At 59.4% G+C, this 114,313-nt stretch carries 113 protein-coding genes, 2 tRNA genes, 1 pseudogene and 1 riboswitch (1 of these 117 cut by a window edge); of the genes and pseudogenes, 96 read left to right on the top strand and 20 right to left on the bottom strand.

All coding sequences use genetic code 11. The annotated features are described in order from the left end of the window. Window positions 1–1,284 carry the 5' portion of a glutamate--tRNA ligase gene (gltX, locus tag WMO64_RS01885; protein WP_349230822.1) on the bottom strand. 201 nt of this gene lie to the left of the window's left edge, so only the first 1,284 of its 1,485 coding nucleotides appear in the window; it begins with the start codon at window positions 1,282–1,284; the stop codon falls past the left edge of the window. A 192-nt stretch (window positions 1,285–1,476) separates the two neighbouring features. Here gltX and trpS point away from each other — a divergent pair, with 192 nt between their 5' ends. The 4 genes from trpS to WMO64_RS01865 are packed head-to-tail and all read left to right on the top strand — an operon-like array spanning window position 1,477 to window position 5,593. After that, window positions 1,477–2,478, top strand: a complete 1,002-nt coding sequence (gene trpS / locus WMO64_RS01880) for a tryptophan--tRNA ligase (RefSeq protein WP_294519948.1) — start codon at window positions 1,477–1,479, stop codon at window positions 2,476–2,478. A 35-nt stretch (window positions 2,479–2,513) separates the two neighbouring features. Beyond that, window positions 2,514–3,626 (top strand): MraY family glycosyltransferase, encoded by a 1,113-nt coding sequence (locus WMO64_RS01875; protein ID WP_294519943.1) that lies wholly within the window; start codon window positions 2,514–2,516, stop codon window positions 3,624–3,626. After that, the gene (gene wecB / locus WMO64_RS01870) at window positions 3,623–4,780 is read left to right on the top strand and encodes a non-hydrolyzing UDP-N-acetylglucosamine 2-epimerase (protein ID WP_349230821.1); all 1,158 of its coding nucleotides are present in this window, start codon (window positions 3,623–3,625) and stop codon (window positions 4,778–4,780) included. Before WMO64_RS01875 ends, wecB begins: the two co-directional genes overlap by 4 nt. A 36-nt stretch (window positions 4,781–4,816) precedes the next feature. Further along, complete coding sequence (locus WMO64_RS01865) at window positions 4,817–5,593, top strand: hypothetical protein (protein WP_349230820.1); 777 nt, start codon at window positions 4,817–4,819, stop codon at window positions 5,591–5,593. Window positions 5,594–5,596: 3 nt separating this feature from the next. On the opposite strand, the gene WMO64_RS01860 is transcribed toward WMO64_RS01865, so the two are convergent. The 3 genes from WMO64_RS01860 to WMO64_RS01850 are packed head-to-tail and all read right to left on the bottom strand — an operon-like array spanning window position 5,597 to window position 6,713. Continuing rightward, window positions 5,597–5,899 carry a hypothetical protein gene (locus tag WMO64_RS01860; protein ID WP_294519934.1) on the bottom strand — a complete coding sequence of 101 codons (303 nt, stop codon included), beginning with the start codon at window positions 5,897–5,899 and terminating at the stop codon, window positions 5,597–5,599. Further along, window positions 5,892–6,389: a hypothetical protein gene (locus tag WMO64_RS01855; protein ID WP_349230819.1), complete on the bottom strand. Its 498-nt coding sequence runs from the start codon at window positions 6,387–6,389 to the stop codon at window positions 5,892–5,894. Before WMO64_RS01855 ends, WMO64_RS01860 begins: the two co-directional genes overlap by 8 nt. A gap of 42 nt (window positions 6,390–6,431) precedes the next feature. Further along, window positions 6,432–6,713, bottom strand: coding sequence for a hypothetical protein (locus WMO64_RS01850; protein WP_294519928.1), 282 nt, complete (start codon window positions 6,711–6,713; stop codon window positions 6,432–6,434). 86 nt (window positions 6,714–6,799) lie between these two features. On the opposite strand from WMO64_RS01850, the gene WMO64_RS01845 reads away from it, so the two are divergent. Both WMO64_RS01845 and WMO64_RS01840 read left to right on the top strand, forming a co-directional pair. Continuing rightward, window positions 6,800–7,273 (top strand): metallophosphoesterase family protein, encoded by a 474-nt coding sequence (locus tag WMO64_RS01845; RefSeq protein WP_294519926.1) that lies wholly within the window; start codon window positions 6,800–6,802, stop codon window positions 7,271–7,273. Between the two features lie 4 nt (window positions 7,274–7,277). Beyond that, a complete protein-coding gene (locus tag WMO64_RS01840) occupies window positions 7,278–8,063 on the top strand; it encodes a type III pantothenate kinase (protein WP_294519923.1) in 786 nt (261 codons plus the stop codon). 44 nt (window positions 8,064–8,107) lie between these two features. On the opposite strand, the gene sigG is transcribed toward WMO64_RS01840, so the two are convergent. The 5 genes from sigG to WMO64_RS01815 form a co-directional block, all read right to left on the bottom strand. After that, a complete protein-coding gene (gene sigG, locus WMO64_RS01835; RefSeq protein ID WP_294519919.1) occupies window positions 8,108–8,878 on the bottom strand; it encodes an RNA polymerase sporulation sigma factor SigG in 771 nt (256 codons plus the stop codon). 206 nt (window positions 8,879–9,084) lie between these two features. Next, window positions 9,085–10,011 carry a CobW family GTP-binding protein gene (locus tag WMO64_RS01830; RefSeq protein ID WP_349230818.1) on the bottom strand — a complete coding sequence of 309 codons (927 nt, stop codon included), beginning with the start codon at window positions 10,009–10,011 and terminating at the stop codon, window positions 9,085–9,087. Window positions 10,012–10,032: 21 nt separating this feature from the next. Then, window positions 10,033–11,769 (bottom strand): ASKHA domain-containing protein, encoded by a 1,737-nt coding sequence (locus WMO64_RS01825; RefSeq protein ID WP_349230817.1) that lies wholly within the window; start codon window positions 11,767–11,769, stop codon window positions 10,033–10,035. Between the two features lie 43 nt (window positions 11,770–11,812). Then, the gene (locus WMO64_RS01820; protein WP_349230816.1) at window positions 11,813–12,469 is read right to left on the bottom strand and encodes a hypothetical protein; all 657 of its coding nucleotides are present in this window, start codon (window positions 12,467–12,469) and stop codon (window positions 11,813–11,815) included. Between the two features lie 57 nt (window positions 12,470–12,526). Beyond that, complete coding sequence (locus WMO64_RS01815; RefSeq protein WP_349230815.1) at window positions 12,527–13,804, bottom strand: helix-turn-helix domain-containing protein; 1,278 nt, start codon at window positions 13,802–13,804, stop codon at window positions 12,527–12,529. A gap of 275 nt (window positions 13,805–14,079) precedes the next feature. On the opposite strand from WMO64_RS01815, the gene WMO64_RS01810 reads away from it, so the two are divergent. The 6 genes from WMO64_RS01810 (at window position 14,080) to WMO64_RS01785 (ending at window position 20,360) form a co-directional block, all read left to right on the top strand. Then, window positions 14,080–14,739, top strand: coding sequence for a cobalamin-dependent protein (locus WMO64_RS01810; protein WP_294519904.1), 660 nt, complete (start codon window positions 14,080–14,082; stop codon window positions 14,737–14,739). Window positions 14,740–14,822: 83 nt separating this feature from the next. Further along, on the top strand, window positions 14,823–15,464 hold the full coding sequence (locus WMO64_RS01805; protein ID WP_294519900.1) for a corrinoid protein: 642 nt from the start codon (window positions 14,823–14,825) through the stop codon (window positions 15,462–15,464). Between the two features lie 63 nt (window positions 15,465–15,527). Beyond that, window positions 15,528–16,985, top strand: a complete 1,458-nt coding sequence (locus WMO64_RS01800; protein WP_294519897.1) for a trimethylamine methyltransferase family protein — start codon at window positions 15,528–15,530, stop codon at window positions 16,983–16,985. 129 nt (window positions 16,986–17,114) lie between these two features. Then, a complete protein-coding gene (locus tag WMO64_RS01795; protein WP_349230814.1) occupies window positions 17,115–17,351 on the top strand; it encodes a hypothetical protein in 237 nt (78 codons plus the stop codon). 3 nt (window positions 17,352–17,354) lie between these two features. After that, on the top strand, window positions 17,355–18,917 hold the full coding sequence (locus WMO64_RS01790; RefSeq protein WP_294519892.1) for a sodium:solute symporter family protein: 1,563 nt from the start codon (window positions 17,355–17,357) through the stop codon (window positions 18,915–18,917). Window positions 18,918–19,001: 84 nt separating this feature from the next. Beyond that, window positions 19,002–20,360 (top strand): uroporphyrinogen decarboxylase family protein, encoded by a 1,359-nt coding sequence (locus tag WMO64_RS01785; RefSeq protein WP_294519889.1) that lies wholly within the window; start codon window positions 19,002–19,004, stop codon window positions 20,358–20,360. 188 nt (window positions 20,361–20,548) lie between these two features. Here the strand turns inward: WMO64_RS01785 and WMO64_RS01780 are convergent, their stop codons facing one another. After that, entirely contained in the window at window positions 20,549–21,430 is an 882-nt protein-coding gene (locus WMO64_RS01780) for a hypothetical protein (RefSeq protein ID WP_349230813.1), read from the bottom strand. A gap of 87 nt (window positions 21,431–21,517) precedes the next feature. Between WMO64_RS01780 and WMO64_RS01775 the strand changes: the two genes are divergently transcribed. The 15 genes and pseudogenes from WMO64_RS01775 to WMO64_RS01710 all read left to right on the top strand — a co-directional run bounded on the left by WMO64_RS01775 (window position 21,518) and on the right by WMO64_RS01710 (window position 34,757). Beyond that, a complete protein-coding gene (locus WMO64_RS01775) occupies window positions 21,518–21,817 on the top strand; it encodes a YlmC/YmxH family sporulation protein (protein WP_294519884.1) in 300 nt (99 codons plus the stop codon). A 188-nt stretch (window positions 21,818–22,005) separates the two neighbouring features. Continuing rightward, window positions 22,006–22,737: a 30S ribosomal protein S2 gene (gene rpsB / locus WMO64_RS01770; protein ID WP_294519881.1), complete on the top strand. Its 732-nt coding sequence runs from the start codon at window positions 22,006–22,008 to the stop codon at window positions 22,735–22,737. 91 nt (window positions 22,738–22,828) lie between these two features. Next, window positions 22,829–23,752: a translation elongation factor Ts gene (tsf, locus tag WMO64_RS01765; protein WP_294519878.1), complete on the top strand. Its 924-nt coding sequence runs from the start codon at window positions 22,829–22,831 to the stop codon at window positions 23,750–23,752. 478 nt (window positions 23,753–24,230) lie between these two features. Then, window positions 24,231–24,614 (top strand): PDDEXK family nuclease, encoded by a 384-nt coding sequence (locus tag WMO64_RS01760; RefSeq protein ID WP_294519875.1) that lies wholly within the window; start codon window positions 24,231–24,233, stop codon window positions 24,612–24,614. Window positions 24,615–24,813: 199 nt separating this feature from the next. After that, window positions 24,814–26,328, top strand: coding sequence for a TnsB C-terminal domain-containing protein (locus tag WMO64_RS01755; protein WP_349230812.1), 1,515 nt, complete (start codon window positions 24,814–24,816; stop codon window positions 26,326–26,328). Beyond that, complete coding sequence (locus WMO64_RS01750) at window positions 26,321–27,649, top strand: ATP-binding protein (RefSeq protein ID WP_349230811.1); 1,329 nt, start codon at window positions 26,321–26,323, stop codon at window positions 27,647–27,649. Before WMO64_RS01755 ends, WMO64_RS01750 begins: the two co-directional genes overlap by 8 nt. A 54-nt stretch (window positions 27,650–27,703) precedes the next feature. After that, a complete protein-coding gene (locus WMO64_RS17100; RefSeq protein ID WP_353963956.1) occupies window positions 27,704–28,408 on the top strand; it encodes a TniQ family protein in 705 nt (234 codons plus the stop codon). Then, complete coding sequence (locus tag WMO64_RS01745; RefSeq protein ID WP_349230810.1) at window positions 28,378–28,908, top strand: hypothetical protein; 531 nt, start codon at window positions 28,378–28,380, stop codon at window positions 28,906–28,908. Before WMO64_RS17100 ends, WMO64_RS01745 begins: the two co-directional genes overlap by 31 nt. Further along, entirely contained in the window at window positions 28,905–29,201 is a 297-nt protein-coding gene (locus tag WMO64_RS01740; protein ID WP_349230809.1) for a hypothetical protein, read from the top strand. Before WMO64_RS01745 ends, WMO64_RS01740 begins: the two co-directional genes overlap by 4 nt. Before the next feature lie 24 nt (window positions 29,202–29,225). Further along, window positions 29,226–29,537 (top strand): hypothetical protein, encoded by a 312-nt coding sequence (locus WMO64_RS01735; protein WP_349230808.1) that lies wholly within the window; start codon window positions 29,226–29,228, stop codon window positions 29,535–29,537. Between the two features lie 63 nt (window positions 29,538–29,600). Beyond that, a pseudogene (locus tag WMO64_RS01730) lies at window positions 29,601–30,239 on the top strand (recombinase family protein). A gap of 1 nt (window position 30,240) precedes the next feature. Further along, entirely contained in the window at window positions 30,241–30,564 is a 324-nt protein-coding gene (locus WMO64_RS01725; protein WP_349230807.1) for a hypothetical protein, read from the top strand. 61 nt (window positions 30,565–30,625) lie between these two features. Then, window positions 30,626–30,940 carry a hypothetical protein gene (locus WMO64_RS01720; protein ID WP_349230806.1) on the top strand — a complete coding sequence of 105 codons (315 nt, stop codon included), beginning with the start codon at window positions 30,626–30,628 and terminating at the stop codon, window positions 30,938–30,940. A gap of 210 nt (window positions 30,941–31,150) precedes the next feature. Continuing rightward, complete coding sequence (locus WMO64_RS01715) at window positions 31,151–31,354, top strand: ribbon-helix-helix protein, CopG family (protein WP_349230805.1); 204 nt, start codon at window positions 31,151–31,153, stop codon at window positions 31,352–31,354. A 1,780-nt stretch (window positions 31,355–33,134) separates the two neighbouring features. Beyond that, window positions 33,135–34,757: a DUF4268 domain-containing protein gene (locus WMO64_RS01710; RefSeq protein WP_349230804.1), complete on the top strand. Its 1,623-nt coding sequence runs from the start codon at window positions 33,135–33,137 to the stop codon at window positions 34,755–34,757. Between the two features lie 1,373 nt (window positions 34,758–36,130). Here WMO64_RS01710 and WMO64_RS01705 read toward each other — a convergent pair. The 5 genes from WMO64_RS01705 to WMO64_RS01685 are packed head-to-tail and all read right to left on the bottom strand — an operon-like array spanning window position 36,131 to window position 39,688. After that, entirely contained in the window at window positions 36,131–37,003 is an 873-nt protein-coding gene (locus WMO64_RS01705; protein WP_349230803.1) for an ABC transporter ATP-binding protein, read from the bottom strand. Then, window positions 36,997–37,743 (bottom strand): hypothetical protein, encoded by a 747-nt coding sequence (locus WMO64_RS01700; protein WP_349230802.1) that lies wholly within the window; start codon window positions 37,741–37,743, stop codon window positions 36,997–36,999. The genes WMO64_RS01705 and WMO64_RS01700 overlap by 7 nt, the downstream gene beginning before the upstream one ends. Further along, on the bottom strand, window positions 37,740–38,564 hold the full coding sequence (locus WMO64_RS01695) for a hypothetical protein (RefSeq protein ID WP_349230801.1): 825 nt from the start codon (window positions 38,562–38,564) through the stop codon (window positions 37,740–37,742). The genes WMO64_RS01700 and WMO64_RS01695 overlap by 4 nt, the downstream gene beginning before the upstream one ends. Then, complete coding sequence (locus WMO64_RS01690; protein ID WP_349230800.1) at window positions 38,545–39,201, bottom strand: hypothetical protein; 657 nt, start codon at window positions 39,199–39,201, stop codon at window positions 38,545–38,547. The genes WMO64_RS01695 and WMO64_RS01690 overlap by 20 nt, the downstream gene beginning before the upstream one ends. Beyond that, complete coding sequence (locus WMO64_RS01685) at window positions 39,194–39,688, bottom strand: RNA polymerase sigma factor (protein WP_349230799.1); 495 nt, start codon at window positions 39,686–39,688, stop codon at window positions 39,194–39,196. The genes WMO64_RS01690 and WMO64_RS01685 overlap by 8 nt, the downstream gene beginning before the upstream one ends. A gap of 935 nt (window positions 39,689–40,623) precedes the next feature. On the opposite strand from WMO64_RS01685, the gene WMO64_RS01680 reads away from it, so the two are divergent. The 22 genes from WMO64_RS01680 to WMO64_RS01575 all read left to right on the top strand — a co-directional run bounded on the left by WMO64_RS01680 (window position 40,624) and on the right by WMO64_RS01575 (window position 65,566). Next, window positions 40,624–41,010 carry a hypothetical protein gene (locus WMO64_RS01680; RefSeq protein ID WP_349230798.1) on the top strand — a complete coding sequence of 129 codons (387 nt, stop codon included), beginning with the start codon at window positions 40,624–40,626 and terminating at the stop codon, window positions 41,008–41,010. Window positions 41,011–41,377: 367 nt separating this feature from the next. Continuing rightward, complete coding sequence (locus WMO64_RS01675; RefSeq protein ID WP_349230797.1) at window positions 41,378–41,569, top strand: hypothetical protein; 192 nt, start codon at window positions 41,378–41,380, stop codon at window positions 41,567–41,569. A gap of 731 nt (window positions 41,570–42,300) precedes the next feature. Beyond that, a riboswitch (cobalamin riboswitch) is annotated at window positions 42,301–42,525 on the top strand. Between the two features lie 92 nt (window positions 42,526–42,617). Then, window positions 42,618–43,586, top strand: a complete 969-nt coding sequence (locus tag WMO64_RS01670; protein ID WP_349230796.1) for a homing endonuclease associated repeat-containing protein — start codon at window positions 42,618–42,620, stop codon at window positions 43,584–43,586. A gap of 75 nt (window positions 43,587–43,661) precedes the next feature. After that, window positions 43,662–45,266, top strand: coding sequence for an ABC transporter substrate-binding protein (locus WMO64_RS01665; RefSeq protein ID WP_349230795.1), 1,605 nt, complete (start codon window positions 43,662–43,664; stop codon window positions 45,264–45,266). Window positions 45,267–45,347: 81 nt separating this feature from the next. Continuing rightward, window positions 45,348–46,301 carry an ABC transporter permease gene (locus tag WMO64_RS01660; RefSeq protein ID WP_349230794.1) on the top strand — a complete coding sequence of 318 codons (954 nt, stop codon included), beginning with the start codon at window positions 45,348–45,350 and terminating at the stop codon, window positions 46,299–46,301. After that, window positions 46,298–47,134 (top strand): ABC transporter permease, encoded by an 837-nt coding sequence (locus WMO64_RS01655; protein ID WP_349230793.1) that lies wholly within the window; start codon window positions 46,298–46,300, stop codon window positions 47,132–47,134. Before WMO64_RS01660 ends, WMO64_RS01655 begins: the two co-directional genes overlap by 4 nt. A 2-nt stretch (window positions 47,135–47,136) precedes the next feature. After that, a complete protein-coding gene (locus WMO64_RS01650; protein ID WP_349230792.1) occupies window positions 47,137–48,078 on the top strand; it encodes an ABC transporter ATP-binding protein in 942 nt (313 codons plus the stop codon). Then, a complete protein-coding gene (locus tag WMO64_RS01645; protein WP_349230791.1) occupies window positions 48,071–48,865 on the top strand; it encodes an ATP-binding cassette domain-containing protein in 795 nt (264 codons plus the stop codon). The genes WMO64_RS01650 and WMO64_RS01645 overlap by 8 nt, the downstream gene beginning before the upstream one ends. Beyond that, entirely contained in the window at window positions 48,862–49,704 is an 843-nt protein-coding gene (locus WMO64_RS01640) for a class I SAM-dependent methyltransferase (RefSeq protein WP_349230790.1), read from the top strand. The genes WMO64_RS01645 and WMO64_RS01640 overlap by 4 nt, the downstream gene beginning before the upstream one ends. A gap of 404 nt (window positions 49,705–50,108) precedes the next feature. Next, a complete protein-coding gene (locus tag WMO64_RS01635; RefSeq protein WP_349230789.1) occupies window positions 50,109–50,360 on the top strand; it encodes a hypothetical protein in 252 nt (83 codons plus the stop codon). A 423-nt stretch (window positions 50,361–50,783) separates the two neighbouring features. Beyond that, complete coding sequence (locus WMO64_RS01630) at window positions 50,784–51,086, top strand: type II toxin-antitoxin system RelB/DinJ family antitoxin (protein WP_349230788.1); 303 nt, start codon at window positions 50,784–50,786, stop codon at window positions 51,084–51,086. Between the two features lie 1,195 nt (window positions 51,087–52,281). Then, window positions 52,282–52,899, top strand: coding sequence for a TetR/AcrR family transcriptional regulator (locus WMO64_RS01625; RefSeq protein ID WP_349230787.1), 618 nt, complete (start codon window positions 52,282–52,284; stop codon window positions 52,897–52,899). A gap of 189 nt (window positions 52,900–53,088) precedes the next feature. Further along, entirely contained in the window at window positions 53,089–54,519 is a 1,431-nt protein-coding gene (locus WMO64_RS01620) for a DUF6138 family protein (protein ID WP_349230786.1), read from the top strand. Window positions 54,520–54,537: 18 nt separating this feature from the next. Further along, the gene (locus tag WMO64_RS01615; protein WP_242915918.1) at window positions 54,538–55,629 is read left to right on the top strand and encodes an ankyrin repeat domain-containing protein; all 1,092 of its coding nucleotides are present in this window, start codon (window positions 54,538–54,540) and stop codon (window positions 55,627–55,629) included. A 14-nt stretch (window positions 55,630–55,643) separates the two neighbouring features. After that, window positions 55,644–56,399, top strand: a complete 756-nt coding sequence (locus WMO64_RS01610) for a hypothetical protein (protein ID WP_349230785.1) — start codon at window positions 55,644–55,646, stop codon at window positions 56,397–56,399. Window positions 56,400–56,429: 30 nt separating this feature from the next. After that, window positions 56,430–58,862, top strand: a complete 2,433-nt coding sequence (locus tag WMO64_RS01605) for a DUF6892 domain-containing protein (RefSeq protein WP_349230784.1) — start codon at window positions 56,430–56,432, stop codon at window positions 58,860–58,862. 11 nt (window positions 58,863–58,873) lie between these two features. After that, complete coding sequence (locus tag WMO64_RS01600; RefSeq protein ID WP_349230783.1) at window positions 58,874–59,878, top strand: hypothetical protein; 1,005 nt, start codon at window positions 58,874–58,876, stop codon at window positions 59,876–59,878. A 9-nt stretch (window positions 59,879–59,887) separates the two neighbouring features. Further along, the gene (locus WMO64_RS01595; protein ID WP_087380136.1) at window positions 59,888–60,136 is read left to right on the top strand and encodes a hypothetical protein; all 249 of its coding nucleotides are present in this window, start codon (window positions 59,888–59,890) and stop codon (window positions 60,134–60,136) included. 58 nt (window positions 60,137–60,194) lie between these two features. After that, complete coding sequence (locus WMO64_RS01590) at window positions 60,195–60,350, top strand: hypothetical protein (protein ID WP_294519129.1); 156 nt, start codon at window positions 60,195–60,197, stop codon at window positions 60,348–60,350. Between the two features lie 790 nt (window positions 60,351–61,140). Then, window positions 61,141–63,294 carry an ATP-dependent helicase gene (locus tag WMO64_RS01585; RefSeq protein ID WP_349230782.1) on the top strand — a complete coding sequence of 718 codons (2,154 nt, stop codon included), beginning with the start codon at window positions 61,141–61,143 and terminating at the stop codon, window positions 63,292–63,294. Window positions 63,295–63,327: 33 nt separating this feature from the next. Further along, window positions 63,328–65,115 carry an ABC-F family ATP-binding cassette domain-containing protein gene (locus WMO64_RS01580; protein WP_349230781.1) on the top strand — a complete coding sequence of 596 codons (1,788 nt, stop codon included), beginning with the start codon at window positions 63,328–63,330 and terminating at the stop codon, window positions 65,113–65,115. A 10-nt stretch (window positions 65,116–65,125) separates the two neighbouring features. Continuing rightward, window positions 65,126–65,566, top strand: a complete 441-nt coding sequence (locus WMO64_RS01575) for a hypothetical protein (protein ID WP_349230780.1) — start codon at window positions 65,126–65,128, stop codon at window positions 65,564–65,566. Between the two features lie 140 nt (window positions 65,567–65,706). Here the strand turns inward: WMO64_RS01575 and WMO64_RS01570 are convergent. The 4 genes from WMO64_RS01570 to WMO64_RS01555 all read right to left on the bottom strand — a co-directional run bounded on the left by WMO64_RS01570 (window position 65,707) and on the right by WMO64_RS01555 (window position 68,442). Next, window positions 65,707–65,783 (bottom strand) — tRNA-Arg (locus tag WMO64_RS01570). A 144-nt stretch (window positions 65,784–65,927) separates the two neighbouring features. Then, window positions 65,928–66,004: transfer RNA gene (locus WMO64_RS01565), tRNA-Arg, on the bottom strand. Window positions 66,005–66,402: 398 nt separating this feature from the next. Continuing rightward, window positions 66,403–67,683, bottom strand: coding sequence for a glycoside hydrolase family 18 protein (locus WMO64_RS01560; RefSeq protein ID WP_349230779.1), 1,281 nt, complete (start codon window positions 67,681–67,683; stop codon window positions 66,403–66,405). Window positions 67,684–67,698: 15 nt separating this feature from the next. Beyond that, window positions 67,699–68,442 (bottom strand): N-acetylmuramoyl-L-alanine amidase, encoded by a 744-nt coding sequence (locus tag WMO64_RS01555; protein WP_349230778.1) that lies wholly within the window; start codon window positions 68,440–68,442, stop codon window positions 67,699–67,701. Between the two features lie 250 nt (window positions 68,443–68,692). Here WMO64_RS01555 and rplS point away from each other — a divergent pair, with 250 nt between their 5' ends. The 47 genes from rplS to rsgA all read left to right on the top strand — a co-directional run bounded on the left by rplS (window position 68,693) and on the right by rsgA (window position 113,960). Beyond that, entirely contained in the window at window positions 68,693–69,034 is a 342-nt protein-coding gene (rplS, locus tag WMO64_RS01550; RefSeq protein WP_294519148.1) for a 50S ribosomal protein L19, read from the top strand. A gap of 197 nt (window positions 69,035–69,231) precedes the next feature. Continuing rightward, the gene (gene ylqF, locus WMO64_RS01545; protein WP_349230777.1) at window positions 69,232–70,119 is read left to right on the top strand and encodes a ribosome biogenesis GTPase YlqF; all 888 of its coding nucleotides are present in this window, start codon (window positions 69,232–69,234) and stop codon (window positions 70,117–70,119) included. Beyond that, window positions 70,116–70,748 (top strand): ribonuclease HII, encoded by a 633-nt coding sequence (gene rnhB, locus WMO64_RS01540; protein ID WP_349230776.1) that lies wholly within the window; start codon window positions 70,116–70,118, stop codon window positions 70,746–70,748. Before ylqF ends, rnhB begins: the two co-directional genes overlap by 4 nt. Window positions 70,749–70,789: 41 nt before the next feature. Then, window positions 70,790–71,149, top strand: coding sequence for a YraN family protein (locus WMO64_RS01535; RefSeq protein WP_349230775.1), 360 nt, complete (start codon window positions 70,790–70,792; stop codon window positions 71,147–71,149). 30 nt (window positions 71,150–71,179) lie between these two features. Continuing rightward, window positions 71,180–72,133 (top strand): dipeptidase, encoded by a 954-nt coding sequence (locus tag WMO64_RS01530; RefSeq protein ID WP_349230774.1) that lies wholly within the window; start codon window positions 71,180–71,182, stop codon window positions 72,131–72,133. Then, entirely contained in the window at window positions 72,121–73,608 is a 1,488-nt protein-coding gene (gene thrC / locus WMO64_RS01525) for a threonine synthase (RefSeq protein WP_349230773.1), read from the top strand. Before WMO64_RS01530 ends, thrC begins: the two co-directional genes overlap by 13 nt. Before the next feature lie 25 nt (window positions 73,609–73,633). Continuing rightward, complete coding sequence (locus WMO64_RS01520; protein WP_294519166.1) at window positions 73,634–74,323, top strand: metallophosphoesterase; 690 nt, start codon at window positions 73,634–73,636, stop codon at window positions 74,321–74,323. A gap of 115 nt (window positions 74,324–74,438) precedes the next feature. Continuing rightward, the gene (tig, locus tag WMO64_RS01515; RefSeq protein WP_349230772.1) at window positions 74,439–75,839 is read left to right on the top strand and encodes a trigger factor; all 1,401 of its coding nucleotides are present in this window, start codon (window positions 74,439–74,441) and stop codon (window positions 75,837–75,839) included. 151 nt (window positions 75,840–75,990) lie between these two features. Beyond that, on the top strand, window positions 75,991–76,572 hold the full coding sequence (gene clpP, locus WMO64_RS01510; protein ID WP_006572465.1) for an ATP-dependent Clp endopeptidase proteolytic subunit ClpP: 582 nt from the start codon (window positions 75,991–75,993) through the stop codon (window positions 76,570–76,572). A 150-nt stretch (window positions 76,573–76,722) separates the two neighbouring features. Further along, entirely contained in the window at window positions 76,723–78,042 is a 1,320-nt protein-coding gene (gene clpX / locus WMO64_RS01505) for an ATP-dependent Clp protease ATP-binding subunit ClpX (RefSeq protein ID WP_294519172.1), read from the top strand. A 112-nt stretch (window positions 78,043–78,154) separates the two neighbouring features. Then, complete coding sequence (lon, locus tag WMO64_RS01500; RefSeq protein WP_349230771.1) at window positions 78,155–80,560, top strand: endopeptidase La; 2,406 nt, start codon at window positions 78,155–78,157, stop codon at window positions 80,558–80,560. Window positions 80,561–80,575: 15 nt separating this feature from the next. Further along, window positions 80,576–81,175, top strand: a complete 600-nt coding sequence (gene yihA / locus WMO64_RS01495) for a ribosome biogenesis GTP-binding protein YihA/YsxC (protein ID WP_349230770.1) — start codon at window positions 80,576–80,578, stop codon at window positions 81,173–81,175. After that, window positions 81,172–81,924: a fumarylacetoacetate hydrolase family protein gene (locus tag WMO64_RS01490; RefSeq protein ID WP_349230769.1), complete on the top strand. Its 753-nt coding sequence runs from the start codon at window positions 81,172–81,174 to the stop codon at window positions 81,922–81,924. The genes yihA and WMO64_RS01490 overlap by 4 nt, the downstream gene beginning before the upstream one ends. Before the next feature lie 250 nt (window positions 81,925–82,174). Continuing rightward, a complete protein-coding gene (locus tag WMO64_RS01485; RefSeq protein ID WP_349230768.1) occupies window positions 82,175–82,864 on the top strand; it encodes a site-2 protease family protein in 690 nt (229 codons plus the stop codon). Then, window positions 82,861–83,667 carry a segregation and condensation protein A gene (locus WMO64_RS01480; RefSeq protein ID WP_349230767.1) on the top strand — a complete coding sequence of 269 codons (807 nt, stop codon included), beginning with the start codon at window positions 82,861–82,863 and terminating at the stop codon, window positions 83,665–83,667. Before WMO64_RS01485 ends, WMO64_RS01480 begins: the two co-directional genes overlap by 4 nt. Before the next feature lie 20 nt (window positions 83,668–83,687). After that, window positions 83,688–84,317, top strand: coding sequence for an SMC-Scp complex subunit ScpB (gene scpB / locus WMO64_RS01475; protein WP_294519191.1), 630 nt, complete (start codon window positions 83,688–83,690; stop codon window positions 84,315–84,317). A gap of 4 nt (window positions 84,318–84,321) precedes the next feature. Beyond that, a complete protein-coding gene (locus tag WMO64_RS01470) occupies window positions 84,322–84,948 on the top strand; it encodes a DUF2953 domain-containing protein (protein ID WP_294519194.1) in 627 nt (208 codons plus the stop codon). A 2-nt stretch (window positions 84,949–84,950) separates the two neighbouring features. Beyond that, complete coding sequence (ytfJ, locus tag WMO64_RS01465; protein ID WP_294519198.1) at window positions 84,951–85,364, top strand: GerW family sporulation protein; 414 nt, start codon at window positions 84,951–84,953, stop codon at window positions 85,362–85,364. Window positions 85,365–85,454: 90 nt separating this feature from the next. Continuing rightward, complete coding sequence (locus tag WMO64_RS01460) at window positions 85,455–86,633, top strand: D-alanyl-D-alanine carboxypeptidase family protein (protein ID WP_349230766.1); 1,179 nt, start codon at window positions 85,455–85,457, stop codon at window positions 86,631–86,633. Window positions 86,634–86,650: 17 nt separating this feature from the next. Next, window positions 86,651–87,376 (top strand): pseudouridine synthase, encoded by a 726-nt coding sequence (locus tag WMO64_RS01455; protein ID WP_294519205.1) that lies wholly within the window; start codon window positions 86,651–86,653, stop codon window positions 87,374–87,376. A gap of 329 nt (window positions 87,377–87,705) precedes the next feature. Next, window positions 87,706–88,593 (top strand): MurR/RpiR family transcriptional regulator, encoded by an 888-nt coding sequence (locus WMO64_RS01450; protein WP_294519209.1) that lies wholly within the window; start codon window positions 87,706–87,708, stop codon window positions 88,591–88,593. Continuing rightward, a complete protein-coding gene (locus WMO64_RS01445; RefSeq protein WP_349230765.1) occupies window positions 88,590–89,852 on the top strand; it encodes a BaiN/RdsA family NAD(P)/FAD-dependent oxidoreductase in 1,263 nt (420 codons plus the stop codon). The genes WMO64_RS01450 and WMO64_RS01445 overlap by 4 nt, the downstream gene beginning before the upstream one ends. Next, window positions 89,846–90,526 (top strand): (d)CMP kinase, encoded by a 681-nt coding sequence (gene cmk / locus WMO64_RS01440; RefSeq protein WP_349230764.1) that lies wholly within the window; start codon window positions 89,846–89,848, stop codon window positions 90,524–90,526. Before WMO64_RS01445 ends, cmk begins: the two co-directional genes overlap by 7 nt. Then, window positions 90,523–91,140 (top strand): lysophospholipid acyltransferase family protein, encoded by a 618-nt coding sequence (locus WMO64_RS01435; protein WP_294519219.1) that lies wholly within the window; start codon window positions 90,523–90,525, stop codon window positions 91,138–91,140. Before cmk ends, WMO64_RS01435 begins: the two co-directional genes overlap by 4 nt. Further along, window positions 91,137–93,158 (top strand): bifunctional 4-hydroxy-3-methylbut-2-enyl diphosphate reductase/30S ribosomal protein S1, encoded by a 2,022-nt coding sequence (locus WMO64_RS01430; RefSeq protein WP_294519222.1) that lies wholly within the window; start codon window positions 91,137–91,139, stop codon window positions 93,156–93,158. The genes WMO64_RS01435 and WMO64_RS01430 overlap by 4 nt, the downstream gene beginning before the upstream one ends. 179 nt (window positions 93,159–93,337) lie before the next feature. After that, complete coding sequence (locus WMO64_RS01425; protein ID WP_294519225.1) at window positions 93,338–93,814, top strand: CarD family transcriptional regulator; 477 nt, start codon at window positions 93,338–93,340, stop codon at window positions 93,812–93,814. Window positions 93,815–93,993: 179 nt separating this feature from the next. Then, complete coding sequence (ispD, locus tag WMO64_RS01420) at window positions 93,994–94,722, top strand: 2-C-methyl-D-erythritol 4-phosphate cytidylyltransferase (protein ID WP_294519228.1); 729 nt, start codon at window positions 93,994–93,996, stop codon at window positions 94,720–94,722. A 42-nt stretch (window positions 94,723–94,764) separates the two neighbouring features. Then, window positions 94,765–95,244, top strand: coding sequence for a 2-C-methyl-D-erythritol 2,4-cyclodiphosphate synthase (ispF, locus tag WMO64_RS01415; protein ID WP_294519231.1), 480 nt, complete (start codon window positions 94,765–94,767; stop codon window positions 95,242–95,244). A gap of 197 nt (window positions 95,245–95,441) precedes the next feature. After that, complete coding sequence (locus tag WMO64_RS01410) at window positions 95,442–95,699, top strand: putative Se/S carrier protein (RefSeq protein ID WP_294519282.1); 258 nt, start codon at window positions 95,442–95,444, stop codon at window positions 95,697–95,699. Further along, entirely contained in the window at window positions 95,696–96,841 is a 1,146-nt protein-coding gene (locus tag WMO64_RS01405; protein WP_349230763.1) for an aminotransferase class V-fold PLP-dependent enzyme, read from the top strand. Before WMO64_RS01410 ends, WMO64_RS01405 begins: the two co-directional genes overlap by 4 nt. 231 nt (window positions 96,842–97,072) lie before the next feature. Beyond that, a complete protein-coding gene (gene cdaA, locus WMO64_RS01400) occupies window positions 97,073–97,966 on the top strand; it encodes a diadenylate cyclase CdaA (RefSeq protein ID WP_349230762.1) in 894 nt (297 codons plus the stop codon). Further along, entirely contained in the window at window positions 97,941–99,206 is a 1,266-nt protein-coding gene (locus tag WMO64_RS01395; protein WP_349230761.1) for a CdaR family protein, read from the top strand. Before cdaA ends, WMO64_RS01395 begins: the two co-directional genes overlap by 26 nt. Window positions 99,207–99,281: 75 nt before the next feature. Then, complete coding sequence (locus WMO64_RS01390) at window positions 99,282–100,181, top strand: DUF5685 family protein (protein WP_349230760.1); 900 nt, start codon at window positions 99,282–99,284, stop codon at window positions 100,179–100,181. Window positions 100,182–100,214: 33 nt separating this feature from the next. After that, window positions 100,215–100,838, top strand: coding sequence for a J domain-containing protein (locus WMO64_RS01385; RefSeq protein WP_294519243.1), 624 nt, complete (start codon window positions 100,215–100,217; stop codon window positions 100,836–100,838). A gap of 31 nt (window positions 100,839–100,869) precedes the next feature. Continuing rightward, window positions 100,870–101,367, top strand: a complete 498-nt coding sequence (locus WMO64_RS01380) for a hypothetical protein (protein WP_349230759.1) — start codon at window positions 100,870–100,872, stop codon at window positions 101,365–101,367. Between the two features lie 82 nt (window positions 101,368–101,449). After that, window positions 101,450–102,316 (top strand): YicC/YloC family endoribonuclease, encoded by an 867-nt coding sequence (locus WMO64_RS01375; protein ID WP_294519289.1) that lies wholly within the window; start codon window positions 101,450–101,452, stop codon window positions 102,314–102,316. Between the two features lie 14 nt (window positions 102,317–102,330). Further along, window positions 102,331–102,606, top strand: a complete 276-nt coding sequence (gene remA / locus WMO64_RS01370) for an extracellular matrix/biofilm regulator RemA (RefSeq protein ID WP_349230758.1) — start codon at window positions 102,331–102,333, stop codon at window positions 102,604–102,606. Then, entirely contained in the window at window positions 102,603–103,214 is a 612-nt protein-coding gene (gmk, locus tag WMO64_RS01365) for a guanylate kinase (protein ID WP_349230757.1), read from the top strand. Before remA ends, gmk begins: the two co-directional genes overlap by 4 nt. 76 nt (window positions 103,215–103,290) lie before the next feature. Continuing rightward, the gene (gene rpoZ, locus WMO64_RS01360; protein WP_294519254.1) at window positions 103,291–103,494 is read left to right on the top strand and encodes a DNA-directed RNA polymerase subunit omega; all 204 of its coding nucleotides are present in this window, start codon (window positions 103,291–103,293) and stop codon (window positions 103,492–103,494) included. A 105-nt stretch (window positions 103,495–103,599) separates the two neighbouring features. Then, window positions 103,600–106,074 carry a primosomal protein N' gene (priA, locus tag WMO64_RS01355; protein ID WP_294519257.1) on the top strand — a complete coding sequence of 825 codons (2,475 nt, stop codon included), beginning with the start codon at window positions 103,600–103,602 and terminating at the stop codon, window positions 106,072–106,074. A gap of 13 nt (window positions 106,075–106,087) precedes the next feature. Further along, a complete protein-coding gene (gene def, locus WMO64_RS01350; protein ID WP_294519260.1) occupies window positions 106,088–106,582 on the top strand; it encodes a peptide deformylase in 495 nt (164 codons plus the stop codon). Then, on the top strand, window positions 106,579–107,514 hold the full coding sequence (gene fmt / locus WMO64_RS01345) for a methionyl-tRNA formyltransferase (RefSeq protein WP_294519263.1): 936 nt from the start codon (window positions 106,579–106,581) through the stop codon (window positions 107,512–107,514). Before def ends, fmt begins: the two co-directional genes overlap by 4 nt. A gap of 69 nt (window positions 107,515–107,583) precedes the next feature. Next, on the top strand, window positions 107,584–108,927 hold the full coding sequence (rsmB, locus tag WMO64_RS01340; RefSeq protein ID WP_349230756.1) for a 16S rRNA (cytosine(967)-C(5))-methyltransferase RsmB: 1,344 nt from the start codon (window positions 107,584–107,586) through the stop codon (window positions 108,925–108,927). Window positions 108,928–108,960: 33 nt separating this feature from the next. Next, window positions 108,961–109,983, top strand: coding sequence for a dual-specificity RNA methyltransferase RlmN (rlmN, locus tag WMO64_RS01335; protein WP_294519269.1), 1,023 nt, complete (start codon window positions 108,961–108,963; stop codon window positions 109,981–109,983). Window positions 109,984–110,048: 65 nt separating this feature from the next. Continuing rightward, a complete protein-coding gene (locus tag WMO64_RS01330; RefSeq protein WP_294519273.1) occupies window positions 110,049–110,774 on the top strand; it encodes a Stp1/IreP family PP2C-type Ser/Thr phosphatase in 726 nt (241 codons plus the stop codon). A 145-nt stretch (window positions 110,775–110,919) separates the two neighbouring features. Continuing rightward, window positions 110,920–113,064: a Stk1 family PASTA domain-containing Ser/Thr kinase gene (pknB, locus tag WMO64_RS01325; protein ID WP_349230755.1), complete on the top strand. Its 2,145-nt coding sequence runs from the start codon at window positions 110,920–110,922 to the stop codon at window positions 113,062–113,064. After that, window positions 113,061–113,960: a ribosome small subunit-dependent GTPase A gene (gene rsgA / locus WMO64_RS01320; RefSeq protein ID WP_349230754.1), complete on the top strand. Its 900-nt coding sequence runs from the start codon at window positions 113,061–113,063 to the stop codon at window positions 113,958–113,960. The genes pknB and rsgA overlap by 4 nt, the downstream gene beginning before the upstream one ends. Before the next feature lie 124 nt (window positions 113,961–114,084). Here rsgA and WMO64_RS01315 read toward each other — a convergent pair. Continuing rightward, window positions 114,085–114,313 (bottom strand): hypothetical protein (locus tag WMO64_RS01315; RefSeq protein WP_349230753.1); only part of this gene is annotated, 229 nt, incomplete at its 5' end.

The following is a 114,313-nucleotide window of genomic DNA, read 5'->3' as shown; positions in this document are numbered from 1 at the left end:
CCAGTCGCTCAGGCCCTCCAGCACGGGGAGCACCTGCTTGAGGGCCTCCAGGGAGTTTTCCTCGTTGGTCTTCATCTTCTTGTGGCAGTAGAGCTCGTTGGAGTACTCGGGCAGGACGTCGAAGAAGTCCACCTGGGGGGCGATGTCCAGCAGGGTGTCGCACCGGGGCTGGACCAGGGGGGCGATGAGCTTCAGGTCGATGCCGGGGGTCTTGACGGCCTCCCGGAGATAGGGCTCGGCCAGGGCATAGAAGTCCTCGGGGGAGAGCTCGCGCAGGTACTTGGCGTTAAAGTAGCGCAGCTTCTCGATGTCGAAGATGGCGGGGGACTTGGAGATGCCGCCGATGTCGAACACCTGAGAGAGCTCCTCCAGGGAGAAGAACTCCTGCTCGCTGTACTCGCCCCGGGGGGACCAGCCCAGCAGGGTGACGTAGTTGACCACGGCCTGGGACAGGAAGCCCTGGGCGATCAGGTCCTGGTAGGAGGGGTCGCCGTGGCGCTTGCTCATCTTGTTGTGGGCGTCCCGCATGACGGGGGAGCAGTGGATATAGGTGGGCACCTCCCAGCCGAAGGCCTGATAGAGCAGGTTGTACTTGGGGGCGGAGGAGAGGTACTCGCTGCCCCGGACCACGTGGGTGATGCCCATCAGGTGGTCGTCGATGACGTTGGCGAAGTTGTAGGTGGGCAGGCCGTCGGACTTGATGAGCACCTGGTCGTCCAGGGTGTCGTTGTCCACGGTGATGTCGCCGAACACGGCGTCGGAGAAGGTGGTGGTGCCGCCGGCGGGGATCTTCTGGCGGATCACGTAGGACGCGCCGGCGGCGATCCGGGCCCTGGCCTCCTCCAGGCTCAGGGAGCGGCAGGGGTCGGCGGCGCGGTCAAAGTTGCCACTGTCCTCCTCGCTCTCAGTCTTCTCGCAGAAGCAGTAGTAGGCGTGGCCCCGCTCCACCAGCAGCTCGGCGTACTTGCCGTAGGTGTCCCGGCGCTCGGTCTGGACATAGGGAGCCACGGGGCCGCCGATATCGGGGCCCTCGTCCCAGGTCAGGCCGCACTCCCGGAGGGTCTTGTAGATCACCTCGGTGGCGCCCTCCACCAGGCGCTCCTGGTCGGTGTCCTCGATGCGGAGGATAAAGGTGCCGCCCTGATGGCGGGCGATGAGCCAGGTGTAGAGTGCGGTGCGCAGATTGCCGATGTGCATATAGCCGGTGGGGGAGGGGGCGAAGCGGGTACGGACCTTGCCCTTGGGGATGCGGGCCTCCATGTCGTCAAACCATTTCATATCCATGGTCATGCCTCCAGTGGTAATAATTGTGAGAATCACGCCGACAGGCGGAAGTTCTTCTGATCTTTACCATTCTAAAGGTAAGGGTATAACTTGTCAAGCGGTACGCCGTGTGGTATGATAAACTGGTATGTAAATATGCGCCCCGAAAGAAGGAAATCGCCTTCGGAGGCACAGTCGAGGTGTAAAACAGAAATGGAAACGACAAAGAAAGTAATGCTCTCCGGCATCCAGCCCAGCGGCGACCTGCATCTGGGCAACTACCTTGGCGCCATCAAGAACTGGGGCGCCCGGGCGGACGAGTTTGACTGCTACTATTTTATGGCGGACATGCACACCATCACCGTCCGCCAGACCCCTGCCGACCTGCGCCGCCGGACCCTGGAGCAGCTGGCCCAGTACATCGCCTGCGGCCTGGACCCGGAGCGGAACACCCTGTTCGTCCAGTCCCACATCCACCAGCACGCGGAGCTGTCCTGGGTGCTGTCCTGCTACACCATGTTCGGCGAGCTCTCCCGCATGACCCAGTTCAAGGACAAGTCCGCCAAGCACGCCGACAACATCAACGCCGGCCTGTTCACCTACCCCTGCCTGATGGCGGCGGACATCCTGCTCTACCAGCCCGACTATGTGCCGGTGGGCGAGGACCAGAAGCAGCATGTGGAGCTGACCCGCAACATTGCCCAGCGGTTCAACCACATCTACGGCGACGTGCTCAAGATGCCCGAGCCCTATATCCCCAAGATGGGCGCCCGGATCATGAGCCTGAACCAGCCCGACACCAAGATGAGCAAGTCCATCCCCGAGGGCTGCGTGTTCCTCATGGAGAAGCCTGAGGACATCATGCGCAAGTTCAAGCGGGCCATCACCGACAGCGACACCGAGCACTGCATCCGGTATGACCGGGAGAACAAGCCCGGCGTGTCCAACCTGATGAACATCTACTCCGCCGTCACCGGCAAGACCTTTGAAGAGATCGAGGCCGAGTTCGAGGGCAAGGGGTATGGCGCCTTCAAGCCCGTGGTGGGCGAGGCCGTGGTGGAGATGCTCCGTCCCATCCAGGAGGAGACCCACCGGCTGCTCTCCGATAAGGCGTACCTGGAGAGCGTGTACCGCGCCGGTGCGGAGAAGGCCTCCTATGTGGCGGAGAAGACCCTGCGCAAGGTCTATAAAAAGGTGGGCTTCCTGCAGCGCTGAGCGCAGCAGGGGATTCCGTCTAAAGGAGAAGTACCATGAATGTAGAACTTCGTGAGATCGGCATGGTGGCGGCGGCCCTGGGCGTGGCGCTGATCGTGGCGCTCATTCTGACCCCAGTGGTCAAGTCCCTGGCCCAGAAAGTGGGCGCCATGGACGTGCCCAAGGACAGCCGCCGGATGCACGATCACCCCATTCCCCGCATGGGCGGCCTGGCCATCTTTTTCGGCTTTATCGTCAGCACGCTGTTTTTCGTGGAGATGACGCCCCAGATCCGGGGCATGCTCCTAGGCGCCGTGATCATCGTGGTGCTGGGTATCTTTGACGATATCTACGCGCTGAAGGCGTCCTTCAAATTTGTGATCCAGATCATCGCCGCCCTGGTGGCGGTCATGTCGGGCAATATAATCGACACGATCTCCAATCCCAACGTGTTCTCCGCCAACCTGTACTGGGATCTGGGCTGGCTGGCCTATCCTGTCACTGTCATCTGGATCGTGGCCATCACCAACGCCGTCAACCTGATCGACGGCCTGGACGGCCTGGCCTGCGGCGTGTCCACCATCAGCTCCATGACGCTGCTGGTCATCGCCATGTCGGTGGGGGAGATCCCCATCGCCCTGATGGTGGCGGCCCTGTGCGGCGGCTGCCTGGGCTTCCTGCCCTACAACCTGAACCCCGCCAAGATCTTCATGGGCGACACGGGCTCCACGTTCCTGGGCTTTGTGCTGGCGGTGATCTCGGTGCAGGGCCTCTTCAAGCTGTACACCATCATCTCCTTTGTGGTGCCCTTCCTCATGCTGGGCCTGCCCATCTTTGACACCTGCTTTGCCTTTATCCGCCGCATCGCCCACGGCCAGAGCCCCATGCACGCCGACCGGAGCCATGTGCACCACCGGCTCATCGACATGGGCTTCTCCCAGAAGCAGGCGGTGGCCGTGCTCTACATTATCAGCGCCATCCTGGGCCTGTCCGCCGTGGTGCTGACCACCGAGGGCCCTGTCAAGGCCATGCTGCTGCTGATGGCACTGTGCGCCGCCGGAGCGGTGGCCGGACAGATTTTCCTTCACAACAACAAGAAGAACCGGACCAACCCGCCCCAGAATCCGGCGGAGTCTGAGGCCGGTACCGGGGAGGAGGAGAAGAAATGAAGCCCATCCGTGTCATGACCATTTTCGGCACCCGGCCCGAGGCCATCAAGATGGCCCCCCTGGTGCAGGAGCTCAGCCGCCGGGAGGGGATCGAGTCCCTGTGCTGTGTCACCGCCCAGCACCGGCAGATGCTGGACTCGGTGCTGGAGATTTTCCGTCTGAAGCCGGACTATGACCTGAACATCATGGAGCCCCGTCAGACCCTGTCCACCATCACCACCAAGTGCCTCCTGGGGCTGGAGGGGGTGTTCCAGACCGCCAAGCCCGACCTTGTGCTGGTCCACGGAGACACCTCCACCACCTTTGCCGGCGCCCTGGCCGCCTTTTACCACCAGATCATGGTGGGACACGTGGAGGCCGGTCTCCGTACCTGGGACAAGTACTCCCCCTACCCGGAGGAGATGAACCGCACCCTGGTGGGGGACATTGCCGACCTCCACTTCTGCCCCACGCCCGCCAACCGGGCCAACCTGGCCGGTGAGGGGATCAAAAACGGGGTGTTCATCACCGGCAATACCGTCATTGACGCCCTCCAGACAACGGTTGTAAAGGATTATCACTTTGCAACTGATCTGCTCAACCACCTGGACTATGAGCACAAGAAGATCATCCTGGTCACCTGCCACCGCCGGGAGAACTACGGCCAGCCCATGACCAACATCATGACCGCTCTGCGCCGTGTGGCGGACGCCCACCAGGACGTGGAGTTGGTGTACCCGGTGCACCTGTCCCCCGTGGTGCGGGAGGCGGCGGCCAAGTACCTGTCCGGCCACCCCAGGATTCACCTGATCGATCCCCTGGATGTGGAGGAGATGCACAACCTGATGGCCCGGTGCTATCTGGTCATGACCGACTCCGGCGGACTGCAGGAGGAGGCGCCCGCTCTGGGCCGCCCGGTGCTTGTCCTGCGCCGGGAGACCGAGCGGCCCGAGGCCGTGGAGGCGGGCACTGTAAAGATCGCGGGTACGGAGGAGGAGGATGTGTACCAGATGGCCCACACCCTGCTGACCGATGCCGCGGCCTACGGTGAGATGGCCCATGCGGTCAACCCCTACGGCGACGGCCAGGCCTGCCGCCGGATCGCCGACGCCATTGAGTGGAAATTCGGCCTGCGGGCGCAGCCTCCGGAGGAGTTCAACACCCTGGGCCGGTAAGAGAGAAGACAGCAGACCCGGTAAGGAGGTGGGGGCGTGGAAGGGAGAAACCGGACCATTTTTGTGGTGCTCATCGCCATTGTGATCGTGGCGGCGGTGTTTTCCAGCTTTGGCCTCAATCTGTTCACCCCGGACGCCCCTGAGATCACCCTTCCCGTGGTCACCGATCCAGCGGAGGACGAGGACAGCCAGGGCGGCCAGCCCGCGGACACAGACCGGTACGTCCGGGTGGAAGTGACGCCGGAGACAGTGCAGAATGTGATCCGCACCATGGTGCCCCTCCAGCCTGAGAGCTATTTCAGGACCATTACCGTGGAGACATCCCTGGGGAACGGGACCATGGGGGCCACGGTCAACCGGGTCTGGCAGGATGCCGGCTGGACCCAGGTGGAGTCCGCCTGGCCCAGCGGGACCGTGGAGCACACCATTGCGGGAGACGGGACTGTCTACCGCTGGTACGGCGGCGACGGCACCTGGACCCAGTGGAACCAGGGAGAGCGGGACATCAACATGGCCCAGCGGATTCCCACCTATGAGGACGTGTTGGCGCTGAGTGTAAAGTCGATTACCTCCACAGGGTATGAGAAGCGCAGCGGCGAGTCCTGCGTCTATGTAGAGACGGCGGAAAACGAGCTGGGCAACCGGGAGCGCTACTGGGTGTCCGTGTCCAACGGCCTGCTGGTGGGCGCGGAGACCTGGTGCGGCGACGAGCTGGTGATGCGCATGTCCTCGGAGCCGGTGGAGATGCCCGCGCCGTCGGGCACGGCCTTTGCCCTCCCTGACGGCAGCGTGCTCCACACCGTGGAGGGGTAGGGCTCAGTCCAGCCCCAACAGCAGCAGCAGGCCCAGGGTGATCATCAGCTCCACATCGTCCCCCTCCATGAAGAGGAAGAGGAGGATGAGCAGAAGGAGCACGTCTCCGCTGTCCAGCTGGTCCAGCTTGAGGCTCTTGAGCAGACTGGCGAGTGCCCCCGCGCCCTTTTCAGCCTCGGGCGGATGAGGATCTCCAGGAGGAGCGGACGCCAGAGGGCCCGGCGGCTCAGCATGGCGGACCGGGGGCGCGTCCTCTTCCGTGATCCGTGTGTAGCCGCCGGCGCCTGGGATGTACCGGTTATACATCCGCTTCGCCCCCCTCCTTCTTGAAGACCTGGAAGGCGACCCGGATGACCCGGGAGAGCTTGGCGATCTGGATGGCCTTCTCCATTTTGGCCTGGCGTTCCTCCTTCAGGAAGGGCTTCAGGGCGCTGAGCAGAGCGGTGCGCCGGTCGTCTTCGGCGCTGTATGCGGAGAAGAGCTGGAGGGCGATCTGGATCACCTTCGGGTCCAGACTGCCCAGGAGCGAGAGGGGATTGTCCCCGCTATCTGAGGCCTGGCCTGTCAGGCCGGCGAGAAGGGCGGCCACAGCGTCCGAATCCGGCTGACCGCCGCTTTTTTCACCCGATCCGACGGGGGAATCATGTTCCGTCTCCCGGTCTTCGCGGTCGCCGCTCTGCGCCTCGGAACCGGCGGTATCCCCGGCGTCCGACAGGGACCGGGCAATGGACATGATCTGACCCATGGCCTCTTGATTGCCCAAAATCGCATTCAGTTTTTCCTCCAGATCGGCCATGGTCCACCCTCCGTTCCCCGGGAAATCCGGCGGCTGTTCGGATTATTTTTTCGGAAGGGACCCGCTGATGCGCCCCACCACGTCAGCGCCCTCCTTGCTCTGCATCAGGCGCTCCACAATGCCGGTGAGGGCCTTGGCGTCTCCCTTCATGGCGGCGTCCGCGGCGCTTTTGAGGCCGCTGCCCGCCTGGCGGTTGAGCATTTCCATGAGGGCCTTGGTGTCCGGAGAGCGCATGATGCGGGCCAGCGCCTCCTTGTTCCTGAGCAGAGAGGCGGTCTCCGGGGATTTCATCAGGTCATCCAGGTTGGATTTGGGTGCTGCCATGGCGTATCCCTCCAATAAACATTGTATGTATGCAGTCCATTGAACTTCACTCTCATTCTATGCCCGACAGGGGAGATGGTGCATTGATGAAGCTGCTGGTTTTTTCTGATTCCCACGGAAACGTGGAACATATGCGCAAGGCGGTGGAGCAGGAACGGCCGGATCAGATCCTCCATCTGGGGGATGTGATGCGGGACGCGGTGGAGCTGTCCATGGCCTACCGGAATATCCCGCTGGAGCTGGTGCCCGGCAACTGCGACTACGCCACAGACGTGCCGGCGCAGAAGATCCTGTTTTTTGAGGGCCGCCGTATCCTCATGACCCACGGCCACACCTACCATGTGAAGCTGGGGATGGGGCTGGCGGTCAAGGCGGCCCGGGAGGCCCAGGTGGACATCCTCCTCTTCGGCCACACCCATGAGGCCTTCTGCCAGCAGCAGGACGGCCTGTGGATCATGAACCCGGGCACCATCCGGGGCGGGCTGGTGCCCACCTGCGGCGTCATCCGTCTGGAAGGGGAGCGCACGATCTGCGAAATCCTTGAAATTCCAAGGGGGTAAAGCTATGCTGCTTGTCATTGATGTGGGGAATACCAACATGGTGTTCGGCATTTATGAGGGGGACCGGCTGGCGGGCAGCTTCCGCCTGAAGACCGACGTGAACCGGACCTCGGATGAGATTGGACTGTTGGCGACCCAGTATTTTGAGAAGTTCGGGCTGGATACCGGCAAGGTGGAGGACGTGATGATCGCCTCGGTGGTACCGCCCGTGATGTATAGCCTGACCAGTGCCATCATCAAGTATTTCAACCGCAGGCCCCTGATCATCGACGACGGGGTGGACCCCGGCCTGCCCTATGCTGTGGGTGGAGATGAGCGGCTGGGCCCGGACCGCTCCGTGGCCTGTGTGGCCGCGCTGGAGAAGTACGGCGCGCCCCTGGTGGTGCTGGACTTCGGCACCGCCACCACGGTGGACGCGGTCAGCCGGGAGGGGGCCTACCTGGGGGGCTGCATCACCGCCGGTGTGCGCATCTCCACCGAGGCCCTGTTCCAGAAGACCGCCAGGCTTCCTAATGTAGAGCTGGCAATGCCTGACAAGGTTTTAGGCTGTACAGCTGTCAGCCAGATCCAGGCGGGGGCGGTGATGGGTTACATCGGCGCCATGGAGTACCTGATCCGCCGCACCAAGCAGGAGATGGGGTACCCGGAGGAGGAGATCAAGGTGGTGGCCACCGGCGGCCTGTCCCGGATGGTGGCGGACAACACGGATATGATCGACCTGGTGGACAAGGACCTGATCCTGGACGGCCTGCGGCTCATCTACCGGCGTTACCGGGAGGCGCAGAAATAACGAAAGCAACACGGAGGGGAGCGCGTGCTCCCCTCCGTGTCTGTTCAGAGGCTTTTCCTGATTTTCCAGATGGCGTTTTTCTCCAGCCTGGACACCTGGGCCTGGGAGATGCCGATCTCCGCCGACACCTCCATCTGGGTCTTGCCCTCAAAAAAGCGGAGGCTGAGGATGTGCCGTTCCCGGTCGGAGAGGTGGGAGATGGCCTCCTTCAGGGCGATCTGCTCCAGCCAGCTCTCGTCGGTGTTCTTGCTGTCCTTCACCTGGTCCATGACGCAGATGGCGTCGCCGCCGTCGGAGTAGACCGGCTCGTAGAGGGACACCGGGTCCATGATGGCGTCCATGGCGAAGACCACATCCTCCCGCTTCAGGTCCAGCATTTTGGCGATCTCCTCCATGGTGGGCTCCCGCTGGTGCTCGGCCATGAATTTCTCCTTGGCCTGGAGGACCTTGTAGGCGGTGTCCCGCATGGAGCGGGAGACCCGCATGGAGCTGTTGTCCCGCAGGTAGCGGCGGATCTCGCCCACGATCATAGGGACTCCGTAGGTGGAGAAGCGGACGTCCAGGTCGGTGTTGAAGTTGTCGATGGCCTTGATGAGGCCGATGCAGCCCACCTGGAAGAGGTCGTCCACGTTTTCGCCCCGGTTGCTGAACTTCTGGATGACGGACAGCACCAGCCGGAGATTGCCGGCAATCAGCTCTTCCCGGGCGGCCATGTCCCCCTCCTTGGTGCGCTTGAGCAGCGCCACGGTCTCCTCGTTTTTCAGCACCTTGAGTTTGGATGTGTTTACTCCGCAGATTTCCACCTTTCCCTGCAAGCCGATACCCCCCTGTGAATGCGCTGATTACAGTATCTCCCGGCCCGGTGGAATCATACGGGCGCTCAGGGGGGTATATTTTTTATCGTGGGACGGTTTTCCCTTGCTTTTGGCAAACGGAAGGGGACCGGATGATGACGCAGCAAAACGCCTCCTGGTACAGAGCGGGCCCTGTACCAGGAGGCGTATCTTTGTGAAGGGATAAATTACAGCAGGTTGACGGGGGACTTGAAATAGCGCCCTGCGGCGGCCAGGGTGACCGAGAAGATGCGCACGCCCACGCTGGAGATGATGACCAGCTGGGTTTCGCCCAGCGCGTCGCCCCAGTCCTCGATCTGGCAGACAGTGCCCACCATGCTGACGTTCTTGGTGCCCTCGGTGGTGCGGCAGAAGCCCTTGACCCGGTAGGTGGAGGGGGCGATCTCGTCCAGGAACTGCCGGAGGGCCTGGGGGGGAATGGCCTCCTGGGTGGAGAGGGTGATGGTGACGGGGCGGCTGCTCTCGGTGTTGGAGCTCTCCTGGGGCGCAGCCTCCTCCTGGGGACCTTCGGAGAGAATCTCCCGCAGGGAGACGTTGGCGTAGGTGGTGCGGTAGAGGGCGGCCTTGGGGTTGATCTCCCGGATGGACTGCTCCACCTTGGAGAGCTGCTCCTCCGTCACCAGGTCCGCCTTGTTGAGAATCACCGCCCGGCTGTACTCCACCTGGCGGCGGAGGGCCAGGAGCAGCTTGAGATATTTTGGAAAGTAGAGGGCGTCCACCAGACAGATGGCGCCGCAGTAGTCGTAGACCGCGCCAGAGAGGGTGGCGATCTGGTCCAGGATGGAGGAGATGCTGGAGGGGTCGGCCAGGCCGGAGGCCTCCACAAAGACGTAGTCCAGATTCCGGCCGGCCAGGTCGATGAGGGAGTCCACAAAGGAGTCCTTGATGCAGGCGCAGAAGATGGAGCCGTTGTTGAGTTCGATCATTTTGGCGCCGGGGATATCGTGGCGGATGAGGGCGCCGTCCACGCCGTTGCCGCTGAATTCGTTGACGATCAGTCCCACTTTGTCCTGGGAGAACTCCTGGAGCACATGGTTGAGAAAGGTGGTCTTGCCGGCTCCCAGAAAGCCGGTGAGAAGGACGAGCTTGCTCATATCTGTCAACCTCCGAAACCGTTAAAAGTTCATGTTCATGATGTAGGTCTCCATGAATTTGGGGTTGGTGGCCAGCTCCACGTGCTCGATGGAGGCGGGGAGGGCCTCGCAGCGGTCCATCTCCCCCTGGTCCAGCAGGCAAAGCTGCACGCCCTGGCCCGCGCCGTTTCCGATGGAGAAGATCCGGTCCCGGGGGACAGGGGGGAGCAGGCCGATCTGAAGGGCCCGGTCGATGTCGATGTAGTTGCCGAAGGCGCCCGCCAGGTAGAGGGCGTCCAGCTGGTCGGGGGAGAGGCCAGACTCCTCCAGGAGGGTCATGCAGCCGGAGAAGATGGAGCTCTTGGCCAGCTGGATCTGCCGCACGTCATGCTGGGAGAGATAGACGGGACGCTCGCCCCGGGCGAAGTAGAAGGCGGTGTTGAACTCCCCGGCCTCGCCCAGATACTTGGCCAGGGGGCTGCCGGGGTGGGAGGCCAGAAACTCGTCGGCGGGCAGAAGGCGGCCGGTCTCGTCGATGATGCCGGCCCGGCGCAGCTCGGCCACCGCGTCGATGATAGCGGAGCCGCACAGACCCAGGGGCTCCACGCCGCCGATGACCTGATAGGTGAGCTTGCCGTCCTGGAGGGAGACCCGCTCGATGGCGCCCTCCATACCCCGCATGCCGCAGGCGATGTTGCCGCCCTCCAGGGCGGGACCGCAGGCGGTGGAGGCCACTTTATAGCCCGCGCCGCTGCCCACGGCGATCTCGCCGTTGGTGCCCAGGTCCACCATCAGGCAGGGGCCTCTGTCGGTGGGAAGGGTGAGGAGCACGGCAGCGGTGTCGGCGCCCACGAAGCCGCCCAGCAGGGGGAGAAATTCCACCACGCCGCCTGCGGGCATGTCGATCCCCGCCTCGGCGCCGGAACAGCGGACGGGGCCGGCGGTGATGTTGACAAAGGGGTCCTGGGAGAGGCCATAGGGGTCAAGACCCAGGAAGAGGTGCTGCATGGTGCTGTTGCCGCAGAGGACCAGATGGTAGAGGTGGCTGCGGAAACCGGGGATCTTCTGCTCTGTCTGGTCCAGCAGCCCGTGGATGGTGTCCCGGATGTGACCGGTCAGCTCATCCAGGCCGTCCTCGCTCTGGCGGGTGTGGAGGATACGGGTGATGACGTCGGCGCCCCTGACGATCTGTCCGTTCAGTGCGGACACCGTGTGGAGCAGCGCGCCGGTGTTCAGGTCGTAGGCGTAGAGCACCACAGAGGTGGTGCCGATGTCGATGGCGCCGCCGTAGAGCAGGGAAGTGGTGTCGCCCGGTTCCACCGCCAGAGGCTTCCCGCGGTAGGACACAAAGGTGACCTGATCCACCGCGGGATCGGCCATCAGCTTGGAAAAGGTGCGCAGAAGGCTGGGAGAAGCGGGCTCCATGTAGGCGCCGCAGTGGGGAGGCAGCAGCTGGGCCTTGGTCATGCAGCGCTTGGAGAGGGCGGGAGAGAGCCTGGCGCGGTGGGCGGAGCGGCCCTCGGTCACGATGGACGCGTCCCGGGTGAGCTGGTGCTCTTCCAGGTGGACGGTCATGTCGCAGTCCACCAATGTCCGGCAGGCGAGGACAGTCTCGCTGACGCCGTTCCGCTCGATCTGGACGGCGCACTTGCCGCAGGTGCCCCGGCCGCCGCAGACCAGATCCATGGGGAAACCGGCGGCGGCACAGGCCTGGGAGATGGTCACGCCGCCCGGCGTCTCAAAGGCGGTGTTCTGGTTGGGCAGTTTGATAGAGTACATGAGTCAAAACCTCCAGTTTGATTGTCTTGATCTGTGGGCGGAATCAGAGACAGGCAGCGGGCCCTTCCGTGGAGCGGAAGAAGCAGGAGGTATTGGGACACTTACCGCAGTCGTGTTCCACAGAGATCTCCGGGTTGCTGGGGTCGGCCCCGAAGAGATAGAGCATGGACTTCTCAGGGTAGAGCATGTAGCTCTCCGTCAGTCGTACGTGGGACACGGCGGGGATATCGCGGAAGGCGGAGAGGAGGACGGACTGATATTCCAGCCCCAGCTCCTGTTCACCGGGGGAGAGGCGGCGGGTGAGATGGCAGCCTTTTTCCGCCATAGCGGCGGAGATTTGGCGGTTCATCTGGTCAGAGGCGTTGAAGAGCATCTCATTGACCAGATCGTTGAGGATGTAGCCCTCCAGAAAATCGCCCTGATCCAGCAGCTTGGCAATGGCCTTGGTGATGCCCTCCGAGCAGGTGGACAGGCAGGTGATGCGGTATTTGCACCGGTCCACTTCGGGCACGCCCAGGGGCGGCGCATCCTCCTCGACAGAGTAGCAGTGGGTCATACACAGCTGCTGCTGAGCGATCTCCTCCAGGGAGGGAAAGACGGACTGGGCATACCGGTAGGCGTTGGTATCCGGCTCGACATGAAGCCTGCGGAAAATCCGCTCCCGGTCATATTTGGGCGTAATATCAGCGAAGTAAACCATGAAAGGTCATCCTTTCCTCGTGTCCGAATTGGTGTGCTTGTGGAGCGTACCGAAGGATCAGCCAGAGGTGTGTTTTTCGCTGTTCAACTGACTTTTGTACTGGCGCGGGGTTGTCCCAGTTACTTTTTTGAAGATTTTTGTAAAATAGCTCTGGTCATCAAAGCCCACCAGGCCGGAGATCTCCAGCAGGCTTCTGTCGGTGTTGCGCATCAGCTCGGTGCTGTGTTCGATGCGGATGCGGTTGAGATAGTCAGTAAAGCTGGAGCTCAATTCCTGCCGGAACAGCTTGGACAGGGAGGACTCGTTGAGGAAGAGCGCGGCGGCCAGGTCCCGCAGGGTCATCTTTTCCATATAGTGGGCGTTGATGTAGGTCACAGCCCTGGTGGTGGCGGAGGACACCTGGGGCAGGTCGGCAAAGACGTCGTCCACAAAGTGGACCACCAGATCCCGGCTCCACTGGGCCAGGCTGTCCAGGGTGTTGAGCTCATTGAGGGAGTTGATGAATTTGAAATCCAGTCCGAAGATCTTCCGCAGGGAGGCGCCCCGCTCGGTGGACATCCGGGCCAGGGAGATATAGAGCTCAAAGAAGTGCAGCTTGATGCTGTCGAAGTTTCCGCCCTCCACCAGGACCAGCTCTTCGAAGAGGTCGTCCAGGCAGGTGAGGGCGGCCTCCCGGTTGCGGGCCTGGATCTCCTTGGAAAGGCGGTCCTCCAGATCCGAGCAGGTGGGGGCGGACAGAGCGGCGGAGGTGTTCTGAGGCTTGCTCTGCTTGCGCTTCTGGATGTGGTCTCCCACGGTGAGCTGGCGCTGGTAGCGGAGCCTGACCTGTTCGTAATCGTCCCAGTTCTTGTGGCTGTGCACCACGGCGCTGTACAGAAGCAGGGAGAACTTCTGTATTTGTTCTGGAGTATATACCTGCATGGAGGAAATGAAAAGAGAAATTTTTGCCAGGAGCTCCGGAGAGACCTGGTTGAGCTCAAAGGCCTGGGTGAGAAATTCAGCGGAGACAGGCCCCATGGAGAGGGGGCCTGCCACGGCGCAGCCGCAGAATTTTTCCGATACGATGACAGGCACCGCGATATGGATCAGGCCGGAGGGGCAGGAGAATATGTAGGGTTCGCCCAGATGGGAGGAGGATTTGGCAGAAAAGAGAAGCGTGCTGCTGCACACGCTGTCAGGCTGGCGGTAGACAGGGAAGAACTGGCAGAATTTTTTGTCCGCCTGAAATTCCTCCAGAACGGCGCCGTCAGGGTCAAAAAGGGTCACTGGTACGCCGGTACTTACGCTGAAGGCGTCCAGATACTCATGCAGGCGCTTATGATCGATGGCAGGCAACTGGCTTCCTCCTGTTCTGTTTGGATATGGTTTTCCACTGGGGAAGGGTGGTGAAGTTGCGGGGTGAGAGGCAAATTGGTAAAATGGGGATTACCAATTTGTAATTTTTAAAACACTATACCCCTTTTTTAGACGAAAAGCAATAAACAACTTGTACAACAGGAAAAATACTTAGCAAATACGCCGGAATAAGACAAAAAGAAATGGTATTTTTCTTAGAAATTGAGGACCGATTTCGATTATACTACAGGCGTGGAGCGGAAAGGAACAGCAGAATGAATCGGTTTAACACAATTTTTCAGAGCATCATCGACGGGGATGAAGAAAAGACCGTAGCACAGTGCAGAGAGCTGCTTGCAAAGGGCTGCCGTCCGGTGGACATTCTGGAAAAAGGGATGATTCCGGCCATGGATCGTCTGGGCGTCATGCTGAGCAGGGAAGAGCGGTTCATCCCGCAGATTCTGCTCTCTGCCAGAGCCATGCAGAAGGCGGTGGCCATCATCCGGCCGCTGCTGCTGGAACAGACCGATGGCACAGTCCACCGGGAAAAGGTGGTTGTGGGAACCGTCCGTGGGGACATCCACACCATCGGAAAGAGCTTAGTGGGCATCATGCTCCAGAGCGCCGGATTCGATGTGACGGATCTGGGTTCCAACGTCAGCGCCGAGCGGTTCATTGCTCAGCTGCGGGCGGACAACGCCCGGATCGTGGCCATGTCCGCCATGCTGACCACATCCATGGCCAGCATGAAGGAGACGGTGAAACAGATCCGGCAGGAGGACTTCGGCTATCCCGTCCACATCATTGTGGGCGGCGGCCCGATTACGCCCAGTTTTGCCCGGGAGTTGGGGGTGGAGTTCTCCGCCACCATGATGGACACGGCACGGCTGGCCACCGAGATCAGCACAGAGCGGCGGAAGAAGCCGCAGGACTGACGCGCACCTGTACATGTTAGTTAGGACGAGGACATACGAAGGAAGCAACCATACGGACAAATTTGAAAAGGAGCGGGAAATTCATGTCTATTCTCAACGAGATCACCGAGCTTGTCATCAAGGGCGACATCATGGGTACCAAGGCCAAGGTAGCCGAGGCCGTGGAGCAGAAGCTGGAGGCCACCGACATCCTGAACAACGGCCTGATGCCCGGCATCAACGAGATCGGTGAGCGGTTCGCCAAGGGCCAGATCTTCGTGCCCAACGTGCTGATGTCCGCCAAGGCCATGAACACCGGCGTGGAAGTGATTCAGCCCCTGCTGGCCGCCGGCGGCGACACCACCATTGGCACCGCCGTCATCGCCACCGTGAAGGGCGACCTCCACGACATCGGCAAGAACCTGGTGGGCCTGATGATGAAGAGCGCCAACCTGAAGGTCATCGACCTGGGCGCCAACGTCCCCGCCGAGAAGTTCGTCGAGGCCATCAAGGAGCACAACCCCGACATCGTGGGTCTCTCCGCTCTTCTGACCACCACCATGAACGAGCAGGGCCACGTCATTGAGGTCCTGAAGCAGGCCGGCGTCCGCGACCAGGTCAAGGTCATGATCGGCGGCGCCCCTGTCACCCAGGCCTGGGCCGACAAGATCGGCGCCGACGCCTTCACCGCCGACGCTGCCGCCGCTGCCCGCTGGGCCAAGGAGTACGTGACCAGCATCCGCTGAGATATCAACCGCCGCTCCGGCCGGGCGCCGGGCAGATATGAATGAAATGGAGGATGAATTCCCATGGTAGGAAGAGTCAAATATAACGTGATGAGCGATCAGGAACTGGAGTACATGAAGGGCCGCATGGAGCAGCTGCTCATCGAGCGCGGCATTCACCTGGACCATGAGGAGATGCTCTCCGAGCTGGCCAAGCTGGGCTGTGTGGTGGACATGGAGAAGAAGGACGTCCGCTTCACCAAGGAGCTCATCGACAAGGCTGTGGCCGCCGTCCCCGCGAAGTTCACCCTTTATTCCCCCAGCGGCAAGTACGACCTGGAGTTCCCCAACCCCACCGGCAGCTTCTACACCCGCACCAACACCGGCGCGCCCAACTACCGCACCGTGAAGGGCGACACCCACTACACCACCCTGGAAGAGGTGGACGAGTGGTATAAGATCACCAACGTCATGGAGAACCTGGACTACGTCACCCTGCCCTCCACCTCCGGCGAGTACGTGCCCGGCGACGCCGTCGACGTCTACACCCTGGAGAAGGCCCTGAAGCACTCCGCCAAGCATATCTGGATCCAGCCCTACGAGTCCGACAACGTCCAGTGGCTCATCGACATGGCTGCTGCCGCTGTGGGCGGCCTGAAGAACCTGCAGGAGAAGCCCATCGTCAGCTTTATCTCCTGCGGCGTGCCCAGCCTGACCTTCAAGCACATGGACGCCGAGGTCCTCTACCGCTGCGCCAAGTCCCGCGTGCCCGTGCAGCCCTGCTCTCTGCCCACCGCCGGCGCCAACACCCCTGTCACCGCTCAGGGCACTGCCTTCGTGGCCTGCGCCGAGGTGTTTGCCCAGATCGTCATGCTGGAGCTGATGTGCCCCGGCCTGCCCGTTATCGCCACTCCGCTGCTGTTCTCCATGGACATGCAGAGCACCTACACCCTCCAGTCCAACACTGAGATCACCATCTCCCGTCTCATCTGCATGGAGCTGTTTGAGCGGGGCTACAACATCCGCGCCCACTCCTACGGCACCGGTACCGACAGCGTGGTGCTGGATGAGCAGAACTTCATCGAGCGCACCAACCTGATCGACGCCATGGCCATGAGCGAGGCCTCCGTTCTGGGCGGCGCCGGCCAGCTGGAGACCGCCAAGACCATCAGCCCCCTGCAGCTCATCATCGACAACGAGATCTTCGGCATTGCCCGCCGCATCCGCCGCGGTCTGGATGTGAACGACGAGACCCTGGATTGGGACGAGCTCATCGCCGGCGCCGATCGGGAGCCCGGCTTCAGCTTCCTGACCAGCGAGCACACCTTCCGTCACTTCACCGAGCCCCACCGCCCCGACATGTTCAACCGTGACAGCCCGGTGAACTGGGAGATGAACGGCAGCAAGACCCTGCTGGACAAGGCTCTGGAGAAATTCAATGCCATCATGGCATCCGACGATGTCTACGAGCTGCCCGCGGACAAGGCCGCCGAGGTGGAGAAGGTGCTCAAGCAGGCCCACGCCGCGCTGGTAAAAGAGTAAGCGCACTCCGGCCATCTGCGATATGGCCCGCATCTCCGTGCGGGCCATATCATGGATCCGCCCCATAAGCGGTTTCGGCGACGAAATTCCGCATGTGTGTCTGGAATTTGAGAGAAAGGCGGTTTAGAGATGAACGTAACGAAGACGGAAAAAATCTGGCTGATTCTCACGGTAATCTTCTATATCCTCTACAATCTCCCCGGTGTCCCGCCTTATGGCGAGGCCATTCCCACGCTGATTCACGCGCTGCTTACGGTCGTACCCATCTGGATCATCGTCTATGTGGGCCTGGTAAGGGTCTACCGGATTTACAAGCTGAGAGGTGATGCGGACGCGCCCCCCGCGTCCAGTACAAAGGAGGGATAACGGATGCTGAGCGCCAATACTATCTGGATCGCATTTGGCCTGTACATGTGCTTCCTCATCGGCGTGGCAGTCTACGTTACGCTGAAGGAGCGCCGCCAGAAGAACAAGGGAAGCCTGCTGACCGCATCCGTGCCCTGGCCGGTGCTGGTTATGACCTACATCGCATCTCTGATGAGCACTTGGGTGTTCTTCGCCGGCCCCGGCGCCTACTACCGCGGCGGTCTGGGCTACTGGATCTCCGAGATGAGCTACATCGCCCTGTTCCCCATTATTGCCCACTTTACCATGAACAAGGTGTGGATCGTCAATCAGGAAAAGGGCGGCACGCTGGTTACTCCCGCAGATTTCTACTATGAGCGATTCAAGAGCAATGCCCTGCGCACCATCCTGGGCATCATCTTCCTGGTCTCCGCCGTGCCCTACGTCACCTCCACCCTGGTGGCCATCGCCCAGGCGGCCCAGTATGCCACTGACGGCGCCATCAACTACCGCATGGCTGTTATTGTCATCGGCCTGACCATGACGATCTTCGTGTGCATCGGCGGCATGAAGTCCGCCGCCATGGCGGACACCGTTCAGGGCCTGCTGTTTATCGCCATGCTGTGGGTCATTGTCATCGCCTGCCTTATCGTGGGCTTTGGCGGATCCCTGCCTGCGGCGGTGGGCAACCTGTGGGAGAACACGCAGTCGTTCTTCTCCTATCCCGGCCCCTCCGGCTGGACGCCCTACGCGGCCCGGTTCGGCTATCCCTTCTCCTGCGCCATCGGCTGGACCATCATGCTGCCCCACGTGTTCGTCCGTTCCGGCTATTTTGGCGACAACATGAAGACTCAGCGCAAGCTGTCCTTCCTCACTCCTGTGCTCCAGGCTGTGGTATGGACCGGCACCATGATGATCGGCCTTATCGGCCTGGCTCTGGTCAGCAACATGACCGCCTCCGAGTCCGAGCTCATCATCCCCTATCTGGTGAAGAACTTCGTGCTGGACTTCAGCCCCGTGCTGGCCACCGTGCTGATGATCGGCTTCTTTGTGGGTTCCGCCGCCGTGGGTCTGTCCACTGCCAACGCCTTCCTGGGCGTCAGCGCCGCCATTGTATCCTCGGACCTTATCAAGAATACCTTCCACATCAAGGTGCCTGAGAAGAAGGAGACCATGGTCAACCGGGTCATTATCGTGGTCATCGGATTGGTGTCCACTGTCCTGGCCATCAATCCGCCCGATCTGATCTTTACCCTGATTATGTTCTCCATCGCCATTGTAACGCCCCTGTTCTCCGTGCTGGTCTTCGGCCTGTACTGGAAGAAGGCCACCAAGCAGGCCGCCATCGTCGCCTCCATCGTGGGTACGGTGCTGGTCCTCATGACCTACTTTGTGTGGAACGTGGGCGACACCTGGTACGGCGCTTTCGGCCTGCTGGGCTCCACGGTGACCATGTTTGTGGTCAGTCTGGTGACCAAGCAGCCCGAGAGCGACGCCGCCCCCTTCTATGCCACGCTGGAGTCCGGCATGAACCGGTTCTATGAGGTTAAGAAGGCGAAAAAGGCTGCCAAAGCGGTAGAAAAGTAAGCGTCCTGCCATTTACATCACTGCATTCTGAGGGGCCGGAGGTGGAACCCTCCGGCCCCCGGTCTGGAAAGGAATTATATCATTATGGGTAAGGAACTGATTTTTAAGACCATGCGTCACGAGCCCACCGAGCGGGTGCCCTGGGTGCCCTTTGCCGGCATTCATTCCGGCAAGCTCAAGGGCTACAGCGCTGATGAGATCCTCCAGGACGGCCAGAAGCTCTATGAGTGCCTGATGGAAGTCGCCCGGCTCTACGGTCCCGACGGCATGCCCATCATGTTCGACCTCCAGCTGGAGGCGGAGATTCTGGGCTGCGATCTGATGTGGGCCAAGGACAACCCGCCTTCCGTGGCCAGCCACCCCTTCGAGGGGGACAACAAGGGCATCCCCTGCCGCTGCAAGCTGCCCACCCCCGAGTCCGGCCGTATTCCCGTCATGCTGGAGGCTATGACCAAGCTGAAGGCCTCCGTCGGCGATGACATCGCCCTCTACGGCCTGATTTGCGGCCCCTTCACCCTGGCCTCCCACCTGCGGGGCAGCGAGATCTTCCTGGATATGCTGATGGACGAGCAGTATGTCCGCGACCTGGTGAGCTACTGCGCCGAGGCCTCCATCCGCATGTGCGACTACTACATCAACGCGGGCATGGACGTGATCGCCGTGGTGGACCCCCTGGTCAGCCAGATCGCCCCCGAGTCCTTTGACTCCATGCTGGCCGACTCCTTCAAGGCCGTGTTCGACTACATCCGCAGCAGAGGCGTGTTCTCCTCCTTCTTTGTCTGCGGCAACGCCACGCCTCAGCTGGAGGTCATGTGCAAGACCAATCCCGACTCCATCGCGGTGGACGAGAACGTGGACTTTGTCTACGGCAAGAGCGTGTCCGACAAGTACAACATCGCTATCAGCGGCAACATTCCTCTGACCACCGTCATGCTCCACGGCACGCCCAAGGACAACATGAAGTACGTGGTGGACCTGCTGGACAAGGTGGAGGATCACCGCAATATGATCGTCAGCCCTGGCTGCGATATGCCTTACGATGTGCCTGTGGAGAACACCGTGGCCTGCTCCCAGGCTGTGAAGAACACCGAGCAGTGCCGCGAGATGCTCAAGGACTACACCGGTCCCGACGACAGCGGCATCCAGATCGAGCTGCCCGACTACGAGCACCTGGAGCGTCCTCTCATCGAGGTCTTCACGCTGGACTCCACTCAGTGCGCCGCCTGCACCTATATGATGGCCGCCGCCCAGGCCGCCAAGGACTACTTCGGCGACAAGATTGACATCGTGGAGTACAAGTACACCATCCGTGAGAACGTGGTCCGCTGCAAGAAGATGGGCGTCACCAACCTGCCCACCATGGTCATCAACGGCCAGATCCGCCATGTCTCCATGATCCCCGACAGCAAGGCGCTGCGGGAGGAGATCGAGGCCCTGCTGTAAGGACCGCCTGAATTTGGTTTAGTGCGGAGTTCGCCCGGTGTACGGCTGCGCCGGGGGCAGAAGGCTTGCGCAAGTCTTTCCAGAGTTGAATCGATGCCAGTCAGTTCGCTTTGACCGCATTAAATATCTCCCTCTAAGAAACACAGAGCACCCGGCTTGGGGAGCCGGGCGCTCTGTGTTTCTTTTTATTAAAGGTAGGAATGGGGGTCCATGCCGTAAATCTGGACGACCTCCAGAAGGGGGCTTTCCGCCAGGTCCAGCACGGTGACGATCTTTCCGCCGTCCGAGTCCAGGTCCACGCCGAAGGCCTGCCAGGCGTACCAGGGGAGATAGGCGCACTGGGCCTTGAGGGAGCTGTCCGGGTCGGGGGCTTTGGGGCCGAAGATGCCGGAGAGCAGGCTGTATGGAATCCCGTCCAGATGCTCCAGGGCGAACTGGACCACCTGCTGCCTGGTCTCGTCGTCGGCGTCCTTCACCCGCAGGACCATGAAGTTGGAGTAGGTCCGCCAGTGCTGGGCGTTGACCTGGGCGCTGTCGCTGCCAAGAACCACCGCCTCCAGGGTGACGCCCAGCTGGGGGTCCACCACCAGGGAGGCGTGGCCGTGCCGCCAGCCGTATGTATGGGTGGAAAAGGAGAGAATGATATCGCCTGGCTCCAGCGGAGCCAGCGGCACCGAGTATACCACATTCCCATCGGCGTCCCGCAGCCGGTCCTCCTTGGTAATGGGAGGCAGGTCCAGGCATACCGGCGTCTGCTGGGCAAAAAAGCCTGCCTGGGTCTCCAGGATCTGTTCCACGCCCTGGCTGCCGCGGGCCAGCAGGGCGTCCACTGCCGGCCTGGCCAGACCGGTCTGGAGAAAGAGCGTCTCATAATCCCCGTCGTCCAGGGAATCCTGGTTCAGGATGGGGGAGAGGTCGATCTGCTGATAGTCCGGAGAGAAGTAGGGGGCCCGGTGGGCCCAGAAGGTCTGAAGCAGGGCGTTGAGGCCGAAAAATAGGATGACGATGGCTATGGGGACTGCTGCCCACAACCATCGGCGGCGCTTTTTCCCGGTTGATTTTGTCTGCATATACAGTCACCAGTCTTTCATAGGACAAGGGTCGCACTTCATAGAATTATATATCAAATTCCGCGATTTGAAAATGGGGGAACGGCCATGAAGAGCAGAATTGCCGATTTGCGGTGCAAGGAGATCATCAACGTGACCGACGGCAGCCGCTACGGGTACGTGGGGGACGTGGAGGTGGACCTGGACAGCGGCCGGGTCTGTGCCCTGGTGGTGCCCGGACGGCTGCGGCTGTTCGGCCTGCTGGGCCGGGAGGCGGACCGGATCTTCCCCTGGGAATCGGTGCGGCGGTTTGGGGAGGACATCATCCTGGTGGAGTCCGGCGCGCTGCGGTCCGGCCGAGAGGAACGCCGCCGGGGCAGACGGGAGGGACAGGAAAAAATCCTGTAAAATCCGCATTTTATGAAATAAAAATGGAAATCATACTTGCATTCCCTACAGCCCTATGATAAAATACTCTAGCTGTGTAAAAGCACAGTATTACGCACACCGTTGTGACGGAGCGCCTTGTGCCCCATGGGCTGGCGGGCTCCGGATGAACTGGTGGAGGTAATAACTATAAAGGAGGAAACAAAACTATGGCAGTCGTATCTATGAAGCAGCTCCTGGAGGCCGGTGTCCACTTCGGCCACCAGACCCGCCGCTGGAACCCCAAGATGGCCGCTTACATCTACACTGAGCGTAACGGCATCTACATCATTGACCTGCAGAAGACCGTGAAGAAGCTGGAGGAGGCCTACAACTTCGTCCGTGATCTGGCTCAGAACGGCCAGACTCTGCTCTTCGTGGGCACCAAGAAGCAGGCTCAGGAGGCCATCAAGGAAGAGGCCGGCCGCTGCGGCGGTTATTATGTGAACGCCCGCTGGCTGGGCGGCATGCTCACCAACTTCAAGACCATGCGCGGCCGTGTGGACCGTCTCAACCAGCTGAAGAAGATGCAGGAGGACGGCACCTTCGACATGCTCCCCAAGAAGGAAGTCATGAAGCACATGGGCGAGATCGCCAAGCTGGAGAAGTACCTGGGCGGCGTTGTGGAGATGAAGAAGCTCCCCGGCGCGCTGTTCGTGGTTGATCCCCGCAAGGAGCGCAACGCCATCAACGAGGCCCGCAAGCTGAACATCCCCATCGTGGCCATCGTGGATACCAACTGCGATCCCGACGAGATCGACTATGTCATCCCCGGCAACGACGACGCCATCCGCGCCATCAAGCTCATCTCCTCCGTCATGGCCAACGCCATCATGGAGGGCAAGCAGGGCCAGGACGCCCCCGAGGAGGCCCAGAAGGCCGAGGAGACCGCGGCTGAGTAAGCCGGTTCCGATTGATGCGGACTTTGGAGCGCCCGCCCAGGCGGGCGGGCGCTCTTCATATTGATTTTTACAAATGTGGAGGTAACTTATTATGGCTTTTACTGCGAAAGACGTGCAGGCTCTGCGCGAGATGACCGGCGTCGGCATGATGGACTGCAAGAAGGCCCTCACCGCTTCCGACGGCGATATGGACAAGGCTGTGGAGTTCCTGCGTGAGAAGGGCCTGGCCGCTTCCCAGAAGAAGGCTGGCCGCATCGCCGCCGAGGGCATGGCTTACGCCGCTGTGATCGACGGTGTGGGCGTGGCTGTCGAGGTCAACGCTGAGACCGACTTCGTGGGCAAGAACGAGAAGTTCGTGGACTTCGTCAAGGGCGTGGCCAATGTGGTCGCCAAGGAGAACCCCTCCGACCTGGACGACCTGCTCGCCAAGCCCTACGGCAACGGCCGTACCGTTCTGGAGGAGCAGCAGGAGATGGTGCTGGTCATCGGCGAGAACATCAAGGTTCGCCGCTTTGCCCGCTGCACCGAGGGCGTGCATGTGCCCTATGTCCACGCCGGTGGCAAGATCGGCGTGCTGGTGAACATGGAGGTCTCCGCCGGTCTGGAGAACAACGCCGAGGTGCTCAACGCCGGTAAGGACGCCGCCATGCAGATCGCCGCTCTGAATCCCCGCTTCCTGGACAAGAGCCAGGTCGACCAGGCCACCCTGGATGAGGAGAAGAAGATCATGCTGGTCCAGATGGAGAACGACCCCAAGATGGCTTCCAAGCCCGAGAAGGTGAAGGAGGGCATCGTGAACGGCAAGCTGGGTAAGTTCTACAAGGAGAACTGCCTGCTGCAGCAGGAGTTCGTGAAGGACAACTCCGTCAACGTGGAGCAGTATGTGACCTCCGTGGCCAAGGCCGCCGGCGGCACCGCTGTGATCAAGAGCTTCGTCCGTTTCGAGAAGGGCGAGGGCATCGAGAAGAAGCAGGAGAACTTCGCCGAGGAGATTGCCAAGCAGCTGGGCAAGTAATTGTGTGCTCATCCCTCCGCAACTAAGCACATTGTCCCCCAATAATGACTCCCACAAGAGTCCGAGGAAATTCGTTTCCCCGGGCTCTTTTTTTATTTCTTTTTGCTTCTTTGCCCGGTTTTTGGCTTAATTTAGTTCAATTTTGAACTTTTGGAGAAAAAGATGGGGGCGAGCGTCCGGCGGTCAAAATGGTCGGACAAACGACCAGGTTGGAAGGGGACGATCACATGGTATCTAAGAGAAATGGCATTTAAGTCAAAAAATTGACAGCGAAATTTGAATTAAATGAAAAATTTGCGGGTAGGATCATCAAATTTTTGATTTAATTCAATTTTTGGTCGCAAAATTTTGAGTTAATTCCGTGTCATCATCAAATTTTTGAGTTAATTCAAAGAATTAAGATAAAAATTTGCTGATACAGAAAACTGATGGAGATATAAGCCACTGGGGAAACAAACTTTTTGGGGAGGGGTGCCTCATGGAACGGACAGGAGAGCGCACACGAGATATCCGATTTTACAGTCCCAAAAACAACGACATCGTATGCCTGCATAGCAAGTGGGCCAGGAATTACGCACGATGGTTGGAGGAGCAGCCGTGGGTGCAGAGCTATGAGGCCGGCTGTCCTCTGGATGCCGACATCATGGGCCGCATATCACGGGCAGGCATCCGTACGGACTATCTGCAAACTGGCTGGGCTACCGACTTTATGCTCGAATACGCTGATGGTCACAAAGGGGTGCGGGAGCTAATCTTACGGGAACAGCTAAAAAAGAAGGCCTATGTGGAGCGTCTGGAACTCTCCAGGCGGTACTGGGCGGTGACCGACACGGAGTGGATGGTGGTGATCATGGATGGATAGACCACTGCGCTTTGTGTGTCGGCTTGGAGCCGTTTTCAGAATTTTGAAAGCGACTCAAGACGGATATTGGCTCATTAACTGTGACTCTCCCTCTTCCCCATTCTTCGAGGTAGCCCTTGAAAGATATGAACGAGTACCTGCGCCGGAAAGCTGGATGTCAGCGCAAGCCATGACCCCGGCTCAGGAAGTTCGCTTACAGATGATCCAGCCAATGATTGACTGCGATGACTGCATCTCGGACAAGTCTCTGCGATATCAGATGGCAGCAAAGGCGGCACAGCAGCACCAGACCACGACACGCCGCATCCTACGACTGTATTATCGTTACCTGGCAACAGGACAGCTCACACAAAAGCGGACACAGCAGGCCAGTAAAAGCAACCATATGATAGAGCAAGCGATCCGGCGGTACTACTATGGATCCAAGCGATTATCCCTACGGGCTGCTTACGAGATGATGCTGCTGGAGGACTATGTTGGTCAGGATGGAGAGATGGATAGCGATGCTCCGACATGGAGCCAATTCCGCCACTACTACTATGGACACAGCTTGCACAAGGACCCTCAAAAGATCATTGCACGAGAGGGCCTTACCAAATACCAGCGGGACCACCGGCCGGCATGGGGCTCCTCTGCCGGGTGGAGGACACAGCCTGGGAGCTATCAGATGGACGCCACACAGGCGGATATCTATCTGGTGTCCAGGCAGGATCGATCCATCGTGGTGGGTAGGCCGTATATCTACTTGGCGGTAGATACGGCCACCCACCTGATCGCCGGGGTCTATATTGGATTTTCGTGCGATGAGACCGCTGTGATGGCTTGTATCGCCCAGGCAGCATCTGACAAAGTGGAATATTGTGCTCGTTACGGCATTGAGGTCACCCAGGAGCAATGGCCATCGGTGGGCATGCCCACGGAGATCATCACAGATCAAGGCCGTGAGTTTTTCGGCCCCCGCATGGGAGAGTTGTGCCGTCGGTACGGGCTTGAAGTACTGACCTTGCCGCCATTTCGGCTGGACTGCAAGGGGTCCGTCGAAAAATCGATTGACTTGTTACAGCAAAGATACAAGCCTATGCTGCGGGGCCGTGGCGTAATCGAGGATGATGCCCAAGAGCGATGGGCAACCGACTACCGCACTCAGGCAACCCTTGACCTTGATGATTTTGCACGGGTTGTCATCCACTCTGTACTGTACCTAAACAGCGGGAGGCTTATCGATGGTAAGACTCCCGCAGAAAGATGGCTGGAGCTATCGCCCCGATTGATGGCGGTTGATCCGCAAGAGCTGCACATACAGACGCTGCCCCGGGATACTGCCAAGCTGACCCGCAAGGGCATCCGGATCAATCGCATGTGGTATGCACCGGATGATGCAGATGGGTTGACCATTGGAGACAGCTATACGATTGCCTATGACCCGGCAGACCTGCGCCGTATCCATATCATCCTTGCTGAGCGGATCTGCCCATGCCATGCAGTGGAGATTGGCCAGTCGCTCTCTGTTTGCGAGGTTGATGCAGCACATGAAGCAGCTAAGAGGGACAGGGGAGCGGCTCGTGCAAAAGAGACAGCATCGAGTATCGCCGCCACCCAGGCCATCCGAGCAATCATCGAGCACGCTGATGAGCACAGAGAGCCAATCAGGCAAGTCGACGGAGAGCAAATCAAACAGGATCAAATTAAAGAGAGGGGGCAATTGAGTGAGTAGGTATCCACCCGGCCATACGGTCGGGGCCATCTACGAGGGTAGCAGCGGCAACCCGTACCTGGACGCCATGCCTGACATGCTCTCACCGGAGCAATTTGCCCGGGTCATCGCAAGCTACCCACCTATCCCACATGACTTAGCCCAGATGTCGCCCGAGGAGCGCCGGGGGCTACTGCCGTCTCTGGCATCCATCTATGTGCCGATGCCGTACCAGTACGCTATCTACGATACACTGTATCGTGCAATCTCTACGACATACCGAACGGCTGATGTAATGGAATCGACCAAGGCAATCAACGCCTACTACTGTGGCCGAGACACCAACTACGCCACACAGGCTGACAGCGGGTCAATTTTGGGAGTCCCTGGGTGCGGAAAGACGGCTACCGTGCGCCGGTGTCTATCCACGATGCCACAGGTAATCGAGCATATGGAGTACCAGGGGCAGCCCTGTTACTGCAAGCAAGTGCTGTGGCTGCATGTGGAATGCCCGAGTGATTGCTCGGTCAAGACTCTTGGATTTTCGATCATGGCCGCACTTGATCGGGCTATTGGCTCACACTACCTGCAATCAACGAAGGGATTACGGACAGCCTCGGCCTCTGCTATTGCGACCCAAACAAAAATCTTGCTTACTAACAATCATGTTGGTTTATTGGTTATTGATGAAATCCAAAACGCTGTAATGACGGCCCGTAAAAACCGGCAGGAAAAGCCGCTGCTCCGATTTTTAGTTGAGCTAACGAATGAGACGATGACCTCAATCTATTTTATCGGCACACCAGTCGCAGAAGAGCTCTTTGTCTCCCAGGAACATCTCAAGAGGAGAACAAGAGGTATCCGATTGGCACCATTTCGGCCGGACGGGGTCTATCTCGACTTTGTACGCAAGATATGGCCGTACCAATACACCGCACAGGCGGCACCGTTGACAACATCTCTATCAAATAAGATGTACGATTGCAGCGGCGGTATCCCGGCCTATGTGATTAAAATCTTTGCTGAGTCACAGGCCCAAGCCTTGTTGCAAGGCCGTAGCTGCATCGATGAAAAAGTGATCCAGCGGGCGGTCGAACTGCTGGCCATCAAGGTTCCCAGGACCTATGCGGCCGGCACTCACATTTCGGATTTTGAGATTGGGGAAGCCACGCCAGAGCCACCGCAAGAGCAGGAAGAGGTGTCAAGGCAATATGCCAACAAAAGGGGCCGCAAGGCGGCACAGCGGGATGATAGAGACCTGCTTGTGGCGTATATGGAAGGAAAGAACATCGAGGAGCAGCTAAGAAAACATGGGCAACTGGAGGAGGATTATCATGGGTGACCGGAAGTTGCACTGGGGCCCTGATGCGCTTGTACATTTGATAGGGTTGCGCCGATGCTGACCTATTTTCCATCCCCATACCCAGACGAGTGGTGGTACTCGGTCCTTTGCCGTTACCATGTATGCAGTGGCCACAGCAAGCACGCAACCACTATCAGTGAGCTATACGGTGGCCGGCTTATGTTGCGTAGCAGGCTTATCCCTGGAGGCGACTGCGCTGCCATCTTATCCGAATTACCGCCAGGGGTGCTGTCAATTGACGATGTATTGGCCAATCATACTCTGCTGCCATACTATACCCGCTTCTTTACTATAGATAAAAAGCGGCAGGTATGGGAGGCGTTACGGGCTGGCCGAGGATCAGGTATTACCAGTGTGCGGATGCAGATGCCGGATGGCATGGAGGGGCTAAAGTATTGCCCTACCTGCTGTCGATTAGATACACAGCAATATGGAGAGCCCTATTGGCACCGAGTACACCAGATCCCCCTATTGGCCCACTGCCCGATGCACAAGATCCCACTTGTTACTGTACCCATCAAATTTACGAGGTTATCTGAGGTTTTCCTGCCGCTCGTATCAATTCACTGCCAGGAGGCTGTTTCCCGGGAGAAAGCCCCGTGGATGGAGCCGCTGGCGGACATGATTGCGGCGCTGTTAAGCGGAGACTATGCCCCAACAGTTGGATACAACAATCTGCATACCGCATTGCTCAACGCAGGATATGGGTGGACAAGATCAACAAGTATCAGACCCTGAGTGTCGTTAAAATCCAGCAAGCAGCCAGGGAGTATTATGGCACACAGATCTATGAGCAGTACTTTGCCAGCTTGTCTGCCACTGTAATATCACGGCTCATAAGTTGGCATCTATCCTCGCCAGATCGGTATGCACTGCTCGCCGTGATGGTTGGCTTGGGTGCTGACACTCTATTTGGACCGGCGCTCGATGGCACAGACCCACTGTTGGAGAGGCTCTTGTCCTACAAGGAGGCAGGTGTAGTATACGGTAAAAGCGATTTGGCTGCAAAGATGGGCATACAACCCGGACAGCTGGACTCCCTTGCTCGCAAGTACAAGGTACAGCCATTTTGGAGACAAATCTGGCAGGATCGCAACCGGTGTATCCGGTTGTCACTAACAAATAGCGAGTACGAGGCCATATCACAAGCGGCTCAAGAAAGCGGCGGCATACCTCTTGCTGTGTTTGCACGTACAATTATTTTGAATGGTTTGAAAAATAAGGAGAGATTGCAATGAATGGTTACCGAAAAATCCTGAAAGAAGTCCTGGAACAAGAAGATCAGGATCGCGAGCGTAAGATTGAGTACCTGATGCCCAGGCTGTGCGGGTTAGTTGACGATGCTCCCTATTTCTCCGCTTTGAGCAATGGTGCAGCCGCATTGACGGCACTGTACATCCTGTGTGCCAGTCACAATATCAATACCGTAAATCACTATCAGGCAATAAAAGAACGCTTGGTGCATCTGATCGATGACCTGCAGGACAACATGTTGGATCAATTCCCGCCTCAAAACCCGACACAGGAGTAATGTTAAGAAGGGGAGGGGAAACGGTTGAAAGACTATGTGCGTGCTCTGCATGACCGATTTTGCAGAACTTCGTCGGCAATACGCGAGAAGGAAGAAATGGAACAAGCTTATGCGAAGCTGAAGGCTGTAATGCATGATGTATCACAGAGAAAACTGTTGCTTGCGCTAATTGACGCACAATCCATGCTGCAAAACCAGGTGTCACTGGATAGTTTTGCTGCTGGGCTGCAGTTAGGGCTTGGACTTTATAGCGAACTGGAGCCATATTCGTATGAGGCAGATATTGAAAACCGAGCGTTGCGGAGAATGGAGGAGATGAGTCGTATGTGTCCGTAATACAAGTGTTTGCCGTTACACGTTGAGGAACCCTTTTTGGGGGCTCGAAGGAGGCAAAAACAGGTGGAATCTGTAACGAAAACGGCGGAGAAGATTATCGTTACACATGGGTATGCAAGATGCAGCACAAATGAGACCCGCCAAGACATCGACCGACAGGTGAGGGAACTCAAGGCAGCAGGGGCGACACGAATATGGATGGAGTATGAGCACGGGGATTCACCGACCAAAGAGCAACAGGATATGATGTGGGATACAGTCCGCCCGGGAGACACGGTGATAATCACAGAGCCGTCCCGCCTGTCCCGATCGGTGTAGCAGTTTTGCCAGATCGTAGATGTTATCAAGCTCAAACGTATCCGACTCCAAATCTTAGGGAGCATCACCATCGACTGCCGGACGACTGACCCAGATCCGATGACTGTGGCCTTTCTCCAGCTCATCGCCGTATTTTCCGAGCTTGAGTTAAGCATGATCCGGGCCCGAGTGCGCTCCGGCGTGGCCAATGCCAAGGCTAAGGGCAAACAGCTGGGCCGCCCTCCTATCACGGCGGAGCGCATCCCAGATAGTTTTTTCCGATACTATGCAAGATACCAATGCAAGGAAATCAATGTTACAGAACTGGCCAGGCTGGCACAGGTAAGCCGCCCCACAGCCTACCGATACTTGTCAGTCGTAAATAAAGAAAGGAAGGGCAACTAATATGACGGAATGCTACCGTTATGCTGTCGACACATACGAGAAAATGACCGATGAAGCAAAATCCAAAATCTCACTCGAACTTCTTTACAATGCCATTTGCTATTATCATGGCGACGCGGAAAAAATCGTACAAGAGCTGCTGCGTATGGATCAGGCAACTCTCAGCAAATTTACTGCCATGTTGGCTGCGACGCGGCAGCAAGTCAAGCAGATGCATAAGGCCACGTTGGCTGCAATGCCGGCCTCTGGACGGTCAATATTTGCTTCCCCTGAAGTGGAGGATATTATCTTTTACCGGATTTCCAACGGTTTACCTATTGCATAATACCAACAAGGAGTTCCATTACCTAAATTGAAAGGTTTACTAATAAGAAAGAAGGGGCTTTATGAAAACAGAAGATAAGATCAATGCAGAAGCGGCAGAAATCGTCAAAGAGATTGAAGAAGCAGGGCTGGATATGCCCAAGATTAAATGCAGCATCTGCGGTAGAGCGACGCCGGCCCATGCGGTATACGCATTGCCGGAGGTATGGCGCCATGCACGGCAGATGGCACTGTACATGCTGGGCAAGGCCCCCAAGCCTGAGCCGGTGGATGAGCAGGCGCTGGTGCGCAAATATGGATATACGATCCATGATGTGTTTTGCACCGACTGCTGGCTGGGTCTCATCTTGGACGGTGGCCAAAAGAAGGGCCAATAATATCTTATATACGAAGAAAAGCATTGGGATTAAGACATTATAATAATGGACGCTGTTGTCCACCACTGTCTACTGGCCCGATGCTGGGAGCCATATACAATCCAGCATCGGGCAGACGTCCGGGAGCAATATGTGTGTAGGTGGGTGCACAAAGATAGCTTGACAATGGATTTTCTTTGTATATAAGATAAGTAATAAGGAGGATAATCCATGGAAAACGACACTGAACTGATTACAATTACAATTGATGCTGACCTTGCAGCGAAAGTGGAAGAGATGATCCGGCTTATGGGCATCACCCAGGAGCAATTGATTGTCAGATTTTTTCATTGGTGTGTGGATGAGCCGGAAGAAGCGATTGCCTATTTAAAAAAGGCTCAGGAAGAGCAGGGTAAAGAACTCCATCATGATTGATTAACCTGGGAATATAATAATTCGGGCCCGCCTTGAATGGCGGGCCCGATATTTCTGCGCACAGAAAGTTGTATACAGTACTTATTGATGCCTTTTGGGTGCCTTTATCCTGCCGGATGATGTAAATTTTTTTAAGGCATATAATATATGTAGGAGCACAGCGATCTATCACCTATGTAACAATGTATCAGTTGCGACGACACTGTGTCGTGAGCGCTGTGTGTATAGGTATGGGGGAGAGTTGCTGGTCCTATGCGCCAATCAGATTTTGATGACATGCATATATTAGCAATAGGCCTACGGCTATATGCCATCAAGACCTTACCGCACATCGTTCCCCTTAAAAAATTTAAAAATAATTTTTTGAGGGCACTAAGTGACATATTTTAAGAATTTCAGCACGAAATTGCAATTAAATTGTGATAAATACTCTAATTGTTGTATACAACATTGATTTTTGCGAAATAGAAAATAAATTTGCCGCATATATATAGATATAGACAACGCCTCGTGGCGCATGGGAGCCAGGGACACCCGGTTGGAGGAAACCCATCATTCCAACCGAGCTACCTCCACAGCGAGCAGGCTGCATAGGATCTGCCGGCAGGTGCCGGCAGCGTGGGTCGATGCGTGTACCAGCCCACGATATCAATAACTGGACCAGGTGTGACAGAGCCGCTGCAATAAGTCTGTTCGGGGGAATGCGTGGGCATGGTAATCTAAAACCTCCGTCAACCGGGTGTGCCTGACCGGGTTCATATAAATTAGGCAGGAGGGCTTCTCGCCGGCGAAAGCCGGGGGAATCCACTCATACAAACCTTCCTGGAGCGAGAAGATGGAAGGGAGTGGATTGGCAGATTACCGCTGATCAGATCAAATGTAGGTCTGATATACCCCCTGTGCCGTGTGAGAGAGTAGAACTCTATTTTTCTCATGCGCCGCACAGGGGGTGGACTGCGCGTGCCGGTAAAGTAAGCTAACTGTCCCGCTCGTGCTTGCATGGGAAGTAACCCAATCTTGAATACAAAGAAAAGCCGGTGGTAGTTGGTCGTTTGATACAACGCCTTTCTCGCAGGTTAAAGGCCTCTGCCCGATGCTGGAGCGTAAAATCCCTCGAACGGTCGCTGAAGGCCGCCAGAAGCCCCTGCAGACCCGGTTGGAACGCTGAAAACCCCGTCAGAACCGCCTGGGTCGTAGCAAAACCTTAACGATACAGCTTGGATCGCGGCAAAACCTGAACGATACAGCGCGAACACGTTCCCGGAGCGTTGCAAAACCTGAACGATACAGCACGTGCTGTATATGATTAACATACTTAATAGGAGACTTTAAAGAAAATACTTTAGCATGGTAAAGTACCCTTTCTTGAGCGAAGAGAGGGGAGGGTGAGACTTCTTCTCGTTCTTGGAGGGGGAAGGGGAGACTTCTTCTTGCTCGATGATGGGGAGGAAGTCGATTCTTTTTTAAGGGAAATGACATAATTAAATCAAAAGCCAATGTCAATACCCCTTACCAAGCAAAAAAGATATACATCATAGATGCACCAACCGGCCTGAGCCTTTTCTCAGGCCGGTTTACTCTGCTTCAATAAATTTCTAAAACAGGGGTTTGCAGTCGAAAAGATGCACTGCCTTTTGCCTGTGCAGCCCAGGACTTAGAAATTGTAGGACTGTAGAAATAAGAAGAGGTATTGTACAAGGATGCTATTTGCTGTTTAGCTCGCCTGGAAATAAGATGGACTGTGAAAAGGTGTGTGTCGTGTAGATACATTCCTACTGTTATGCCTCAGCACCTGACGCCGGCCTGGACGGAGGAGCTGGGGCCCAATGCGGCAGAGATCCATGCGACATGGCAGCACCGCCTGGCCAACCTGACGCTGACCGGATACAACCCTAATCTCAGCAACAAAAGCTTTCGGGAGAAACGGGACGCCGAGAAGGGAGGATACCGGAACAGCGGTTTGCGGATGAACCAGAAGATCGGGCAGAAGGAGTCCTGGGGCCTGCCTGAACTGGAAGAGCGAGACAAAGAGATGGTCGCCCAAGCGCTTCGAATCTGGCCCTGCCCGCAGACGGACTTCAGACCTGCGGAAAAAGAGTTTGATTCCTGCACGTTGGATGATGAAGATATAGACCTCACAGGTCGGGAGATCGTAAAATACAGCCTGCTGAATATGGAGCAGTCTACTGCCAGTTGGACGGATATGTTTGAACATGTGGTGAAGTTCCTGCACCAGAAAGACAAGTCTGTCCTTTCGGCATTGGCATGCAGCACGGATCAGGCAACAGATCTTGCGGGGTATGTCTCTGACACCGGAAGTGAGCTGCGCAGTGCGCTCCAGATTGACGACACAATTTATTTCGAGAAGAACACCAGCACGGCGCTGAAGCTGTCGATTCTTCGGCGGTTATTTGCCCTCTATGGTGTGGACCCCATGGAGTTGGTGTTTTATCTGAAAGATTCGGACAGTGAAAAGGCAGCGGAAACGAGCCGCTTTGAACTTCGCAGACGGTACTGGGCCTATGCTCTGCCGCTTATCCAGAAGCAGCATATGCACCGGGGTAGTTTTGGGAATGTCAGCCCCGGCACATCCAATACCGTGGCGGGCTTCTTTGGAATCAGCGGATGCTCGGTGCAGTGTATCGCCAATTATGATGGAGCACGGATCGACTTCTATTTGGGAAGCAGCGATGCCGCATGGAATAAGGAATCCTTTGATTTGCTGTACAGCCATAAGGACGAAATTGAGGAAGAACTGGGAATCTCCCTGAACTGGGTACGGGCCGACCAGTATAAAGCGTCTTGGATTTCTTATGAGCTGAAAGATGTGAGTATTGTGGATGAGGGAGACTGGCCCCGCATGGCAAAGTTTCATGCGGAGTGGAGTGACGCCATCTGCAATGTGGTCCTCCCATATTTGCAGAGCGAGGATGCACTGGGGCAGCGCCTTTCCGAGATTGCTGGTATCCTGAGGGAGTGGACCGTAAGCCGGCCGGAAGTGAAGGAAAATCTGGCGAGATGTAACCGTACCCTGACCCGCTTTACGACAGCTCAGATGTCGGAAATCTTCCCGGACATCCCCGGCGCTCCCAGTGGCTGGGGCACAGAGAACCATTATTTTTACGAAATCGTCAACCGTACGGGAGACAAGATACATATTCAACTGGCCCTTAGTTCCAAGAACGCAACGGAGGACTTCTTGGAAACCTGCGACCGGGTCAGCTCTCTGCCCTTCGTCCGGCCCAGAAAGGACGAATGGAAATGGTGGACGATTTTCCGTACGGAGAGCGTGAAACTCGGCGAGTCCGTTGAAAAAAAGGAGATTTTTGAAAAACTGGACTTGTGCATGGAAAAGGTACAGGCTTTTGAGGAAGAGTTGAAACAGGCACTGGCTGAACGATAACCGGCTATCTAAAAATGACCCCGGAAGAGGCGTATAGACCTTCTTCCGGGGTTTGTTATGTGTTGTACTTTGTTTGAGGTGATTAGATAGTGATTGACTACTTGAAAAGAGCTCAGGCACAGAGTAAAGGACTCTATCAGATTGATTAACCTGAGTAATATGATAATTGGGCTCGCCTTGGATGGCGGGCCCGATATTTTTAATGAGTATAAAAAGTTACATACAGCGCGCATTGGTGTCCCTTATACTCTTTTATCCTGCAGGATAATGCTATTTTTTAAAGAATATAATAAATGCTCCTTATACAGTAATGCCTCTGCGGTAACGATATTTGAGACTTATATACAAAGAAAAACAAGGGAGGTGTGCCGTATGCCGCTGCCCGGGCCGACTTGGCCTCGGCTTGGACTTCCGGCCCGACATTTGTTTGTTGCTATCAACATCCAGCGTCGAGCGGAAGACCTGGACGGTAGAGAGGGGGAGCACGTCAAAAAAGAAGAAATCCCTGCCAGCTTTACTTTGTATATAAGAATGGGGCCTAAGGGCATGGCTTGTGTTCATGAGTAAAGAAACAGCTCCAGATTACACCCAGGGCTACTATAAAGCCATAGTAATAGTTTTGCGGCTATATGTTATCGTACCTCTTAAAAATTAAATTTTAGTGATATATTAACAGAGTGAATTTGATGTTTTCTGTAAAAATGGTAATTAAATTGTGGGGGAATGCCTAAATGTTGTATACAACATCGAATCTGGTGAAATAGGATATTAAATTGTCGCATACTATAAAACAGACAACGCTTTGTGACACGTAAATCAATACAAATGAAAGGAAGTAGTATTTATGCCGAGAGTTACGATGTTGGACCGTGCCATTGCAGGCCGTACCGTGCTTGGATATGCGGATGGAATGTATGCCCCCAGGACAAGATGCAGCAATTTATACCATGCAATTATTGCTTGTGGATATACTCCGGATGACATTGGTAAAACGATTGATATCGCCGTAGGTGGGCGGCGCGGTAGGAAATGGCGGGATGGATACCACATGGCAATTGTCAAAATCTGAGTTTGTTGTTCTGTCCCGCAGGGCATTTCGAAATTAAAATATGTTATATATACAAAACCAGTTGTGTGATCAGAACAATCGCACAACTGGTTTTTATTTTTCTAACGAGAAGGTATGAGACGTACAATAACCATACATTGTAAAAACAAAGTGATTTTCTGGGTTTCCTGCCGCAATGTATTCAACGCCGCTGTCGTGATCTATCTTTGCTTGTAACAGATCTGCATAGAGGATGTTCTCTTCCTGCTCGTTCAGCTCCAAAGATGTATCGTGCGGGTAACTATGCCTGGTCCGCACGGATTTTTTATGGGGTTGTTTGACCGAAGTACCAGAGATAGAGGTCCTCCAAATTGGCCGTGACACTTCGGGCACGGACTGTGGGCGGGGCGTCCGAGAGAAGGCGCATATAGGTCACACCGTTCAACCGGGATACATTGCTGCACGGGCAGCGGACAGCCAGCTCAGCCTGCTCCTGTGGTGTGACCGGTACGGACCATACCTTACCCTCCAGTTGTCTCAGCAGTGCATCGGGGCTGTCCCGCCCGATAATCTCCCCCCGCCGCAGCAGGATGACCTGGTCGGCGGCGCTCTCCACGTCAGAGAGGATGTGGGTGGACAGTAGCACCAGGCGATCCCTGCCCAGTTGGTTGAGCACCCCCCGGAAGCGGATGCGCTCCTGGGGGTCCAACCCGGCGGTGGGCTCATCCAGAATGAGGATCTGGGGGTCGTTGAGCAGGGCCTGAGCAATGCCTACCCGCTGACGCTCCCCGCCGGAGAAGCCCCCCAGCCGCCGCTTTCTCCGGTCGGACAGCCTCACCAGATCCAGCAGTTCTGCTGTCTTTCGCCGGGCGGTCTCTCTGTCCAGCCCCTTCAGCCGGGCGATGTAGCACAGGAAGCCCTCCGCCGTGAAGTTGGGGTAAACCCCGAAATCCTGGGGCAAATAGCCCAGCAGATCCCGGTAGTCCGCCCCCATGGCGTGGATATCCCTCCCGTTGCACAGCACCCGCCCCCGGGAGGGGATCAGCAGGTCGGTCAGGATGCGCATGAGGGTGGTCTTGCCCGCCCCGTTGGGGCCCAGCAGGCCGTATACCCCTCTGCCCAGTTCCAGTTCGATTTCTTTCAGGGCTACAAAGCTGCCGTACAGCTTGCTGACCCGTTCCACCTGTAAAGTTACCATTGGTTGCGCTCCTTTCTCTTGCGGACAGCCCACCCTACGCACAGGGCGGTGAGGCACAGGTGCCAGGGGCCCCAGAGACACCACTCCCAGCCCCATGGCGGGCTGTAGGAGGCCCAGCCGGTGAGAGCCCGCCCCCGGATCAGTTTGGCAAAAAAGCCGTTAGCCAGGATATACAGGTCCAGCGGCTCCCCCTTTAGGTCGGGGGCCAGGGTGCTGAACACCAGCACCACAGCCGTCAGAAGAAAGGCGACGGGCAGGGAGCGAAAGAGTTCGCACAGCCCGCAGGCGGCCAAGGCCAGGAGAGACCCGCCCACCCCCGCCAGCAGGGTGTGGCCAAGATAGGAGGCTGCCCAATTCTCCGGAATGGAAAGTCCCCCGGACAACGTCAGCCCGCACAGGAAATTCCCCGCCGAAAGGAGCAGAGCCAAGAGAAAGGGACACAGGGCGCAGGCCAGCAGGCGGCGGAGAAAGAGGTGCTTCCGTCCCAGCCGGGTGGTAAGCATCAGAGACTCCGTCTGGCAGCTCCTGTCCCGGTCCGTCAGGGACAGGCAGACGGTGAGTATCAGAGCGGCCACTGCTGCCAGTCCCAGCTTGTCCCAGAACTGGCCCACGAAACTCCAGTAGCGTTCCGGCCCGTAGCGCCGCTGGAACAGCGCCAGGACCCCGTTCAGGGCTGTTGGCCCCAGGACCAGCAGCCAGGGCAAGGGAGCGGTCCAAATCCGCCGCAGCTCCTGTATCATTTTCTCGCCCTCCTGCTCCAGACTGCCCAGGTCAGGGCCAGTTCCGCTCCCAGCAGGCACAGACAGTAAAGAATGGGCCGCCAGAGAGGGGCACCGTCACCCCCTAAGAGCTGGGCGTCATAGCTCAGGATGCCGGACCAGGCGCAGCTGCTGAGCCGATAGAGCCCCTCCGCGATTACGGCCAGCCCCTCGGGCAGCAGAAACCGGGAGAAGAGGGACACCAGCCCCACTTGGAATGCGGCAGGGAGGGCCAGACAGAGGGCAGCCCCTGCCATGGCCGCCGCCGGGCGGTGGGCCAGGGCGGAGCAGAGGAGCACCAGCCCCGCGGCGCACAGCCCGCCCAGCAGGGAGAACAGCATCTCCCAGCCCCAGAGGGCCAGCGGCCCCGTCGTCTCCCACAGCGGGATCCGTGAGACAGAGTTTCCCGCACCGAAGGGGGCCGGTACACCGCCGCAGAGCAGGGCGTTGAGGCAGAAGGCCAGCAGGCCGGGGAACAGGGAGGAGGCCGCCCCATAGCCCAGTCCCAGGGCCAGCTTTGGGGCAAAAGTGCCCCGCAGGCCGAGCCGCCCTACCCGAATCAGAGCATCAGTCCGCCCGGCGCGCTCGCAGCAGAACAGCCGGGAGAGCCCAGCCACCTGGAGAAAGAGGATCAGGATGGAGGCTATGTTGACGTTGAAGTTGTAGACATTGATCCAGAAACCGCTGGGATCCCGGGCATAGGGAATGGTGCCCCACAGCGTCAGGCATACAGCCAGGATCAGGGCCGCGTACAGCTCCCGGAAGGTAATAAATTTCTTCCACTCAGCACTCAGTACGCACATAGCCGCCTCCTTTCACTCCGGCCGCCGCCAGGGCAGTCCCCAGACCAATAGGGATCAGCCACCCCCACAGGGGCAGGGCGGCCAGCCAGGCCTCCAGGCGCAGCCCCATCAGAGGGGCGCACAGCCCCATCCACAGGGTACCTCCCAGCAGACCCAGACTGGCGGTACGTATTCCCAGGGAGAACAGCAGCAGTGCGCCCCCCAGCAGGGCGGTGGAGGAGGCCCCGCACAGAGCCAGGCCCAGGGGGAATGGGCTATTCCAAGCGGCGGCCAGATACAGGGCCAGCAGGGCCGCCGCCGTGCTGCCGAAGAGCACCGTGAACCGGGCCAGGCACATCTGGTGGAAGGAGAAGCGGAAGGTGCGCTCCAGCTCCCGCATCCGGGGCTCGTTCCGCCAGAAGTAGCGGAAGTAGAGCAGGAACAGCGGCAGAGGAGCGGCGCAGAAGGTGGCGGTAAAGGGAATGGCCAGTCTTCCAGCCAGAAGTCCGGCCAGCAGGGACAGCCCTACCGCCCCCAGAAATAGGCCGGGAGGCAGCTCGGCCAGGGCGGGTCTCAGCAGCTGTGCCGGACTCACCTTATGGGCCTGCTGGGGTAGGGAGGCCCTGAGCCACTGAATGGTCTGTGCTTGTCTATCCATACCCATCCTCCTTTAATTGCTCCGCCATGGCCCGCCGGGCAGCGGAGAGCCGCCAACGCACGGTGGAGAGGGGATTGTCCGTCATGGCGGCGATCTCCTTGGGGGTGAAGCCGTGGAAGTAATGGAGCACCGTCGCCTCCCGCTGGAGGGGCGGCAGCCTGTCCAGCGCCTGCTCCAGAGCAGCCCGGTCCAGCACCTGGCCGCTGGGGTCTGGTTCGCTCAGCTTGTCCAGCTCCTCCGGGGCGGAGGCCAGTCTGCCCTGGAGCCGGAACAGATCCACGCACTTGTGGTGGGCGATGGTGAACAGCCAGCTCTGGAAGTTGCGCCTTACAAAGGTTTTCCGGTGCCGCAGGACCGCCAGGAAGGTCTCCTGAGTCACGTCTTGAGCGTCCTGCTCCCGGCCGGTGGTGCGGAGGGCGTAGGCGTAGATCCGGGGATACCAGTGACCTACCAGCTCCTCCAGTGCGCCCTCATCACCATCAGACATTCTCCGCAATAGGGTGTCATCATGCCAGCCCATACTCCATCACCCCCTCTGTCTGGTAGTATAACGGACAAGTAGGCCCAAAAGAACAAGGTTCAGGCAGAAAATATATGTGGGTGTATCGTGCCAGTAGTCACAGACGGCAAGAAGGGGACCTGCCGTAATATTTTTATAGAAAATATCAGTTAGATATATTAAAAGGACGCCCGTAGCAATTAGCATGATTTTTTCCATTCACTGAAATAAGGCGGCTCGTATTGGGACATCCGCCCATATTCTTTGCAGACAAGATTTTGGCACATCAAATGTCAGACCGCTGCAGACACTTTTTCATGTAAGCTGCGACCTATGCTGGATAGGGCCTTATGGCAATCAAAGCATCGATTTCCCTTCACTCAGTCCTCATAATCCCCCCTGGCATGACAAGATGATAAAACAAGTACCGCGCATTCCCACTTCTTATGTACAAAAAGAAGTACGGAGCACATGTCTTTACCTCCCAGGCCTCCACTCGAAGGCCGGGGCTTCTGCTTGCCGCTGTTTCGCGGACTGCCTTCTACTCAACCTGCACACAAAGGCGCTTTTAGTTTCCCAGGAATCATTTTTTGCAATGCAATGCAGGTTTGGCAAAACCCACTGGATAACCAAAGCAGCATACTGCTCGAACAGTATTTCTGCGACATGGAAAATCGAATTTGGAAATTAAAATCGTTATGCTCCGCTTTGCATAGAATAAATTTCGATGGATTACGATTTGGAGGATATTGTGTAGACCCAGGGACACAAAGAATGGAGGACCGTAGCATGCCGCAGAAAACAATTTATGTACCGCACGCATCTTACAGGATAATAGTAGCATTAAGGCATTTTTGGGAGCGGTTTCAGAGACCAAAATCACGGAGTTCAGACGCATCTATACAGGAGATGACTGGATAGATATGTTTGGCGGTGTGGGTCAGCGTCTTGAGCCGCCTGATGCCATGATAGAGGATGGGGAGCACAACTGTTATATTATCCGGTACATGCAGGACCGGATAGAGGACCTGGAGCAATTGCGCCACTGTTACCAGAGTGCAGCAGATAGATATTATTTTGCTCGGGCCGAGAGCAGCTCAGATTTGCCAGAGCTGTATATCGTGTTCTTATGCAACTATGACTACTATGGGCTTGGCCATGCAATGTACTATATGGATGATATCTATGATGGCTATGAGATTGACAATGGGCGCCATATGGTTATACTTAACAGTCGATATCGCGTCGCAAATGCAGCACCACAGATTATAGGGGTGCTGGATAGCATCCGCGCCAAAGAAGATAGTTAGACGACAAAAAATCCGAAACGGGGCCGGGTCAGCTACACTGTCCCGGCCCCAAGATGTTTTATGAGGTGTGTGCTGAGAATTAAATAGAAACTACTGGCTGCCTGTGTTATTATATCTATCACAGAAAAAAGATTGGCAAACCAACGGAAGCAAAGACGCTTGTCTTGTGTAATTTTAAATTCACAACATTGTTTGATAGCTGCTTCGTGTTTCATTTTTGAAGAATTATATACAAGGCTGCGGTGTTGGAAAAGATTACAGATATATCTGGCCTTTTAGAATAGCGAGCTGTGATGTAGTATCGTTTCAGCAACCAATACCGCAGTTCAGATTAAAAGGATAAGTGTTAAAGAGGGAGGTGAATGTTATGTCAGATGCCAAACCTACCTTTGCTGCAGATATGAGGGATTATGATCGGATACAAGCTACCATGCATTTGATGGACGAACTTGCCAAGGGACGGATGTCAGGCGAAGAGAAGGGCTGGCTTACATCGGAGGATCTAAGGAAGCATTTTAGATCTAAGGCAAATGATCCTAAGTTATCCGACGTTGAATAAAATAACGGATAAGGAACAGGCCCAGTTTACGCATCACTCAGAATAAACTTTCTGGGCGTCGGGTATAATCCACGTTGCCGCAGTCGGCGCCACAGTTCAACTATACCCAGGTCCGGATTACACCGGCGTATATCGCGGATCAATTTCAACTCCGCCTCCGTATGCTGGTTGGGGTGGCCTTGGGGCCGCCGGATGCTACACTTCCATCCCAGAGGGCCTTCCAGAAGTAGATGTACGACCGGCTCTTGTTGTATTTCCGGCTGGCGGGCCTGATGACGCATTTCTCTGTGTATTTCATCAGAGATTGCCGGTATGCCATGTCCTGTGTTATATCTTGCTCATGAAGAAAATGGCCCCCTTTCGTTAAGCTATTGTGTCGCAACTCAACTTTAATCGATGAGGCCGTATCCTTTATTCCTTTTTTATTCAGCTGTCCAACATATATTATACTCCTACACAAAATAAAAGATAAAAGGAAAACATGTAACCGCGCTTGCAATATGCAGACAAATGAAGTATAATGAACAAAACTAAATATGAGACAGATACGATGAGAAACTTGTTTCTGAACAGGTGCTCTTTATCACAAGCCGGTGGGAATCCGGCGCGGAAGACCGTATTCGTCGAAGGACGTCAGCCGGCAGTGATCGTACATGATTAGCACCTTTTGGAACTCGTAGCCTGTTTTATATCATTGCGGCCTTTCCAGAGGGGAAGGGCCGCTTTTTTCTTTGGACAATCCAGCTTTTTGTGGCCCCTCGGCAACAGAGGGGCTGAACAAGGGAATCGGGTGAGAATCCCGGACGGTAACCGCCGCTGTATGCGTGATGTCCGCTGCTCGTCACCAAACGTGAGCCATTGGGGACGTACCCTGAGAAGGCAGAGCATGTCGGCGAAGGCAGGAAGTTCCTGCCCCAAGCGCAAGTCAGAAGACCTACAAAAAGAGACTCCGCCAGGTACGGGACGCCGTGCCTGGCAGCTGCGCGCACAGAAAAACGGCTGTGGACATCATGTCCGCAGCCGTTTTTTGCGGAGAAGGGGAGCGTATATGGAGAAACACAATAGCATGGACGGGCGGAAGGCACGGCTGATGGACCTTTTCTTACAGGAGGGGCCCCTGAGCCCGGCGGAGGAGGCCCTGTGTGGGGGCTGGACCCTGGACAGGGAGGAGGGGGCGGAGCTCTGCGCCGCCTTCACCGATGAGGAGCTGCTGGGCCTGCTGCGGGAGACCGCAGAGCGGCTGGGGCACTCCCCGGCCCAGGGGGAGGTCCACTGGCTTCTGAAGGACTATCTCCGCAGCCGGTTCCGGAACTGGCCGGGCGCCCTGCGGGCCGCCGGTCTGAGCCGCGCCGCGGGACAGGGCGGACTCCCGCCGGAGCGGGCCGCCCAGCAGGAGCGGGAGGTCCGGCAGCTGCTGGACAAGGTGGCGGCGGCGGCCAAGGCCCTGGGGCGGCTCCCTCACCCGTCAGACCTGCCCGAAGTAGGGCGCCGGCTGAGCAAGCGTTACCAGACCTGGAATCAGGTGCTGGCCGCTGCCAGCGCGGACCAGGCCGTGGCCGCCGGCCTGCGGAAGTTTGACGACCTGAGCCCAGCGGACAGGCAGCAGCTGGACCGGCTGGGGGCGCTGGCCCAGAGGCTCAACCGGGCCCCCCTGCGCAGCGAGGTGGACCCGGAGCTGCGGAGTGCCCTGGTGCGCCGCTTTGGCTCCTGGCGGAACGCCCTCTACCAGATCGGCCTGGAGCCGGTACAGCGGATCACCCCCTTTGTCAACGCCCCCCTGACCAGGGGGCAGGACCGGGCCCGGGCCGCCCACAGGGGGGACCTCTACGACTGCCACTACCGGCTGCTGCGGCCGGACCGGGAGACGGCGGCGGACCTGGCCTTTCTCCGGCAGTTGGCCGACCGGCTGGGCCGCCCGCCCCGCCGCCGGGAGGTGCCCCCCGAGATCCGCAGGCGGCTGCAGGAGGCCTGCGGCTCCTGGTCCAACGCCCTGTTCCAGCTGGGACTGGAGGGGTAGCTTTATTCCGGGAACTCCGCACAGCTCCGCTGTGCGTTTCCATCCATATGATCGCTGAAGAAAGGGAGAGTATTGATGAAGAAAAAACCGCTGTTATCCGCACTGCTGGCCGCCGTGCTGGCCCTGTCTCTCACCGCCTGCGGCGGGACCTCCGCCCCCGCCGGGTCCGGGACCCCCGCCGGCTCCGAACCCCCCGCCGCCTCGGTGGACCAGACCCGGGAGATCGTCTTTGCCGCCTCCCGTGACCAGTGCCCCGGTGAGCAGGACGCCTACTACGCCTCCATGTCCCTGGGGGTATGGGAGCCCCTGATTACCAAGGACGAGCACGGCAAGCCCGCCCCCGCCCTGGCCACCGAATGGGAGCACAACGAGGACTCCACTGTGTGGACCTTCCACCTGCGGGAGGGGGTCACCTTTTCCAACGGCACCCCCTTCAACGCCGACATCGTGCTGGCCAACTTCGACCGCATGAAGAAGGGGCCCTTCGAGTCCTCCTTCTATGGCCTGAACATCGACACCATCTATCCCGGCCTGGTCTCCTATGAGAAGACCGACGACTACACCGTGGTGCTCACCCTCTCCGAGGGCCAGCCCCTGCTGGATTACACCATGGTCAACTACGGCTCTGCCATCTTTGAGCCCTCCTGCTTCGCTGAGGACGGCACCTTCAGCGGCTTCCCCATCGGCACCGGCCCCTATGTGGTGACGGAAAACGTGCTGGGCCAGTACTGCGTGATTGAGCGCAACGACAACTACTGGGGCACCCCCGGCATCGCCCAGACCTTCCGCTTCAAAGTCATCCCCGACGCCGAGACCCGCTATACCGCCCTGCGGGCCGGTGAGGTCCAGGGCCTGTGCGATCTGGGCGCCATCTCGCCCGCCCAGGCCGCGGAGATCGACGGCGACCTGGCCTACAACGTCTCCGTGGGCGATTCCGGCATCACCCACTTCCTCAACGTCAACGGCGGGGCCTTCCCCTTCAACGACGTGCAGATGCGGGAGGGCCTGTCCCTGCTGCTGGACCGACAGACCATCATCGACAGCTTCTACAACGGCTACGGCATCGCCGCCGGAGGCTTCCTGAACTACACCTCCCCCTTCTATGAGGAGCAGCCTGTCCAACACGACCCGGAGAAGGGGGCCCAGCTCATCCGCGAGGTGGTGGGGGACCAGGCGGTGGAGCTGCGGTTCCTGCTGCCCGGCGTGGACGCCAACCGCTACCCCTATCAGGAGGAGGCCGAATACATCCAGGCCCTGCTGGAGAACATCGAGGGCACCAACATCAAGGTCAATATCCAGCAGATGGACTGGGGCCCCTGCAAGGACGAGATGAAGGCGGGCAACTACAGCATGTGCCTGAAAATCCAGGGCCTGCCCTCCGCCAACCCATTCTCCCTGTTCAAGGGCTTTTTGTACAGCGAAGGCAGCACCAATATCAACTACGGCCTGGGCTACCATAACGACCACGTGGATGAACTCATTGAGGAGGCGTCCACCTGCCTGGACGCCGACCGGCTGACGGCCATCTACAAGGAGCTCCAGGAGATCTCCGCCGAGGACTTCCCCAACATCCCCGTGCTTTACTCCCAGGAGGTGGTGGCCTCCTCCAGCGACATCACCGGCTATCAGGCCACGGTCTACGGCCTCACCGGCTTCACCCAGGTATGCTGGGCCAAGTGACCCATACGCAAAAAACAAGCCCCCGTCCCACGGCGGGGGCTTGTTTTCCATACCTGATGCACACTGTAAAGGGGGTGGACCATGACCATTCTGAAGTACATTGGTCGCAGGCTGCTGGTGCTCATTCCGGTGCTGGTGGGCATCTCCCTGGCGGCCTTCCTGCTGGGGCGGCTCGCCCCCGGCGATCCGGTGGACGACGCCCTGTTCCGCATCGGCATCGAATTTCCCACGGAGGCTGACCGGGCGGCCATGCGCACCGAGCTGGGGCTGGACAAACCTCTGCCCGCCCAGTATCTGGACTGGCTGAACAACGTGCTCCACGGCGACCTGGGCCAGTCCTACACCGGAAACAAGGACATCGCCAGTGAGCTGCTCACCCGCCTACCCATTACCCTGAAGGTCTCCCTGGCCGCCATGCTGGTGGCGGTGGCCTTTGGCGTGGGGGGCGGCGTGCTCATGGCGGCCTGCCACGGCACATGGCTGGATGCCGTGCTCAAGGGGCTGTCCACGCTGTTGCTGTCGGTGCCCGGCTTCTGGCTGGCCCTGTTTCTCATCACCCTGTTTGCCGAGTGGCTCCACCTGCTGCCCACCAGCGGCCTGGACCGGGGGCTGGCCTCCCTGGTACTGCCTGCGGTGGCCCTGTCCGCGGCAAATGTGGGTTCCACCTCCCGGTTCACCCGGGGGAACATCCTTGCTCAGCTGGGAGAACAGTATATCGTGGTGGCCAACGCCAAGGGACTGTCTCAGCGGGCGGTGATGGTGGGGCACGCCTTCCGCAACTCTCTGGTGCCCATCATCACCTTGATGGGCAACTATTTCGGCGGGATTTTGGGAGGGAGCACCATCATCGAAAACATCTTTGCCATCCCCGGTCTGGGCAGCTATGTGCTCTCCGCCATCCAGAACCGGGACTACCCGGTGATCCAGGGCTACGTGCTCATCACCGGCACCACCTTTGTGCTCATCACGCTGGCCATTGACCTGCTCTATCTGGCGGTCAATCCCAAAATCCGTCTGCAGGGGGGAGAGGCATGACAAGGCGCAGAAAGCAGAAGATCCAGCTGGCGGCCGTCTGTTTCATCTTGGCGGCCATCGTTCTCATGACCATCTTTGCCCCCTGGCTGGCCCCCTACGATCCCCTGGAGGTGCATATGGAACTCCGGCTGCTGCCCCCCTGCTGGGCCCACCCCCTGGGCACCGACGCCCTGGGCCGGGACGTGCTCAGCCGGGTCATTTACGGCGGCAGAGCCTCGCTGCTGCTGGCTGTGGTGGCCACGGCCTGTTCCATGTGTATGGGACTGGCGGTGGGCGTGGCCGCGGGCTACTGCGGCGGGGTGGTGGACGGCGCCATCACCGCCGTCTCCAACATCTTTCAGGGCCTGCCCGGCATGGTGCTGATGATCGCCCTGGTGGGGGTCATGGAGCGGGGCAACAAAAGCATCATCCTGGCCCTGGTCATCACCTCCTGGGTGGGTTTCTCCCGCCTGGTGCGGGGGGAGGTTCTAAAGGTTAAAAGCGAGCTGTATGTGGAGAGCATGCGCTGTCTGGGGGCGGGGCACCTGCGCATCATTCTCCGCCACGTGCTGCCCAATATCCGCACCAACATCATCATCCTGTTTACCACCCGGATCGGACGGGTGGTGTTGTCGGTGGCAGGCCTGAGCTATCTGGGCCTGGGCATCCAGCCCCCCACCCCGGACTGGGGCGAGATGGTCAGCGGCACCGCCCGCCGGTATTTCCGCAGCGCTCCCCACCTGCTGTGGGCGCCGGGTATCTGCATCATCCTGCTTACCCTGTCGGTCAATCTGTTGGGGGATCTGCTGCGGGACAGGATGGACGTCAAACAGGATTCGGTGAAGGAGCTGTGAGCATGGTACCTGATATTGAAATCCAGAACCTGTCGGTGTGCTTTGACACCGCCCGGGGGCCGGTCTATGCCGTCCGGGACCTGTCCACCACCTTCTGGGCCGGGCGCATCTCCGGGGTCATCGGGGAGAGCGGCAGCGGGAAGAGCGTCATGGGCATGTCCCTGCTGCGGCTGTTGCCCAATACCGCCCGGGTGACGGGCAAGTGCTTCTTCGGTCAGGAGGAGCTCTACTCCATGCCCCTGCGGCAGCTGCGCAAGCTGCGGGGGGCGGCCATCGGCCTCATCCCCCAGAACCCCAATGCGTCTCTGGACCCGGTGATGAAGCTGGGCCGCCAGCTCACCGAGTCCATCACCACCCACGGGCGGCGGAACCGGAGAGAGGCAAACCGGCAGGCGGCAGAAATGCTGCGCCGGTTCGGGTTTGAGGACCCGGAGCGCATCCTGGGGCAGTATCCCTTTCAGATGAGCGGCGGCATGAATCAGCGGCTGGTATCCGCCCTGGGACTGGCCTGCCGCCCGGGCTGGGTCATCGCCGACGAACCCACCAAGGGCCTGGACGCGGTCATCCGCAATCAGGTCTATTCCGTCCTGCGCCAGATCTATACTGAGTACCACAGCAGCATGATCGTCATTACCCACGACCTGTCTCTGGCCCGCCGGTTGTGCGACGATATCCGGGTGCTCTACATGGGGCAGATCATTGAGCAGGGGACGGCGGAGGAGGTGATGGACCGGCCCAGGCACCCCTATACGGCGGGGCTGATCCACGCCCTGCCCAGCCGGGGCATGGTGCCCATACCGCCCCCGGACCCCAGGCGGCTGGAGCACACCGGCTGTCCCTTCTATCCCCGCTGCCGCCAGGCGGGGGAGCGGTGTGGCCGGGAGAAGCCGGGAGACTATCCGCTGCCTGAAGGCGGGAAGGTGAGGTGCTTTCTCTATGCGTAACGTGCTGGAGCTGGAAAAGGTCAGCCGGGTCTTTTCCAGCGGTGTATTTCGGACCCGCACCATCCGGGCGGTGGATGAGGTGAGCTTCGCCCTGGAGAAAGGGAGGACCTTCGGGCTGGTGGGCAACAGCGGCTGCGGGAAGACCACCCTATCCCGTATGATCACCCGGGTGCTCAGACCCACCAGCGGGCGCATCTGCTTTGAGGAAAGGGATGTGGCCGCCTTTGACCGCAGACAGCGCAAAACCTATCACCGCCGCGTGCAGGTGATCTTTCAGAATCCGGAGGGCTCGCTGGACCCCTCCATGCGGATCATGGACAGCCTGCTGGAGGTCATGGCCATCCACCATCTGGGGGCGGGAAAAGAGGACCGCATGGACAAAATCCAGACGGCGCTCAGACAGGTGGGACTACCCGATTACCTGCTCTCCCGCTATCCCCACCAGATCAGCGGGGGAGAGGGCCAGCGGCTGGTGATCTGCCGGGCCCTGCTGCTGGAGCCCGAGGTGCTGCTGCTGGACGAGCCCACCTCCATGCTGGACGTGTCGGTGCAGGCCAGCATCATGAATCTGTTGCGGGACTTGCAGCAGGAGCTGGGTCTTACCTATCTCTACATTACCCACGACATTGAACTTTTGGGGTGGATCAGCCACACTATCGGTGTGATGCAGCGTGGACGGCTGGTGGAGGTGGGCAGCCGGGAGCAGGTGATGGAGGCCCCGGTACACCCCTACACCAAGGAGCTGCTCTATTCCTACACCCACTGGGAGGGAGGTGCCCAACCGTGAAGGAACGCGTACCCATCCCCGACTTTGCCCGGCGGTGGGCGGAGCATGTGGCGGCCAGCACCTCGCCACGCATGACGGATGACCGGGCTGAGCAGGACTTCTGGCGGACCTTCATTCGGAAGAAGGTCTATGCCCCCGAGCCCTCCGCCCTTCAGGTGCTGGCGTATCTGCGCCCCCTGCTGCGCGCCCACGGGGTGGAGACCGCCCTGGAGCTGGGCCCCGGCTGGGGCAGCTATACCATAACGCTGGCGGAGCTGTGCCGGGAGGTGGCCTGTGTGGACATTTCACGGGATGTGCTGGATTTTGTCCTCCGGGCGGGGGCGGAGCGGGGGCTGACCAACCTCTCCGCCTTCCACGCCAAGTGGGAGGACTTTACCCCGGAGAGGCGGTACGACCTGGTCTTCGGCTACAACTGCTTCTACCGCCAGGCCGACCTGACGGACTGCTTCCGGCGGATGGACCGGGCCGCCAATAAACTGTGCGTGGTGGGCATGAACACCGGCCTGGCCACAGCCTGGATCCACGAACTGGATGAGGTGGGAGGGCAGGTAAATTGGGAGTGGAAGGATTACATTTATTTCGTGGGTGTCCTCTACCAGATGGGCATTGATCCCAATGTGGCGGTGTTACCCTTTGAAAAGGAGATCTCCTATCCCGACACCGATGCCCTGGTCCGGGGGGAGTGCGCCCGCTGTGCCCCCGGGACGGTGGATGATGAGACGGCCAGGGAGATCCTGTGCCGCCATTTTGTGTGCACCCGGGAGGGCGGCTGGCGGGCGACGGTGCGGTATCACAGCGGCGTGGTGTGGTGGAGGCCCACTGGGCAGCAGCGGGGATGAGTACCACCGCCCGTTTGATCGGCAGGACGGATGGCGGGCCCGATATTTTTAAAGAATATAATAACATATGACCCTCATACAGTAATGCCTCTGCGGTAACGATATTTGAGACTTATATACAAAGAAAACAAGAAAGGTGCGCCATGTACCGTTGCCCGGGCCGACCTGGCCCCGGCTTAGACTTCCGGCCCGACATTTGTTTGTTGCTATCAACATCCGGCGTCGAGCAGAAACCCTAAATGAGAGGGGGGATGGGGGCTCTGCAAAAGGAAACTCCCCGCCAGCTTTTCTTTGTATTTAAGAAGGAGAACTAAGGGTTTTGATTGGGGACACATTGTAACTACAAAGGTTGTATTTCGGAGGTTCATGTGATAGATTATTTGAGCAAAGGGGGTAGATGTACCATGGATAATACCGTGTCGGTGCCTAAGGAAGTCCGCGAGCAGATTGAAAATATCTATGCCCAAAGCGGACTCTCCTTCACCCAGACTATCAATGCTGGGGGGCCTCCCTTCCCCGTAAACGAGAGTAATGGCGGGTATATGAAGGCAAATGCCATGAAACAGTTGCTTGTGGAACTGGAAGCGGGTAAGAATTCTGGAAACCTAATCGATGCAGATACTGCCTGGCAGATAATTGAGGGTGTTGCGCAATGAGGATACTCTATCGACCGGCAGCGATTGAAGATATCCGAAGAACACTTGACTATATATCGGATACGCTCAAAAATCCCCAAGCTGTAAAACGATTAGTTGAGTGATGCCGTCAAGAATAGCAATTTGAGCGAGGAAGAGTTCCTTGCCCTTGTCAAAAAGGGGCAGAAGAACACCTGATCCATTAGAAGCCCCGGGCGAAAATCTGGGGTTTTCTTATATACAAAGAAAAGATGCTGACCAGGACCATCCTCCTTTGCTCCTTAGCTGCCCTGGATATGCCTGCTGCCCGATACTGTGACGCCAGGTTCCAGAATTGCCCTTTGGTTCCCTAAATATTATTGCTGTAGGCCATCCGCTTTGTCCGCACAATTGAGTATGATATAAACAAAGGAAAGTATGAAACCCTGAAAGGAGTCCTTGGATATGGCAAAGTCTGCGAACCTATATGCGCGCATTGAACCTGAGATCAAGGAGCAGGCGGAGGCCATTCTTCGTGATCTGGGTATCACGGCGTCCAATGCCATCACTATGTTCTATAAACAGATTATCCTCCAGCGCGGGATGCCCTTTGCGGTGGAACTGCCGGAGCATCCGCTGGATATCAGCCGCATGACCGGCCAGCAGCTGGATACGGAGCTGAAAAAAGGATATACACAGATGAAGACGGGCCAAACCATCCCGGCAAAACAGGCATTTGACGAGCTGCAGAAAGAACTGGGCGTATGAGCTATTGAGGTGATGCTGACTCCGGAAGCAAAGCACGACCTGCGGGTTATGACAGTGGACAACTATCTGGTGTTTTATATATCCCAGATCACCAGGCAAAGACCGTTGCGGTGCTACGTGTTGCTTATGGTGGCCGTGCTGAAGAGCATAGGCCGCCTTTTCTTTTGCGTTTTTCAACTTAGCTGGCCAACAGAGAAAGCTGTGGAATGCTGACTGCCAGGGTTTGCAACTGAAAACTTTGAAGACCGAGCGGGCAACTGCAAACTTGAAACAACTTGAGCACGCTGAGCTCGAATGGCGCACAATGAGAACGCAATGATGCTTTGGCCAGTATATAGCGCGATTTTATGCGTTTCATATTACCCTTGGAGGAAAGCACATACGTAACAGCGCAGGATCAGAGACGGTTTATGATACTTTTGGGTAGTAAAAGTCTTTCATCCGAGATAGGATTTGACGTTTTGGCAAAATAGTATGCAGAGGGTGGGGCGACGGGCCAATATGCGCAAAATAGGGACATAATATGGGAGTAATATGCGGGGAGAACAGCCAGAGATTTTTACAATATGCAGATAATATGGCGATAATAGTCACAATATGGATTAAATATAGCAATAATATGCTGAAAATATAATGATAATATGAAACGTTTGCTTGGATCGATTGCACCGTTGATTAGAGGCATCGTGCCTGTGGCCATGGGCAGCACAAAGGGGGGGCTTGGCGTGAGAAAATTTATTTTTTCTCCTTTTCTTTGTATATAAGACGATGGAAGGCAGGCTATGCTGTGCTGGAAAATCAGATTTGATTGTGATGTACAGGTACTATATACAGAAACTTATAAATAAAGAGGTAAAATTATTTTTTAATGCTTTATAGCTATCTTTGCTCCGTTCTGCTTGCTCTATAGTACTTTTTACGAACAGTGTTTCCGTGTGTTCCGAGTGGCACTGTGTCTGAAAATGTGGTCAGAGTAACGCATTGGGAGGCAGTTTATAACCACATCTTTCAGGATGGTTTTAGCACAGTGTTAGCAAAGATTACTTCAGGCATCTTGGGAACATCATACCATGCCCCCGGTGTGTTTCACCGGGGGACTTATTTTTGGGAACAGGCTTGCATTTCAATTGAGTTTCGCTATAATACAAATAAAGACTATTTTTTAATTTTGTATTTTATTAGGGGGTGACGGCTTGTGGCAAGAAAGGCGTATTCCGATGAGGAAAGGGAACTGGTAAAGGAGGCCCTGATGACCACCGTGATCCAGTGTATCGTGGATCGGGGCCTGATTCACAGCAGTATTGATGTTCTGTGCAGAAAAGTGGGGATCTCCAAGACCTTCTTCTACAGTTTTTTCGCATCCAAGGAGGAACTGGTGCTCCACGCCCTGCGATATCAGCAGCCCAGACTGCTGGACTATGCCCGAAAGCTGATGGAAGCCCCCGGACTTAGTTGGCGGGCAGGGGTGGAAACCTTCCTGAAAAACTGCTGCTACGGGTCCAAAAGCGGAGTCGCTGTTTTGTCCATCGAGGAGGAGCAGCAGGTGCGCCGCTGCCTTTCCGAAGAGAATTTTCAGGCCTTCCGACAGGACCAGGTCAGTTTTTATGGGAAACTGCTGGCCATCTTTGGCCTCCCCACAGACGGCATTGACCCCCGGCTGTTCGGTAATCTGGCTCTGGCCATGATGATGGTGCACAAGGCCATTCCGGACACTATGCCCTTCCTGTTTCCAGAGGTGGCGGAGGATATGGTGGAGTTCCAGGTCAGGGCTCTGGTGGACGAGATGGAGCGGGTAAAAGAGGATGTGCGGTAGGTGAACGCAAATGGATAGAGATCAGTACCTATGTCCAAACGGACGGGAAATACAGCAGAATATCGTCAGGCACAGAACCTTGGGATACAGGTCCTGGTTCTGTGCGGCCTTTTCGCGCCCTGCGTCAGCCTGTCCAAGTGACAGGGTGTCGCGGGGCATTTTTTATGGTTTGGAAAGAGGTGGCCTGATATGAGTTTACCAAAACGAAATAGTGCGGACGGGCGCTGTTACTGGATGAAGCCCGAGGTGCAGGAGGAACTGCAACCGCTCTTTGACCAGTGTATCCAGGATGCCATTGACGGGAGAATCACGCGGCTTGATTCCCTCTGGCCGCCGGTAGTGGTCAGCAGCGAAGGCGCACCCTTTGAGGTGCACGCTCTGGTGAGAAAATGGACCGAAGCGCAGCAGGCCGAGACCCTTGACGCGGAAAAGGCCATTGCTTTCAGCGAAAACCTGCGCCGCCAGAGCCGGTGGGGTGAAATTGACTACTATTTACTTGGCCTGTTGGAACAGGAGCTGCAGGAGAAGTATTTTGTCGTGACCGGTCGTGAAGATGACCACCGCTGGAATCGGGAGTATTCCCTGAAACCAGGTATCCGTGCAGAGGAGGTCCCGGAGCCGCTGCTGCGTTTTGCCTGCTATGTGGCGGTGAGCTATAAAGTGTATGGTTTGGACTTTGAGTATCTGGACACCAATTACCTCTTTGGATTGGTGGAGAAAGTCCGTCCGGATATGGTGAAAAAGCTCCGGGAAAATGGAACCGGCAGGCTACCGATCTCTCTGCAAAAGAGGAAAACAGAGCACTTCACCGCATCGGCCAACGATGCCTTTGCTGCAATCCGTATTACTGCCAGGGACAATACGGAGGAATGCTGCCGTGAAGTGCTGAACTACCTGTGTGAGCTTCTGGAGCAGGAGGATTTTCCCCGCAGCTATGCGGTGGAGTTCAAAGGACCGGAAAAGAGGTATCTTCCCATCACAGGTCTGCCCAAAAAGGGAGTAAACCAGCTCTTTGCCTGTGCCGTGCAGTACCCCGGCCTCCACCCCCTGATGGAACGGTACGCCCGGCTTGCCATGCGGCAATATGAGCAGTACACCAATCTCAGCGATGAGCAGTGCGCGCTCCCCGGAAGTTTTGCCGTGTTCGCTCTGGGAATGCTGGGGCAAGAGTGGCGGCAGCTGGTATGGGATTATCTCGATCTCTGTGATGATGAGCACTCCCACTTACAGGAAAAATTCCTCCGGGAGTATGTGAAACAGTTCGGATTTACCGCCGATACCGTCCCTGTATTTGTCCGTGGGGTGCTGTCCATGCAGAACATGAAGTATTCCAAGGACTATGCCGCGTGGATGGCAAACGCAGAAAGCCTGGACGCTCTGCTGGAGGCAAAAATCCACCTGTCTGAGATCGTTCCAAGCGGTTTTTCCTCCGACGAGGATGACGATGATGACGAGGAACCCGCCGAGGAAATAGAAGCCAGCCCGGAGGAAGTGCTGCAATACGCATGGGAAACGGTCTGCTATGTGATCTGGGGCAAAGCCAGCGCCAAGGGTGGTCAGAAAGTGGTGGAAGCAGCTTCAGAGGAACTGAAAGAACGGTATTCGGAAATTTTTCAATAGAATGTCAGGAGAATTCGGATGAGTGAAGTAAGCTATTCAAATGTACCTCCCATGATGGCTGCCATCAAAAGTGGTGACATAGAGGCGATTCGTTCCTTGCTTCATGCAGGGCATTCTCCCAATGAGCCGCAGTGCTATCAGGTAATGATTGGAGAGTGGCCGCGGGATGGCGAAGCCTCTCCACTGGAATTGGCTGTGCTGGAAAATCGGATGGACATGGTGCAGCTCCTGATTGAATGCGGAGCAGATTTGACCCATAACCCGGAAGAATTGCTTTGTGGTTCCCTGCGCAGTCAAGACCTGGCCCTGTTTTCCTTTTTGGTAGATGTGGGAGTCAGAATCCCCGCAGCGCAAAGGGATATATGCAGGCTGTTTCTCCACTTGGTGGATCGGGATGACCCTAATGTACTCCCCATTTTGAAAAGGATGAGCATGGATTTGAAACAATACGGCGGTGAAGCCCTGCGCAGTATGGCGAGCCATGGAAATCAGCTGCTGGTGGAGTATCTGATTCAAAACGGGGCGGACATCAACTATCACAAGCCAGATATGGTGTTTCCCTACGCTTCGACTCCTGTCACTGAAGCTGCACGGCACAACGATTTTCCTATGGTGCGCTGGCTTGTGGAGCAGGGTGCGGATATCACCATCCCAGATAAATACGGTGACCGGCCCTACACCGTAGCAGTGCAGAACAAAAATCAGGAAATGGCCGCCTACTTAAAAGCTCTGGAGCCGGAGGAATGGCACAACGAACAGGAAAAGGCGCGTCAACTCATGCCTTACAAGCTACCTGCCAAGCTGGTGGAATACTTAAAGACCGGCCCCTTGCGTCTGGAATTTCCAGAGTGGGAGCTGGTGAAATGGGCGGAACTGTACCCCTACATGGATGTGCAGGAGATGACCTGGAAGCGGAAAAAGCTGCTCTCTCTCATGGCGAAAATGGATAATTACAGCGACTATTTGCTGCTGTGGAGTCCCAGAGATAAGAAACTCTGGTATCTGGACATTGAGCATGAGGAGTTTCATCCGTTAGCCAAATGGGAGGCATTTATCGCTGATCCCGGAAAATATCTTAATGGAATGATTGAGGGCGAGTTTGAGGAATAAGGAGAGAACGCAACATGGAACAGGCATATTGCACCGCAGTTTTCTGGCGCAGCGGAGAAAAGATTGATCTGAATGGACTAAAACCAAATGCGGTACGGTGTCTGTCTGTGACGGGAGAGCGGAAGGTGAACCTGTCCTTCCTGCGAGATTATCCCAATCTGGAGGAACTAACCCTAATGGAAAAGTGTGAGGGTGTAGAAGTTCTCTCCGAGCTAAAGCAGCTTCATACACTGTCCCTATGGCTGTCGGCCTCTGTTTCCTGGGACAATGTTTCTCTCCCCGGTCTGCGTGTCCTCCACCTGCGTGGGGAAAAGAATGGCGACATCACCCCACTTCTCACCAGCATTACCTATCTCCATTTGGAGGAAATGCGGAAAACGGAAGATCTTGCCCCTTTCCTGACTCCAGCGACCCGGCTTCAGAAACTCTATCTCCAGTCACTCCCAGCTGTGCAGGAACTACCGGCTCTGGATGGGCTTCCTTCCCTTTATGCCCTGAAACTCTATGAGCTGCATAAACTAAACGATTTATCCGCCCTCTCTCACAGCCATTTGCGCTACTTTGCCGCCTCTCTGATCGGGGATAAACTCTCCGCCCAGGCGCTGGCAGATGCTGTGATGGCGATTCCCAATCTGGAGGCAGCTGCGCTCCAGCTGGCGGATCACTCCGAGCGGCGCTATGGCGGTGTCCAAAAAGCCTTTGCCGCCGCTGGGAAGTCCCCGCTGCTGTGGGAGGAAATCAGTGCTTTGACCACATGGCTGTCGCTATGATGTAGGAAATGGGAAAAGGAGAAACTACCTATGGCAGAGTTCAAACAAATCATAGATGATGCGCTGGGCATTCTGAAATTTGACGGAGCCGTACAGGACACTCTGGCGGAACTTCGAGAAAAATGGGGCGCACAGGTCCCGGCGCTGCTGGATGAACGCTTTGATGCCGTTGGCGTTCAGTATATGAAACTATCCCATGAAAAAGGGGCGGCAGCGTTGGGACAGGAACTTTCTACCTTCGGCTGGGCACTGTATAACCTGGACGATGAGGACGAGTATCTGTTTGCCTTGATCCCAGAGGAAGAACGCAACGAATGGGAACGCTACTGCAAAAAGCAGGGGCAATATTGCCACCTGATGAAACAGCAAGGGCGAAAATGGGGCGACCATGCCAAGGAGCAGGACCCTGGGAAGCTGATGCCCTGCGAGGAATACATACTTCAGGATGAGTACGATTATTTCTTCAATTCTCTGGCGGGTGATTTTGCGGTGGGTGAATGGAAAAACCAGGATGCAGAAGAATGGAAAAACGGCTGTGTGGCCGACCTGCGCCACCGTCCGCCGCAAGTAATCCGCTCCCACAGCTTGCCGCACCTTGGGTGCCTTACCTATTCCGCGGAACATGAACTCTATGCCGCGTCCAGAGCCGCTGGTAGCGGGACTATTGGCCGGGCATTACTGAGCAAGAATCCAGCCGCCCTCAACTGGGCCGAGCCGTCCCCCATTGGATATGACGGTCCACCCCGGACCCTCTGCTGGGCGGACCATTCCCTCTGGGTGGGTGATCCCACCAACGCTACACGGATTGAACTGACTGACCAGGGTACCTGCCAGGATGTGAAAAACTGGATTCTGCCGGAAGATGGATGGAGCACCAAATACCATTGCGGCATCGTGGCAGACGGTCTGGGCCGGGTCTACTTTTCCAACGAGTGGTACAAGGGGCAGATTTACCGCTGGGAAAACGGCAAGGTAACAAAACATCCCTTCTCTCTGGATGGATACGACCATCTCTCCGAGACCGTTCCCGTTCCCGGCACAGGCCGCATTACCATGATCCACGCAGTCAGTGGCAAGGGGCGGATGGAAGAATGCCTGCTGGAACTGGATATGGACACCGGGCGGTGCCGAATTGCCCCCCTGACTGGAATGGGCGAGGGGCTGAAACTTCGCTGGTTTACCGGGGACTGGCTGCTGGTGCAGGGAAATGGCGAAATCCTCTCCGATGACTTTGCCCAGCTCATCAATAGGAACACCCGTGAAGTGCTGCGTCTCCGTCCGGGAATGTTCGGCGGGGAGAAAATGCAGCACATTGGAATACTCACCGATGGCACGGTGGTCATCGTCACCCGACGGGATAGGGTTGGGCCGGTGTTTCGTTATCCCATCGACTTCTGGGGTTTCCTTCGGACGGCAAACAAGCCCAAAAAGCTGGAATGGCGGGAGTACAAAGAAGTGTACCCGAATCTGCCCATCTTTCTACCGTCCAAGGCCACGGAGCGAAAAATCATTCTCAAAAAAGACAGCCTGACCATCCTGGGGTTGGTATTTACGCCGCCGTTTACCCTTTCGCAGCTGGCGGAAAAGCTGGGGCCCGCCCGCATTGCCCTGCAAAATGGAACGCGGAAAAGCCCCATGACTGGCCGGGAGAGTCCCTATACCCAGGCCCTTGCTTTGTGGGACGAGCTTGGACTCCAGGGCTGGTTGGATGAAGATGAGCAGACCATCAAAACCCTTGGTGTCCGGGTAACGGCACAGGGAGAGTATGCGGTCCGGCAGACATTTGACGGAGCGGTTTGGATCGGGTCCAAGGACTACCGGGAGGCCAGCTGGAAGGATTTCGCCGGATTTGCCCATACCCTCCAATTAGGCGGCTTTACCGTTTATACCCGTTTGCCGGGTCCTGTTCCAGAGGAGCAGTCAGCGCAGAAAGCAAAGCTGGAGGCCCTCTCCGCCATGGTGCAGATCAGCTGGAAAGAGCCAGAGAAAAAGACGGCGAAGGCGCAGAAATACAAGGTATCCAAGCCGACGGAACCAGTACTGCACTTTGATACCTTCAACTTCAAGCTGGCGGTCATGGAAGTCCTGATGTACGAGAAAGGCTTACTGGCTCCTAAACTGGATGCCCATGAGTTTGCCAGAGAGTATAGCCGACGCAAGATCGACATTGACGCGGAAGGGTATGAACCCATCCCAGAGATTCGGAAGTGGCTGGAGAAATACCCTGTCCCGGAGCGGCTGGCCCTGGAGGTGACAGAGATCGAGATGGATGGCGGCAGCGAGATTTATACCCAGCTCTGTCCGTTCTGGGATGGTGAGGATGGAGCCTTTGATCTCAACACCATTACTGAGGCGGAACTGCGCCAGTTTCCCAATCTCAAGCATATGACCCTCATGTCCTCCAAGCCGGAACAGGTGCTGCCGGTTTTGGAACGGTGCGGTATCAAGGCAGACTTGCTGTGAGGTGCGCTGCTATGAATGAAAAACTATTTCGCCCACAATTTGATACATTGAAACTGGCCGATAAGCTCTGGCTGATGCAGACGCTGGCGGCTCGTTATCATTTGACATTCAGGGAACTATACGCCTTTTCCCGCTGGGGGCAACGCTGCACCACCGGCCTGTTTGAAAAAGGTGGCCGGGAGTTTGTCTTTGTCCCGGGCGATACCGTAACGCTTGGCTGGGAGAGCTTTGTCCAAGGAATGGACAAGGCCAACCAAGAGGAACTGGCGGATATGTTTGCGGAAATCGAATATGAGGGCACTGCGGAGGAATTTCTCCGGCAGGGCATGGCCCCGGTACGCCAGGTGACCATCGGCCCCATGTTTGTGGGCAGAAAACTGGAGGAGATCGGCTGGGAAAGCGTACCCATGAACGACCCACGCATCACCGCCCACCCTGACTGGCTGAAGAACTTGCAGAAGTGGGCGGGCCGGAGCGGCCAGAGCTTTGAAATACACGAAACTTTCCGCTTTGAACGCAATGGTGATAGCTGGCGAGCGTGGCTGTGCCATCCAATGACCTACCTGGAGTTTCAGCGATCCCTGTTGTGGGAGCTGGCAGCCAGCCTTCCCACGCCGGATGAGTGGGCCTATCTGTGCGGAGGAGGATGCCGCACCCTGTTTCCCTGGGGCGATGGGCTGGATTACTCCATGCATCTGCACCACTTTGAAAGCGAGGAAGATCAGGGCAAGCCATACGACATGGAGCAGCCCAACTTCTTTGGCCTGTCTATTGCCTACGACCCCTATCAGCGGGAGCTGGTAGAGGGGAAAATATTGACCACCTGCGGCGGCGACGGCGGCTGTAATATCTGCGGTGGCATGGGCCCTTTGCTTGGATATTTACCCTGTTCCCCTCACTGTAAACCGGAGGTTCGGGAGGATAACGGGATTCACAATGACTACGACTTTTTCCGTCCTGTTATCCGGGTGCAGACATCCGGGTGGAGAATGGTATCCTCCGAAGATGAGAGGTGATAGTATCAGATGATCGAAGCAATTACGAAAATCCACACCACTTCTTCTTCGGTTACATTTGTATGTGGCAATGTAGCCATGATTGGAAACGGTGAGTTTCGGGCTTCATCAGGAAAAGTGGATGGTTTTATCCTGTATGCCGACACCTTGCGGTATGAAAACGGGGCGAAGCTCTCACGGGATGAACAGGAAAATTTGAAGTGCCTGTATCAGCACTTTGTATTGAACCGTGAAGATTTCATAGACTGGGATATTTGAATGATAATTTACGGTAAAACAACAACCATATAGAGAACCGAAATAAGGAGGTACGGATATGGAATTATTGGAACAATGTCAGCAATGGTTTGAACAGGATGAAGCGCAGAAGGTAATTGATACCCTGGAAGCGATTCCTGCCGAGGAGCGCACCCCGGAACTGGACAGCGAATTGGCCAAGGCATATATAATGTCCCGCTGCCTGCGCCAATGATTGCATATCGGAGTAACCACTGCGGTGGAGTGCGTCCAGTGCACACCGGATAGCAGTGGCACCCCTACGCTTATCTAATCTCCAGATCAGAGGCCACTTGCCGGTCTGCTGATACATGTAGGTAGCCCATCCCACACATGGGCCAACGGATATGTCATAGCGTAGCCAATATGCCGCATCATCCTGTCTGACTGCAAGGATTTTTGTACGGTAGATTCCGTCCATTGGGATTTGAGGTGGATACATTATAGTTACCTACCTTTAACAATCGTAGATTTGAGTTTATAATACGCAAGTCGGCTCAAATCTATTGGCGGGCAGTTCTTCCATGCTCTGGTACTACTTATGGCTTGTAAATTGGGCAAGAAAGTGCTATAATACTTTAAAAAGAAACGGATTTCCCTTAGGTACCATGTGCTCATCCCTCCGCAACTAAGCACATTGTCCCCCAATAATGACTCCCACAAGAGTCCGAGGAAATTCGTTTCCCCGGGCTCTTTTTTTATTTCTTTTTGCTTCTTTGCCCGGTTTCTGGCTTAATTTAGTTCAATTTTGAACTTTTGGAGAAAAAGATGGGGCGAGCGTCCGGCGGTCAAAATGGTCGGACAAACGACCAGGTTGGAAGGGGACGATCACAAATTGCCGCCGGCGCTTGACGCTTCCCTGACACATACAGAGGGTCCGTGGCAGGCAGCTGCCGCGGACCCTTTTTCAATGCCCGCTATTGAGGGTCCGGCGGATTCCTGATATAATATGAAGAAAACACCTGTTCTAATAAGGGGGGAGCTGGATGACGGATATTCTGGAGGGCCTGAACCACGCCCAGCGGGAGGCGGTCACGTCCACCGAGGGCTTTGTCCGGGTCATTGCGGGCGCGGGCTCCGGCAAGACCCGGGCGCTGTCCCGCCGGTTTGCCTATCTGGTCAATGAGCTGGGCATCCTGCCGGGCAACATCCTCTGCGTCACCTTCACCAACAAGTCCGCCAACGAGATGCGCCAGCGCATCCACCAGCTCACCGGGGACAACGACACCGGGTACATCAACACCTTCCACGGCTTCTGCGTCTCCGTCCTCCAGGAGGACAGCCACGCGGTCCAGTACCCCAAGAGCTTTCTGGTGCTGGACAATTCCGACATTGACGCCATGCTTCAGATCATCTACGAGGAGCGGGGGCTGACCCTGCGGGACATGACCTTTGCCGCCGCCCGGGATATGATCGAGAACTACAAGCTGTTCCGGATGCCGGACTACTATAAGGACATGATCAATCTATCCCTGGACACCCTGAAGGAGAAGTATCTCAGCGCTGAAAAGACAGGGGACATCATTTTCTACGGCTACCTCTACCAGGAGAAGAAATGCTTCGGCCTGGACTACAACGACCTTATCAAATTCTCTCTCTACATCTTCCAGGAGCACGGGGACATCAAACTCAAGTGGCAGCAGCGGCTGGAGTACATCATGATCGACGAGTTCCAGGACATCGACCAGCTCCAGTACCAACTGATGGAGGTGCTCTGCGGCTACCATCAGAACCTGTTCATCGTGGGGGACCCGGACCAGACCATCTACACCTGGCGGGGCGCAGACGTGAAGTACCTGCTGGAATTTGACCGACGGTTTCCCAACGTGAAAACCATCATGATGATGGAGAACTACCGCTCCACGCCGGAGATTCTGGCGGCAGCCAACGCGCTGATCGACAAGAGCAAGTACCGCATCCGGAAGAACCTGATTCCCACCCTGCCGCCGGGCGCCCCGGTGCTGTGCCACCTGGGGGAGACCCAGGATGCAGAGGCAAAATGGATGGTGGGGGAGATGGAACAGCTCCACGGCCAGGGGGTCCCGTACCGGGACATGACGGTGCTCTATCGGGCCCACTATGTGTCCCGCTCGGTGGAGGAGGTGCTGCTCCAGGCCAAGATCCCCTATACCATTTACAGCGGCGTGCAGTTTTTCGGCCGCATGGAGATCAAGGACGCCCTGTCCTACCTGCGGATGATGGTCTACAAGGATGACCTGTCCTTCCGGCGGATCGCCAACGTGCCCAAGCGGAACCTGGGCAAGCGGCGGATGGCCTTTCTGGAGGAGTACGCGGCGGAGCATGGAAAGACCCTCTACCAGAGCCTGCTGGACAACCTGGAGGACCCGGTGTTCAAGGGCACAAAAGCTCAGGCCTTTGTCTCTCTGATCGAGACCTTTGCCGCCGGATATGAGGGCCGCCCTATCTCGGAGGTGCTCTCCGCTATCCTCAACGAGAGCGGCTATGAGCGGATGCTGCGCACCGAGGGCAGCCAGGAGCGGCTGGATAATCTGGCGGAGCTGAAGCAGTCGGTGTATGAGTACGAGACCACCTGCGGCGAGGAGACCACCCTGGAACACTACCTGGCCCACATTGCCCTGTTCAGCAACAGCGACGCCGGGGACCAGGGGGACAAGGTGAAGCTGATGACCGTCCACGCCGCCAAGGGTCTGGAGTTCCCCTATGTGTTCCTGTGCGGCATGAACGAGGGGATTTTTCCCTCCCGGAAGGTGCGCACCCTCCAGGGGATGGAGGAGGAGCGGCGGCTGGCCTTCGTGGCCCTGACCCGGGCGGAGAAGGGGCTCTACCTCTCCGAGGCGGACGGGCGCAACTTCGACGGCTCGCCCCGCTATCCGTCCCGGTTCCTGCTGGACATCGACCAGGAGCTGCTCACCTACACCAGGCCGCCGGGGGAGGGGCTGATCCGGGAGGCCCAGAACGCCATTGCCGCCAGCCAGCGCTACCTGCCGGAGGATGACAGTGCCATTGCCTTCTCTGTAGGCCAGCGGGTGCGGCACCAGATGTTCGGTCTGGGCACGATTGTGGAGGTGGACAGGGAGCGGGGCGCCCACGTGGTCCAGTTCGACGAGGTGGCCACGCCCAGGCGGATCTCCTTCCGGGCCAGGCTGGAGAGACTGTAAGCAAAAAACGCAACCCAGAAAGGGGAATGACATATGCTCTTGTCGGCGGAGCACATCAAAAAGGCATACGGCACCAAGGTGCTGCTGGACGGGGTGTCCCTCTACCTGAACCAGGGGGACAAGCTGGGGGTCATCGGCATCAACGGCACGGGAAAATCCACGCTGCTGAAGATCCTGGCAGGGGCCGAGGAGCCGGATGAGGGTACCGTTTCTCTGGATCCCAATGTGCGGGTGGAGTACCTGCCCCAGAACCCGGCCTTTGAGGGGAGCCGTACCGTGCTGGAGCAGGTGTTCGCCGGACTCTCTCCCGAGGCCCGGGAGCTGGCGGAGTACGAGGCCAAGACCATCCTCACCCGGCTGGGCATCACGGATTTTGACCAGCGTGTGGGCACCCTGTCCGGCGGCCAGCGGAAGCGGGTGGCCATGGCCTCCGCCCTGGTCCACGAGAGCGACGTGCTCATTCTGGACGAGCCCACCAACCACCTGGACAGCGAGATGGTCCGCTGGCTGGAGGACTATCTCCGCCAGTACAAGGGGGCTCTGGCCATGGTGACCCACGACCGCTACTTCCTGGAGCGGGTGGTCACCCGGATGGCGGAGGTGGAGCGGGGCAAGCTCTATTTCTATGAGGGCAACTACGAGGACTATCTCCGCATCCGGGCGGAGCGGGAGGAGATGGCCCAGGCCAGTGAGCGCAAGCGGCAGTCCATCCTCCGGCGGGAGTACCAGTGGGTGATGCAGGGCCCCACCGCCAGAGGTACCAAGAGCCGGGAGCGCCTGGAGCGGTACGAGGCCCTGAAGGAGCAGAAGGGCCCGGAGCAGCGGGCTGAGCTGACCCTGTCGGCCATCTCCAGCCGCCTGGGGAAGAAGACCATTGAGCTGCGGGGGGTGACCAAGTCCTTTGAGGGGCGGACAGTGCTGCGGGACTTTGACTGCATGCTCCTGCGGGACGACCGGATCGGCATTGTGGGCACCAACGGCAGCGGCAAGTCCACGCTGCTCAACCTGATCGCCGGCCGGCTGACCCCGGATAGGGGAGAGATTGAGCGGGGCGAGACGGTACGCATCGGATACTTCAGCCAGGAAAACCCCGTCATGCCCCCGGAGACTCGGGTCATCGACTACGTCAAGGAGATCGGAAACTATATCGAGACCCCTGAGGGCACTCTCACCGCCACCCAGCTGTTGGACAAATTCCTGTTCCCGGGGGACATCCAGTACAGTCCCATCTCCAAGCTGTCCGGCGGGGAGAAGCGGCGGCTGTTCCTGATGGCAGTGCTGGCCTCGGCGCCCAACGTGCTGCTGCTGGACGAGCCCACCAACGACCTGGATATCCAGACCCTGGCCATTCTGGAGGACTATCTGGAGACCTTCCCCGGGGCGGTCGTCACGGTCTCCCACGACCGGTTTTTCCTGGACAAAGTGGTGCGCCGGGTGTTCGCCGTGGAGGCGGACGGCGTGGTTCGGGCCTATCCTGGCGGGTACACCGAGTACCTGGCCGCCCGGCAGGCGGAGGAGAAGGCCAGGACCAAAGCTCCGGCAGCTGAGAAGAAGCAGGAGAGGCCCCAGGGACCCAAAAAGCTGAAATTCAGCTACAAGGAGCAGCGGGAATACGAGTCCATCGACGGCGAGATCGCCGCTCTGGAGGAGAAGGTGGCCGACGTGAAGCGCCGGCAGGAGGAATGCGCCAGCGACTATGTGGCCCTCCAGCAGCTCCAGGAGGAGCAGGCCCAGCTGGAAGGGGAGCTGGAGGAGAAGATGGACCGGTGGGTCTACCTCAACGACCTGGCGGAACAGATCGAAAAACAGAATCAGCAGTGAGGCGAGCAATATGGTAATCGGTATCATGGGAGAGAGTTGCACCGGCAAGTCTTTTCTGGCGGACCAGCTGAAGGATATTTTTCACGCCCGGGTGTATACAGGCAGGGACTATCTGCGCCTCTCCGGCAATGAAGCTGTGGCCCAAAAGCTCTTCTGCAAAAAGCTCCAGGAGGCGGTGGAGGGCGAGAGCGTGATTTACGTCATCTCCGAGCAGGAGCATCTAGCGCTGCTGCCGGAGCGGGCAATTCGCATTCTGGTGACAGCGGATCTGGATACGATCAAAGACAGATTTGCACTCCGCATGCACGGGACGCTGCCCGCGCCTGTGGCGGCCATGCTGGAGCGGAAGCACGGCTGCTTTGACAAGGAGGTCCATCAGATTCACATAGTCTCCGGGCAGTATGATCTGGGACAGCTCTGCGCTGAGATCCAAAACATTGCCGGCCGATAAAAGGAACGATTGGAAAAATAAAGCGCCAGAAGCGTCTTATCTCAGACGCTTCTGGCGCTTTACCGTCAAATATGGGATAAAATCCGTGCAGGACAGATAAAGCAATAGGCTTCTGAAACCTTGCGATTTCAGAAGCCTATTGGTACGGCTGAAGGGATTCGAACCCCCGACCTACTGGTTCGTAGCCAGTCACTCTATCCAACTGAGCTACAGCCGCATACTGCTTTGCATATCTCTTGCTGACAGCTTACCTATAATACCACAGGGGAGGAGAGAATGCAAGTAAAAAATGAGAAAAAAACGAAAAACTTCTGAGAGTAAAACAATAGGCTTCTGAAACCTTACGATTTCAGAAGCCTATTGGTACGGCTGAAGGGATTCGAACCCCCGACCTACTGGTTCGTAGCCAGTCACTCTATCCAACTGAGCTACAGCCGCATATCGCTTTGCTGGCGATTTTTACAACCGCTCGCTGACGACTTGATTATAATATCACAGGAAGAGATAGAATGCAAGAGGAAATTTCAAATTTCCCGAAAAAATTTCCTCCGGGGATAGGAGGACAAAAAGAGACGCGGCTCTGCCGCGTCTCAAGTCATATCCTGATAAAAGCATCCCGCTGGGACACTGTGATTTTGGTCTGTCATCCCCGCAGAGAGCGATTGCCGCTCTGCGGGGAGACAGTGTAGGTTCCTGGAAAAAAGAGAGGGAGGAGGTCAGTTGTATGGGTTCCTGACGATGATAAGGATACCACATCCGGCTGGAAAGTGATGGACAGATTACGAACGGGGCGTGAACAAATTATGAATGATAAAATCCGCTCCGATTCGCCGGGCTCACGGGTCCAGAATATCGTACAGACTGTTGAGCACCCGCCAGTTCTGGGGAAAGGCCCGCATCAGGTTCCAGTAGCCCACGCCGCTCAGGCCGTACCGGGGCACAAGGGCCAGCTTGGCCCGGATGCTGCGGGCGTCCTCAAACCAGACCTGGTGGACGGCGCCGGCCTCGTCGGTGTATTGGAAGAAAGGGGACTGGGCCTGTGGGGAGTACTGGATCTCTGCGCCGTACTGGACCGCCAGGGCCACCGCCTCCTGGCTGGAGATGGATTTGGCCCGGCTCTCTCCCTGGACAAAGGGGAGCGTCCAGTCATAGCCGTAGTTGGGGATGCCCAGCCACAGCTTTTTCGCCGGGATCTCCGTCAGGGCGTACTCCACCACCTGCCGCACGTTGGGCAGCGGCGCCACCGCCATGGGCGGGCCGTAGGTGTAGCCCCACTCATAGGTCATGAGAAACGCCCGGTCTACGGCCTGGCCGATGGCGCGGTAGTTGTGGCCCTCGTAGAGGAGCCCCTCCTGCTCGGCGGAGGTCTTGGGGGCCAGCGCGGCGACGACCAGGCAGCCCATGGGGTTGAATCTGTGGGACAGTCGGGCCAGAAAGTCCGCATAGGCGCCCGCGTCCTGGGCGGGTACAAACTCGAAGTCCACGTCCAGCCCCCGATAGCCCTGCTCCTGCACAGTCCGCTCCAGATTGTCGATCAGCGCATCCTGCACGGCCATATCGCGGAGCACCAGGCCGGCCAGTTGGTTGGAGAAGCTGCCGTCCTCCGTCAGGGTGGAGAGGTGGAGCAGCGGGGCGGCGCCGCCCTGGAGCGCCGCGGCGGTCAGCTGGCTGTCGTCGGGCGGGATCAGCCCGCCCTGAGGGGTGATGCCGTAGGTAAAGGGCGTCAGGTAGGTGAGGTAGGGGAGAAGGGACTGAAGCTCGCTCTGTCCGATGAAGGGATAGGCATAGCCGTTGACGGTGAGGGCGCCCAGTTTCTCGCCCTGGAAGGCGATGACCAGGGTCTGGCCGGGGTAGATGAGGGAGCCGCCGCCCACAACCGGGTTGTTGCGCAGCAACTGCCGGAGAGAGATGCCGTACCGACCGGCGATGGCGGAGAGGGTCTCGCCAGGGCGGACGGTGTGGGTCAGCCGGGGAAACTGCACCACCAGCGCCTGCCCCACTGCCAGGCGGTAGGGAGGGGCCAGGCCGTTGTCAATGGCGAGCAAGGAGAGCGGGACGCCGTAAGTGGAGGAGATGGAGAAAAGGGTGTCGCCGGGGGCGACCACATGGATTACCATGGCGCGGCCTCCCGCTCAGGAGAGCAGGGTGATGAAGTCGCTGCTGGCGTATCCCACCACGCCGTCAAACCGCACCAGATACCAGCCCTGCCACTGGTTCACCACAGTGAGCCGGGTGCCGTCGTAGGCCTTGGCGATGACCTGGCCGGAGGTATCCGGGCGGCTGCGGATATTGAGATAGCCCCAGTTGACATCCACGACACCCTGCCGGGGCGGGATCGGGATGAGGAAGGGGATGCCGAAGTACTCGGTGAGGGAGAGAACCAGATTGCGGGCGATGGATTCCAGGTTGTTCTTCACCCAGGCGGCGTCGTCCGGGTTGTCGTGGTAGCCCAGCTCCAGGAAGACCGCCGGAGCTCTGACCCGGCGCACTTCGCCGATGGAGGTGGTGCCCTCTGCCCGGACGTTGTTGGGAAGGGGGTAGATGGTCTTCAGATTGTCGGCCATGATGACCGCCGCCCGCTTTCCCCTGGGCGAGGTGGGGTAGTAGAAGACAATAATGCCCCTGATCTGGCCGTACTGCCCGTCAGGGGCGGCGTTGGAGTGGAGGGCCAGATGGAGGTCGTACTGTCCGGCGTTGGAGGCGGTGATGGAGGACGCGGCGGTCATGTCCGGCGTGTTGCGGGTGAACTGGATGCCGCTGGAGACGAGATAGGGCTCCATGGCGTCGGCCAGGCGGTTCATCCACTCCTCTTCCGTGCCGCCGTTGACGTAGAGGTTGTTCTCCTGGGTGGAGGGGGAGAGATAGATTTTGGGCATGGGGATACCTCCTTTTTGCCATATCCTATGCAGAGAAGGGCGCAGGTGCCAGTGAAGCGGAGAAATCCAGACACCACGCAGGGTGTAAAGGAGAAAGAAAAACAGGAAAACAGAAGTTTTTCTTGCATTTTGGAAAAGCCTGTGATATCATATTTCAGTCTCAATAAAGGGTGGTCCTCTGCCGCTGCCGGGAACTGTGCCTGGCGACAGAAAGCGGGCATGAACGCCTATAAACTAGGAGGAAATTATAATGGATCTCATGAAGGCATTTACCGAGAAGCACCTCAAGGCCGAGCCCCCCAAGTGCGAAGTGGGCGACACCGTCCGCGTGTCCATCAAGGTCAAGGAAGGCAACCGCGAGCGTACCCAGGTGTTCGAGGGTACCGTGATTGCCAAGAAGCACGGCGGCATTGAGGAGACTGTCACGGTTCGCCGTGTCTCCTATGGCGTTGGCGTGGAGAAGGTTTTCCCCATCCATGCTCCCTCCACCGAGAAGATCGAGGTCGTCCGTCACGGCAAGGTCCGCCGTGCCAAGCTCTACTACCTGCGCGACCGCGTGGGCAAGAGCGCCAAGATCAAGGAGAAGCTCTAATCCAGAACCGCAGAAGGGGAGCCGCCGGGAGGCGGCTCCCCATTTGCATTCTTATAAAACAAACCGGACAGGGTTCCATTTTCCGGTAGAGTTGTGTATAATGAAATCCACTGGGCGAAGCACCCCGGATAGAGGAAGCAGAGTCTGCGGCCGCAGAAGCGCACCTTTGGCGGCCTGAGAAATACGGAGGAAATAAGATGGATATTCAGTGGTTTCCCGGCCATATGAAAAAGACACAGCGGATGATCGCCGAGAACCTGAAGTACGTGGACATTGTGGCCGAGGTGATCGACGCCCGCATCCCTGTCTCCAGCCGCAACCCGGACATTGACACCCTGGTGGGGGAGAAGCCCCGCCTCATCGTGCTCAACCGGGCCGACCAGGCCGACCCTGCGGGCAACCGCCTGTGGGGGGACTGGTTCAGGGGCAAGGGCTGGTCCGTGCTGGAGACCGACGCCAAGGAGGGGAAAGGGATCAACCAGTTCTCTCCCGTGGTCAAGGAGGTCCTGAAGGACAAGATCCAGCAGTGGCAGGCCAAGGGCCAGGTGGGGCGGCTCATCCGCGCCATGATCGTGGGCGTGCCCAACGTGGGCAAGTCCACCTTTATCAATAAGGTAGCCCGCCGGAAGTCGGCCAAGGCCAGCGACAAGCCGGGCGTCACCCGGGGCAAGCAGTGGGTGGCGGTGGATTCCGGCCTGGACCTGCTGGACACGCCGGGTATCCTGTGGCCCAAGTTTGAGGACCCCCAGACCGGCCTCCATCTGGCCTTTACCGGCGCGGTGAAGGACGAGATCATGGACACCGAGACCCTGGCCTGCCACCTGATGGAGGAGCTGGCGGCCGCCTATCCCGCCGCCCTGACGGAGCGCTACAAGGTGGCGGTGCCGGAGCGGGGCGAGGAGGAGGGCCTTGCCTACGGCTATGCCCTCCTGGAGCAGGCGGCCCGGAAGCGTGGATTCCTCATTTCCGGCGGCGAGCCGGACACGGAGCGGATGGGAAAGGTGCTGCTGGATGAGTTCCGCGCTGGAAAGCTAGGACGCTTTACACTGGAGAAACCCCAGACGGTTGCGGAGGAAGCAGAATGAAGCAGACGGTGCAGGTTGACCTGTGGGAGATCGAACGCGCCTGCAAGGAGCGGGGGTACCGGCTCATCTGCGGCGCCGATGAGGCGGGGGCGGGCCCCCTGGCCGGTCCGGTGTACGCCGGAGCGGTGATCCTCCCTGAAGGCCTGATTCTGGATGGGCTGAACGACTCCAAAAAGGTGACCCCCAAGCGGCGGGACCGGCTCTTTGATGAGATCAGGGAGAAGGCAGCGGCCTGGGCGGTGGCGTCGGTGGACGAGAAGGAGATTGACGCCATCAACATCCTCAACGCCCGCATGAAGGCCATGGAGCTGGCCATTCAGGCCCTGGACCCCGCGCCGGACTACGCCCTGATCGACGGAAACCGGGACAATGGCATCACCATCGCCCACGAGACCGTGGTCAAGGGAGACGGGCGGAGCGCCAATATCGCCGCTGCATCCATCCTGGCCAAGGTGAGCCGGGACCGCTACATGGAGGAGATGGCGAAGCTGTACCCGGAGTATGAGTTCGAGCGGCACAAGGGCTACGGCACCAAGCGGCACTTTGAGCTGCTGATGAAATACGGTCCCTGCCCGATCCATAGAAAGAGTTTTCTGAAAAAGCCGGAGGCCGCTCAGGACAATAACTGAATAGCAGAAAAGCTTTACAGCAAAAAGAGGAGAGAGGGCGTATGAACACCAGCCTGCTGGGCCGCTGGGGGGAGTCCCTGGTGGCGGAAGAGCTGCGGCGGAGGGGCTGCCGGGTGGTGGCCTCGGGATACCGGACCCGCTTCGGGGAGATCGATCTCATTGCGGAGGACGGCCCGTATCTCCTCTTTGTAGAGGTCAAGCTGCGCAAAAGCGACCGCTTCGCCCCCGGCCGGGCCGCTGTGGACCGGGGCAAGCAGGCGCGCCTGCGCACCACAGCGGAGCTCTATCTGGCCCAGAACCCCACAGAGCGGCAGCCCCGGTTTGACGTGGCGGAGGTCTATGCCCCCCAGGGGACGGCCACGGCCCAGCCCCGCATCATCTATCTTGAGAACGCATTTTAGTCCGTCCCGCCAGCCGGGACGGAGAGGGAAGTGATTCCAACGGAGCGAGTATGCCTGTTTGACGGCCACTGCGACACCATCTCCCGCTGCCTGGTATCAGGCGGCGGCCTGCGCAGAAGCGAGGGCCATCTGGACCTGGAGCGGACAGCGGCCTTTGGGCCCTACGCCCAGTTCTTTGCCATCTTTGGCGACACCGCTGACGGAGCAGAGCTACCGCCGTGGCAGCTGTTTCAGGCGGAATACGCCGTTTTCCGACGGGAGATGGCGGCCAACCGCGACTTTGCAGTGCACTGTCGCACGGCTAAGGAGGCGGACGCCGCCTTCCGGGCGGGGAAGTGCGCCGCTTTTCTCTCGGTGGAGGGGGCGGAACTGCTGGACTGCGACCTGGAGAAGCTGGATGAGGCCTATCGCCTGGGGGTCCGGGCGGTGAACATCACCTGGAACCACGCCAACGTCCTGTCCGGGTCCAACGCGGAGGAGAAGGACAGGGGGCTGTCGGAGCGGGGCAAGGCGTTCGTCCGCCGGATGGACCGGTTGGGCATGCTGGTGGACGTGTCCCACCTGTCCGATCCCGGCTTCTGGGATGTGGCGGAGCTGTGTAAAGGTCCCTTCATTGCCAGTCATTCCAATGCCCGCGCCGTATTTTCTGTGCCAAGAAACTTGACCGACGGGCAATTTACTGCCATAATAGAACATCATGGTGTGGCAGGGCTGAATATGTTTGCCGACTTCCTGGGGGCCGACCCGGACTATGACACGGTCATCGCCCATCTGGAGCACTTCCTCTCCCTGGGGGGAGAGAAGAGCGTGTCCATCGGCGGGGACTGGGACGGGATCGCCAGAATGCCCCGGGGAATGTCCGGCATTCAGGATATGGCGGAACTGTACGAGCGGCTCCTGCGGCGCAATTATGCGGAAGCGCTGGTGCGCGATGTGTTCTTCAATAATCTGATGAGGGTTGTGAGTAAAGTATGTACTATGTGAGCACAAGAAACAAGCAGATGCGGCTTGCCGCTTCTCAGGCCATCGCACAGGGGCTTGCAGAGGACGGCGGTCTTCTGACCCCGGAGGTGTTTCCCAAGCTGTCCCAGAACGGACTGAAAACCCTCACGGATATGTCCTACCAGCAGCGGGCCGTGTACATCATGAAGCCCTATCTGGACGACTTTACCGCCTCTGAGCTGGCCGCCTATGCGGCCAAGGCCTACAGCAAGGACAAGTTCGACGTCCGCGAGGTGGCCCCTGTCCGCAAGGTGGACGACAATACTTACTGCCTGGAGCTGTGGCACGGCCCCACCTGTGCCTTCAAGGACATGGCGCTCCAGATGCTGCCCCATCTGCTGACCGCCTCCCTGAAGAAGAACGACGAGAAGAAGACGGCCTGCATCCTGGTGGCCACCTCCGGCGATACCGGCAAGGGCGCTCTGGAGGGCTTCCGGGACGTGGACGGCACCAAGATCCTGGTGTTCTACCCCAAGGACGGCGTCTCCGCCATCCAGGAGCTGCAGATGAACACCCAGGAGGGCGAGAACGTGGGCGTCTGCTCCGTGGTGGGCAACTTTGACGATGCCCAGACCGGCGTCAAGCGGCTGTTCTCCGACGAGAAGCTGCGCGCGGAGCTGGCGGAGCGGGGCTACTTCCTCTCCAGCGCCAACTCCATCAACTGGGGCCGGGTGCTGCCCCAGATCGTCTACTACGCCTCCGCCTACTGCGACCTGGTGCGGGAGGAGAAGATCACCCTGGGCGACCCGGTGAACGTCTGCGTGCCCACCGGCAACTTCGGCAATATCCTGGCCGCCTACTACGCCAAGCAGATGGGCGTGCCCATCCAGAAGCTGATCTGCGCGTCCAACAGCAACAACGTGCTGACCGACTTCCTGAACACCGGCGTGTACGACCGCAACCGGAAGTTCTACAACACCATGTCCCCCTCCATGGATATCCTCATCTCCTCCAACCTGGAGCGGATGCTCTTTGAGCTGAGCAACAACAACGACGAGGAAGTCCGGGGCTACATGGCCCAGCTGGCCGCCGGCGGCCGCTATGAGGTCAGCGAGGAGATCAAGAAGAAGATCGGCAAGTTCTTTGCCGCCGGCTACTGCGACGACGCCGAGACCCAGAAGGTCATCGCCAAGGTGTGGAACAAGTTCCACTACCTCATCGACCCCCACACTGCCGTGGCCTACGACGTGCTGGAGCAGTACCGCAGGGAGAGCGGGGATAACACCGCTGCCATCGTGGTGTCCACCGCCAGCCCCTTCAAGTTCTGCGACACGGTCCTGGGGGCCCTCGGCGTGACGGAACTGGCCTCCGGCACCGACATCATCGCCCAGCTGGCCAAGAAGACCGGCGTGAAGGCCCCCGCGCCTCTGGCCGGTCTGGCCGGCAAGGCCCTGCGGTTTGACAAGACCGTCACCAAGGACCACATGGTGGACGCGGTCCTGGATATGCTCCGCTGAAGAAAATTTTCCCTGGAGGTATGGCATGGCCCTTTACGCAATCGGAGATACCCACCTGTCCCTGGCCGTGGACAAGCCCATGGACGTGTTCGGCGGCAACTGGACGGGATATGTGGACAAGCTGAAGCGGGGCTTTGAGCGGGTGGGGCCGGAGGATACTGTGGTGCTCTGCGGGGATCTGTCCTGGGGGATGAGCCTCCAGCAGGCCAGAGAGGACTTTGCCTTCCTGGACGCCCTGCCCGGAAAGAAGAAGTATATTTTAAAGGGAAACCACGACTACTGGTGGACCACTGCCGCCAAGATGAACCGGTTTTTCACGGAGAACGGCTTTACCACCCTGAGCATCCTCCACAACAACTGCGGGGAGTACGGGGACGTGGCCCTCTGCGGCACCCGGGGCTGGTTCTACGAGGAGGACCAGAACGGACACAACGAGAAGGTGTTCAACCGGGAGCTCATCCGACTGGAGGCGTCCCTGAAGGCGGCGGGGGAACGGGAGAAGCTCTGCTTTCTCCACTATCCGCCCCGGTATCAGGGATACACCTGTCCTGAGATCATCGCGCTGCTGGAGCGGTACGGCGTGAAGCGCTGTTATTACGGCCATCTCCACGGCGGCAGCCACCGGCTGGCCATCGAGGGAAAGTGCGGCGGGGTGGAGTATCACCTGGTGTCGGCGGATTACCTGAACTTCGAGCCGCAAATAATCTGTGAATAATTCGAAAAAAGACTGGTAATTTAGAAAAATATCTGGTAGTATAAATCGGATAACGCAAATAGGCGCCCGGGTGAGCACAATTTTTGCCCCGGTGCTGACAGGAGGAAATAACAAGATGAATGTCAAAAGCGTAGAGAAGCAGGAGAAGAGCAAGGTTGAGCTCGTCATTGAGGTGAGCGGCGAGGAGTTCGAGGCCGCCATCGACAAGGTCTATAAGAAGCAGCGCGGCAAGATCGCTGTCCCCGGCTTCCGCAAGGGCCACGCCCCCCGCAAGATCATCGAGGGCATGTACGGCTCCGGCGTGTTCTACGAAGATGCCATCAATGAGATCTATCCCGAGGCCTACAGCCAGGCTGTGAAGCAGGAGAACCTGGACGTGGTGGCCTGGCCTGAGGTGGAGATCCTGGACGCCGGCAAGGACGGCTTCTCCTTCAAGGCTGTCGTCACCGTGCGCCCCGAGGTGAAGCTGGGCGAGTATAAGGGCCTCACCGCCCCCAAGGCCGAGGTCACCGTCACTGACGAGGACATCGACAACGAGCTCAAGCCCTACATCCAGCGGGATACCAGCCTGGTGACCGTGGAGCGTGAGGCTCAGCTGGGCGACACCGTGGTGCTGGACTTCGAGGGCTTTGACAACGGCGTGCCCTTCGCCGGCGGCAAGGCCGAGGGCCACAGCCTGGAGCTGGGCTCCGGCTCCTTCGTCCCCGGCTTCGAGGATCAGCTGGTGGGCATGAAGGCCGGAGAGGAGAAGGATATCGACATCACCTTCCCCGAGGACTATCACGCCGACCTGGCCGGCAAGCCCGTTGTCTTCCACGTGAAGATCAACGAGGTCAAGGAGAAGAAGGTCCCCACCGTGGACGACGAGTTCGCCAAGGACGTGTCCGAGTTCCAGACCCTGGCCGAGTTCAAGGCCGACCTGGGCAAGAAGCTGACTGAGCGCCGCGAGAAGCAGGCTCAGGACGACTATGAGAACGCCCTGCTGGAGCAGGCCGTGGAGAACATGGAGGTCGAGGTCCCCGAGGCCATGGTGGACTACCGCGCTGACCAGATGATGGACGACTATGCCCGCCGCATTACCTCCCAGGGCATCCCCTTTGACAACTACCTGCAGATGATGGGTATGACCAAGGAGGCCATGCGTGAGCAGGCCAAGGAGGGCGCCCTCCATCAGATCAAGGTGGAGCTGGCCCTGGCCGCCATCGCCGACGCGGAGAACATCGAGATCTCTGACGAGGAGAAGGAGGCCGAGTACAACCGCCTGGCCGAGCAGTATGGCATGAAGGCCGAGCAGGTGAAGTCCGCTGTGGCCGAGAGCGATCTGGTCAGCGAGCTGCGGACCAAGAAGGCCGCCGAGGTTGTCTACAACAGCGGCAAGGTGGGCGAGGCCAAGAAGGACGAGGCCGAGGGCGAGGAGAAGCCCAAGAAGAAGGCCGCTCCCCGCAAGAGAACCACCAAGAAGGCCGAGGCTGAGGAGCCCAAGGCTGAGGGCGAGGAGCCCAAGACCGAGGAATAAGATTCCAGCCGGCGGGTATACTTTAGCAGTATGACTGCCCGCCGTTTCTCCAGGGGCGTGTGTGCCCTGGGGTGAGATGGGAGCGGACGTGCCGGACGGGGAAGCAGACCTCTTCCCGCGTCCCTACATCCAACAAAGGAGATCATGAACCATGAGCTTAGTACCCTATGTAGTGGAGCAGACCAACCGTGGCGAGCGCTCCTACGACATCTTTTCCCGCCTGCTGAATGACCGCATTATCTTCCTGGGCGAGGAGGTCAACGCCACCACTGCCAGCCTGGTCGTGGCCCAGATGCTCTATCTGGAGGCCCAGGACCCGGACAAGGACATCCAGTTCTATATCAACAGCCCCGGCGGCTCCGTGACCGACGGCATGGCCATCTACGACACCATGCAGTACATCAAGTGCGATGTGTCCACCATCTGCATCGGCATGGCGGCCAGCATGGGCGCATTCCTGCTGTCCTCCGGTACCAAGGGCAAGCGTCTGGCGCTCCCCAACGCCGAGATTATGATTCATCAGCCCTCCGCCGGCACCCAGGGCCAGATTACCGACATGGCGATCCACCTCAAGCGCCTGGAGGTCATCAAGAAGCGGATGAACAAGATCCTGGCCGACAACACCGGCAAGCCGGTGGAAGTGGTCACGGCCGACTGTGAGCGCGACAACTTCATGTCCGCGGAGGAAGCCTGCGAGTATGGCCTGATCGACAAGGTCATCTACCAGAGATAACCCCCAAGACAGCGCGGGAGCATTCTGTGCCCCCGCGCTGTTCCAGCATTCCTTCGGCGGCGGCCCGCGGGCAGAATCCGCGGCAGATGCAGGCCGGGCAGGCTCCACCCGGCGCCGCCGCAATCGAACAGAGAGTCAAGAGGTAACAATATGGCAAAAAACGACGAAAAGAAATCGGTCCGCTGTTCCTTCTGCGGCAAGCATCAGGAGCAGGTGGCCCGCATCATCGCGGGACCCGGCGCCTATATCTGCAACGAGTGTGTCCATCTGTGCATGAGCATTCTGGACGACACCTATGACCCGGAGGAGCAGCAGACCAGCCCGGACATCCCCGACGTGATCCCCACGCCCCGAGAGATCCGGGATGTGCTGGACCAGTATATCATCGGCCAGGAGGACGCCAAGGTGGCCCTGTCGGTGGCGGTCTACAACCACTATAAGCGGATCTACTTCGGCGGCGGGGAGGACGTGGAGCTCCAGAAGAGCAACATTCTGCTGGTGGGTCCCACCGGCAGCGGCAAGACCCTCTTTGCCCAGACCCTGGCCCGGATTCTGAAGGTGCCCTTTGCCATTGCCGACGCCACCACTCTGACCGAGGCCGGCTACGTGGGCGACGACGTGGAGAACATCCTCCTGCGTCTGGTCCAGGCCGCCGACTTTGACATTGAGCTGGCCGAGCGCGGCATCATCTATATCGACGAGATGGACAAGATCGCCCGCAAGAGCGAGAATACCTCCATCACCCGCGATGTGTCCGGCGAAGGCGTCCAGCAGGCGCTGCTGAAGATCCTGGAGGGCACGGTGGCTAACGTCCCGCCCCAGGGCGGCCGCAAGCATCCCCACCAGGAGTTCATCCAGCTCAACACCAAGAACATCCTCTTCATCTGCGGCGGCGCCTTTGACGGTCTGGAGAAGATCATCGAGCAGCGGCAGGACCGGAAGACCATGGGCTTCGGCGCGGAGATCAAGAGCAAGAAGGAGATGGACCACTCCGCCGTGCTCAAGGACGTCCAGCCCCACGACCTCATCAAGTTCGGCATCATCCCCGAGCTGGTGGGCCGTCTGCCGGTGGTGACCACCCTGCGGGCCCTGAGCAAGGAGCAGCTGGTGCAGATCCTCACCGAGCCCAAGAACGCCCTGGTCAAGCAGTACGAAAAGCTGCTGGAGTACGATAACGTGGCCCTGCGCTTTGAGCCCGCGGCCCTGGAGGCCGCGGCCGACAAGGCCATTGAGCGGGAGATCGGCGCCCGCGGCCTGCGGGCCGTATTGGAGGAGAGCGTGACCCAGGTCATGTACGACGTGCCCTCCGACCCCACCATCACCGCCGTGACCATCACGGCGGACACCATCCGGAACCATGCCCAGCCCATCATTGAGCGGGACCCCAGCCGGACCGAGCGGCCCCGCCTTGGCGGCGCGGCCCTCCGTGCGGAGCGGGGCGGTATGCCGGCCCAGGGCAACGTGTCCTGAATTTGAAAAAAGCGTCTGGCCCGTCCTCACGGGGAGACAGCTGTAACATTTTGAGGGGCGGGGGATTGTGGCTCCCGCCCCTTTCGCATTCCCTGAGAAGGAAGTGAAATCCATGTCTGAACAGAAGATATCCGCCGTCATGCCCACCCTGGCGCTGCGCGGCTTGACCATTTTCCCCAACATGCTCCTGCACTTTGATGTGGGCCGGGAGGCCTCCATCAAGGCGCTGGACGAGGCTATGACCAACAGCCAGCCTATTTTCCTGGTGGCCCAGCGGGATCTGATGGTGGAGAACCCCCGGCAGGAGGACCTGTATACCATCGGCACCGTGTCCACAGTGCGGCAGATCCTGCGGATGCCGGGGGACAATGTGCGGGTCATGGTGGAGGGCGTGGCCCGGGGCCGACTGGAGGCTCTGCTCCAGACCACGCCCTATCTCCAGGCCCAGGTGGGGGAGATCGAGGTGGGGGAGCCGGTAAAGAACTCTCCCAGGACCGAGGCCCTTATCCGCCAGACCTACGACCTGTTTGAGTCCTACACCGAACTGGCCCCCAGAATGACCCCGGATGTGCTGCTGAGCGTGATGGCCAGCGACGACCCCGGCTATATTGCCGACTACATCGCCCAGAATATTGTCATGCGGGCGGAGGACAAGCAGGTCATTCTGGAAGAGCTCCGCCCTGTCCGCCGGCTGGAGAAGCTCCAGCAGATGCTCCGCCGGGAGGTGGAGATCCTGGAGCTGGAGCAGTCCATGCAGAACAAGGTGCGGGAGGGGCTGAGCCGGAGCCAGCGGGACTATGTGCTGCGGGAGCAGCTGAAGGTCATCCGCCAGGAGCTGGGCGAGGATGTTGACGGCGACAGTGAGATCGAAGAGTACCGGCAGAAGATCGCCCACGCCAAGCTGCCCGCCGAGGTGGAGGAGAAGCTGACCAAGGAGCTGGGGCGGCTGGAGAAGCAGCCTTTCGGCTCCGCCGAGGCCACAGTGCTACGCAACTATCTGGACGTGTGCCTGGAGCTGCCCTGGAATAAAAAGACAAAGGAACGGGTGGACGTGGCCGCGGCCCGGAAGGCGCTGGACGGGGACCACTTCGGCCTGGAGAAGGTGAAGGAGCGGATCCTGGAGTTCCTGGCCGTCAAGCAGCTTGCCCCCGAGCTGAAGGGACAGGTGCTCTGCCTAGTGGGCCCGCCCGGTGTGGGCAAGACCTCCATCGCCATGTCTGTGGCCCGAGCCACAAACCGAAAGCTGGCCCGCATCTCTCTGGGCGGCGTCCACGACGAGGCGGAGATCCGCGGCCACCGCAAGACCTATGTGGGCGCCATGCCCGGACGCATCATCACCGCCATCAAACAGGCGGGAAGTAATAATCCTTTACTGCTGTTGGACGAGATAGACAAGCTGGCTTCCGACATCCACGGGGACCCCTCTTCGGCGCTGCTGGAGGTGCTGGATGGGGAGCAGAACAGCACCTTCCGGGACAACTTTCTGGAGCTGCCCTTTGACCTGTCCGACGTGCTCTTCATCACAACCGCCAACACCATGGACACCATTCCCCGGCCTCTGCTGGACCGGATGGAGGTCATTGAGCTGACCAGCTATACCGACGAGGAGAAGCTGCAGATTGCCAAGCAGCACCTGCTGCCCAAGGAGCTCAAGCGCCACGGGCTCAAGCGCAGCCAGCTGCGCATGACGGACGACGCTATCCGGGAGCTCATCTCCGGGTATACCCGGGAGTCCGGCGTCCGCGTGCTGGAGCGGCAGCTGGCCGCCGTGTGCCGCAAGGCGGCAATGCGCGTTGTGACAGATGGTGTAAAGTCTGTAAGCGTTACAGGAGATAACCTGGAGAGCATGCTGGGTGTGCGCCGCTATCAGCCGGAGAAGCGGCCCACGCAGGCCCTGGTGGGCGTGGTCAACGGCCTGGCCTGGACTCAGGTGGGCGGCGAACTGCTGGAGGTGGAGGCCAATGTGGTGCCCGGCAGCGGCAAGATTGAGCTGACCGGCAACCTGGGCGACGTGATGAAGGAGTCGGCCCACGCGGCTCTCACCTACATCCGCAGCCGGGCAGCCCGGCTGGGCATTGAGGCCGATTTCTATAAGACAAAGGACATCCACGTCCATTTCCCCGAGGGCGCGGTGCCCAAGGACGGACCCTCTGCCGGTATTGCCATCACTGTGGCCATGGTCTCCGCTCTGACCGGTACGCCGGTGCGGCAGGATGTAGCGATGACAGGCGAGATTACTTTACGGGGCAGAGCCCTGGCCATCGGCGGCCTGAAGGAGAAGACCATGGCCGCCCTGCGCAACGGTATCCGCACGGTACTGATCCCTGCAGACAATGTGAAGGACCTGGAGGAGATCGACCAGACGGTCCGCGGGGCGCTGCACTTTGTGTCCATTGAAGAGGCGGATCAGGCTCTGGCCGAGGCGCTGTGCCAGGACTGCGCAGGTGGGGAAGTGGCCCCGGCGGCCCCACTGGCGGAGTCCCATCGGGCGGACGGCGACGTCCGCATCAAGCAGTAAGGGAGGCACGGAACCATGGCTTTGAATTTGCAGCGGGCGGAATTTGTTCGCTCCGCCGCCAAAGCGGCAGATTTTCCCCGGGACGGCCTGCCTCAGGTGGTCTTTGCCGGCCGGTCCAACGTGGGCAAGTCCTCGGTGATCAACAAGATTTTGCTGCGGAAGAACCTGGCCCGGGTGGGCGCGGCTCCCGGAAAGACCACCCACATCAACTATTTCCTCATTGACGAGAAGCTCTATCTGGTGGACCTGCCGGGCTACGGCTACGCCAAGGTGTCCCAGGCGGAGCGGGACCGCTGGGGCCGGCTGATCGAGAGCTGGTTCGCAGACAACGCCTTGATGACCCTGGGTATCATGGTGGTGGACGCCCGCCACAAGCCCACGGCGGACGACTGCACCATGGGCAAGTGGTTCAAGCAGAGCGGAAAGCCCTTCCTAGTGGTGGCCAACAAGCTGGACAAGCTCCGCAAGAGCGAGATCGAGCCCAACCTGACCCGCATCCGGGAAACCCTTGGTTTGCCGGATAATGTAAAGGTAATTGCCTTCTCAGCGGAGAAGGGGGACGGGCGGCAGGAGCTGCTGAGTGAAATTCTGAAGAGTATGGGGGAATCGGAATGAAGCTGGTGCGGATTGACCGGGAAGGAAAGGTTGTCTGGGGCGCTCTGGAAGGGGACGAGGTCCTGACGCTGGATAAAGCGCCCTACGAGGAGCTGTCTTTTGACGGCGGGCGGCTGCCGCTGGCGGAGTGCCGGCTGCTGGCGCCCTGCGAGCCCACCAAGATTATCTGCGTGGGCAAGAACTACTACGACCACGCCATGGAGATGGGGGAGGGCGTGCCCGACCGGCCCATTCTCTTCATCAAGGCGCCCAACACGGTCAACCGCCCTGAGGGCGAGGTGTCCGCGCCCGCTTTTGTGGAGCGGCTGGACTACGAGGGCGAGCTGGCCTTTGTGGTGAAGAAGCGGGCCAAGAACGTGAAGGCCGCCCAGTATGCCGACTATATCCTGGGCTATACCTGCCTCAACGACGTGACCGCCCGGGACGTACAGAAGTCGGACGGCCAGTGGAGCCGGGGAAAGAGCATGGACGGCTTTGCCCCTATCGGCCCTCTGGTGACCGACGAGGTGGATGGCTCCGACCTGAAGATCGAGACCCGGCTCAACGGCGGGACCGTGCAGAGCTCCCGGACCTCGCTGTTTATGACCAAGCTCCCGGCGCTGATGGAGTTCATCACCGCCTCCATGACCCTGGAGCCCGGCGACGTGGTGACCACCGGTACCCCTGCGGGCATCGGGGCCATGAAGCCCGGCGACGTGGTGGAGGTAGAGATCGAGGGCATCGGCATTCTGCGCACCTACATCCGGTAAAGAGCGGCCGGTCCGGGGATAGATATCTGTCTCCGGACCGGCTCTTTTGTCCCCGGGGCAGCCGGTAAAAACTTGAAAAAAGCTGATGAAGGGGGCTTTTTCTTGTATTTTCCGTTTACCTTTGGTATAATATTTTCTCTACGATGAATTCTGCGCTCCGGTTGGGAGCGGTTCCTGGGGGAAAGCCCGTGCTGTGGGGCGGCCGGCCCCCGCGAAAGGGGATTTTTTTGTGCATAGAGTAATGGACTATATGGCAAATATGAACTGGATGGGGCTGCTCTCCCTGCTGGTGAGCGCGGCGGCGGCCCTGGTGTGCATTACCTTCCACGAGCTGTCCCACGGATATGTGGCCTACCGCCTGGGGGACCCCACCGCCAAGCGGATGGGCCGGCTCACCCTCAACCCAATCAAGCATCTGGATGTCATCGGCTTCCTGATGATGATCTTTGTGGGGGTAGGTTGGGCCAAGCCGGTGCCGGTGGATATGCGCTACTTCAAAAACCCCAAGCGGGGCATGGCCATCACCGCCCTGGCGGGGCCGATCTCCAACTTCCTGATGGCCATCGTGACCATGCTGATCTGCTCCCTGGTGTACCATCTGCTGCTGCCCACGGACAGCATGGTGCTGCTGGTGGCGTTTTATTTCCTGTGCAATGTGGCGATTCTGAGCGTGGGCCTGGGGCTGTTCAACCTGATCCCCATCTCGCCCCTGGACGGCTCCAAGGTGCTCTTTTCCTTCCTGCCCGACCGGGCGTACTACACCATCCTGCGCTATGAGCGGTATATCATGATCGCGGTCATTGCGCTGGTGTTCTTCAATGTGCTGGACGGACCGCTGTCTTTCTGCATCAACGGCGTGCTGCAATTCCTGTGCCGCGTCACCGGTCTGCCCTGGGAGGCCCTGGTGGTGGGCTCACAGATTCTGGATTTTCTGGGGTGAGTGACATAGAGACGCCGATTTTTCATCTGGAAAAGGTGGTCAAGGCCAAGGCAGAGGACATGGAGGACTTTACCGGCCCTCTGGACCTGATCCTCAGCCTGCTGGCCAAGAACAAGATGGAGATCAAGGACATCCAGATCGCGGTGATCCTGGACCAGTACATGGACTGGATGAACAAGCGCAAGGAGCTGGATCTGGAGGTGGCCAGCGAATTTGTGGCCATGGCGGCCCAGCTGGTGTTCATCAAGACCAGAATGCTCCTCTCTATCCACGATGAGGAGGCCCTGTCCGAGATGGAACAGCTCATCGCCTCCCTGGAGGAGCACCAGCGCCATGAGAGCTTCAACCGTATCAAGGCGGTGATTCCCACGCTGGTCGACCGCAACGAGGTGGGCCGGGACTACATCACCAAGACGCCGGAAGCCCTTCCGGCCAATAGAGTATACCGCTATGTCCACAAGGGGGAGGATCTGCGCCGGGCCATGCTGGCGGTGCTGGAGCGGTCGTACAACCGGCTGCCGCCCCCCATGGCCGCCTTTGAGGGCATTGTGGGCCGGGAGCCCTACCCGGTGGCCGAGAAGGCGGGGGAGATCCTCCGGCAGCTCATCCGGTTCGGCGTGACCCGGTTCCGGGCTCTGTTCAAGGGCAACCGCAGCCGCAGCGAGATTGTGGCCACCTTTATCGCCGTGCTGGAGCTGTGCCGGGCCCGGCGGGTGCGCCTGGCGGGCACGGAGACCGACTGCACGGTGACCTGCACCGACGAGGCGGCGGAGGACTTTGAGTTTACCACGGACGTGAACTGACGACACACGGAGGGCTGCGCATGGAAGTGAAGGAGATAGAGTCGGCCATCGAGGGGATTCTCTTTGCCGCCGGGGACCCGGTGGGGGTGGAGCGGCTGTGCATGGCGCTGGACCTGGACCGGGCCACTGTGGACACTGTCTGCCAGCGCCTGGCAGACTACTACAGCTATGAGCGGCGCGGCGTGCGTCTGCTGCGGCTGGAGAACAGCTATCAGCTCTGCTCCGCGCCGGAGTATGCCGACTGCATCCGCCGGGCATTTGAGAGCCGGCGGCCTGCCCGGCTGTCCCAGCCCGCCCTGGAGGTGCTGGCCATCATCGCCTACTACCAGCCCACCACCCGGGCCTATGTGGACCAGATCCGCGGCGTGGACAGCGCCTATACCGTGGGACTGCTGCTGGAGCGGGATCTGATCGAGGAGTGCGGGCGTCTGGCGGTGCCTGGCAGGCCCATCCTCTACCGCACCACCCAGACCTTTCTGCGGTCCTTCGGCCTGAGCAGCCTGGAGGACCTGCCCGAGCTCCCCAGCGCCAGCCCGGAGGACGGACAGATCACCATGGAGATGCAGGCCAACCTGGAGCGGCTGAAGGCGGAGCAGGAGGCCGCGAAGACAGAGGAAGAAGCCTGGGACAGCGGAGAGACGGAGGCGTGAGTGCATGACGGTATGGATTGTCCTGGGGGCAATCGCCGCGGCGCTGGTGCTGCTCTCCCTGGTCCGGATAGGCGGCACGGTGGAGTACAGCCGTTCCGGCACACTGGTGCATCTGCGGTTTGGCCCGCTGCGCATCAGAGTGTATCCGCCCAAGCCCAAGAAAAAAAGCGGAGAGAAGAGGCCCAAGGCGGAAAAGCGGCGAAAGAAGGGCCGGAAGCCAGAGAAAGAGCAGCCGGAGCCCAAGCCGGGCGGAAAGCTCTCTGCGCTGAAGGCGGTGCTCCCGCTGGTGGCGGACGCGGCGGGACAGCTGCGGCGCAAGGTGCGGGTGGACAGGCTGCTGCTGGACGTGACGGCGGCGGCCCCTGATCCGGCGGCGGCAGCCCTGGCCTTTGGTGGCGTAAACGCGGCAATCGGTATGATCTGGCCCCTGCTGGAGAATAATTTCAATATTGGCGACCGGCGCGTCAGAACCAGAGTGGATTTCAATCTGACCGAGCCGGAGGCCTATCTCTACGGGTCCTTCTCCCTGCGCCTGGGGCAGGCGGTATCGCTGGCCTTGAGGCTGGGGATCAAATTTCTGAAGCTGTGGTCCGGACGGAACCAAGAGCAAACAAAGAAAGAGGCGGTCTGACTATGGAAAACAAGCAGCATCCCATCGGCGACCTGATGAGCACCACCATGCAGAAGATCCGCGAGATGGTGGACGTCAACACCATTGTGGGCAAGCCCATTGAAGCTGGGGACGTGACCATTATTCCCGTGTCCAAGGTGAGCTTCGGCTTTGCCTCCGGCGGTAGCGACTTCACCACCAAGAACCAGAAGCCCGACACGGACAACGCCTTTGGCGGCGGCAGCGGCGCCGGCGTGAACATTATGCCCATCGCCTTCCTGATCGTCAAGGGGGACACGGTGCGCATGCTGCCCGTGGCGCCTCCGCCGGGAACCGCGGTGGACCGGGTGGTGGAGATGGTGCCCGAGGTCATCGACAAGGTGACCGGCTTTATCGAGAAGCAGCAGGAGAAAAAGGCGGAGACCGATTCCTTCTGATCCCAGGTATGTTCCGGCCCCATTCGGCCCATACTAGCATCAACTTGCGCCTGCACTGTACAGTTGGCGGGCGCTCTGAGGTGATGCTGTATGAAGCGTGTTTTCACGGCCGCAGTGGCCGCAGTGCTGTGCCTGACCTGTCTGCCCCTGACCGCCCGTGGCGCCGGGGAACCGGAGCTCTCGGCCTCCTGCGCCATCCTGGTGGACGCGGAGAGCGGCAGGGTGCTGATGGAGAAGAACGCGGACGAGGAGCGGGCCATTGCCAGCATCACCAAGCTGATGACCGCCCTGGTGGCGGCGGAGTCCACCTCCGACTTGGACAGGACTGTGACCATTCAGAAGGAGTGGACCCTGGCGGAGGGCTCCTCCATGTACCTGCGGGAAGGGGAGGAGCTGACCCTGCGGGAGCTGCTCTACGGCCTGCTGCTGGTGTCGGGCAATGACGCGGCCCTGGCCATTGCCGGCTTCTGCGCCGGGGATGTGGATACCTTTGTGGAGTGGATGAACCTGCGGGCCCAGGAGCTTGGCATGGAGCACACCCACTTCGTCAACCCCAACGGCCTGCCGGCGGAGGGGCACTACTCCACCGCGGCGGACATGGCCAAGCTGGCCATCGTGGTCATGGAGCAGCCTGACCTGGCTGAGATTGTGGGTACCAAGTCCATCACTCTGGCGGGGCGGACCATGACCAACCACAACAAGCTGCTCTGGCGGTATGAGGGCTGCGTGGGCATGAAGACCGGCTATACCGACGCGGCCGGCAGGACCCTGGTCTCCTGCGCGGAGCGGGACGGCCAGCGGCTCATCGCGGTCACCCTCAACGCGCCCAACGACTGGGCGGACCACGCGGCCATGTTCGATTACGGTTTCTCCCAGTGGCCGTCCATTCTGCTGGCGTCTGCCGGGCGGGACTTCCGGTCCCTGCCTGTCACCGGGAGCCTGGTCCGGTTTGTGCCGGTCCAGATTGAGCGGAATGTCCGCTACCCCCTGGCGGAGCATGAGCGGGTGACGGCCAAAATCGACCTGCCGGATGTGGTGGAGGCCCCTGTGGAAGAGGGCGATATCGCCGGAAGCCTGACCTACTGTGTGGACGGCAAAGAGGTGGGCAGCACCTATCTGGTGTACTCCCACAGCGTGGAGAGCAACGTGGCCCGGTCCCAGAGCATTTTGGACCGCATCCTGTCCCTGTTCCGCAGAGACGGAGAGGGCGTGAAGGCGGCGTTCTATCCGCAAATATTAGATTCCTACTGTGAGCGACAGTGGAGCTGACAAAACCGGGAGGCAGCATGGAAGAGAGAATCCAGAAAATTTTGTCCGCGGCCGGTCTGACCTCCCGCCGGCGGGCGGAGGAATATCTTTCGGCGGGCAGGGTGACGGTCAACGGCCGTACCGCCGCACTGGGCGAAAAGGCGGACCCCCAGCGGGACGACATCCGGCTGGACGGGAAGCCCGTTCGCCCGGCGGGCGCCCATACATACCTGATGCTGTACAAGCCCAGGGGCTACGTGACCACCCTCTCCGACGAGCGGGGGCGCAGGACCGTGGCCCAGCTGGTGTCTGGTTGCGGCGCCCGGGTCTGGCCGGTGGGACGGCTGGACCTGGACTCCGAGGGCCTGCTGCTGATGACCGACGACGGGGACTTTACCCAGCGGCTGATCCATCCCAGCCACCAGGTGGAGAAGGAGTATCTGGTGACGGTGGAGGGAGATGTGGACCGGGCCATCCCCGTGCTGTCCGGCCCCATGGAGCTGGACGGCGTGCCGCTCTCACCCGCCCGGATTGGGGTGCTCAGCAGGGAAGGGGCCGGCCGGGCCCGGCTGTCTGTTGTCATCCACGAGGGACGCAACCGGCAGGTGCGCAGGATGTGCGCCCTGGCGGGACTGGAGGTAAAGCGTCTCAAGCGGGTGCGGGAGGGCGGCTTGACCTTGGGCAGGCTCCATCCGGGGGAGTGGCGGCGTCTGACGCCTCAGGAGCTCCGCCTGGCGCTGGGCCAGAGCGGAGATGGGGAGTGACCCGGCGGGAAAAGACAGTTGATTTTCTCCGGGATAACCGCTATCATTAAATCAGCCGCTTTTTCACAGCGGCTGTCTCCGCGCGGCGTAAACGCCGCGCTGTTTTTCCGAACGACCGCAGCAGGCGGACAGTGCCTGCCGCTTGTGAGCCGCGCTGCGGCTTGCCCGCGCATCAGCCCCGGCGCACGGCTGATGCGCGGTTCTTTGCCGCATGCCCTGCGCGCAGACGGACCTACCGGCCTGCGCCGGGGGATGTTCCGGCTGTTTTCCGTAAAATTCAGAAGCCGGATGCGGGCGGCTTCATTGCGCAAACGCAGGAGGTCGCATTCATGCCGAGAGATGTTTTATCATCCATTCAGTCCAATATGAGCACCTTTTCCAAAGGACAGAAGCTCATTGCCAATTTTATTCTGGAGTCCTACGACAAGGCCGCCTTTATGACGGCCAGCAAGCTGGGCAAGACGGTGAACGTCAGCGAGTCCACAGTGGTCCGCTTTGCCGCGGAGCTGGGGTACGACGGATATCCGGCCATGCAGAAGGCCCTTCAGGAGATAATCCGCAACAAGCTGACCAGCATCCAGCGGATCGAGGTGTCCAACGATCGGATCGGCGACCACGACATCCTCTCCATGGTGATGCAGGCGGATATGGAGAAGATCCGTCTGACCATGGAGGAGACCAGCCGTGAGGCCTTTACCGCCTCGGTGGACGCCATTGTGTCGGCCAGGCGGATCTATATCATGGGCATCCGCTCCGCGTCGGCCATCAGCAGCTTTCTGGGGTTCTATTTCAACCTGATCTTCGACAACGTGGTGGTGGTGCACACCTCTGCCGCCAGCGAGCTCTTTGAACAGCTGCTGCGGGTTGGGGAGGGGGATGTGATCATCGGCGTCAGTTTTCCCCGTTACTCCCGGCGGACCGTGCGGGCCATGGAGTTTGCCCGGAAGCAGGGGGCCACGGTGCTGGCCATTACCGACAGCGAGGCCTCACCCCTGGCCGCCATTGCCGACCATGCCCTACTGGCCAAGAGTGATATGGCCTCCTTTGTGGACTCCCTGGTGGCGCCTCTCTCCCTGGTCAACGCCCTGATCGTGGCAGTGGGCAGGAAGAAGAATGACGACCTCTCCGAGACCTTCGGAAAACTGGAGAAGATCTGGGACGAGTACGAGGTCTATGAAAAAATTGAAGATGGGACAGATAGGAGCGCGGGAACTTGACCATAGATACAGAGATCATTGTCATCGGCGGCGGCGCGGCAGGCTGTATGGCCGCCCTGACTGCGGCCCGGAAGGGGGCGTCCGTCATCCTCCTGGAGCGCAACCAGAAGCTGGGCCGCAAGCTGTACATCACCGGAAAGGGCCGCTGCAACGTGACCAACGACTGCGCCCCTGACGAGGTATTGAAAAACATCCCCCACAACAGCCGGTTTCTCACCAGCTCGGTGACCCGCTTTCCGCCTGCGTCGGTGAAGAAACTGTTTACCTCCCTGGGCGTGAAACTCAAGACCGAGCGGGGCAACCGGGTCTTTCCCCAGTCAGACAAGGCGGCGGATATCATTGACGCCCTGCTGATGGGCCTGCGCCGGGCGGGGGTGGAGATTCGGGAGGAGCGGGCCGCGGACATTCGCTCCGCCGGAGAGGGCCTGCGGGTGCGCACCGAGCGGGGGGAGTACCGCTGTAAGACGGTTATCCTTGCCACCGGCGGTGTGTCATACCCTCTGACAGGCTCCACCGGCGACGGATACCAGATGGCGGCGGCACTGGGCCATACCATCATTCCGCCCAAGGCCTCCCTGGTGCCCCTGGTGGCGGAGGGAGACCTATGCCGCAGAATGCAGGGGCTGTCCCTGCGAAATGTGGCGATCAAGGTGAAGAACAGCAAGAAAAAGGTGATCTTCCACGAGCAGGGGGAGATGCTGTTCACCCACTTTGGCCTCTCCGGCCCGCTGATTCTCAGCGCCAGCGCCCATATGCGGGACTTTGACAAGGAGCACTACACGGTCTGGATCGACATGAAGCCGGCCCTGGACGAGAAGACCCTGGACGCCCGTCTTTTGCGGGATCTGGGCGAAAACCCCAACCGGGCGTTCCACAATGTGCTGGATGGGCTGGTGCCCCGGCTGATGGTGCCGGTGCTAGCGGAACTGACCGGTATTCCGGAGGGGACAAAGGCCAACTCCGTGACCCGGGAGGGCCGCCGCCGGCTGCTGGAGCTGCTGAAAGGTTTACCGGTGGAGATCGCCGGTCCCCGGCCGGTGGAGGAGGCCATTGTGACCTCCGGCGGCATCAAGGTTACCGAGGTGGACCCCAAGACAATGCAGTCAAAACTTGTAAAGGGAGTTTACTTTGCAGGTGAGGTGCTGGATGTGGACGCCTATACCGGCGGCTTCAATCTTCAGATTGCGTGGTCTACCGGCCATGCGGCGGGGGAGTCCGCCGCGGAGGCCGTATTACAGGCGGGAGGAGATTTGTGTTGAAGTACAGAAGCATTGCGGTGGACGGACCGTCCGGCGCGGGAAAGAGCACGCTGGCCAGAATGCTGGCCAAATCCCTTGGATACCTCTATGTAGACACAGGCGCCATTTACCGCACGGTGGGGCTGGCCGCTTACCGCAACGGCATTTCGCCGGAGGACAGCGCCGCCGTCATCGGTATGCTGCCCGGGCTGTCCATTGATCTGCGCCACGGCACGGATGGCCTCCAGCATATGTACCTGGACAATGAGGACGTGAGCCAGGAGATCCGTCTGCCTGAGATCTCCCGGTATGCCTCCATGGTGTCTGCCATTCCCGAGGTGCGGGCCTTTCTGATGGACATGCAGCAGGAGCTGGCCCGGCGGCAGAACGTGATTATGGACGGCCGGGATATCGGCACCGTGGTGCTGCCTGAGGCAGACGTGAAGATCTTCCTCACCGCCACCTCTGAGGACCGGGCCCGCCGCCGGTACGCCGAGCTGAAGGAGCGGGGTGTGGACAGCGATTACGACACTGTGCTCTCTGAGATCGTGGCCCGGGACGAAAAGGATACCCGCCGGGCCGCAGCGCCCCTGCGCAAGGCGGAGGATGCCATCCCTGTGGACACCACCGGCAACTCCCTGGAGGAGAGCTTCGAGGTGCTGCTGAAAACCATTAAGGAGCGTCTGGACTCATGAAAAGCATTCATACCGTGTATTCCATCCTGTGGAGCATCATCTGGCCCTTCTTCAGCCTTTGCCACCCCTGCCGGGCCATCGGGAAAGAGAATCTGCCCCAGAGCGGGGCCCTGTTCTGTGCCAACCACTCCTGCCTGAACGACCCGGTCTGCCTGGTCATGGCGTTGGGGCGGAAGTACCAGCTGCGGCCCATGGCCAAGTCGGAGTTCATGAACATCCCGGTGCTGGGCTGGCTGCTGAAAAAGGCGGGTGTATTTGCCGTTGACCGGGGCAAGTCGGACGTGGGCGCCATCAAGACCGCCATCAAGTACCTCAAGAGCGGCGAGAAGGTGCTGCTGTTCCCCGAAGGCACCCGGGTAAAGGACGGGGTGGACAAGTACGGCCACGAGAGCGAGGCCAAGAGCGGCGCGGCCATGCTGGCCGTCCGTACCGGCGTGCCCATTGTGCCGGTCTACATCCCCGAGAAGAAGAACTGGTTCCGCTTCACCACCATCGTCATTGGCGAACCCTACTACCCCCAGGTGGAGAGCAAGAAGGGCACCGCCGAGGAGTATAAGGTAATCGCCGAGGAGCTGATGGAGCGCATCCACGCCCTGGGGGCCAAGGCCGCATGAGCAGGGTGACAATGGCGGAGCACGCCGGCTTCTGCTACGGCGTCAAGCGGGCGGTGGAGATGGCAGAGCAGGCGGCGGCGTCCGGGAAGCGGTGCGTGATGCTGGGCAGCCTGATCCACAATGACAGCGTGGTGCGCCGTTTGGAGTCCATGGGACTCACCAGCGTGGCGCGGCCCGAGGAGGTCCCGGAGGGGGCCACGGTGATCATCCGCTCCCACGGCGAGCCCAAAGCGGTCTATGAGGCGCTCAGCGCCCGGGGAGAGATTTTGGACGCCACCTGTCCCAACGTCTCCCGTATCCACAAGATCGTGGCGGAGGCGGAACAGGCGGGGCGGCAGCCGGTGATTATCGGTACGCCCAACCATCCGGAGGTCACAGCGATCGCCGGGTGGTGCGCCCATCCCGTGGTCCTGGCGGACGCGGAGGCGCTGGAAAAATGGCTGGATGAAGATTCCGAAAACCGGAAAAAGCCCCTTACTTTGGTGTCTCAAACCACCGCTACCAGAAAAAGTTGGGATTTGTGCGTAGAAAAAGCAAAAAAAGAGTGTACAAATTTAAAAGTTTTTGATACAATATGTAGTGCTACGTGCAAGCGCCAGGAAGCGGCCCAGGCTCTGGCCGCCCAAAGCGACGCCATGATTGTGATCGGAGATCGCAAGAGCTCCAACACAAGACGGCTCGCGGAGTTGTGCGCAGCGCTCTGTCCTCAGGTCCTCTGGATCGAAGGGGCGGAGGATCTGGAACCTTCCAACCTGTACGGGAAGGCTTCTATTGGAATCACCGCGGGTGCGTCCACGCCCGGGTGGATTATAAAGGAGGTCTATGACAAAATGAGCGACGAAACCATGGAGATCGAGGAATCCTTCGCTGAAATGCTGGAGAAATCGATCAAAACTTTAAATACAGGGGAGAAGGTTACAGGCGTTGTCACTGGCATTACGCCCACTGAGATCTATGTTGATCTCGGCACCAAGCACGCCGGTTACATACCGGTGTCTGAGCTGACCGACGATCCCACTGTAAAGGTCGAAGATCTGGTCCACGTGGGCGACGAGATCGAGACCTATGTCATGCGCGTCAACGATCAGGAGGGTGTTGTCACCCTGTCCAAGAAGCGTCTCGACACCGTCAAGAGCTGGGACGACATTGAGCAGGCCCGTGAGGATCACACCACTGTCGAGGGCGTTGTCACCGAGGAGAACAAGGGCGGCGTCGTGGTCAGCATCAAGGGCGTCCGGGTGTTTGTGCCCGCCTCCCAGACCGGCCTGCCCCGTGAGACTCCCATGAGCGAGCTGCTGAAGAAGCACGTCCGTCTCCGCATCACCGAGGTCAACCGTGCCCGCCGCCGCGTGGTGGGCTCCATCCGCGCTGTCACCGCCGAGGAGCGCGCCGCCAAGGCCGCCGAGGTGTGGGAGAACATCGAGGAGGGCAAGAAGTACACCGGTACCGTGAAGTCCCTGACTTCCTACGGCGCCTTCGTGGACATCGGCGGCGTGGACGGCATGGTCCACATCTCCGAGCTCTCCTGGAGCCGCATCAAGCACCCCTCTGAGGTGGTGAAGGTGGGCGACACCGTGGAGGTGTACGTCATCTCCTTCGACAAGGAGAAGAAGAAGATCTCCCTGGGCATGAAGGACCGGAGCCAGGATCCCTGGACTGTGTTCACCAGCAAGTACAGCGTGGGCGACACCGCCAACGTCAAGGTGGTCAAGCTGATGACCTTCGGCGCCTTTGCCGAGATCGTCCCCGGCGTGGACGGCCTGATTCACATCTCCCAGATTGCCGATCACCGCATCGACAAGCCCGGCGATGTGCTCAGCGAGGGCCAGATGGTGGACGTGAAGATCACCGACATCGACATGGACCGCAAGAAGGTCTCCCTGTCCATCCGCGCTCTGCTGGAGGATGCCCAGCGCTCTTCCGCCGCTGCTGCCGACGGCGCCGACACTCTGGTTGCCACCTCCGACAGCGAGGGCACCGAGGTCTCCGGCGACTTCGCTGGTACCGACGCGGAGTAATTCCACAATAGCAAATCCGAGAGCGGCCTGTTTTCAGCTGAAAACAGGCCGCTTTTTTCACAATATTTACAGTTTGAATGTAGATTTTGCCGTTTTTCCCTTGCAAAATGAGCGAAAAATGACTATAATATAACTATATAAGGTATAGTGGAGGTATGAGCGGTAATTGGAGGTGTAACATGTTTCAGGTAGGCGACAAAATCGTCCATCCAATGCACGGTGCAGGCGTCGTGGACAGCATTGTCCGCAAGAAGGTAAACGGCGTGGTAAGAGAGTACTATATCCTCAAACTGCCTGTGGGCGGGATGCTGGTCATGGTCCCCACGGAGAACAGCGAGGAGATCGGAGTGCGCCCTGTCTGCCAGCGGGACGAAGCGGACAGAGTCCTTGCCGCCATACCGGACATTGAGGTGGACATGACCCAGAACTGGAACCGCCGCTACCGGGAAAACATGATGCGCCTGAAGAGCGGCGACCTGCTGGAGGTGGCCCGGGTGGTTAAGGGGCTGATGCGCCGCGATGTGGACCGGGGACTCTCCACCGGGGAGCGCAAGATGCTGCACTCTGCCAAGCAGATCCTGATTTCCGAAATCGTCCTCTCCCAGAATGCCAGCTATGAGGACGTGGAGGCGCGCATAAACGGCGCGATGGCCTAATAGGAATAGAAGGAGACGATCATCTGCCGTGGGAAGGGAAACCTGCGGCTTGCCGGAAGCACAACTTCCCCTCGGCTGACGCGGGGGCGTCAAGGGCCGGGAGGGAGTTGTGCTCTTTTATTGTGAGACGTGTGACGGAGAAGTAAATGGGGCAGGCTGCCCCGGAAGGGAGAAAAGACGTGGGACTGCTGAAACGGCTGCGAAAAAAGCAGGAATCCCAGGGGCCCTGGTGTGCGGCAGTGGTACCTGCGGCGGGCTCGTCCCGGCGGATGGAGGGGCAGGACAAGATCCTGCTGCCCCTGGATGACGTTCCCGTCCTGGTACATACGCTGCAGGCCCTGAGCGCCTCGGAGCGGATTCGGGAGATCGTGGTGGTCACCCGGGAAGATCTGATCGTACCGGTGGGGCAGCTCTGTCGGGACTGCGGGCTGGACAAGGTGACAAAGGTGCTGGTGGGCGGCGCCACCAGGGCGGATTCCGTACTGGCCGGCGTGGAGGAGGTGAGCGCCCGTGCGGAGCTCATCGCAGTGCACGACGGCGCCCGTCCCCTGGTGACGGTAGAGGTCATCGATGAGGCCATCCGGAAGGCCGCGGAGTGCGGCGCCGCCGCGCCGGCGGTTCCGGTGAAGGACACCATCAAGCGGGCTGTGGACGGCGTGGTGGTGGAGACCCCGGACCGGGCCCAGCTCTTTGCCATCCAGACGCCCCAGGTGTTTGACAGCGATCTGCTGCTGGGGGCGCTGCACAAGGCCGTGGAAGACGGCGCGGCCATTACCGACGACTGCGGCGCGGTGGAGCGGATCGGCATGAAGGTCTGCCTGACGGCCGGCTCTTATGAGAACATCAAGATCACAACGCCCGCGGATATGCTGGTGGCAGAGGCCATCCTGCACAGCCGGGATACATAAGAATATCACTGCTGCCCGGACAGGCAGGAGGAAAAGGAGCGAGTGGGATTGCGGATCGGACATGGATATGACGTGCACCGGTTGGTGCCGGAGCGGAAGCTGATTTTAGGCGGGGTGGAGATCCCCTGGGAGAAGGGGCTGCTGGGTCACTCGGATGCCGACGTGCTGACCCATGCGCTGATGGACGCTCTGCTGGGCGCTGCGGCGCTGGGGGATATCGGAAAGCTGTTCCCCGACAACGATCCGGCTTTTGCGGGAATCTCCAGCCTGGTGCTGCTGGACCGGGTGATGGACCGGGTGCATGCCGGCGGCTTCCGGCTGGGGAATGCGGATATGACCATCCTGGCCCAGCGGCCCAAGCTGGCGGGCCACATCCCCGCCATGCGGGCTGTGCTGGCGCAGCATATGGGCGTTCCCGAAAGCCGGGTGAATGTGAAGGCCACCACAGAGGAGGGCTTGGGCTTCACCGGCAGCGGGGAGGGAATCGCCGCCCACGCGGTGGTTTTGCTGGAAGAGGTATGATGAGAGGCGCTGCCGGACGGCGGCGCCTCTTCTCATATCCGGTGACCGGGCTCCGGCGGACGGCATATACTGGGGCGAGAGGAGCGTTTTATCCCGCCGCGCCCGGCAGGGGCAGCGCAGAACCCATGCAATGGTGACATTCCTCTCAGAAGGCTTCGGCCATTGAGAAACACCCAGGAAAGGAATGGTCATGCTTGATGGTATATTACCTGATCATCTGCCGCTCCCTGACCTATGCCCAGCGGACCGCTCAGGCGTTGGAGCGGGCCGGTATCACTGCCCACATTCTGCGCTCCCCCAGAAGCGTCTCCGGCGAGGGATGCAGCCACGCGGTGAAGGTGTCGGAGCGCAATCTGGCGGACGCCCTGGCGATTCTGGGGCGGGTGGGCCTGGCTCCTAAACGGGTCCTGCTCCAGGCCGCCGATGGGAGCTACAAAGAGGTGCGGCTGCTATGATCTATCTGGACAGCGCCGCCACCACCATGCAGAAGCCGCCGTCCGTGGCCCGGGCGGCGGCCTATGCTATGGGCCATATGGCCAGCCCGGGCCGGGGGAGCCACCAGCCGGCGGCACTGGCGGCGGACACGGCTTTTGCATGCCGCCAGGCGGCCGCCGGGCTCTTCGGGGTGGAGAACCCGGAGCAGGTGGTGTTTACCATGAACGCCACCCATGGGCTCAATCTGGCGATCAAGTCCCTGGTCCATCCGGGGGACACGGTGCTCATCTCCGGCTATGAGCACAACGCGGTGACCCGTCCGCTCCATTGTATGGAGGACGTACAGATCCGGGTGGCCTCCGGGCCGCTGTTCTGCCCGGACCAGATGTACCGGACATTTGAGGAGCAGCTGACCGGTGAGGTGCGGGCGGTGATCTGCACCCACGTGTCCAATGTGTTCGGCTATATTCTCCCTGTGGACCGGATCGCCGCGCTGTGCAGGGAGCGGGGCGTTCCGTTTATCCTGGACGCCTCCCAGTCCGCCGGCTGCCTGCGGGTACGCATGGATGAGCTGGGTGCGGCGTTTATCGCCATGCCGGGACACAAGGGGCTGTACGGCCCCCAGGGGACCGGGCTGCTGCTGTGCGGCGCGGAGACTCAGCCACTGCTGGAGGGGGGCACCGGAAGCCTGTCGGCTTTACAGGAGATGCCGGACTTTCTGCCCGACCGTCTGGAGGCGGGTACCCATAACATCGCGGGGATCGCCGGACTGCTGGAGGGCATCCGGTATGTCTCCGCCATGGGGCCAGACAAGATATTCGCCCATGAAGAGCGGCTCACCCGGCGTACAGCCCGGGCGTTGGCCGGGATTCCCGGTGTGACCGTATACGCGGCGGGGAAGGGCACGAGGCAGGCGGGGGTGCTGTCTTTCCGGATCCGCGGGATGGACTGCGAGGAGGCGGGCGCCGCGCTGGGAGAGATGGGGATCGCGGTCCGGGCGGGACTGCACTGCGCTCCTCTGGCCCACCAGTCCGCAGGCACGCTGGAGACCGGCACAATTCGCGCCAGCTTTTCCGTCTTCAATACCCTTTGTGAAACCGAACGCTTTGTCCGTGCCGTGGGCTGCATCGCCGCCCGCGCAGGGACCTGCGGCCGGAGGTGAAAAACCCGCTATGCTTTGCAGTCCAAGGCATAGCGGGTTTTATACGTAAAAATGCGGGAGATGCTGCCTCCTGCGGGGGAGTCGGGGGAATTTATAGAAAATTCATGACTGCCGTATTGCCATTTCCCCAGCGATAAAGTATAATCTTTAAAATAGGCAGAGTATGAGAACAGGGCCCCGATCTGCCCGTAAATCGACGCCCGGACAGCTAAAGTGCAGGTGAAGGGAAGAATGGAACAGATCATACAACGGATTCAGGAGACCTTTATGGGCTTCCCTCCCATTGGTATAGCGGACATCCTGGATATCCTTATCATGGCGTTTATTTTCTATAAGCTGCTGATGATCGTCCGCCGAACCAGCTCAGGTCAGGTCATGAAGGGCGTGCTCCTTGTGATTGTGGCCTTTGTGGTGGTCAGTGCATTCCAGCTTCGGATGCTCAGTTATTTGATGGGCAAGGTGCTGGAGTACGGCGTTCTGGCGCTGGTCATCCTGTTCCAGCCTGAGATACGGCGCTTTCTGGAGCAGATGGGCCGCAGCCGCATCGGCAGCGTATTCGTCCGGGAGGAGACCCCCGGCGAGCTGGAAAACGCCATCACCCAGACCGTCCTGGCCTACACGGACCTCTCCAGGACCAAGACCGGCGCGCTGATGGTCTTTGAGCGGAAAAACCAGCTGGACGACTCCATTAAGACCGGTACCGCGCTGGACTGTGTGGTCAACGCCGAGCTGTTGAAGAACATCTTCTGGAACAAGGCGCCCCTCCACGACGGCGCGGTGATCGTACGGGGCGGCCGGATCGTGGGCGCGGGCTGCATGCTCCCGCTGTCCGGAAACGTCAATCTCTCCCGGGAACTGGGCATGCGCCACCGGGCCGGTATCGGCGCCAGCGAGCATTCGGACGCGGTGGTGGCCATTGTCTCGGAGGAGACGGGCTCCATCTCCGTGGCGGTGGGCGGCATGCTGAAGCGCCATCTGGCGCCTGAGACACTGGACCGTCTGCTGCGCAACGAGCTTCTGCCCCAGAATGACGAGAGTGATAAGACCAAATTCAACTTCCTCAATATCATCTTGAAGTCAAAGAAAGGGGAGAAGGCAGATGTGGAAGAAGATAAAAGACAGTAAGTGGCTCTACGTCGTCCTCTCTCTCCTGATGGCCTCTGTCTTGTGGATCTATGTGGTGAAGGAGGCAAATCCCGCGATTGAGCGCTCCATTTCCAACATCCCCATCACCTTTACCGGAACGGAGATCCTGGCGGCCCGCAATCTGATCATCTCCGAGGGCGCCGACCAGACCATGACGCTGGACCTGGAGGCGAAGTCGGACGTGTTCTCCAAGCTGAGCCGGGAGAATATTACCCTGAGCGTGGATGTGTCTCAGATCTCGGAGGCGGGCACCTACCGCCTGCTGGTGAAGCCCAGCTATCCCATCAACGTCAACCAGCTGGACGTGACGGTGAACAACGATGTCTCCGACCTCTATGTGGAGTTCACCGTCTCCGAGCTGGAGAGCAAGGAGATCCCTGTCCGGCTGGAGTTCAAGGGCAGCTACGCCGAGGACTATATGGCCGGCAAGCCCACCATCACGCCGGGCACCATCAACATTAGCGGCCAGCAGGAGCTGGTGAACCAGGTGGCCTACGCCAAGGTGCTGCTCACCATCGAGGATATGAGCGAGAGCTATGAGGGCGATCTGCCCTTTGTGTACGTGAGCGCCGACGGGACGGAGCTGACGGATCTGGTGGTGACCGCCAATGTGGACACCGTCCACGTGGAATACCCCATTGTCAAGACCAAGCAGGTCCCGGTGACCGTTGATATCATCCCCGGCGGCGGCGCCACGGAGGACGATGTGAACGTCACCTACGGCGTCAACCATGAGACGGTCATGTACCTCACCATCTCCGGCCCGGAGGACGAGCTGGAGGCCTACGACAAGATCGTCCTGGGCGAGATCGACCTCTCCCAGGTGTACACCCAGGAGACCTTCAACTTCCCGGTCACCCTCAATGAGGACTTCACCAATGAGAGCGGCATCAGCTCGGTGGATGTGACGGTCACCATTGACGACACCAAGCTGACCACCCGGGAGTTTACTGTAGACAACATCCAGATGATCAATAAGCCGGACGGGTATAACGCCGAGCTGGTGACCGAGTCCCGGCTGGTGACCGTCCGCGGCCCGGAGGAGGCGGTGGACGCCCTGTTCCAGTCCCAGCTGCGGATCGTGGTGGACCTGTCCCAGGCCCAGCTGGCCACAGGACGGCAGACCGTCCAGGCCCAGGTCATCATAGACGGCAGCAGCGATGTTGGCGTGCTGGGCGGCGAGTACGACGTCCTGGTCAACTTCACTCTGGCAGAATAACGGCAGGAGGCAGCACTATGGCGGAGACCGCCGGTTTGAGACAGAGCGGGAATATGATCGGCAGGCGAAGCTGAGATGTTCGGATATATTCGCCCCTGCCGGGAGGAACTGAAGGTCCGGGAGCTGGAGAACTACCAGGCCATGTACTGCGGACTGTGCCAGGTCATGGGCAAGCGCTGCGGCTTTACAGCGCGGATGCTCCTGAATTACGATTTTACCTTTCTGGCCATGCTGCTCTCGCCGCCAGATCCCAGGCCGTCCACCTGCATGCGCCGCTGTCCGGCCAAGCTTTTCCTGCGGAAGAAGTGCACCTGCGCGTCCGGCCCGTGGCTGGAGGCGGCGGCGGATGAGAGCGTGATCCTCAGCTACTGGAAGGTGCAGGACAGCATGGCCGACGGCGGCTTCTGGGAGCGGCTGGGCGCCGGGGCGCTGTCCCTGCTGCTCCGGCGGGGATACCGCCGGGCGGCGGCGGCACGGCCGGAGTTCGACCGGGAGGTCCGGCTTCAGCTGGAGACGCTGCACCGGCTGGAGGAGGAACGCGCACCCTCGTTGGACCGGACGGCGGACACCTTTGCCCGGATTCTCCGCGCCGCGGCTCCCAAGACGGGAAATGAGACAGAGGACCGGGCGCTGGAACAGCTGCTCTACCATGTGGGCCGCTGGATCTATCTGGTGGACGCGTGGGACGATCTGCGGGAGGACGTGGCCGCCGGAAGATATAACCCCATCCACGCCCGCTTCGGCGGCCGGGAGGAAGAGGAACAGGATTACCTGCGCACCACGCTGCTCCACTCCCGCAATCTGGCGCTCTCGGCCTTTGCCCTTTTGGACCGGGGCTGCTGGGGGCCGGTACTGGGCAATATCCTGTATATGGGGATGCCCATGGTGGAGGAACTGGTGTTCCGCGGCTGCTGGAAGGAAATGAAGCGCCAGGCGGTTTTGGGAATTGGGCCGGGCAGCACCCGGCAGAACTAGAGGTCAACGATTGAGAACAGGAGACAGAGACACATGAGCGATCCGTACAGCGTACTTGGAGTATCTCCCAACGCCAGCGACGAGGAGATCAAGAAGGCATACCGCGAACTGGCCCGGAAATACCATCCGGACAACTACCAGAACAACCCTCTGGCCGACCTGGCGGAGGAGAAGATGAAGGAAGTCAACGAGGCCTACGACGCCATCAACAAGATGCGCAGCGGCGGCGGATACAGCGGCGGGAGCTATGGCGGCAGCGCCTATCAGCAGAGCGGAAGCTATGGCTACGGCTACCAGCAGCAGCGCCAGTCCTCCTCCGCAGGGACCCTTTACAGCCGGGTGCGGCAGGCCATCAACGCCGGGGATGTTGACACCGCCGAGCGCCTGCTCCGGGAAGCGCCTGCGCAGGACGCGGAGTGGCACTTTCTCTCCGGCTGCATCGCCTACCGCCGCGGCTGGTTGGACGAGGCCCGGCAGCAGTACCAGATTGCCTGCAATGCCGACCCGGGCAACATGGAGTATCGCCAGGCGCTGAATATGATGCAGCAGGGCGGACAGGCCTACCGCCCCTATGGGAATACCGGCATGGGCATGGACGCCTGTGACTGCTGTACTACGCTGATGTGCATGCAGTGCCTGTGCGGGGGCTGCAACTGAGATGGGGCGGCGAAATACGGGGGCGGGTCGGGTGGCGCTGGTGGGCGTTCTGGCGGCCCTTTCACTGGTGATCCTGCTGCTGGCGTCCGTCTCTCCGTCGGGGCGGATGGGCATTGTGGCGGTAGCCGGACTGGTCAACGCCGCGGCCGTGATCTCCGGCGGTCTCCACGCAGGATTTTTGTGCTGGGCCGTGGCCGGGATATTGGGTCTGATCCTCTCGCCCGACAAGGGGAACGTCCTGCTCTACCTGGTCTTTTTCGGCCTGTATCCCATGGTGAAGAGCCTGATCGAACAGATGAGGAAGGCGCCGCTGGAGTGGCTGTGCAAGCTGGCGTTTTTCAATGTTGTACTGACATTCTGCTGGTTTGTGCTGCGTGACGCGCTGCTGGCCGGGCTTCCCGCCGTGTTTGAGCAGCTGTGGGTGCTCTATGTGGGCGGGAACGTGGTGTTCCTGATCTATGACTACGGCTTCTCCAAACTGGTGATGCTCTACGCCGCCCGGATCGACAGGGCAATAAGGCGGAGATAAAGGGTTTTCAAAACGGGAAAAATCTGATATAATATATTGCTAAACAATCGAAAGAAGGGAAGCGAGCCCTTTGGTGAAGAGCATGACCGGCTATGGAAAAGGTGAGGCGGCGCTCCACGGGCGTACCATCACGGTGGAAGTCCGCTCCGTCAACAACCGCTATCTCGACTGCACCATCAAGCTGCCCAGGATCTATGTCTTTGCAGAGGACGCCATCAAGGCCCGGGTGCAGAAGAGCATCTCCCGGGGCAAGGTGGACGTCTTTGTGACCATCGGACAGTCCGAGGGGGGCGACGTGTCCATTACCCTGAACAAAGGCGTGGCGGACGGCTACTACGCCGCGCTGTGCCAGATGCGGGATACTTACGGCCTGCGGGATGATATCTCGGTCTCGCTGCTCTCCCGGTTCCAGGATGTGTTCCTGGTGGAGAAGAGCCAGGAGGACCTGGAGGCGGTGGCCGCCGATATCTGCGCCGTACTGGATATGGCGCTGGCTGATTTTGACGCCATGCGTACCCGTGAGGGCGGCAAGCTGGAGGAGGACATCCGCAGCCGGGCCGTCACCATCGGCAATCTGACCTCCCTGGTGGAGGAACGTGCCCCCGGCATTGTGGCGGACTACCGGGCCCGGCTGGAGGCCAAGATGGCCGAGGTGCTCCAGAATACCCAGATCGACGAGAGCCGCATCCTCACCGAGGCCGCCATTTTTGCGGACAAGGTGGCGGTAGATGAGGAGACGGTCCGCCTGCGCAGCCATCTGGACCAGCTGTCCCATATGCTGGACCAGGGCGGCGCCATCGGCCGCAAACTGGACTTCCTGATCCAGGAGTTCAACCGGGAGGCCAATACCATTGGCTCCAAGTGCAACGATATTGAGACTGCCCGCCATGTGGTGGATATCAAAGCGGAGATCGAGAAGATCCGCGAACAGGTCCAGAACATCGAGTAAGGAGGCGGAGCGCAGTGAAGCTCATCAATATCGGATTTGGCAACATGGTCTCCGCCGGGCGGCTCATTGCCATTGTGAGTCCGGAGTCCGCGCCCATCAAGCGCATGATCCAGGAGGCGAGAGACAGAGGCATGCTGATCGACGCCACCTACGGCCGCAGAACCCGCGCCGTTCTGATTATGGACAGCGACCATATCGTCCTCTCGGCCATTCAGCCGGAGACCGTGGCGGGCCGCCTGAGCGGCAAGGACGCACCGGACCCGGTAACCGAGGAGGAGGATGCGGAATGATAAAAAAGAAGAAGACCCGCGGCCAGCTGATCGTGCTCTCCGGACCTTCCGGCGTGGGAAAGAGCACTGTGATTGCCGAGCTCCTGGGAGAGCGGAAGGACATCTATTTTTCCGTCTCTTTTACTACCCGCAGCCCCCGCGTGGGTGAGGCAGACGGCGTAAACTACAACTTCGTCAGCCGAGAGGAGTTCGAGCGGATGATTTCTGCCGACGAGCTGCTGGAGTACGCTCAGTATGTGGGCAACTACTACGGCACCTCCCTGAAGGTCATCCAGGACAAGCTGGCCGCCGGGATCGATGTGCTGCTGGATATCGAAGTCCAGGGCGCGGCCAAGGTGCGCAGAAAGTGCCCGGAGGCCGTGCTGATCTTCATCATCCCTCCCTCCTTTGAGGAGCTCTCCCGCCGGCTCCACGGCCGGGCCACCGACAACGAGGACGTCATTGCCGGCCGGCTCCAGAAGGCGCGGGAGGAGTACCGGCAGATTCCCAACTACGACTACCTGGTGGTCAACGACAAGGTCTCCACCGCGGCGGCGGAGATTATCTCCATCCTGACGGCGGAGGACTGCCGGACCCGGAACCGTCTGGCCCTGGTGGACGGAATTTGACAGCCCAAGGCTGTTTTGCCACGATGCGCACCGCCCTGCTCCGGCGGGCGCGGCCCAAAGAAAGGAACGATGCTTTATGATGCTGAAACCTGCAATGAACGAACTTCTTGCCCAGATCCCCAGCCGCTACATGCTGGTGAACGTGGTGGCCCAGCGTGCCCGCCAGATCGCCAGCGAGGCGGAGGAGGAGGGCATCTCCCTGGAGGACAAGCCGGTCTCCCTGGCCCTGCGGGAAGTGGCCGAGGGCAAGTGCATTCCTCACGCTGAGGATGAGGAGTAAACGAAACACAGATTTCTGCGGAAGGCAAGTGAGAGGGCGGCAGCGCCTGTCACTTGCCTTTTGCGGGATAGTTGGACAAGTCTCATCACCGGAGGGAGCAGCGGCGTGGAACAGGTCATTCTGGCAAAAGTAGCCCTCAGTGCGGCCACCTTTGCGATCGACAAGCCCTACGATTATCTCCTTCCGGACGAGTTGCGCGAGAGTGCCGCGCCCGGTATGCGGGTCCTGGTGCCGTTTGGGGCGGGAAACCGCCGGATCGAGGGCATTATCCTGGCGCTGAGCCGGGGACAGCCTGCCCCGCGTCTGAAAGCGGTCATCGCTCTGCTGGACGATACCCCTGTGCTGGACAGCGAGAGCATCCAGCTGGCCCTGTGGATGCGGGAGCGGTACTTCTGTACTGTGTATGATGCGGCCCGGGCCATGCTCCCGGCGGGGCTGTACTTCTCCCTCCAGGACCAGTACCGCATTGCCAAGGGAGTGGACAAGGAGGCGGCCTATGAGGCCGCCGGCCGGTCCGACCATGCGCGGCGGATTTTGGATCTGGCCTACGCCTGCGGCGGCACCGCCGAGATGGGCCAGATCCGGGCGGCGTTTGGCACCAAGGACCCAAATCCGGCCCTGAAGCAGCTGACGGAGCGGGGCGTCCTGACTCTGGAGACCAGCGCATCCCGGGGCGTGGGGGACAAGACCGAGCAGGTGGTGTCCCTGGCCGTCCCGCCGGAGGAGGCGCTGGCTCTGGTGGCCCCCAAGCGGAAGACAGCGCCTTTGCGCTACGCGGTGGTAGAGCTGCTGTCGGCTGTGGGGCAGGCCTCTTCCAAGGAGATCTGTTACTTTACCGGCGCGTCGGCCGCCACGCTGCGGTCTCTGGTAAAGAGCGGCCTCGCTGTGATGGAGAAGCGGGAGGTGTTCCGCCGGGCGGCGCCGGAGCAGACCGAGCCTGCGCAGCCGGTGGTGCTTAACGAGGAGCAGGCGGCGGCTTTTGAGGGAATTGACCGGCTGTGTGGGGCCGGGAAGTCCGCCGCCGCCCTGCTCTACGGCGTGACCGGCAGCGGCAAGACCCAGGTCTATATCCGCCTCATTGAGGAGACGCTCAAGCGGGGGAGAGGGGCCATGGTGCTGGTGCCTGAGATTGCCCTGACGCCCCAGCTGTTGCACATCTTCACCTCCCACTTCGGCGACGCTATCGCCGTGCTCCACAGCTCTCTGCGGGCCGGGGAGCGGTACGACGAGTGGAAGCGGGTGCGCTCCGGGAAGGCCAGAGTGGTCATCGGCACCCGGTCGGCGGTGTTCGCACCGCTGCAAAACCTGGGACTCATCGTGCTGGATGAAGAGCAGGAGTACACCTATAAATCGGAAAATGTCCCCCGGTACCACGCCCGGGACGTGGCCAAGTTCCGCTGTGCCCGCAGCAACGCGGTGCTGTTGTTGGGCTCTGCCACCCCCTCTGTGGAGAGCATGTATCTGGCGAAAACCGGGGTTTATCATCTGTTCACCTTACGCAGCCGGTACAACACCCGGGCCCTGCCTCAGGTCCAGATCGTGGACATGAAGCGGGAGCTGCGCGGTGGAAACGGCTCCGACATCAGCCAGCAGCTCCGGGAAGAGCTGAAGGCCAATCTGGACCGGGGAGAGCAGAGCATCCTCTTTCTCAACCGCCGCGGCAACAGCCGGATGGCCGCCTGCGGCGAGTGCGGCGAGGTGCCGTCCTGTCCCCGGTGCTCGGCCTACCTGACCTATCACTCGGCCAATGGGCGGCTGATGTGCCACTACTGCGGCCATTCAGAGCGGCTGCCGGATGCCTGTCCCCACTGCGGCGGAGCATTCCACTTCATCGGCAGCGGTACCCAGAAGGTGCAGGAGGAGCTGGAGGAACTGTTTCCCGGTACCGAGGTCATGCGGATGGATACGGACACCGTGTCCGCCGTGCAGTCCCACGAGAAGCTGCTCGCCCGCTTTGAGAAGGAGAAGGTGCCCATTCTGGTGGGCACCCAGATGGTGGCCAAGGGTCTGGACTTTGAAAATGTCACCCTGGTAGGGGTCATCTCAGCGGATCTCTCTCTGTATGTGGACGACTACCGGGCGGGGGAGCGGACTTTTTCCCTCCTGACCCAGGTGGTGGGCCGGGCAGGCCGGGGGGAGAAGACCGGCCGGGCCATCATCCAGACCTTTACGCCGGAAAACGAGGTCATCGCCACCGCCGCCGCCCAGGACTACGACACCTTCTATCAGCAGGAGATCACCATGCGCCGTCTGCGGGGCTGCCCGCCCTTTCGGGACCTGTTCGTGCTCACCGCCTCCGGAACGGAGGAGAGCCGGGTGCTGCGGATGTGCGTCCGGCTGCGCCGTACACTGGAGAGCTGGTTTGCCGACCCGGCCTATCAGGGGCTGGACGTCCAGCTGTTGGGGCCGGCGCCTGCCTCGGTGGCCAAGGTAAACAACCGGTACCGTTACCGGCTAACCATATCGGGACACAATTCCAAGACCATGCGCGCCCTGGTGGCGGCGCTGCTCTGCGCCGCACACAGCGATAAGGAAATGAAAGGGGTGTCCGTGTTTGCGGACGTAAACCCCATGGATTAAGGAGGAACATAACATGGCACTTCGTACCATTATTACAAAAGGCGATCCGGTGCTGACGAAGAAGGCCCACCCGGTCACCAATTTCGATCACAAGCTGGCTATCCTGCTGGACGATATGGTGGAGACCCTGCGGGACTCCGGCGGCGTGGGCCTGGCTGCCCCTCAGATCGGGATTCTCCGCCGGGTGGTGGTGGTCATCAATGGAGAGGACCAGGTCATTGAGCTGGTAAACCCCGAGATTGTGGCCACCGAGGGGGAGCAGGTGGGCTTTGAGGGCTGCCTGTCCGTACCCGGCCGCTGGGGCAAGGTGACGCGCCCCATGAAGGCCAAGGTGCGGGCACAGAACCGGAAGGGCGAGTGGTTTGAGGTGGAGGACGAGGGCCTGACCGCCCGCTGCTTCTGCCACGAGCTGGACCACCTGGAGGGCCACCTGTTCACGGAGCTGACCGACAAGCTCTATACCTCCGAGGAACTGGAGGAGCTGATGGAGCAGGAGGGTCAGGCGTGAGGATTCTCTTCATGGGCACCCCCGAATTTGCCGTCCCCTCGCTGGAGGCCCTGGTGGCCGCCGGGCATGAGGTCTGCGGGGTGTTCTCCCAGCCGGACAAGCCGGTGGGACGGCATCAAAACAAGCTCCAGCCAACACCTGTAAAGGAATGCGCCCTCACATATAATATCCCTGTGTTCCAGCCTGTGAAGATGCGGGACGGTACCGCCCTGGCCCAGATCCAGGCCCTGGCGCCCGAGCTGATCGTGGTGGCGGCCTACGGCAGGATCTTGCCCGACGAGATCCTGGCCTGCCCGCCCAAGGGGTGCATCAACGTCCACTCGTCCCTGCTGCCTAAGTACCGGGGGGCGGCGCCCATCAACTGGGCGGTGCTCAACGGGGATACAGTGTCCGGCGTGACTATCATGCACATGGCCACCGAGCTGGACGCGGGGGACATCATCTCCCAGGAGTCCACAGAAATCGGTCCCAATGAGACTGCGGAAGAGCTGTACCGCCGTCTGTCCATTCTGGGTGCCGACCTTCTGGTCCAGACGGTCAGCGCTATAGAGGTGGGCATCGACCAGCGGACGCCTCAGAACGGAGCGGAGGCCACCCTGGCCCCCATGCTGGGCAAGGAGCTCTCCCCCATGGACTGGAGCCGCACCGCCCACGCGCTCCACTGTCAGGTCCGGGGCCTGCTGCCCTGGCCGGTGGCGTCCACGGACAGGCTGACCGGGGAGACCATCAAGGTCTACCGCACGGAGGAGACCGGGGCCAAGACCCAGGCACAGCCCGGCACCGTTCTGGCCGCCGGGAAGCAGGGCATCGACGTGGCCTGCGGTGAGGGGACTGTGCTCCGCATCACCGAGCTCCAGGCCCCCGGCAAAAAGCGGATGAAGGCGGCGGACTATCTGCTGGGCCACCCCATTGCCGTCCAGCCTCAGAGCTGATTTTTCAAAAGTACAGCGGCATAATGGACGAACTGCCGCATAAAGACAGAGAGAAAGAGGGGAACACCCATGTCAAGCACCGACCAAACTGCCCGGGAGACCGCGCTGCTGGCGCTGTCTGCCTGTGAGCGGCAGGGGGCCTGGTCCGACGGGTTCCTGAAAAAAACACTGCGGGAGGCCGGGCTGGACAGCCGGGACGCGGCCCTGGCCACACGGCTGTGCTTCGGGGTGCTTCAGAACCGGATGCTGCTGGACTTCTATATCGGAAAATTCTCCACCACCCGGCCGGAGAAGATGGAGATCAAGGTGCGCAATGCCCTTCGTCTGGGCGTCTATCAGATGGCCTTTATGACCAAGATCCCCCACAATGCGGCGGTGAACGAGTCGGTGGAGCTGACCAAGAAGCACTGCAAGAATCCCCGGGCTGCGGGTATGGTCAACGGTGTGCTCCGAAACGTGTCCCGGAACATCGACCGCCTGCCGGTGATCGAGAGCGACAGCCGGGAGGAGTACCTGTCCATCCGGTATAGTCACCCCCTGTGGCTGGTGCGGGAATTCACCGATCTGCTGGGCAGCGAGGAGGCGGAGGCCCTGCTGGAGACGGACAACGGCCAGCCTCCCATTACCGCCCAGATCAACACCTGCCGGACCACCATGGAGCAGACCCTGGATCGCCTGGCGGAAGCCGGCGTGGAGGCCCAGCCCCACCCCTGGCTGCCCAACTGTCTGGTGCTGTCCGGGACGGGAAACCTGGAGCACCTCACCGCCTTTCGGGAGGGGCTGTTCTATATCCAGGACCCGGCTGCCCGCCTGGCTGTGGAGGTCGCGGACCCCAGGCCGGGAATGAAGGTACTGGATGCCTGCGCCGCCCCCGGCGGCAAGACCTTTGCCGCCGCCATCCGGATGGAGGGCCAGGGGGAGATCCAGTCCTGCGACATCCACGCCCACAAGGAGAAGCTGATCCAGGCGGGCGCGGAGCGGCTGGGCTTCACCTGCATCAAGACCGCCGTGATGGACGGAAAAAAGCACCGTCCGGCCTTTGAAAATGCCTTTGATGTGGTGATGGCCGACGTGCCCTGCTCCGGACTGGGTATCATCCGCAAGAAGCCGGATATCCGCTACAAGGACCCGGAGCCGCTGGCAGGACTGCCGGCGGTGCAGAGCGCCATTCTGGACAATGTGGCCACTTATGTGAAGCCGGGCGGCGTGCTGCTCTACGCGACGTGCACGCTGCTTGAGCGGGAAAACGGCGACGTAGTGCAGGGATTCCTTGACAGGAATCAAGACTTTACACTTGAGAAATTTCAATTGCCGGAGCCTCTTGGAAGGGCGGAGAACGGCATGTTCACCTTCTGGCCCCAGCGCCACGGGACTGACGGCTTCTTTGTTGCGAAGCTGAGAAAAAAGACCTGAGCGGCGGCAGCCGGTTCGAGGAGCGACGAAGTAATGACAGATATCAAATCCATGAATCAGGCGGAGATGGCCGACTATTTCCGGGCGCTGGGAGAGCCGGCCTTCCGGGCCAAGCAGGTGTTCCAGTGGCTCCACCGGGGCGCCGTCTCCTTCGATGATATGACCAACCTGTCCAAGGGCCTGCGGGAGAAGCTGAGCGCCAGCTGCTATATCACAGTCCCTGTGGTGGAACGCAAGCAGGTCTCCGCCCAGGACGGGACCATAAAATATCTCTGGCGGCTGCGGGATGGAAACTGTATTGAAACTGTTTTGATGCGCTACCACCATGGGAATACTGTGTGCATCTCTTCTCAGGTGGGCTGCCGGATGGGCTGCGCCTTCTGCGCATCCACGCTGGGCGGCAAGGTAAGAAACTTGACACCTTCTGAAATGCTGGACCAGGTGCTCTTTACTCAGCTGGATTCCGGGGTGCCCATCTCCAACATCGTACTGATGGGCATCGGTGAGCCGCTGGACAACTTCGACACAGTCATGCGCTTTCTGGAGCTGGTGAATCACCCAGACGGACTCAATATCGGCATGCGCCATATCTCCCTGTCTACCTGCGGCCTGGTCGAAAAAATTGACAAACTGGCCGATCTTCGGTTACAATTGACGTTGTCCGTCTCTCTGCACGCGCCGGACGACGAGACCCGTTCCCGTATTATGCCGGTAAACAAGTCCGTGGGTGTGGAGCGATTGTTCGACACCTGCCGCCGGTATTTTGATAAGACGGGACGGCGCATCTCCTATGAGTACGCCATGATTGACGGCGTCAACGACTCGGACTGGCAGGCGGATCTGCTGGCCAAGCACCTGAAAGGGACGCCGGGACATGTGAACCTGATCCCGCTCAACGAGGTAAAGGAGAGCCCGCTGAAGCCCAGCCGCAGGGTGGAGGCGTTCCAGAAGCGGCTGGAGCACTACGGGATTACAGTCACGGTGCGGCGCAAGCTGGGCGGGGACATTGATGCGTCCTGCGGCCAGCTGCGCAGAAAGGCCATGCAGGAGAGCTGAGAGAAGGTGCCGTCCGTGCGGAGGGCGGCAGAGAGAAAACTGTCCGCAGAGAAGAGGCAATCGACATGATAAAAGCGTGGGGCATCACAGATCGTGGTGCCGTCAGACATCAGAATCAGGATGCCTATTACCTGGACGTTCCGGACGAAGGTCTGGCACTGGCGGTTGTCTGTGACGGAATGGGCGGCGCCAAGGCGGGCAATGTGGCCAGCACACTGGCAGTAGACACCTTTGTGGAGGCCCTGCGCAGCGGCAATATTGACGCCCAGGGGCCTGATGAGGCACTTGCCCGGGCGGCAGAGCTGGCCAATACCGCGGTGTTCCAACGTGCGGGCAGCGATCCGGCCTGTCAGGGCATGGGCACCACCATGGTGGCGGTGCTGGTGACCGGCCAGGGGGCCCACATCCTCAACATCGGGGACAGCAGGTGCTATCTTGCCACCGAAGAGGGGATCTACCGGGTGACCCGGGATCACTCTGTGGTGGAGGATTTGGTCCAGAAGGGCAGGATCACGCCGGAAGAGGCCCGGCTCCACCCCCGCAAGAACCTGATCACCCGGGCCCTGGGCGCGGAGGAACAGGTGAGGGCCGATCTGTACTACCTGGATCTGAGGGAAGGGAGTTGCCTGCTGCTGTGCTCTGACGGACTGTCCAATATTGTCACCGACCAGGAGATCCTCTACGAGATCATCCACGGCGGAGAGAAAGCGGACTGCTGCCGCCGGCTGCTGGATATTGCCATGTCCCGTGGCGCGCCGGACAATGTAACGGCAGTGCTGCTCCAGACGTGACGCACTGTGCCGCACTCTTGTGCGGCGGATGCCGGCTGTCGGGCAGAACGGACAGCGCCGCGGCTCGCTGACCCTATACGCAGCCGCACGAAAATCCGGCCATTCTCACCTGATGTGAACAAGGCCCCCGAGGAGGAGATTTACCATGGATCAATACATAGGTAAATTACTCGATAACCGATATGAAATCCTGGAGCGCATCGGCTCCGGCGGTATGGCGGTGGTATACAAGGCCCGCTGCCACCGGCTCAACCGGCTGGTCGCCATCAAGATTCTGAAGAGCGATCTGGCCCAGGATGCCGAGTTCCGCCGCCGGTTCCACGATGAGTCCCAGGCTGTCGCCATGCTGTCCCATCCCAATATCGTGGCGGTGTACGACGTCTCCCACTCCGATGACCTGGACTATATCGTCATGGAGCTGATCGACGGCATTACCCTCAAGCAGTACATGCAGAAGAAAGGGGAGCCGCTGAACTGGCGGGAGGCCCTGCACTTCATCACCCAGATCATGAAGGGCCTCTCCCACGCCCACAGCAGGGGCATCATCCACCGGGACATCAAGCCGCACAATATCATGGTGCTGCGGGACGGCAGTGTAAAGGTGGCCGATTTCGGCATTGCCCGCCTTGCCTCTGCGGCCCAGAATACCCTGACCCAGGAGGCTCTGGGCTCGGTCCACTATATCTCGCCCGAGCAGGCCAGAGGCAGCTATATCGATGCCCGCAGCGACATCTACTCCGCCGGCGTGGTGCTCTATGAGATGCTGACCGGTCGGCTGCCCTACGAGGGCGATTCGCCTATCTCGGTGGCCATCCAGCACATCAACTCCATCCCGCTTTCCCCCCGGGAGATCAATCCGGATATCCCCGAGGCGCTGGAGGAGATCACCATGAAGGCCATGGCCTCCAACGTGGACCAGCGCTATATCTCTGCCGACGCCATGCTGGCGGATCTGGAGGAGTTCCGGAAAAACCCCAGCATCAACTTTGACTACGGGGACGTGGACCTGCTGGACAGCAATGACGAACCCACCCAGATACGCAAGGCCGGGGATACGTTCCACGGCTCCGGCAGCGCCGCAGCGGCCCGCCAGACGACCGGTAACGTCCAGAGCCGGGGCAGCGACGGAGCCGAGCATCCGCGCCGCCGGAAGAGCCGAGACGATGAGTATGACGACAGGTATGACGATTACGACGAGCGCCGTGGCAGGTCGGACCGGGGCAGCCCCATTCCGGTCATTCTGGCCGTGGGCGCCATCATCATCTTCCTGGCGGGAATCGGATACTTCTTGTGGGTCTCTTTCCTGGGCCCGCTGCTCAACCCGGATATTCCGCTCTATAGTACTCCCAGTGTGGTGGGTATGACCCTGGAAGAAGCCCAGAATAGCAGCACTATATTGGAAAATGGCTTTACAGTAGAACTGGAAAAAACAGTGGAAAGTGACGAGTACCCGGAAGGGGAGATCATGGACCAAAGCCCCAAGGCGGATACTCAGGTCCAGTCCGGCGAGCGTACCATCAAGGTGACCGTCAGCGGCGGCAGCTCCTCTGACATCAAGATGGGCGACTATGAGAACAAAAAGCTGGATGAGGTCAAGACTCTGCTGGAGAGCAAGGGGCTTGTGGTAAAGGTAGAGGAACAGGCCTCGGAAGAGGTCACGAAGGACTATATCATCTCCCAGCAGCCCGAGGAGGGGACCGCACTCAAGGCAGGCGACGAGGTTACCCTGGTTGTGAGTACAGGGCCAGACCTTGAGCCCATTGCCATGATTGATCTGCGGGGCCAGACCTTGGAGCAGGCCAAGAAGTGGCTGGAGAAGATGGATCTGATTCTGGGGACACCCGTGGAGGTCTATGACGACGTTCAGCCCGCTGGCTATGTGGTCAGCCAGGACAAGGACCCCAACACCGAGGTCCTGCCCAAGACCATTGTGAACCTGACGGTCAGTAAGGGGCCGGACCCCAACGCCGGGGCCACAGAGTCCCCTGAACCCTCGGAGAGCGAAGAGCCCACCACGCCCCCCACGGAGAGCCAGGCGCCCAGCACCTCTCCGTCTCCCTCCCAGCCCACAGTGCAGAAGACCATCCGCATCGAGCTGCCCTCTGACCGTGCGCTGGTCCATGTGGTGGTGACGGTGAACGGTCAGACCCAGTACGACGACACCGTGGACACTGTGTTCCGGGTGATTACGCCGCCCCTCAGCGCGCCGGAAGGCACCATGCAGGCGGAGGTGTGTGTCTACCTGGACGACCAGCTCCAGAGTACGACCTATATTGATTTTGTCAAATGAGTGAAGGAATTATCTTAAAAGCCCTCAGCGGCTTCTATTACGTGGACGACGGCAGCGGCGCCCCTCCTACGGCCTGCCGGGCCAGAGGCCGCTTCCGCCACGCCAGAATTTCGCCCCTTGTGGGGGACCGCGTACAGTTTACCAAACTTCCGGACGGCAGCGGCTCGGTGGATGAGATCCTGCCCCGCCGCAATCAGTTCCAGCGGCCGGCGGTGGCCAATATTGACCAGATGGTGATCATCGCCTCCGGCGCCATTCCGGTGACCGACCCGTTCCTGATCGACCGCATGATCTCCCTGGCAGCCTGGAAGGGATGCAGCAGCATTGTGTGCCTCAACAAATGCGACCTGGACGCCGCCCAGTCTCTCTACCAGATCTATCGGTCCGCCGGATTTCCCACGCTGCGGGTCAGCGCTGAGACGGGGGAGGGAATCGATGCCCTTGCGGAGATGATCGCAGGGAAAGTATCTGCCTTTACCGGAAACTCGGGTGTGGGAAAATCCAGCATTCTCAACGCGCTGGAGCCCGGCTTCGGTCTTCCGGTGGGAGCGGTCAGCGACAAGCTGGGGCGCGGCCGGCACACCACCCGGCACGTGGAACTGTTCCGGTTGAAGAACGGCGCCATTGTGGCGGATACACCGGGTTTCTCCTCCTTTGACACGGAGCAGATGGAGGGCTGCCGGAAAGAGGACCTGGCGGCTACCTTCCAGGAATTTGCCCCCTACCTTGACCAGTGCCAGTTCACAGGCTGTGCACATGTGAAGGAAAAGGGCTGTGCCGTGCTTGCGGCCCTGAAAGAGGGAAAGATTGCGCCCAGCAGACACGCAAGCTATGTCCGTCTCTACGAGGAGGCGGCCCAGCGTAAAGACTGGGAGGACAAAAAGCGCGGGGTATAAAGAGAAAACGAGAAAAAGCGGGGTCTCCGGCAGCACGCCGGAGACCCCGCTTTTAACATGGTGTGGCATTTTGCATGCCAGACCATCCAGCTTGGGATGGCCCCTGTATTTACGGATCACAGGCTCATATACCTGTGCAGTCTCCTGATCCATTTGATTCTACATGGAAAAAACAGGAGCTTAATAAGGATTTCGCTTTTATTTTCCTCAAATGACCTGTTTGGGTCAAAAATCTATGAAAAATTTTGAAAAATCCCCACTTATCCATTGACAAGGTTGTTTTCGGTAAAATGAAAATGTAGCAAATGGTACTCAAAAAGTGAGCACCCCAATGGCAAATAAAAAGAGCCATT

The organism is Pseudoflavonifractor intestinihominis, assembly GCF_040096055.1.
In the GTDB taxonomy this organism is placed as follows: domain Bacteria; phylum Bacillota; class Clostridia; order Oscillospirales; family Oscillospiraceae; genus Pseudoflavonifractor; species Pseudoflavonifractor intestinihominis.
This window is presented reverse-complemented; position numbering and strand designations above follow the sequence as displayed.

Excerpts from the sequence above, each read along its gene's own strand:
- WMO64_RS01860 (WP_294519934.1), bottom strand. The coding sequence starts at position 5,899 with ATGTATAACCGGTACATCCCAGGCGCCGGCGGCTACACACGGATCACG.
- WMO64_RS01840 (WP_294519923.1), top strand. The coding sequence starts at position 7,278 with ATGCTGCTTGTCATTGATGTGGGGAATACCAACATGGTGTTCGGCATT.
- WMO64_RS01490 (WP_349230769.1), top strand. The coding sequence starts at position 81,172 with ATGAAGCTGGTGCGGATTGACCGGGAAGGAAAGGTTGTCTGGGGCGCT.
- WMO64_RS01650 (WP_349230792.1), top strand. The coding sequence starts at position 47,137 with ATGGTACCTGATATTGAAATCCAGAACCTGTCGGTGTGCTTTGACACC.
- WMO64_RS01450 (WP_294519209.1), top strand. The coding sequence starts at position 87,706 with ATGCCGAGAGATGTTTTATCATCCATTCAGTCCAATATGAGCACCTTT.
- WMO64_RS01605 (WP_349230784.1), top strand. The coding sequence starts at position 56,430 with ATGGCAGAGTTCAAACAAATCATAGATGATGCGCTGGGCATTCTGAAA.
- WMO64_RS01485 (WP_349230768.1), top strand. The coding sequence starts at position 82,175 with ATGGCAAATATGAACTGGATGGGGCTGCTCTCCCTGCTGGTGAGCGCG.
- WMO64_RS01670 (WP_349230796.1), top strand. The coding sequence starts at position 42,618 with ATGGAGAAACACAATAGCATGGACGGGCGGAAGGCACGGCTGATGGAC.
- WMO64_RS01675 (WP_349230797.1), top strand. The coding sequence starts at position 41,378 with ATGTCAGATGCCAAACCTACCTTTGCTGCAGATATGAGGGATTATGAT.
- pknB (WP_349230755.1), top strand. The coding sequence starts at position 110,920 with ATGGATCAATACATAGGTAAATTACTCGATAACCGATATGAAATCCTG.
- WMO64_RS01425 (WP_294519225.1), top strand. The coding sequence starts at position 93,338 with ATGTTTCAGGTAGGCGACAAAATCGTCCATCCAATGCACGGTGCAGGC.
- cdaA (WP_349230762.1), top strand. The coding sequence starts at position 97,073 with ATGGAACAGATCATACAACGGATTCAGGAGACCTTTATGGGCTTCCCT.
- gmk (WP_349230757.1), top strand. The coding sequence starts at position 102,603 with ATGATAAAAAAGAAGAAGACCCGCGGCCAGCTGATCGTGCTCTCCGGA.
- WMO64_RS01680 (WP_349230798.1), top strand. The coding sequence starts at position 40,624 with ATGTTTGGCGGTGTGGGTCAGCGTCTTGAGCCGCCTGATGCCATGATA.
- rsmB (WP_349230756.1), top strand. The coding sequence starts at position 107,584 with ATGTCAAGCACCGACCAAACTGCCCGGGAGACCGCGCTGCTGGCGCTG.
- WMO64_RS01395 (WP_349230761.1), top strand. The coding sequence starts at position 97,941 with ATGTGGAAGAAGATAAAAGACAGTAAGTGGCTCTACGTCGTCCTCTCT.
- WMO64_RS01740 (WP_349230809.1), top strand. The coding sequence starts at position 28,905 with ATGAATGGTTACCGAAAAATCCTGAAAGAAGTCCTGGAACAAGAAGAT.
- WMO64_RS01850 (WP_294519928.1), bottom strand. The coding sequence starts at position 6,713 with ATGGCAGCACCCAAATCCAACCTGGATGACCTGATGAAATCCCCGGAG.
- WMO64_RS01800 (WP_294519897.1), top strand. The coding sequence starts at position 15,528 with ATGGTAGGAAGAGTCAAATATAACGTGATGAGCGATCAGGAACTGGAG.
- WMO64_RS01630 (WP_349230788.1), top strand. The coding sequence starts at position 50,784 with ATGGCAAAGTCTGCGAACCTATATGCGCGCATTGAACCTGAGATCAAG.
- WMO64_RS01720 (WP_349230806.1), top strand. The coding sequence starts at position 30,626 with ATGAAAACAGAAGATAAGATCAATGCAGAAGCGGCAGAAATCGTCAAA.
- WMO64_RS01690 (WP_349230800.1), bottom strand. The coding sequence starts at position 39,201 with ATGGATAGACAAGCACAGACCATTCAGTGGCTCAGGGCCTCCCTACCC.
- WMO64_RS01560 (WP_349230779.1), bottom strand. The coding sequence starts at position 67,683 with ATGGTAATCCATGTGGTCGCCCCCGGCGACACCCTTTTCTCCATCTCC.
- WMO64_RS01695 (WP_349230801.1), bottom strand. The coding sequence starts at position 38,564 with ATGTGCGTACTGAGTGCTGAGTGGAAGAAATTTATTACCTTCCGGGAG.
- WMO64_RS01825 (WP_349230817.1), bottom strand. The coding sequence starts at position 11,769 with ATGTACTCTATCAAACTGCCCAACCAGAACACCGCCTTTGAGACGCCG.
- WMO64_RS01820 (WP_349230816.1), bottom strand. The coding sequence starts at position 12,469 with ATGGTTTACTTCGCTGATATTACGCCCAAATATGACCGGGAGCGGATT.
- WMO64_RS01375 (WP_294519289.1), top strand. The coding sequence starts at position 101,450 with ATGACCGGCTATGGAAAAGGTGAGGCGGCGCTCCACGGGCGTACCATC.
- ylqF (WP_349230777.1), top strand. The coding sequence starts at position 69,232 with ATGGATATTCAGTGGTTTCCCGGCCATATGAAAAAGACACAGCGGATG.
- WMO64_RS01685 (WP_349230799.1), bottom strand. The coding sequence starts at position 39,688 with ATGTCTGATGGTGATGAGGGCGCACTGGAGGAGCTGGTAGGTCACTGG.
- rnhB (WP_349230776.1), top strand. The coding sequence starts at position 70,116 with ATGAAGCAGACGGTGCAGGTTGACCTGTGGGAGATCGAACGCGCCTGC.
- WMO64_RS01780 (WP_349230813.1), bottom strand. The coding sequence starts at position 21,430 with ATGCAGACAAAATCAACCGGGAAAAAGCGCCGCCGATGGTTGTGGGCA.
- WMO64_RS01855 (WP_349230819.1), bottom strand. The coding sequence starts at position 6,389 with ATGGCCGATCTGGAGGAAAAACTGAATGCGATTTTGGGCAATCAAGAG.
- WMO64_RS01805 (WP_294519900.1), top strand. The coding sequence starts at position 14,823 with ATGTCTATTCTCAACGAGATCACCGAGCTTGTCATCAAGGGCGACATC.
- WMO64_RS01385 (WP_294519243.1), top strand. The coding sequence starts at position 100,215 with ATGAGCGATCCGTACAGCGTACTTGGAGTATCTCCCAACGCCAGCGAC.
- WMO64_RS01655 (WP_349230793.1), top strand. The coding sequence starts at position 46,298 with ATGACAAGGCGCAGAAAGCAGAAGATCCAGCTGGCGGCCGTCTGTTTC.
- WMO64_RS01590 (WP_294519129.1), top strand. The coding sequence starts at position 60,195 with ATGGAATTATTGGAACAATGTCAGCAATGGTTTGAACAGGATGAAGCG.
- WMO64_RS01795 (WP_349230814.1), top strand. The coding sequence starts at position 17,115 with ATGAACGTAACGAAGACGGAAAAAATCTGGCTGATTCTCACGGTAATC.
- WMO64_RS01470 (WP_294519194.1), top strand. The coding sequence starts at position 84,322 with ATGACGGTATGGATTGTCCTGGGGGCAATCGCCGCGGCGCTGGTGCTG.
- WMO64_RS01875 (WP_294519943.1), top strand. The coding sequence starts at position 2,514 with ATGAATGTAGAACTTCGTGAGATCGGCATGGTGGCGGCGGCCCTGGGC.
- WMO64_RS01645 (WP_349230791.1), top strand. The coding sequence starts at position 48,071 with ATGCGTAACGTGCTGGAGCTGGAAAAGGTCAGCCGGGTCTTTTCCAGC.
- clpP (WP_006572465.1), top strand. The coding sequence starts at position 75,991 with ATGAGCTTAGTACCCTATGTAGTGGAGCAGACCAACCGTGGCGAGCGC.
- rplS (WP_294519148.1), top strand. The coding sequence starts at position 68,693 with ATGGATCTCATGAAGGCATTTACCGAGAAGCACCTCAAGGCCGAGCCC.
- WMO64_RS01660 (WP_349230794.1), top strand. The coding sequence starts at position 45,348 with ATGACCATTCTGAAGTACATTGGTCGCAGGCTGCTGGTGCTCATTCCG.
- tsf (WP_294519878.1), top strand. The coding sequence starts at position 22,829 with ATGGCTTTTACTGCGAAAGACGTGCAGGCTCTGCGCGAGATGACCGGC.
- WMO64_RS01410 (WP_294519282.1), top strand. The coding sequence starts at position 95,442 with ATGGTATATTACCTGATCATCTGCCGCTCCCTGACCTATGCCCAGCGG.
- WMO64_RS01435 (WP_294519219.1), top strand. The coding sequence starts at position 90,523 with ATGAAAAGCATTCATACCGTGTATTCCATCCTGTGGAGCATCATCTGG.
- lon (WP_349230771.1), top strand. The coding sequence starts at position 78,155 with ATGTCTGAACAGAAGATATCCGCCGTCATGCCCACCCTGGCGCTGCGC.
- ytfJ (WP_294519198.1), top strand. The coding sequence starts at position 84,951 with ATGGAAAACAAGCAGCATCCCATCGGCGACCTGATGAGCACCACCATG.
- WMO64_RS01705 (WP_349230803.1), bottom strand. The coding sequence starts at position 37,003 with ATGGTAACTTTACAGGTGGAACGGGTCAGCAAGCTGTACGGCAGCTTT.
- WMO64_RS01785 (WP_294519889.1), top strand. The coding sequence starts at position 19,002 with ATGGGTAAGGAACTGATTTTTAAGACCATGCGTCACGAGCCCACCGAG.
- WMO64_RS17100 (WP_353963956.1), top strand. The coding sequence starts at position 27,704 with ATGCTGACCTATTTTCCATCCCCATACCCAGACGAGTGGTGGTACTCG.
- WMO64_RS01665 (WP_349230795.1), top strand. The coding sequence starts at position 43,662 with ATGAAGAAAAAACCGCTGTTATCCGCACTGCTGGCCGCCGTGCTGGCC.
- WMO64_RS01845 (WP_294519926.1), top strand. The coding sequence starts at position 6,800 with ATGAAGCTGCTGGTTTTTTCTGATTCCCACGGAAACGTGGAACATATG.
- scpB (WP_294519191.1), top strand. The coding sequence starts at position 83,688 with ATGGAAGTGAAGGAGATAGAGTCGGCCATCGAGGGGATTCTCTTTGCC.
- WMO64_RS01390 (WP_349230760.1), top strand. The coding sequence starts at position 99,282 with ATGTTCGGATATATTCGCCCCTGCCGGGAGGAACTGAAGGTCCGGGAG.
- WMO64_RS01635 (WP_349230789.1), top strand. The coding sequence starts at position 50,109 with ATGGATAATACCGTGTCGGTGCCTAAGGAAGTCCGCGAGCAGATTGAA.
- WMO64_RS01585 (WP_349230782.1), top strand. The coding sequence starts at position 61,141 with ATGACGGATATTCTGGAGGGCCTGAACCACGCCCAGCGGGAGGCGGTC.
- WMO64_RS01575 (WP_349230780.1), top strand. The coding sequence starts at position 65,126 with ATGGTAATCGGTATCATGGGAGAGAGTTGCACCGGCAAGTCTTTTCTG.
- WMO64_RS01710 (WP_349230804.1), top strand. The coding sequence starts at position 33,135 with ATGCCTCAGCACCTGACGCCGGCCTGGACGGAGGAGCTGGGGCCCAAT.
- rlmN (WP_294519269.1), top strand. The coding sequence starts at position 108,961 with ATGACAGATATCAAATCCATGAATCAGGCGGAGATGGCCGACTATTTC.
- WMO64_RS01460 (WP_349230766.1), top strand. The coding sequence starts at position 85,455 with ATGAAGCGTGTTTTCACGGCCGCAGTGGCCGCAGTGCTGTGCCTGACC.
- rsgA (WP_349230754.1), top strand. The coding sequence starts at position 113,061 with ATGAGTGAAGGAATTATCTTAAAAGCCCTCAGCGGCTTCTATTACGTG.
- WMO64_RS01430 (WP_294519222.1), top strand. The coding sequence starts at position 91,137 with ATGAGCAGGGTGACAATGGCGGAGCACGCCGGCTTCTGCTACGGCGTC.
- wecB (WP_349230821.1), top strand. The coding sequence starts at position 3,623 with ATGAAGCCCATCCGTGTCATGACCATTTTCGGCACCCGGCCCGAGGCC.
- WMO64_RS01595 (WP_087380136.1), top strand. The coding sequence starts at position 59,888 with ATGATCGAAGCAATTACGAAAATCCACACCACTTCTTCTTCGGTTACA.
- trpS (WP_294519948.1), top strand. The coding sequence starts at position 1,477 with ATGGAAACGACAAAGAAAGTAATGCTCTCCGGCATCCAGCCCAGCGGC.
- WMO64_RS01610 (WP_349230785.1), top strand. The coding sequence starts at position 55,644 with ATGGAACAGGCATATTGCACCGCAGTTTTCTGGCGCAGCGGAGAAAAG.
- tig (WP_349230772.1), top strand. The coding sequence starts at position 74,439 with ATGAATGTCAAAAGCGTAGAGAAGCAGGAGAAGAGCAAGGTTGAGCTC.
- WMO64_RS01775 (WP_294519884.1), top strand. The coding sequence starts at position 21,518 with ATGAAGAGCAGAATTGCCGATTTGCGGTGCAAGGAGATCATCAACGTG.
- WMO64_RS01810 (WP_294519904.1), top strand. The coding sequence starts at position 14,080 with ATGAATCGGTTTAACACAATTTTTCAGAGCATCATCGACGGGGATGAA.
- WMO64_RS01725 (WP_349230807.1), top strand. The coding sequence starts at position 30,241 with ATGACGGAATGCTACCGTTATGCTGTCGACACATACGAGAAAATGACC.
- WMO64_RS01760 (WP_294519875.1), top strand. The coding sequence starts at position 24,231 with ATGGAACGGACAGGAGAGCGCACACGAGATATCCGATTTTACAGTCCC.
- WMO64_RS01535 (WP_349230775.1), top strand. The coding sequence starts at position 70,790 with ATGAACACCAGCCTGCTGGGCCGCTGGGGGGAGTCCCTGGTGGCGGAA.
- WMO64_RS01715 (WP_349230805.1), top strand. The coding sequence starts at position 31,151 with ATGGAAAACGACACTGAACTGATTACAATTACAATTGATGCTGACCTT.
- rpoZ (WP_294519254.1), top strand. The coding sequence starts at position 103,291 with ATGATGCTGAAACCTGCAATGAACGAACTTCTTGCCCAGATCCCCAGC.
- yihA (WP_349230770.1), top strand. The coding sequence starts at position 80,576 with ATGGCTTTGAATTTGCAGCGGGCGGAATTTGTTCGCTCCGCCGCCAAA.
- WMO64_RS01555 (WP_349230778.1), bottom strand. The coding sequence starts at position 68,442 with ATGCCCAAAATCTATCTCTCCCCCTCCACCCAGGAGAACAACCTCTAC.
- WMO64_RS01405 (WP_349230763.1), top strand. The coding sequence starts at position 95,696 with ATGATCTATCTGGACAGCGCCGCCACCACCATGCAGAAGCCGCCGTCC.
- WMO64_RS01615 (WP_242915918.1), top strand. The coding sequence starts at position 54,538 with ATGAGTGAAGTAAGCTATTCAAATGTACCTCCCATGATGGCTGCCATC.
- WMO64_RS01520 (WP_294519166.1), top strand. The coding sequence starts at position 73,634 with ATGGCCCTTTACGCAATCGGAGATACCCACCTGTCCCTGGCCGTGGAC.
- WMO64_RS01620 (WP_349230786.1), top strand. The coding sequence starts at position 53,089 with ATGAGTTTACCAAAACGAAATAGTGCGGACGGGCGCTGTTACTGGATG.
- thrC (WP_349230773.1), top strand. The coding sequence starts at position 72,121 with ATGTACTATGTGAGCACAAGAAACAAGCAGATGCGGCTTGCCGCTTCT.
- WMO64_RS01830 (WP_349230818.1), bottom strand. The coding sequence starts at position 10,011 with ATGAGCAAGCTCGTCCTTCTCACCGGCTTTCTGGGAGCCGGCAAGACC.
- clpX (WP_294519172.1), top strand. The coding sequence starts at position 76,723 with ATGGCAAAAAACGACGAAAAGAAATCGGTCCGCTGTTCCTTCTGCGGC.
- WMO64_RS01330 (WP_294519273.1), top strand. The coding sequence starts at position 110,049 with ATGATAAAAGCGTGGGGCATCACAGATCGTGGTGCCGTCAGACATCAG.
- WMO64_RS01455 (WP_294519205.1), top strand. The coding sequence starts at position 86,651 with ATGGAAGAGAGAATCCAGAAAATTTTGTCCGCGGCCGGTCTGACCTCC.
- WMO64_RS01700 (WP_349230802.1), bottom strand. The coding sequence starts at position 37,743 with ATGATACAGGAGCTGCGGCGGATTTGGACCGCTCCCTTGCCCTGGCTG.
- def (WP_294519260.1), top strand. The coding sequence starts at position 106,088 with ATGGCACTTCGTACCATTATTACAAAAGGCGATCCGGTGCTGACGAAG.
- rpsB (WP_294519881.1), top strand. The coding sequence starts at position 22,006 with ATGGCAGTCGTATCTATGAAGCAGCTCCTGGAGGCCGGTGTCCACTTC.
- WMO64_RS01790 (WP_294519892.1), top strand. The coding sequence starts at position 17,355 with ATGCTGAGCGCCAATACTATCTGGATCGCATTTGGCCTGTACATGTGC.
- WMO64_RS01755 (WP_349230812.1), top strand. The coding sequence starts at position 24,814 with ATGATCCAGCCAATGATTGACTGCGATGACTGCATCTCGGACAAGTCT.
- WMO64_RS01600 (WP_349230783.1), top strand. The coding sequence starts at position 58,874 with ATGAATGAAAAACTATTTCGCCCACAATTTGATACATTGAAACTGGCC.
- WMO64_RS01580 (WP_349230781.1), top strand. The coding sequence starts at position 63,328 with ATGCTCTTGTCGGCGGAGCACATCAAAAAGGCATACGGCACCAAGGTG.